We start from the raw sequence: 115343 nt of genomic DNA on the forward strand, positions 1-115343 counted from the left end.
TTGTCAGAAAGAGACCTGCCGGTGCTTGCATCGGAGAGGTGTCCATATAAGCTATTTAGTGTTCTTATGAAATTTACCTATCCTAGACATAATGATTCCCTGTGCAGGTGTCGGCCTCCGTGTTTTCTCGTGGATTAGTTAAACCAGAGCCACACTGTTTGTTGATCCAATAGGCAAACAATCACAGGAGGCCGACATGTCTAAAGCTAACACACTTTTTATCGGGTTGGACGTACACAAGGAGACCACTGACGTGGCCTGGGTTTCTGATAAGTCTGCTGAGACAGTGCATTACCATGGCACAATCCCAACCAACCTGCGTTCATTCGATAAACTCATTAAAAATCAAACAGCCAAGACCAGTAAGATCTGTGTTATCTATGAGGCCGGTCCCTGTGGCTTCTGGCTCTATCGTCATCTGTTGCGCCGTGGCATTGAATGTTGGGTGGTAGCGCCGGCACTCATCCCCAAAGCTCCGGGCGACCGGGTCAAAACCGATAAACGCGATGCCATGACATTGGCCAGGTTAGCGCGTAGCGGCGATTTGCACTCTATTTATGTTCCGGATGAGCGGGATGAAGCTATCCGCGACCTTATCCGCTGCCGGGAAGATGCCATGCTCGATTTGCGCCAGGCACGGCAACGGCTGAAATCCTTTCTGCTGCGTCATGGTCATCCCTGCACAGGTCGGCAAAACTGGACCGAGGCCTATCGACGCCACCTGGCTGATATCAACTTTCCGCAAAGTGCTACTAAAATCACCTTTCAGCATTACATTCATATCGTTACCGAGCGCTATGAGCGCTTGCAACGGCTGGAATTGGAACTGCAAAGCCTAGCAGAAAGCTGGCGTTGGTACTCAGCAGGCTTGGCTTGCGACTGACCAGCAGCCCACCCACTCCCGCCTGATGTTGTTTGACCAGATGCGCGCCTATGTAACAACCCAGATCGCCCACCCCTATCACCAGGATCTGCGGCGCATTAATTGTGGTGGCGAGATTATCCGCGGATAAAAATACCGGCTCGGTATCCGTTAAAGTCGATTGAGGCATAAGGTGCTCCACACAATGAACAAGGACGAAAAGCGACTTCCGCCTGTTGTTGTGCAAAGCTTTGCGTCAACTTGTGTCGCAGAAAAACGGCCATCAAACATTTTTTACAGCGTTGTCATTTTGTAGGCCATCAGCGCCTTCTCAAGGGACGCAATCATACTTGCTCTCAGTGGCTCGGGGGATATCACTTCGATATTGGCCCCCTGCCCTTTAAGCCACCATTTAAGCTGCCAGCCATCAAATACCGTGGCGGAGAGGCGCCAGCGACCATCCTCAAGGGGCGTGAGAGTTTGATCGTCACTGAGCGGCGTTTCGTTGAGATAGAATTGCAACTGCGGTTGAATATTGGCTTCGAGGTGAATACGGCCACCATCAGAAAACTGCATGGCACCGGAATCGAGGTATTCACTCAACGAAAAATTCGCTGGCCGCGGGTAGCGCTCAAAACTGCGTTCAACCTGCTTAAATCTGTGTATGGCAAAGAGTTTTGGCGCACTGGGTTGAGCGCGGCGTTCACTGCCTAACGCCCTTTTTGTATCGCTGCGGTCCTGGTCTGCTTCACTAGCCACCAGATACAGTACCCGACCGCGCAGCACCAGCGCCAAAGGGACAAGCAGGTAGGTTTTGGCTTCCGCCTTTTGGGTTGCCTGATAACTGGCCTCAATGCAGTGGTCAGCAAGCAGTGCTTCCTGAATAACCGTAAGCAGCGAATCGTCAACTTCCGGCGATTGATATACGTTGTCCCCCGAGTAGCAGGCTATTTTATTGCTGTACGGGACTTTTGCCTTGGCAAGCAGCGCCTTCGCCTCGGCGGATTTATCCAAAAGCCCTTGCTTCATCTGCTTGGGCATCACGGCCAGCATGGGCTCAAACAGCATCAGAGTCAGGGCTTCCGCCTGTGTCATCGGCTTTGGAGGCTCACGGCGATGCCAAAGAAACTTACGGCCATCTTGTGTTGAGAGTGCCAAATTGCGCTGCGCCAACGCATTCAGATCCCGCTGCACTGTGCGCGTTTGCGCTTCAATACCCATGGCGCCAAGCTTGGCAATCAAGCCGGCAACATCCACACCGTTGCCCTTTTCGGGCAACAATTGCCACAAGCAAAGCATTCTGTTCGCCGTATCGCCGGCTTTATTCGATGACATGACTCACCTCATCCCTGTGCTGAAATGCCGCTGGAAACAAGCGCTGAAAGTACTCAAGATATTCTGATTTATCAAGATATTCATCCCAATGTAGGTCGGGATCGTGCATTGCATCAAACAGCGTCACAATCTGCTTAAGCTCATCGTCAGCGAGCTTGGCAACATCGCACAGATACAAGAGTTCTTCGCCGCTAAAGGCCAGCAGATGCCGTTTGATAAAGCCCGCACCATCCCGTGTGACCTGATGTTTGAGCAGCAAGCGCCTTAAGTACAACTCATACTCCTCGTTGGTTTTAGGCTGATACTGACTTTGCAGCGCAAGCCCTTGCAGCAAGCCGCTTTGCGGAAAAAAGTGCATCACCAGCCTTGCCGCCAGCATCAGCGGCAAAAAGTCTTTTGCAAATGCCTTATTCGGCATCTGCGAGCGTGATGGCTTTTTAGGAAGTGTTAAGCTGCTTTGATGTTGCTTGGTCAAAAACCACGGCGTTGCTAATAAGAGCCGCGGATCGCCTGAGTACCTTTTGCAACGCTTTTCGGTGCGTCGCCAATGCTTGTCGAGCAGCGCTTCGGCATGAAAGAGCAGTTCAGCCGGATTAAAATCTGCCCCTTTATCTTCGCAAAGCCAGCTCAGCAGACTTTGGCGCCCTTCAACAAAGCGTTTCCACCATGGATAAAAAGGCGAGTCTTTGCTGATACTCTCTTTACCTCTTCGAGTGCTGCAAAGCATCAGAATTTCTCGCGCCCCCTGGCAAGGCGGATTGTCCCAGCACTCAAATACCATCCGGCCAAGCGCAGTGACATCCCAAAAGTCACCCCAGGGATTGTAGTCTTCATCCCTAAGCCAGTCGGCGAGTTCAGCCAAATCGACGCACTCCTGCACCCACAGGCTTTCGTGATTGCGATAGGCAGTTTCAAGCCTGCCAACCCTGTGCTTAGCCAGCAGATAGTCGCGCAATGCCGTAGCATACTGTGATGAGGTTTTTGACCGCATTTTCTCTTCCTTCTGAAAGTTTGCCATAGCGAATTCGCCAAGCTGCTTATGGGGGCTGCTTATGGGGAATGAATTGTGATTACCGGCTCAAGGCACGTTGTGAAAGCATCTCAAATGCCTCCCTTAAGGCCTGCTCACCATAGTGCGGAGGATGCAAAACCATTTGCCCTTCTAACGCAGTGAGGTAAGCCTGACTGACCGCACTGATTTCGCTCACATTGGCTAAGGCAGTTTGCAGTAAATAAAGCAGATGCTCCGGCAACAAGGACGCCGCATTGTCGGCTAAAAAGGCCGCGCCCTTTACGCGATAGCAAAGCTGCAGCAGCCAACGCTGCAGTCGGTATTCCAGCGCGAGAAAATCCACCACATAGTGAGGCGAGGCAACGGCAAAACGTTGGAGAGTGCTGCTTTCTGGCGCCCAGGTAAGCAGCAGAGCGCAGGCAAACAGCCGGTGACGAAACTCATGCCAGCAAGAATCCAGGAATATATCTCGATTTTTGCCATACTCCTTATCGCCAAGTTCCCAACCACTGTTGACACCCAGGCAATTAAGCATGGTGACACAGAAATGGGCACGCAGAAGATGGCGCTCCAGCAGAGCGGTCGCCTCGGCAAGCAAGGCCGTATGATTAAGCCCTTGCTGACCGATGTAAGCCGCGATCCCGAGCGGGAATTGACTCGCCTCATCAAGCTGAAACGACAGTGTGGGATATTCGGGTAAATCTCCTGCAAGATCTTCTGAAAGATGGTGCCAAAGGGCCCGTTGTCTTTCACTCAGCGGTTTTTCAAAACAAGTGATAAAGAGCCTGGCCCACAGCACTCGATTATCCAGAGCGGAGTCAGGTTGCTTCTTGAATCGTTCGATAATGGCAACCCAATCATTGCTGAACTCAAACCAGTAATGCGGAAACTCTGGGTCTGCCTTCTCAACCGCATCGAACCCTTCGGTGACGAAGCGATAGACAAACCCCTGCTCCAAACATAAACCGCACATAGCCTGCTCCTTATTCATTTTACGGATTAAGTATACATGCCTATGCGTCAATATGTGTCGCAATAAACTAGCTTGATGACAAGGTACTCGAAATATCTTGTTCACATTTCAAAGGAAGGCAATGCGACCGGCGCAAAACTGGCAAAATCGCTGATGTTGAAAGAGGCAAGCGCTAAGGAAATGACACTCGGCCAAAACTGGGATTGGGTCACCGAATGGTCACGAATTGGTCACGGTCACAAACCGCGACATGAGGAAGTGGAAAGCGTAAAAATCAAAAAGCCCAAGCTATTTAAAAGCTTAGGCTTGATGAATGTTGGCGGAGCGGACGGGACTCGAACCCGCGACCCCCGGCGTGACAGGCCGGTATTCTAACCAACTGAACTACCGCTCCAAAATTCTGCTTTATCGCCTGGGCAATAAAACTCAAATTCGTTAACTTGACTGGCGGAGCGGACGGGACTCGAACCCGCGACCCCCGGCGTGACAGGCCGGTATTCTAACCAACTGAACTACCGCTCCACTCAAGTTGCCGGGAATAATACGTAGAGCCTATGCCAGCGTCAACAACTTTTTCTTTAATCGGCTCTCAAGCAGCCAAAAAAACAGCAAACTACTCATAATCAAAGTGTTCTGTTTGATTTTTGTTCATCTTCATCCGGCAAGGTCAAATCGATCTCCGGTAAAGTATCAACCTCAGGCCTGGACTGCTGCTGTTCCAGCATTTGGGCCTCAGCCACAGCCAAGGCCTGTTTCAAACTCTGGCGCTTGCGCCAAAACAGAATGGCGCCGACCCCAAACAGCAGTAGCAAAACGTTACCGCCTATGATCAGGTAAAGGGCATTTTCTTTGGCTGCCGCCTCTTCTTTGGCTGCTATTACTGCAGCCCTGGCGGCCATCTCTTCGGCGCTCGGTGGCGGCTTGGGAGGCTCAACGAAATTGAAGAAACGTTCCGGCAGGCTCAATACCAGTTCCCTTCCCTGTTTATCTGTACTGAAGACAGTACCCTTGATGCGGTAACTGCCAAAATCACTCACTTGGGGCAACACAAGCTGTGTGCTACCTTCCTTGGGCTGACGCACAGTAAGCGGTAATTGCAACCCGGCTGGTCCCAAGAGTTCAATATCAAAATAGGTTTCCTCAAGGCGCAGAATATCAGGGTTGGCCCTCAGCATTAGGCCCCAGGGCTGAGTCAGAGGATCGTCCGGCTCCAGCACCTTGATATCCACAGGACTAGGCTCCAGCCTAAATGCCTGTTTAAACTCCCGTTCAAACACATCGTTTTGCACATTGACCTGTAGGGTGTAATCCCCCCAGGGCTGGTTGAGGTTAATGTTTGCAGTGAAAGTGCCATCATCAGGCCTTTCATCCAGCGCTTCACCATTATCCTGATAACTGCCGACAATCAGGGTACCGGCAGCAAAGTTTTCATCTCCAGGTTGATGGGAAGAGGCAAAACGCGCGGTCCATCTCAATAGATATTCAAGCCCAGGCAGCCGCATTCTCAGCGAATCACCGGTGAGATGGGCGGTCAATTTAAGCCGCTCACCTTGATAAAGAGGTTGAGGCAGCTCATCCACCTCAATACCCAACTCTGACACCCGGGTAATTTGCGAGCCGGGCACGACTTTACCAATGAGCTGCCAAGGGCCGGGCACAGGGTTTTCCACCGAAATCATGTCGCCTGTAACCCCATCGGTCCACTTGACATTCTCCGGGTGGCGCGAGGCATACCATTTACTGCCATCGGGCAAGACCACCACCACAGGGGCGGAGCCGTATTCCCGCTGCACCAGCAGTACGATTCTGTCGACCATATGATCGATCCGAAAACGATTCTTAAGCTCTGAAGCCTGTTCCTTGGGGACGATCTCGGCAGCTGTCGCCCCCCCGAAGCCAAGCAGCAGACACGCCATGAGGCCCAGCGCTGGTCTCAATCCCATTATTTGCTTCAATCCATAGGTTGTGGCTCGTCGCGCCAGAGGCACTTGCCTGATTTTGCAACTAAATCGAGCCTTTGCTCATGCATATTCAGTTCATCGGCCGATGCGGCGATCACTTTAAGTTTTGCGCGATTGGTATCGAGACGCATGATGCCACCGGCTTCCTGCCCTGCTTGATCGCTGGAAAGGTTGAACTTGGTCTGGCCACCAGTCATCGCCAGATATACATCGGCGAGGATCTCGGCATCGAGCAAAGCGCCGTGATATTCACGACGGGAGTTGTCTATATGGTAACGCTTACACAGGGCGTCCAGATTGTTCTTTTGCCCCGGGTGTAAAAACTTGGCAATGGCCAGGGAGTCGAGGATCTGACAAATATCCGCCGTCACCGGCCCCCTGGGATTGGTCATGGAAAACTCATGATCCATAAAGCTCACGTCAAACGAGGCGTTGTGCGCAACAATCTCAGCCCCTTGAATAAAGGCGATAAAGTCGGCGGCAATTTCATGGAATCTGGGTTCGTTGGCCACTCTCTCATTGGTAATACCATGAACCGCAATCGCTTCTTCATCAATGGGTTGGCCCGGGTTGATGTATTGGTGGAAAGTGCGACCTGTCAGGCGGCGGTTAATCACTTCCACGCAACCTATCTCAATGATCCTGTGGCCCTGATAGACGGGGCCTGCGCCCTGGTTCATACCTGTGGTTTCGGTATCAAGAATGATCTGCCGACTGGCATTCGATATGATATTCATCTATTTTTTGCAGCTTCCTGAGTGAATTTACGGGTATACTCGCCCGCATTTGCCGGATATGGTAACAACTTGATGAGCGAACTGAAACAGATCCAGATATACACCGATGGCTCTTGCCTGGGCAACCCCGGCCCCGGCGGCTATGGTGTCGTCATGCGCTATAAACAACATACCAAAGAACTCTCCGGTGGCTTTGCCCTGACAACCAACAACCGCATGGAGTTGCTGGCCCCCATTATCGCGCTGGAAAGCCTGAAAGAGCCTTGTAAAATCGTGCTGACCAGCGACAGCCAATATATGCGCCAGGGGATCACCCAATGGATCCACGGCTGGAAGAAAAAAGGCTGGGTCACTTCCAACAAGACGCCGGTGAAAAATGTCGATCTCTGGCAGCGGCTGGATAAGGCCACGCAACAACACCAGATAGACTGGCGCTGGGTCAAGGGCCACGCCGGACACCCGGAGAACGAGCGTTGCGATGCCCTGGCCCGCGAAGCCGCCGAAGCCAACCCTGCCACAATCGATAAGGGTTATCAGGACAGCCTCTAAATCCCTTTGTCCGCGACTGTCTTGAGTTTCAAAAATTTGCCGCAAAAGTCGATAAAGGCCTGCGCCAATGGCGTCAGGCTGTGGCTCTTGTGGCGAATAAGGTAAAACGGCCGCTCAAGCGCCAGCCCCTCCACCTCAACCAACGCCAGTTCTCTACGGGCCAGCTCTTTATCCAGTGTCAGCTCGGACAAAACTCCGAGCCCGGCGCCCTGCTTCACCGCCTGTTTGATGGCATCGGGAGTTGGAAAACAGAAACGGGCCTCTGGCTGCAGGTCAAGGCGGTTGGCAGCATCGACAAAGTACTCCCGGGTGCCTGAGCCCTCTTCTCTCAATACCCAGGAGAGCCCCTTGAGCTCGCTTGGCGAGACCTTGCTTCCCGCCAGCGGGTGCGCCGGATGGCAGAATACCTTGAGACAGTCCTGATGCCAGGGCAATACGGCGATACGACTATCGAGGCAGTAACCTTCAATGAAGCCCAACTCGGCGCGAAACTCGGCCACATCGCGAATAACCTTGCGGGTATTGTCTATCGCCAAGTCGACCTGAGTCTGAAGATGTTGCTGGCTGAATGCCACCGCCGCCTTGGCCAGCAGAAAATTACCTATGGTAGAGCTGGCGCTGACATTCAACATACCGGCCAATTCGTGATTATTCGGGGTAAACGCCTGCTCTATGCGCTCGATGCGCTGCAGTACATCGCTGGCCAGAGGCAGCAGTAGGCTGCCTTGAGAGTTAAGCTGCAAGCGGTTGCCTATACGCTCGAATAAGCGGGTATCGAGCTGCTTTTCAAGTTCCGACAACGCCATAGATGTGGCCGGCGCGGAGAGGTTAACCCGCTCGGCCGCTTTAACTACCTGACCACTGCGAGCCACGGCTTCAAAAATCATCAACTGTTTCAGGGTAATACGCATTAAAATTATTGCTCTTCTTTAGTGTCGCGCTCCAATTGTCTGCCGGAGAATCCCGGCGTCGGCGTGGGTTGCCAACCTGGGATCCGCTGGCGGCGTTTATCTCCCAAGGGGGTTAACGGCGAATCCAGCTTGCGGGCCACCAACAGATACAAAGAGCCGGTACCCGGCAGCCATTTTTGCTGCCAATGATGCCATATTTTCAACGGCGCGGATTCGCTGAGCAGCGAATGATATAAGAGCCGCTCGTCATGCACCACCTGATACCCCAGGAGCCCGAGCCAATCTTTAATCCTGGCCGGCATAAAGAAATGGCCGCTCCAGGGTAAGGCCTGTTGAAATCTGGGCAGCAACTTGCCAAAAAAAGCACAGCTGAAGGGGTTAATTCCTACTATAAAAAGATAGCCGCCACTGACCAGCACCCTGTCGGCTTCACGCAAAATCCGGTAAGGGTTTGCCTCAAACTCCAGCACCAGGTTCATCACTACTGCATCTATGCTGGCCGGCGCCAACGGTAGCGAGGCAAAATCGGCAACTATTGAAGCACCTTTATCAGGGAAGAGAGAGAACTGATGCCAGACCGGACAGTTTTTGATCTCGAGTTCGCGGCTTAAGGCCCCCAGGCGCAACAGATGATAACCAAACACCCTGGGCCACCAATAGGCCAGTTTGCTTTCCAGTTCACGTTTGATAGTCTCACCGGCGGGCAAACTATCCCAGGAACTGGGTCTGGACTCAGACGAGAGAGGCATAGATACTCCGGTTAAGCCATTCTAGCCTCAGCTTAATAACGAATCCCCTATACAAGCAAGTATGAGGCTCAGTAAAATTGAAACTGATCCCGCCGACTTAAAGGAGCCTTGAGCTTATGTCCAACGTCCATATCACCCATCCCCAGCCTCAGATAACGCCCATAGCCGCCTTCGATGACAACTATATCTGGGCCATAGTGGCGCCCCAAGGTGATAGTTGTTGGGTGGTCGACCCGGGTGATGCCGTGCCGGTATTGGCTTTTTTGGCGCGAAATAACCTGACTTTAGCCGGAGTACTGATAACTCACCACCACAGCGACCATACCGGTGGCATTCCGGCATTGACGGAAACTTTTGACTCGCTCCCGGTTTACGGACCAGCCAATCCGGCCATCAAAGGCATTACCCAGCCACTAACAGAGGAAGGTGAATATCGGCTTGAGCCAGGGCAAGGTAGATTTGCTCTTGAATGCCGGGTATTTAAGGTTCCCGGGCACACGCTGGATCATATCGCTTATTTGATTGACGATGCGCTGTTTTGCGGCGATACCCTATTCTGCGCCGGCTGCGGTCGCCTGTTTGAAGGCAGCGCCGAGCAGATGTACCATTCTTTGAGTCAGTTTGCTGCCCTCGATGACAGCACCAAGGTGTATTGCACCCATGAGTATACTCTGGCCAATCTGCGTTTTGCCAAAGCCGTTGAGCCGGACAACCAGGCACTGGCTGACTACCAACTTGCCGCCGAAGCGCTGCGCGAGCAGCAAGAGCCTACACTCCCCTCCACTATTGGTCGTGAAAAGGCCATCAACCCCTTTATGCGCTGCCAAAAGAACACACTGCAGAGCAGGCTCGAATCCCACAGCGGTCAGCCCTGCCATGATCCCGTGAGCCGCTTTGCAGTTCTCAGGCAATGGAAAGACAATTTCTGAAAACCGGGTTACAATAAGCCGCCTTTTTGTGTCGTTATTATGACAACGCTCAGCCAAGATATATTTATCTAATTGTTTTAAATAATAATACTTGGCTTTCAGTAACGGCGCTTCTTTTTCACCACGGAAACCAAACCAGGGTAAAAGTATCACCCAAGGTACAATCCCGGGCCAAGGGACCAGGCCTATCCCGGGTTTCCGTTTGATGTGCGTTTGCCTGTCTGTTCAGGCCATCATTCGAGGATTGCTGTTTTTGAAGCAAATCAGATTTTTTATATTGGCGGGGAGCCTCTCCCTGCTTGGCGGCTGTCAGCTGCTGTCTCAAGCGCCGGAGTCTACTGCCGAAACGCCGGTTAAGGCCACCCCGGCTCCGATCATTACTCAGGCTCCACAAGTCATCAGCGAGCCGGAAGTTGTTGTCACTGACGTGTGGCAGCGGATCCGCAACCAACTCAATATGTCGGTTCCCGATGAGAAGCTGGTGCGCCAATACCGTCAATGGTACATAGATAATCCAAGACACCTGGAGCAGATCTCCGAACGGGCTGCTCCCTTTATGTATCTGATTGTCGAGCAGATAGAAGAGCGCAAACTGCCGATGGAGCTGGCACTGCTGCCGATAGTGGAAAGTGCCTTCGATCCTTTCGCCTACTCCCATGGTGCCGCCTCAGGATTATGGCAGTTTACCTCGCCCATGGCGCTGCATTTTGGTCTGGAGATCAACTGGTGGTATGACGGACGCCGCGACGTACCTGCTGCCACAGCCGCAGCGCTGAATATGATGGAATACCTCTACGACAAGACCGGCGAGAACTGGCTCTATGCCATAGCTGCATATAACACAGGCGAAGGTCGGGTGTTGAATGCGGTCAAGCGCAACCGCCAAAAGGGACAGCCTACCGACTTCTGGTCGCTGTCGCTGCCCAAGGAAACCGAGCGTTATGTTCCGCAATTGCTGGCACTGGCAGATGTCGTCAAAAATGCCGATAAATATGGTATCCAACTGACACCGATCGCCAACGAACAGAAGTTGGAAGTGGTCGATGTCGGCAGCCAGATAGACTTGGCCCTGGCAGCGCGCCTTGCCGGTATGGAAGTCAATGAACTGCAACAGTTCAACCCAGGCTTCAATCGCTGGGCCACAGCGCCGGAAGGGCCACACAAGCTGGTACTGCCGCTGGACAAAGCCAAAGAGTTTGAAATCGCCCTGGCCAGTACAGCGCCAAGCGAGCGCCTCAACTGGCTCAGATACAAGATCCGCAAGGGTGACTCTCTTGGAGTAATAGCCAAGAAGCATCATACCAGTATCGATGTTATTCGTTCGGTCAACGGCATTAGTGGCAACAATATTGTCGCTGGCAAGCACCTGTTGATCCCGGTCGCCCTCAAGGACGCATCGGCCTACCCGCTCTCCAAGGAGCAACGCCTGGGTCAGAATAAGTCCGGCAAGAGCAAACGCAGCTACCTGGTCAAGTCCGGTGATTCCCTGTGGCAGATAGCCAAGGATAATGGCGTCAGTGTCAACGAGCTGGTGAAATGGAACGGGATATCGACCAAAACGCCGCTGCGTCCCGGCAAACAACTGACCATCTGGACTAAAGCTTCCGGCAAATCCCAGAGTGCCAACGCCGTAATGCGCACCGTGAAGTATAAGGTTCGCTCCGGTGATTCGTTGGCAAGAATCGCCAGCAAGTTCAATGTCAGTGTGAATGATCTGCTGGAATGGAACCAGCTCAAAGCCAGTAAGTACCTGCAACCCGGACAGATGTTGACCCTATTCGTGGACGTGACCCGGGTCAAGACCTGATAAAAACTCTTACTCAAGCGGCACCCAAGGTGCCGCTTATGATCCTGTTCAAACTTTTGCAAGTTATTATATTACAATCATAATCCATTCGTGCCCTGTCACAAATTTGACACTTCTCTTTGTTGATAATCGTCCGCTGTATTAATCCAGCTTAAACAAACACGATGAACAGAGATTTGCCCATTACCGACATTGAAACACCTGTGACGGAAGATGCCCGCATTCTATCCACCACAGATCTCAAAGGGCGCATCACCCATATCAATCAAGAATTTATTGATCTTTGCGGCTTTTCTCGTGAGGAACTCTTGGGGCATGGTCACAACATAGTGCGCCATCCTCATATGCCCAAGGCGGCGTTTGCCGATCTCTGGCATCAAGTCAAAAATGGCAACAGCTGGATGGGCTTGGTTAAAAATCGCCGCAAAGACGGCGGTCACTACTGGGTCAACGCCTACGTCACCCCGATTCGCCGCAAGGGTAAAATAGTTGAGTATCAATCAGTACGTACCAAGGCGAGCCCTGAGCTTATCGCCAGAGCCGAAAACTGCTACCAGGCCATCAATCAAGGAAAATCGATACTGCCACGCTTTCGAATAGGGCTAACGGCAAAGCTAGCGCTCTGTTGGGGCGCATCACTGCTATCCCTGGTGACCCTGCCCTGGCTAAGCGGTCTCTGGCTACTTGTGCCGGTCAGCGCAGCGGCAACTTTGATGGGCTGGAGTCTTTTCAGGCTCAAACAAAGGTTAAATAATGTCAGTCAACTCAGCCGCGGAGTACAGAATAATCCACTGATGCAGGCTATTTACTGCAACAGCACAGATGAACTCGCCGAGCTGGAATTGAGTTTGAGAATGCAGCAGGCCGAGATATTCGCCATCACAGGACGGATAAAAGACAGCGGTGAGATCCTCGATAACAGTTTAAGTGCCCATCAGGCCGCCGTCGATGCCAACTACCGCGAACTGTCACAGCAAACCGGTGCTCTGAAACAGCAAGGTGATGCCATCAACGAGCTCAGAGGTGCCGTGACCGAGATTGCTGATACATCAGCCGAAACGGCCAACGAGGTGACTGAACTTGAACAAAGCAACCGCCACACTCTAGAAGCTCTGGTCGCCAGCCGCGCCGCCAACAGCGAAGTCACCGCTCTGCTTGCGAAGGTTGAAGCACAGTTGCTGGCATTGGACAAACGCTGCAGTAGTATAAACACTGTGCTGGAAGTGATTGAACAACTTTCTGATCAAACCAATCTGCTGGCGCTCAATGCGGCTATCGAAGCGGCCCGAGCCGGTGAAGCCGGGCGCGGATTTGCCGTAGTGGCCGATGAGGTACGTAACCTTGCAATGCGCTCCTCTGAATCCGCCGGTGAAATACATCAAATTATTGCCGAGCTCAGTCTGCAAAGTCGCCAGACAGTGACCGAGATGGAGCGCAGCCAGCAACTGACCAAAGAAAGTCTGCAACTGGAGCAAAAGTTGGCGCAACGGTTGGACGAAGCCACCAGTGCACTGGGCCGAATTGCCGCCCATAGCCAGCAAATAGCCGTTGCCACCGAGCAGCAAGCCTGTGTGGTAGAACAGTTACACCGCCATTCAGAACAGTTACAACAGGGCGTTGGCTGTTTAACCGATAACAGTGAAGCCGCAAGCCATCACGGAAAGGAGCTCACCAGGCAAAGCGAACGTCAAAAAGAGCTCATCGCCCAGTTTTGACAACAAAGCAACGGCGTTATTTTTCCAGGTAGGCGCCATTTGCCAAAGCGTGTAAAAACACCTGTGTTTATCTATGGCATTCCCCTCATGGAAACCGCGCTAAAACATACAACGCGGCTCCCTGAAGGGAATGCCAAAAATTTACCAGTCAAGTGTATCTAAGTACCAAAGTAATATAAGTCAAACCTGGATCAGAGAGCCAATTTCGCCAATTTATCAGCTACAAGTTGGCCGCGCCATCCCAGCAACACCAAGGGAGTGGGTCCCTGTTTACCGTCCCATATCCACTCAAGATATTCATGAATATGGCGCTTGGAGCCAAGCAACTCCATAGGCACACTTTCGGATTCTGCAACCTCGCTCAAGCACTGCTTAATGCTCTTGAAAGCGCTCTTGTACCCTGGTTTGAGCGCCAGCACATCCAAGGGCTCAGGTAGATTACTCATATCCGCCTTGGCCATAACCTTGAGCACGTCTTTGGCGTAGAGACGCTTTTCATGATCCGTCAGCTCTTTCATGGCAAGCACGTCATTGATCCCTCTGGGCTGGCGTTTGGCCAAACCGATAAGGGCATGATCTTTCATGACAAAACCCAGCGCCATATCCTTTGCCAACGCCTTACGCAAACGCCAGGCCGCCAGTACCTTGAGCACAGCCAATTGGGGTGTACTCAACTGAAAGGCGTTCTTGACCCTAAGATAGGCCGTGTCTTCATCCGGCGGATCCAGACGCCCTTCGGTCATGCGTTGACTCTCTTCCAATGCCCACTCAATCCTGCCCTGCTGCTGCAGTTTCTGCTGCAACTGGGGATAGAGTTGGTAAAGATAATAGACATCATTGGCGGCGTAGCTGAGCTGCGCCTCTGATAACGGCCTTTTCAGCCAGTCAGTACGGGACTCGCCCTTGTCAAGCTCCACTCCCAGACATTCATGCACCAGCTTGGCATAACCCAGGCCATGACCCAGGCCGGCAATGGCCGCCGCCAATTGGCTGTCAAACAAAGGCTTGGGCTGGCACAAGCCCTGGCGGGCAAACACTTCCAAGTCTTCACTGCAGGAGTGCAACAACTTGGTGATATTCTCATCGGTCAACAAGGCCCAGAAGCCCGACAGATCCGAGATGGCCAAAGGGTCTATCAGCGCCAGAGTCTTGCCGTCATAGGCCTGAATAAGCCCTAAACAAGCATAATAAGTGCGGGTGCGTACAAATTCGGTATCCAGCACCAGCAGTTCAGCCTCACGGTATTGAGCTACCAACTGTGCCAGGGTGGCGTCATCTTTTACATACAGGTAATCTTGCAACTTCAACTCCCATCCTGCGCGAGTTTCCAGGTCTCGGAAACACAAGAGCCGGCTGGCGCCGGCTCTCTATATTATGCAGATTTGGCCTCATCTCTGAGTTCTCTGCGCAGGATCTTTCCTACATTGGTTTTCGGCAATTCGTCCCTGAATTCTATCAGCTTCGGCACCTTATATCCTGTTAAATGATGGCGGCAGTGTTTGATAAGCTCTTTCTCGGTCAAAGATTTGTCTTTTGCAACCACAAAAATCTTCACCAGTTCACCACTGACCTCATGTGGCACACCCACGGCGGCTACTTCAACCACCTTGGGATGCAAGGCCACCACCTCTTCCACTTCATTGGGGAAAACGTTGAAGCCGGAAACCAGGATCATGTCCTTCTTGCGATCGACAATATAGAAAAAGCCTTTTTCATCCATATAGCCGATATCGCCTGTGGCCAGCCAACCATCCTTGTCGATCACCTTGGCCGTTTCTTCCGGACGTTGCCAGTAGCCAAGCATCACCTGAGGCCCTTTGGCAAAAAGTTCGCCCGTCTCCCCCTGAGGCAACACCTGACCATCATCGCTACGCACTTGAATTTGTGTCGAGGGCGCAGGCAAGCCGATAGAGCCGTTGTAACCGGCCAAATCATAAGGGCAGCAAGCAACCAGAGGTGAAGCTTCGGTCAGGCCATAGCCTTCGAGCAAGCGGGTCTTGGTGATGTTCTGCCATTTGTCGGCCACGGCGCGCTGCACCGCCATACCGCCACCAATCGAGAGTTTGAGGCGGGAGAAGTCCAAAGCAGCAAACTCTTCACTGTTGACCAGGGCGTTAAACAAGGTGTTTACCCCAGTGAGAGCAGTGAAAGGTGTTTTCTTGAGTTCGGCCACAAATCCCGGGATATCCCTGGGATTAGTGATCAGTAAGTTGTTGGCGCCTTTATGCAGGAACAGCAAACAGTTCACAGTTAAGGCGAAAATATGATAAAGCGGCAAGGCGGTTACCACAAACTCCTTGCCGTCGTTGAGCAAAGGGGCATAGGCACCGTTGGCCTGCAATACGTTGGCAACTATGTTGCCATGGCTGAGCATGGCCCCCTTGGAAACACCTGTAGTACCACCGGTATACTGCAAAAAGGCGATATCGTCACTCTTGACCACAGGCTTGACGTATTGCGCCTTTTTACCCGCCCGAAGCGCACGACGCATGGATATGGCGTGTGGCAATGAGTATTTGGGCACCAGGCGCTTAATATACTTCACCACAAAATTAACCAGGGTACCCTTTGGGGTACTCAAAAGATCGCCAAGCCCAGTGATAATCACGTTTTTGACCGGAGTTTGATCGACCACTTGCTCCAGCGTGCTGGCAAAATTGGACACTACCACTATCGCCTTGGCGCCAGAATCGACCAACTGATGCTTGAGTTCTCTCGGGGTATAGAGCGGATTGACATTGACCACAACCATGCCTGCTCGCAACACACCAAACAGAGCGATGGGGTATTGCAGCAGGTTTGGCATCATGATCGCCACCCGATCGCCCTTCTGCAATTTGAGATCATTTTGCAAATAGGCGGCAAAGGCACGACTGCGCTCTTCCAGTTTTCGGTACGTCAGGGTTGCGCCCATATTAACGAAGGCGGGTTGATCGGCGTAGGTATTGACCGCTGATTCCAACATCTCCAGCAAGGAAGCATAGCGGCTGGTATCAATTTCGGCAGGCACGTCGGCAGGCAAACTGTTAATCCAGGGCTGGTCCACAAATCTCTCCTAAAATTCCGTCTTCAGCGGAAACGACTCTCTCTGTCGTTAAAGCCCGCAGCGTCTGCGGGCAAAGCACTGAGTATTTTTATAAAGTTCTTATTAAGGCCTTGGGCCTCGACTCTTGGTAGTTAACTTTCGCGCCGCAAAAATCATACGGGCGTTTAAAATTTTGATCATCATCACATAAAAGCTTTTATTTGCCTAGTCCCCCGGATTGGATTTTCTACCTTGGAGAAATCCGGCCAGAGTTTGCGCTACCTCATCGGCATTCTCCATATGCAGATGGTGATCCCCTTGGAGTTGCACTACTTGCAACTCGCTGTACCAGGCGCGGGCCTGGGGTAAACTCTGCACCAATCCGGGAAATCCTTGCTCACCCGTGATAAGCAAGCTGGGGATGGCTATTCCCTGCATCAGGGATGCTACCTGCTCAAAACAAAGTCGCATCGGCGAGTCGAGCCTTAGCCTTGGGTCGCTGCGCCATCTGGCGCCGTATGCATCAATTTGCATATTGCGCGTCACCAATAATCTGGACCAAGGCTCGGCCAGTCCGGTCAACTGCACTCTGGCTTTGATGGCCGGTTCAATACTGTCATAAACCACTTGGCTACGTTTGCTGCCGAGCATACGCTTATGGGCAGCAAAGCTCTTTCTCAGCCTGGGTTTAGCCTGCTCCACCGCCTCATAGAGAGGAGCAAAGGCTTCAATCAACAGTAACTTATCGACACGCTCAGGAAACGCTGCGGCATAAGCACTGGCGACAATCCCTCCCAGCGAGTGCCCCAACAAAGTGACTGGCGCATCACCGGCCAAGCTGCCCAGCAGCAGCTCAAGATCATACAGATAATCAATCCAGTGCAGCGGATAACGCCCTGGCCTGTGATCCGATAAACCATGTCCCGGCCAGTCGATGGCAAGAATACGATAATCATTCATCAGCTTCTCGGCCAAAGGGGCAAAGCTGTTACTGTTATCCAGCCATCCATGCAATGCCAGTAACAGCGGCTTATCCTCCGCTCCCCAGCATTGTGCCGCCAGCGTGAGGTGCGGCAGCGGGAGCTTCAGTGCTTTTACGGGGGCGGAAGGTTGCCACATAATGCCTCTGTTGTCAGTGTATCAGTTCGCTTTTTTGATAAATTTGAGTGTCATACGGTCACTTTCTCCTATCTTGAGATAAGTGTCCCTGTCCTGCTCACCCAATCGCAATGTCGGCGGTAAGGTCCAAACGCCTTTAGGGTAATCCTTACTGTCCTTGGCATTGGCATTGATCTCACTGCTGGCTTCCAAGGTGAAGCCGACCTTTTCTGCCAGTGCTATCATCTCATCCTGCATCATGTAACCGCTGTCAGGGCCATTACCGGCTTTGCCCCTGTGCTCAACCACTCCAAAGACGCCGCCATCTTTAAGCACATTAAAGGCAGCCTGAAACACGGTTTGCAGTTGCCCCTGACTGGCCCAGTTATGCAGGTTTCTGAACGTCAGTACCGTATCGGCGCTGGCATCTTCTCCCAGTTTTACCTGTGCTGGAGGATCCAAAACCACCTGTTTGATTTTGCCGAGCTCTTTGGGGTGAGCTTGCAGCCATTCAAGATAACGCTTGCCCGCTTTGGCCCGATAACGGCTGCCCGGGGTGTCCTCTTGCGGCTCTGTGTTAAAACCGGCGGCAATATACTGCCCCTTATCCGCCAACATGGGCGCCAGGATTTCTGTGTACCAACCGCCGCCGGGCCAGAGTTCAATCACGGTTTGCTCCGCCGTGATCCCGAAAAAAGCCAGCGTCTGTTCTGGATGACGATATTGGTCGCGCTCGACATTGGCTTCCCGGCGAAAGTCACTGTTAACCGCCTCCAGCAACGCCTGTTCGCCGGCCTGCGCCGCACCGCTGCCAAGCAGCATGCCAGCCACCAGCAAAGCCTTGCCAAGCGGCGTTGCCAGCTTACGATTGAATTGCTTGTATTCCATTTCCCTTCTCCTTTGAATCTGGACTTATGCTGCGGCAACAGACCCGCCGACACGACTTTTTGGCACGCACTGGTGCCAAATAAGATTGGAGTTCAAGCTAACAGTGAGCGGCAGACTTGCCAAGGATCAGTTTGATTTTCCATCTATGCGGCGCCAGCAAAGCAGCAGCGCCAATAAGCCGGAAGCGAACCACAGCAATACCCAGACGAACGCAGGCACCCAACTGTGCTCGGCCAACAATACCGCATCCCCCCTGTCGTCCAGCCCCAGCAACACGGCAGGGCTGGCGAGCGCATTGAGCATCACCATCAAGGCCACCAGGCGCAGGCTACCGCTGAGCAGTCGGTTGCCGCCAAATTTCAACGGCAGCAGAAACAATACACTCAGACTAATGAGAATACTCAGGGTAAGTAAGTCCCGCCCCCACAGCAGTATGGTGAGCAGCACCAAGGCGCCGATAAAGGCAAAACTTACACGGATCCCCCGCGGCCAAGTGGCCAGGTGGTAAAGCAGGCAGCCCCAAAAGGCCGCGCCCAAATAACCACTGAAGCCGATAAGGAGCGGCCAACCGCCCTGACTGAAACAGAAACCGGCGCCATTCGGAAAGAGTTGGATATGGCTGACAATCCCGCCGCTCAACAGCGTTGCCAGCGCATGGGACAACTCATGAAAATAGCTTTCCAGCCATTTGAAAGGCACTGAGACATAGGGCAAATGAGTCAACATCAAGGCCAGCAAGAGTTCCAGCAGAAACTGGCCTCTTCCCGGTAATTGCGCAGAATGGCAAGGTTTTACAAACGCGTTATCGGCGGGGCTATCAGGCGTAGACATCTATGCCCACCATGGCTGAGATAGCGTCACGCTGCGCGGCGTGTTGAGTATGGAGATAGAGGGCGATTGCGTCTGAATGACCGGCAGTTTCCCGCTTCAGTTGCTCTCTTTGCTGGTATTTGTCATTAAGGGCTTGGCTGTCAAACTCGAGCAACTGTCTGGATGGGCTGACAAGGATTTCATTTTGAGTCTCAACGGTTTGCTGGGCACGCTCCGGAGGTCTATTGCCGGCTACCGCCTGCGACAGACTTTGAACTGCACCCGGATGTCCCGTCTGCTTGATCATCATGATACTGCTTTGCTCTCCGTTTGCCCCAAGCCCATGAGGCAGTTAACCCGCCTGAAGCCCTATTCCCTTCCCGGCAGTTTTTTCCAGGCAACTGTATCTCGCAAGTACACAGGCGCCAGCTCATCGACCGAGGTGGCCTGTCCTTGTTGCCAGCCAAGGCTTGCCAAAGCAAGCATAGCACTGGCTTGAGGATATTTCACCGCATCAAGCAAGGTCAAGTTCTCGGCATGTTGTAACAGTGCCGGGTAGGCGTCAAACCCTGTGCCACAGCAATACACCTTATCCGCATTGGCAAAGGGCGAGGTCATTGTCTCAGGGGCGCTCACTTGCTCTATGCCCACCAGTTTGGCCAGGCCGGATTCCTGTTCAAACGCCGCCCAATAGATTTCGCCCATGCGGGCATCTATGGCACAAATCACCTGCTGCGCACCATGTTCGGTTATCGCTTGCTGCGCCATGGCGGCCAAGGTAGAGATACCGATTACAGGTACATCCAGCCCCAGCGCCAGCCCTTGAGTCATAGAGGTGCAGATGCGGATACCGGTGAAACTGCCTGGCCCTCGGCCATAGGCGATAAGGCCGATATCCTGCATATTGAGCCCGGATTGGCTCAGCAAGTTCTCTATCATAGGCAGCAATCTTTGGCTATGTTCACGGGGAGCATCGACAGATTCGGCAATACTGCCACCTTGCCATGCCAGCGCCGCTGAGCAGAGTTCGGTACAGGTATCCAGAGCCAGAATAACAGGAGAATTGGCAAGTGTAGTCGATGTCATGGTTTAAACCTTGATAAGCGAAGGTATAGCCTTCGGCGAGTTAATAGCGGCGGGATCATACCATCAAATACGCCGAAACCAAGCCCGGATCTGCCCTTGTGATCCTTATCATGGACAATGAGAACAGTTCTCAACTAATATAGAGTCCCCTTTTCGGTTAGCGTCTGTTATGTCCAGCCTCTCTCAGTCTTCCAATGAAACCGCAGTTTCGCGGTTGAAACGTGCCTTTGTCGCCGGTATTTGGGCCACGCTCATCAGCATAGCAATCGGGTTTTCCTTTAAAGTCTGGCTCGCAAGCTGGGTTCCCAAGGCGGATCTGGCTATCTACCACACGGTTATCGATATCATCTCGTTGTCACTGATCCTGATGACAGGCTTTCGCTCGTCTATGGTGGTGTCTTACAGCCAGACCCGCAACGACAGGGATATCATCAATATTTTCCGCTATGTGCTGATCCTTGTAGTGCTGCTGACCTGGGGCATCATACTGCCCTATATCAAGCACAAACTCGCCATAGATGTGGAGTACCTGCAACTGGTGGGCATTATAGTCAGCATGGGGCTCAAGGTGTACTTTACCAACCTGGTTGCCATGTATCGTCTCTATGAAATCAGCAACAAGGTAACCTGGATGGAGCCGCTGTCTTTGGTGCTGGCCTTTGCCATCTGTTACTACGGGCTGAGTATGGCGCCGCTGGGGGCACTCTTTTACGCCACGACGCTATCGTCTCTGATTATCGCGGCCTTTATGTATCTGAGAAGGCGGCGTCAAATCGCCACCGCGCCGCTCGCCAAGGTCAATCTGGAGCCGGCGCTGAAAAGTTTTATGAAGCGCAGTGTCACCGCCTCGCTCGAGGCAGGCTCCAGCATTCTGATGATCTATATTACCGTACTGCTGACCATACGTTATTTCAGCGTCGAAGAGCTGGGGGATTTCCAAGTGGTGGTCAGGCCGGTATTTACCTATATGACCTTGCTGTTTGTATTCCCCATCTACCGCTTCGTATTGCCGGAATTGGCGGTATGTGTTCGCGCCCGGGACAATGAACAGATCCGCGCCATCAAACACTGGCTCTACAAGCTGGCGCTGATTGTCAGCATCAGTTTCTTTGTTGTCATGCTGCTGGGCGGCGAGAGTCTGTTCAGAATGCTGTTTCCGCCCCAGTATCACGGCGCCGTCCCGGTACTGTTGCACTATGCCATTTTCTTCATCTTTCTGATGCTCAACGGTTATCAACTGGCCTATATCAAGGCCGAAGGCTACTTCAATGCCAGTTTGCTGATCCGCCTGGCCGGCATCATTACTCTAATAGGCGCTTTCTTCCTGCTCAGGCAATTGACGGCCAATGTGGTGGCGGTGATCCTCGCTCTCGGCTGCGGTTACTTGATGATGTACCTGATAGGTGCTCTGGTGGAGCGCCATATCCGCCGCAGTAAAGCACCGGCTTCAGCGGCCGTTTCCTAAGGAAGGTTTCCGTGTATCAACCAAGAAAGCGGCCAGTCTGATTTACTCGTGAGTAAATTGTGCTTGATAGTAGCTTCGGGCTATGGCCGTTGTCACCTTAAGCGGCTAAGGTTAACCCCAAGGAACAGCACGCAATAGCAAAGGATTGGAGGCCAGGGAATGCCAGGCGCCTATGCACAACTCACAATGGTCAACAGCCTCAGACAGCCACTTGAACTCGAGGCTGTTCCCCATATGCCCAAGGCCGCTATTCGCGCTTTACTGAAACACTTCAAGTACTGCGAGCTTGGGGCGGTCAGCCCGGATTATCCCTATCTTGCTCTCAATGACCGCCAACAGGCCAAAAGCTGGGCCGACAAGATGCATTACCAGCATAGCGGCGAAATGCTCAAGGCCTGCGTTCGTCATCTGGCCTGCAGTGAAGGGGAAGAACGCGACAAGGGCCTGGCCTGGTTGCTGGGCTATTGTGCCCATGTGATCACAGATGTCACTGTCCATCCGGTTATTGAGATGAAGGTAGGCCCCTACGAAGACAACGCCGATGCCCACAGGCATTGTGAAATGCATCAGGATGCATATATTTATCCCAAGCTCAATCTCGGGGCAATAGGTCTATCCGAACACCTGGACTCCGGCATTGCCGCCTGCTGCGATGCCACAGGCCAGAAGCTGGATCCTGTCATAGAGAAATTGTGGGACAACTGCTTCAGAGATGTTTATATCGAGGAATGGGCCAGTAACCCGCCGGCCATCAATGACTGGCATAAAGGCTTTATCACTGTGGTGGACAAAATTGCCGAGGAAGGCAACAGACTGCTGCCGTTTGCCCGCCACCTGGGCGTCAAGTTCGCCGTCCTCTACCCGGAGCAGGAGCAGATCGAAAAAGCGTATTTAATCCTAGCTACCCCAGAGGGCGAGATGCATTATGACGAGATTTTTCTGCGCGCCAGAGAAAAGGTCAAACACTTTTGGCAACTTATCGCCACTGGCGTGCTTGAGCAAGACAGCGCCTATCTGGAAAGTATCAAAAACTGGAATTTGGACACGGGGCGGAATGCCGCCGGTGAGCTGGCGTTTTGGCAGGAACAGACCTAACAGGAACTAGCACCGACCTACTATTTATAGATAAGGATTCAAGGATGAAATCAATTTTCCATCAAGGCCCAATCGTCTGCCTGCTGCTGGCGCTGCTACCGACACTTGGTGGCTGCGGACTCGGTGACAGGCATGATCAGGAATACCAACAACTGGCACCGGCACTGACCAAGGTAACCAGCGCGGCCGAAGCCACCATACGTTATGAAAATCATCCGGCCAACCTCGACGGCCAAACTTTATTGGCGTTGGCCACAGCCCATGACGCCGCCCTGCTCGAGCCATTCAGTCAATACCAACTGCACCTGTTTCGTATCGAGGATCATGCCCTATTGTTGCTTTGCAGCGCAGACGGTGAACAGGCATTGATGGAAGACAGTGGCTGCACCGCCAAGCTCGACAAGCAGCAATGGCAACAAGGCACAAGTCCCTGTGAGACCAGTATTGCACCTGCCAACATCTGCCTGGGTGAACTGTGACCCCCGTCATAGTATCGCGTTTCCTGCAAAGGGTATCCTAGGCGCACTTGGGCGCTTGCGCCCCTTTAACCTCAATAGCTTAGTGCTGGTTACCGAGTCTTGAGACAGTATTTGGCAACCACGCATCCGCCATAGCAGTAAAGGAACTCTCATGTCAGACAGTCATTGCCGTCACGGCAGCTTCACCAAACCTCTTCGTCGTCTTCGCCGTCTTCGCAGCTCAGAAGCCATGCGGGATCTGGTTCGCGAGCAGCAAGTTTCCCTGACAGATCTGGTGCACCCACTGTTCATCGAAGAAGGCATTACAGAGCCTGTGGCCATCAGCACCCTTCCCGGGATCTGCAGATTGCCCGAGAGCATGCTCGCAGCAGAGATCCGTGAACTGAAGGCCCTCGGGGTTCGCTATGTGATGCCCTTTGGTATTTCACACCATAAAGATGCCATCGGCAGCGATACCTGGAACGATGACGGCCTGTTGGCTCGGATGATCCGCACCATCAAGCAGGAAGCACCCGAGATGCTGGTGATCCCGGATATCTGTTTCTGCGAGTACACAGATCACGGCCACTGCGGTGTGGTCGAGCACAATGAAGTCTGTAATGACGCGACTGTAGAAAACCTGGTCAAGCAGTCTGTCTGCGCTGCCCGCGCCGGTGCCGACATGCTGGCTCCTTCGGCCATGATGGACGGCCAAATTCGGGCCATACGTGAGGGCCTGGATGCGGCCGGTTTTGAAAATGTCGCCATTTTGGCCCACTCGGCCAAGTTTGCTTCCTCTTTCTATGGCCCATTCCGGGCGGCGGTAGATTGTGAACTCAGCGGCAATCGTAAAGGTTATCAACTGGATAGCGCCAATGGCCGGCAAGCGCTGTTGGAAGCCCTGCTCGATGAAGAGGAAGGCGCCGATATTCTGATGGTTAAGCCAGGTACGCCTTATCTGGATGTGTTGTCACAATTGAGAGAGCGTACCGAGTTACCTTTGGCGGCTTATCATGTGGGCGGTGAATATGCCGGGATCAAGTTCGCTGCTCTGGCCGGCGCTTTGGACGAAAGGGCCGTGGTTACCGAAAGCTTTGTCGGCTTCAAACGCGCCGGTGCCAGCTTGATTGTCAGCTACTACACCAAGCAATTTGCTTCCTGGCTGGCCGCAGATCGCGGCTAATCGCTAGTACAGAGAGCAAAAAGGCGCCTGAAAGTAGGCGCCTTTTTGCTCTCAATTTATTTGTCCCAAAAATTGGACAAACACTATCAATAACAGTATCCAACTGTTTTTAATCAATTTATACCTTCAAGAAAAGACAAGGCAGATTGCAAATTGCGGGTTCTGTACATGGGCGGCAAGGAGTTGAGAAATGCCTGACCATAGCTGCGATTGACGATGCGATTATCACAGAGAATTAGCACACCGCGGTCGCTCTCGTCACGAATGAGCCGTCCAACACCCTGCTTGAGTGCTATCACCGCCTGGGGCAAGGCCAACTCCACAAAGGGGTCACCCTGTCGCTTGTTGATCTCTGCGGCTCTGGCGCGATAGAGATTATCGTCCGGAGACACAAAGGGCAGTTTGTCGATTATCACGCAAGAGAGTAACTTGCCGCGCACATCCACACCTTCCCAAAAACTGCCGGTGCCCAGCAGCACGGCATTACCCAGCTGACGAAACTTTTTCAGCAAGGTCTGCTTACCGGCGCTGCCTTGCACCAGGAGAGGATAACGACTGCGACCATGAAGCGCCTGCGCCACCCGTTGGAGCATCCTGTGACTGGTAAACAAAATAAAGGTTCGGCCCTTGGCCGCATTAATCGCCTGCTCACACACCTCAAGCAGGCGCCGAAACTGATAATCCCCTTCAGAGCGCACATCCCCAAGCTCCCTGGGGACACACAAAATTGCCTGGCGCCGATAGTCAAAGGGGCTGTCCAGAATAAGCTCCCTGGCCCCCTTAAGTCCCAATGTCCGGCAAAAATGGCTCAGGCTGCGATTCACCTGTAGCGTTGCCGAGGTAAATAGCCAACGGGTTTGCACCTCAAACAGCGCCTGACACGCCTTGGCAACATCAATAGGCGCCATTCTCAGCGTCGGCAGACGACTGCCCTGCTCTATGCTGTAAGCCGCACTTTGATCTTCACAGTTGAAAAACTGCTGCAGCTGCCCGCAGTAATCGAGCCATTTTTCCAGGCAATCATCCAGTTCATCACTGCGGCCGATATTGGCCAGCATCACCCGCTCCAGCGCCCGAAACTCTTCGAGCAGCTGCCAGCATTGCCTTGCAAGTTCTTTATCGGCCAACAAGGGACGCCAGTCGCTTTGCCCGGAAGCCTGGGTCATCTGCGCCCAATCCGCCAGGCGGGAGCCGCAGCGCCTGGCGAGATCGCTCAGTTGTGAAGTATCCCTGAGTTCCTGTTGATATACCGCTTCCACCCGCTCCAGCACTCGCTGCATGGCCGCGAGCGACAGCTGGCGCCCAAAGTAGGTTACGGCGATATCGGCAAGCAGATGAGCCTCATCGAAAATCACCGCATCGGCATCGGGCAATAACTCGGCAAAGCCGGTATCCTTGAGGATCCTGTCGGCAAAAAACAGATGATGGTTAACCACGATAATCCTGGCTTCCAGGCTTTTCTGTCTGGCCTTGCGGGTAAAGCAGCTGTCATAGAAGGCGCAGCGCTTGCCGGTGCAGCGCTCTTTCGAAGAAGCCACCAGCGCCAGTGCCGGCGACTGCTCGGAAACCGTGGCCAGCGTGCCAAGATCGCCATCTGTGCTGGCCGCGGCCCATTGATTTATCCTGAGCAGATCATCAAGCACTTCCGGGCTGCGGCTCTGGGCACCATCCAACTGCTGCTCCAGCAATAACTGACACAGATAATTGTTGCGCCCTTTGAGCAGCGCCACCCGAACTTGCAGATCCAGCATCTGCAGCAAGGCCGGCAGATCTTTATAAAACAGCTGTTCTTGCAGGTTCTTTGAGCCGGTGGAGACAATCACCTGCTTACCGGAGAGCAGCGCCGGGATCAGATAACCGAAGGTTTTGCCAACCCCGGTGCCGGCTTCGAGCACCAAAGGCACTGCAGCACCGCTTGGGCCATGGAGTAACTGGGCCACTTCGCGGGCCATCTCCAGTTGCGGTTCTCTGGGCTTGAAGCCCCTGATATTGGAGGCCAAAGGGCCGCCCGGGGCGAAGGCCAGTGCCGTTTCGCTGACGAGTCGATTACGCATTGTGCTCCATTTTGCCCTGGGGTATGGCGTGCATTATCACTATTTGAGTGACGGATACAAGGGACAAACCTTATCGCCAAGCCGCTCTAGCCAACAGAATTGGCATTGATATAGTTAACATAACCACTTAAACCAAACTCTTCAGGCTAAGGATTCGCAAACTTATGCTCAAGCGGGACCGTAAGCCGACGCAGAGCACACATGGGACTTGTTCGCCCCTTCCCTTGATGAATCCTTTTCAAGCAGCAGATATTTTTTGATTTTGGGTGTTGCAAATTCCTGCCAAAGGGATTAGCTTAAAAACACACCAGCCGAATCGGCTCAGAATTGAATGTTTATGCGCTGCCAAATTACAGCGTGAAATCACAGGATTTATTACATGACACAGCTTCGCAACGCTATCCATCATCACCACCACGAGCGGTAGCCTTCGGAGCTGACTGCCGAAGGTTCATTCCTTCTGGCGGTTGATTCATAAGATCTGAAAACCCCTGGAAGGAATTCCGGGGGTTTTTCGTTTCCGGATTTGAGTTTTTTAACCAAGATTGAATTGACCAACAGGAATGACCACTATGACTTCAAATCGACTGCGCATCGCCATCCAGAAATCGGGCCGGCTTTCGAAAGAATCACAACAACTGCTGAAAAACTGCGGCGTAAAATTCACCGTCAACGAACAGCGTCTGATAGCCCACGCCGACAATATGCCACTGGATCTGCTGCGGGTGCGTGATGACGACATTCCCGGCCTGGTCATGGATGGCGTGGTCGATTTGGGGATCATTGGCGAGAATGTGCTGGAAGAGGAGCAGATAGAACGGCAGACACTGGGCAAACCTTCGACCTGCAACAAACTCAGACAACTGGACTTCGGCGCCTGCCGTTTATCGCTGGCGGTACCCAGTGAGTTCCCTTATCAGGACGCCGCCTCACTAGAAGGCTTGCGAATTGCCACCTCCTACCCCAACCTGCTTCGCCGTTTTATGCAAAATAAAGGCATAAGTTATCGCGACTGTATGCTCAAGGGCTCAGTAGAAGTCGCTCCCCGCGCCGGACTCGCCGACGGGATCTGCGATCTGGTTTCCACCGGCGCTACTCTGGAAGCCAATGGCTTGTACGAGACCGAAGTGATCTTTCGCTCTATGGCCTGTGTCATCCAATCACAGCAAACCCAAACCCCGGCCAAACAGGCCTTGATCGACAAGCTGATGAGCCGGGTCAACGGCGTCATCCGCGCCCGTGAAAGCAAATATATCCTGCTGCACGCTCCCACTGAAACCCTGGAGCAGATTGTTGCCCTGCTGCCCGGCGCGGAGAACCCCACAGTGTTGCCGCTCAACGATGACAGCAACCGGGTCGCCATCCACGCGGTCAGCACCGAAGATCTATTCTGGGACACAATGGAAGAGCTGACTAAGCTCGGTGCCAGCTCGATTCTGGTAATGCCAATTGAAAAGATGATGGGGTGAAGCATGCAGTATCTGGTATGGGACAAACTGAGCGAAAGCGAGCAGGCCGCCGCGCTCCAGCGCTCCTCCCTGGTGAGCAGCAAAGCGCTCGAGCAGAGCGTCAGCGAGATCATTGAGGCCGTCGCCGCCAAGGGTGACCAAGCCCTCAGGGAGTACAGCGAGCGTTTTGATGATATCCCCCTTGAGAACATCGCCCTCAGTCAGGCGCAGATAAAGGCCGCGGCCCAGGACGTTAGCCCTGAGCTCAAAGACGCCATCAAGACCGCCATGGCCAACATAGATGTGTTCCACAGCGCGCAGCAACCTCAGGCTTTGGATATCAATACCCAGGCCGGAGTGCGCTGTGAGCTCAGAAGTGAGGCCATAGACAGCGTTGGCCTCTACATACCGGGCGGCAGCGCGCCGCTGATCTCCACTGTGTTGATGCTGGCGCTGCCGGCCCGAATCGCAGGTTGTCGCCGCCGAGTCTTGATAAGCCCGGCTCCGATAGACAGCGCCATCATCTACGCCGCCAGCGAATGCGGCATCGAAGAGATTTACCAATCCGGTGGCGCCCAGGCCATTGCCGCGCTGGCATTGGGCACGGAAACCATAGCGCCGGTGGACAAGATATTTGGCCCCGGCAACCGTTATGTCACCGAAGCCAAGCGCCAGTTGTCCCAGGATCCCAGGGCGCGAGTCAGTATCGACATGCCGGCGGGGCCATCCGAAGTGCTGGTCATCGCCGATGAGACTGCGAGTCCAGCCTTTGTGGCGGCCGATCTCCTGTCACAGGCCGAGCACGGTCCCGACTCTCAGGTGATACTGCTCTCTAGCTGTGAATCGCTGGCAAAAGCCGTCATCCAAGAGCTGGACAAGCAGCTTGCGGCCCTGCCCCGCGCCGACATTGCCCGCCAGGCATTGGCCGAAAGCCGTATTTTACTGCTGGATTCACTGGATAAGGCTGCAGCCGTTTCCAACCGCTATGGCCCCGAGCACCTTATCATCCAGACCCGTAGCCCAAGAGCGCTGCTGGCACAAATCCGCGCCGCCGGCTCTGTGTTTCTCGGCCCCTACACCCCGGAATCTGTGGGTGATTACGCCAGTGGCACCAACCATGTGCTGCCCACTTACGGCTACAGCCGCTCGGTATCCAGCCTGTCACTGGCGGATTTCTGCCGCCGCTTTACCGTGCAGGAGCTGAGCGCCGAAGGTCTGTGCGCCTTGGGCCCCTCGGTAATGACCCTGGCCCAGGCAGAGCAGCTTGATGCTCACAGCAATGCCGTTGCCCTGCGTCTGGCCTCTCTTGGGGTATCCGGCCCCGAAGGTTCAACCGAGAGTGTTTCATCCCCAAGTGCTTTGTCCGAGAGTACTTCACCATTGCGCGCGCCGTCCGCGAGTATGGAGGAATAAAAACCATGCCTGCAGCCATCAATAGCCCCACAGCGGCTCTCAAGAAGGTTACAGCTGCCGTTACCCGGCAAAGCCGCGAGCTGGCCGCCGCTCTGGCTCGCCCCGAGCTTTTGGCACTCGAACCCTATCAAAGCGCCAGGCGCCTTGGCGGCCAAGGGGAAGTCTGGATCAACGCCAACGAATCCCCCTTCAACCACACCGATATCGACCGGGTCAACCGCTATCCAGAGTGCCAGCCGCCAGAGGTGATAGCCGCCTATGCCGCCTATGCCGGAGTATCAGATTTGCAGCTCATCTGCAGCCGCGGCGCCGATGAAGCGATAGAGTTGCTGATCCGCACCTTTTGCACCCCGGGGGCAGACAGCATCGCCCTCTTTGGCCCCACCTACGGCATGTACGCCATCAGTGCCGCGACCTTCAATGTCGAGGTCAAGGCGCTGTCGTTGGATGACAACTTTCAGTTGCCCAAAGCGTTAACCCAGGCTCAAGGCGCCAAACTGCTGTTTATCTGCAACCCCAACAACCCCACTGGCACCTGGGTAAGCCGGGATGAAATCCTGCGGGTGCTCGAGGCCATGCCAGACACGCTAGTGGTAGTGGATGAAGCCTATATTGAATTCAGCCCCGAGCTGAGCGCCGCCGCTTTGCTCAAGGAGTATCCCAACCTGGTCGTACTGCGCACTCTCTCCAAGGCGTTTGCCCTGGCCGGAGCCCGCTGCGGCTTTATGCTGGCCAATGAAGGCATTATCGAGATGGTAAAACAGGTGCTGGCCCCCTACCCGGTACCTGTCCCTGTGGCACGCTTGGCGGCTTTGGCGTTAAGCCCTGAGGGCATAGCCAGAATGCAGGCCGATGTGGCGCAGCTCAAGACCCAGGGACAAAGAGTGGCTGCGGCGCTGGAAAGACTCGGAGCCCGGGTACTGCCAAGTGGCGGCAACTATTTGCTGGCGTATTTCGCCGATGCCCCCAAGGTGCGTGAGCAGTTGCAGCGCTTTGGCATAGTCGCCCGCAGCTACCGGGATCCGCGTCTTGTCGACGCCATACGTTTCAGTTTCAGCGATGACTCAGATACCGAGCGGCTGCTCGCCGCCCTGAGCCAGGTGCAATAACGATAATAATCAGCCCGGCAGCGGCCGGCACAAGGAAACATCAATGAGCCAGAAAATACTCTTTATCGATCGCGACGGCACCCTTATTGAAGAGCCGCAAACCGACAAACAGGTGGACAGACTGGATAAGCTGGTGTTTGAACCCGGCGTTATTCCGGCACTGCTCAAACTGCAAAGCGCCGGTTACCGCTTGGTGATGGTCTCCAATCAGGATGGCCTGGGCACCCCCTCCTTCCCGAAAGAAGACTTCGATGCCCCCCACAATCTGATGATGCAGATTTTTTCAAGCCAGGGGGTCAACTTCAGCGAGGTGTTGATTTGCCCTCACTTCAACGATGAAAACTGCAGTTGCCGCAAACCCAAACTCGGGTTGGTAAAAGCGTTTCTGACCCAGGGCCTGGTGGATTTCACCCGCTCGGCAGTTATTGGTGATCGGCAAACCGATATTGCCCTGGCCGAGGCCATGGGCTTGACCGGCTATCGCTATGACAGGGAAAAGCTCAACTGGGACGATATCTGTGATGCCCTCTTGAGCCGGGGTCGCCAGGCAACTGTGGTGCGCACCACCAAAGAGACCGACATTCGGGTCGAGGTGGATCTCGACCGCGCCGGCAACAGCGACATCAATACCGGCATAGGCTTTTTCGATCACATGCTGGATCAGATTGCCACCCACGGCAATTTCAAACTGGCAGTCAAGGTTGACGGCGATCTGGAGATAGACGATCACCACAGTGTGGAAGATACTGCACTGGCGCTGGGCGATGCTTTGCGTCAGGCGCTGGGCGATAAACGCGGTATTGCCCGTTTCGGCTTTTCCCTGCCCATGGATGAAGCCCGCGGCGATTGCCTGCTGGATCTCTCCGGCCGTCCCTTCCTCAAGTTCAACGCCGAATTTGAGCGGGAAAAGGTCGGGGAGCTGGCCACAGAGATGGTAGCGCACTTCTTTCGCTCCTTTGCCGACGGCCTGCGCTGCACCCTGCACCTTGGCTGCGAGGGCGACAACGACCACCACAAGGTAGAAGCGCTGTTCAAGGTGCTGGGGCGCACTCTGCGCCAGGCCATCAAGGTTGAAGGTGATGCCTTGCCTTCCAGTAAGGGAGTGTTGTAATGACCCAAGCCGTTGGCAAGACAGTGATAATAGATACCGGCTGCGCCAACTTGAGCTCGGTGAAATATGCCTTCGAGCGTCTCGGCGCCGACGTTTGTATCAGTGATGATGCCGAGGTTATCCGCAGCGCCGAAAGAGTGGTGCTTCCCGGAGTGGGCACAGCCAGAGCCGCCATGGCGGCGCTCACTGAAAAACAGCTAATTCCTGTTATCAAGGCGCTGAAACAGCCGGTGCTGGGAGTGTGTCTCGGTATGCAGCTCATGTGTGACAGCTCGCAAGAAAGTGGCGAGGATGCCGATGAATGTCAGTGTCTTGGGCTGATCCCGGGCACTATACGCCAGATCGACTGTAAGGGGTTGCCCAGTCCGCATATGGGCTGGGATCAACTGAGCCCCGTACTTGATGCAAACGGCCAAGCGCACCCGCTGTTTACCGGTATCGATGAAGGCAGCTACTGCTATTTTGTTCATTCCTTTTGCGCCGCGCCTTCGGCGGCCACCATAGCCGAATGCTGTTACGGCGAGCGTTTCAGCGCCGCCATTGCCAAAGACAACTTTATGGGAGTGCAGTTTCACCCGGAAAAGAGCGCCGCTATCGGCAGCCTTATCCTGGCTAACTTTCTCACTTTGACCCAGGATGATTTTAACGGAGCTGTAGCATGATTATACCGGCAATCGATCTCATAGAAGGTCAGGTAGTGCGCCTGTTTCAGGGCGATTACCAACAGGAAACCCGCTTCAATCTGCAACCTGAGGCTCAACTGCTCGCTTATCAGGCCCAGGGCGCTTCACTCTTGCATCTGGTGGACTTGACCGGCGCCAAAGACCCTGAGCGCTGCCAGAGCAGCCTGATAGCTTCGCTCGCAGCCGCCCTGGATACACCACTGCAAGTGGGCGGCGGCGTACGCAGTCAGCGTCAGCTCGATGAACTATTCAAGGCCGGGGTTTCCCGGGTAGTGATAGGTTCATTGGCGGTGCGTGAGCCCAAACTGGTTGGCGCCTGGCTCGAGCAATACGGCCCGGAGGCCATCTGTCTGGCGCTGGATGTCAATATCAATGCCACGGGCGAGAAAATAGTGGCGGTTCACGGCTGGCAGAGTGGCGGTGGTAAAACCCTGGAATCTCTGGTGGCCCAGTTTGCCCCTTTGGGCCTTAAACATGCCCTGGTCACCGACATCAGCCGTGATGGCACCATGACGGGGGCCAATACGGCCCTGTACCGCGAGTTGGCGCAGACCTTTCCCGATATCGCCTGGCAGGCTTCCGGCGGTATCGCCAGCCTGGATGATGTCGCCGCAGTCAGGGATTCCGGCGCCAGCGGCCTGATTATCGGCAAGGCCTTGCTAACCGGCGAATTCAGCGTAGAGGAGGCGATCGCATGCTGGCAAAACGTATAGTCCCTTGTCTCGATGTACGGGACGGTAAGGTGGTCAAAGGCGTGCAGTTTCGTAACCATGAAACCATAGGCGATATCGTGCCGCTGGCGGCCAGATATGCTGCCGAAGGCGCCGATGAACTGGTGTTCTATGATATCACCGCCAGCGCCCACTCGCGGGTGGTGGATAAGTCCTGGGTCAGCCGGGTGGCGCAGCAGATAGACATCCCCTTCTGCGTGGCCGGCGGCATCAAGACCCTGGCCCAGGCACGCGAGCTGCTGGCATTCGGTGCCGACAAGATCTCCATCAATTCACCGGCACTGTCGGATCCCAGCCTTATTCGCAGGCTGCAGGATGAATTCGGCCGCCAGTGCATAGTGGTGGGTATCGACTCTTTCTTCGATGCCAATGACAACAGCTATAAGGTGAAACAGTTTACCGGCGATGAAGCAGCGACCCGCGACACCCAATGGCACACCTTGGATTGGGTCGAAGAAGTGCAGCGCCAGGGCTGCGGCGAAATCGTCCTCAATGTGATGAACCAGGATGGGGTGCGCCAGGGTTATGATATCGAGCAGCTCGCCAAAGTGAGAGCCGTCTGCGATGTGCCGCTTATCGCCTCCGGCGGCGCCGGTACCATGGCGCACTTTCTCGAGGTCTTCGCCAAGGCCAAGGTCGATGCCGCACTGGCCGCCAGCGTATTTCACAAGGGGATCATAGAGATCCAGGTGCTGAAAGCCTTTCTCAAGCAAAGCGGCGTCGCCATTCGCAGCTAAGGAAGGCTTCTTGCAAAGGACTAGGGCCATTGGCTGCGAACCACACCTTGCATCCAGGCCCGTAAGCCGGCGCAGAGCACACATGGGACTTGTTCGCACCTTCCTTAATGCCCCACAACCCAATACAGGTATTTGATATGACAACCGAGACAAACAATGCCGACTGGCTCAAACAGTTGGACTGGGATAAACAACAGGGATTACTGCCGGCCGTAGTGCAGGACTTTCACAGCGGCAAGGTGTTGATGCTGGGTTATATGAACCGCGAAGCCCTGGATGTCACCCTGAGCAAAGGCCTGGTGACCTTTTACAGCCGCAGCAAACAGCGGCTGTGGACCAAAGGCGAAAGCTCGGGCAATCTGCTGCAATTGGTCAGCATAGGAGTTGACTGTGACAACGACAGCCTGCTGCTGCAGGCCGCGCCCTTAGGCCCCACCTGCCACAAGGGGACTGACAGCTGCTGGGATAATCCGGCCTGCGGCGAAGTGCACCCCTTTATCAATCGCCTCCAAAGCCTTATCGCCTCCCGTAAGGAAGAAGACCCCAACGAGAGCTATACCGCTTCGCTGTTTCAGCGCGGTACCAAGCGCATTGCCCAGAAGGTGGGCGAAGAGGGTTTGGAAACCGCGCTGGCGGCGGCCACTCATGATCGCGAAGAGTTGGTGAATGAAGCCTCGGATCTCCTCTATCACCTCTTGGTACTGCTGGAGGATCAGCAGCTGTCCCTCGATGATATCCATGCCAACCTGGCCAAACGCCACGCCCAGGCCAAAGCGGCACAGGAGTAGAGCAAAGCCAACATAAGGAAGTGGTAAAGCAGCAACCAATAAAGGCAAAAGCGAAGGGAATGAATGCAACTAACAGGTGTTCATCCCCTTCTGCTGTCAGCTTTTATCGCAATCTTACAGTGCTCATTTTACTCAAGCCAAGACTAAGATTGCAGCCCCTTTGAACGCCCTTAAGCCCTATCGAACCCATGCGGAAAGCTTAATCGCAGTCGCCTCCCCGGATACAAGCCGCCGGGGCACTTGGCACGGCTTTCGTATTATCCCTTTTGGCATCAATCCCAGAGAGCTGTTTGGCAAAACTTGAGTCAAACCAACCCAGCATTGCCTCTGTCTGGCCGTAGAAGCGGTGCAAAGGCACAGGGTGCCACTCACCGATTTCGCTTTCCAGAACCAGTGACGGAAAGCCTGCCAATCCGAATTTTGCCATCATGGCCCGGCTCTGGGCGATATGGCTCGCCAGCGGCGAAATCTGCCCGGCTGAGTTTGCTTTCATAACCGCCGTCAGATCGCTAGCCAATTTCTCGTGCCCCAGTGCCTGGAGACTTCTCAGCGCCATCAGCAGTTGCAGTAACACTTCAGGCTCGGCAAGCCTTAAACCTTGAACATAATGGCCACGCTGCAATATCTCCAGCAGCGCCAATCCCTGCCCTGCCACCTTTTCGGCGAGCAGGATAGCGGCAATGGCCGGTCCCGAGTCCAACACAGCGTCAGGGCATTGCAGCAAACCCTGAGTGTAACCGTCACCAAAGGGCTGCCCGGTCAGCTTGGCAATTTTGCTGTCGTGGCTGAGGATATGTTGCCTGAGCCCGGGCGTTATTCTTGTTGCCGCCATCAGGCCGCCGGCGTGCAAAACTATCGGGAGTCTGGCACTCAGGGCATGAATGAGGGGCGCCGCACCATGGCACCAGCCGCACAAGGGGTCAAAAAAGTAGTGCAGCCTCACCATTTCATCTCGCCCTTGCTGACCTTGGCAGCTATCTCCAATGCCATAGCAAGCCCGGCATTCGGGTACAGACGCTGCATGGTGTCAATAAGCTCAGCGCTGGTTTGGGTGACGGCTTCGGCTTGTTCGAAATCCTGCAGGTACTTGAGTGTCGCGGCAATATTGTCCTGCTCGAGAAAAGATTCAGACAACATGTGCCCGGGGATCACCTTGGCAGGGTTAAGCGCCGCCATTTCCGCCAGCTGTGCCTTCCAGGCCGCTCGCTCACTCTGGCTCTGACTATCAGCCATCCACAGGTGCAAGCCTCCGGAGACGGCCACATTGCCGAGAATGGTTTTGCTGGAAGGTACCCAGAGGTATGGCCTGTCAGCCAGCATTCCCTGGTCACCTTTTATCTCAATCGCCTTGCCTTCAAGCGTTAATTGACTGCCTTTAAATATCTCTGGCAGCTGCGCCTTGAGGGGGGCATTGCTACCCATTCTGGGGATCCAAAAGCTCAGCTTGTCTTCCAGCTTGGCCGAAATTTGTGCATGCACTGCCGGGGTCGTCAGATATTTTGCTTTAGGGAAAAACTGCTTGAGTGTGGCAACCCCGAAGTAATAGTCAGGATCCGCCTGGCTGACGAATACAGTGGTCAACTGCTTGCCACTGTCCAGAACCTCGGCGGCCAGTCGCAGGGCGTCGGCGCGGGTGAAGCCTGTGTCGACCAAAATAGCTTCCTTGTCACCGCTTATCAGGGTGGCGTTGACATGAAAGCTGTTACCGTCGGCGTTATAGACTTTGAAGTCGAGGGCGTCCGATTCGGCGTGTAAAGAAAATGGCAACACTAAACTGGCAGCCAATACGAGTGATTTAAGCATGGTTTTACTCCGGTGAATTTCAACGTTGGCCAGTTTATGATTTCAATTAATGCAGATATACGGCTAAAATTGCGCAATATTGTTGCATAATCCGGACAAGTAATCGCAGATGGACAGATTAACCGCCGCCGAAGTTTTTGTGGATCTGGCCGCCAGTGGCAGCTTTACCGCTACCGCCGAGCGGCTTGAGATGTCGCGCGCCATGGTAACCCGCCATATCAAGGCGCTTGAGGATTGGTTGGGCGCCAGATTACTCAATCGCACCACCCGCAGTGTAACCCTTACAGATGCCGGGAATCAGTGCCTGACATATTGTCGCCAGTTACTCTCGACCCGTGAGGCATTGGAAATCAGCCTAAGCGAGAGACGCAGACAATTGACCGGCAAACTGAGAATAAGCAGTAGCATGTCGTTCGCACACGCACGGCTGGCAGCGAGCCTCGCGCAATTCATCAGGCTTAATCCCGGAGTGGAAATCGAGTTGGATGTGAGCGATCGCACTGTGGATCTGGTGGCGGAAAGGGCCGATCTGGTGATCCGTATAGCGTCAAGCCCGGATCCCCTGTTGATTGGCAAGCCGCTTATCAAGGTGAATTCGCAGCTGGTGGCTTCTCCTGAATACCTCAAACAGTATCCAGCACCGCAGCATCCCAGAGATCTTCGCCGCCACCTGTGCCTTGGATACCGCCATTTCAATCGTAATCTTTGGCATCTTTCCAAGGGAGAACAGAACGAATCTGTGGCGGTCAACTGCCAACTGGTGGCCAATGAAGCGACAGTATTACTCAGGGCGGCTCAGGCAGGCAGCGGTATCGCCCAACTGCCCGATTATCTGCTGGATGAGGCACTCAAAAATGGCAGCTTACAACGCTTGCTGCCGGATTGGACACCGAGAGTCATGACGGCCTACGCTCTCTATAGCTCCAGAGAGCATATGCCGGTGGCGCTGAGGGCCTTGATTAACCACTTGAGTCAGGCATTCAGCTGAAAAACCCAAAACGGGGCCATAAGCCCCGTTGATACTCGCTGACAAAGTTGTCATGCAGCAACTATCTGTTGCTGTGCCCTTAGCGGATGCAGACGATCGTGCATCACCTTGATGGTTTCAAAGCGGGTCAGGGTTTTAACATCGCTGAGTCGACATTCGTTGGCCAACATCATCACCAAAGAAGCCTGCAACCCGGTCTCAACCACCATCACCAGCACGCGTTCTCCACGACATTTGAGGTCAAATACCTTTCCCGGCTCACTGTAAACACAGACAGCACTGGTGTCAAAAAACCATGACTTGGGCATCTGCGGCTTTTGCATAAAGTGAGCGGCGGTGGCGTTTAACGCCAACTGAACCACTTGTGCATCCGTCAATGACAGTGACTTGGTTAGACGATCAAGCAGGTCAATATAGAACTTGGCGTGCTCGACGCTAAATTCTGCTTCTTTCATTGCATCCGGTATCAAAGTTTTGGCTTTATAAGGAGTCAGAAATTCCATTTCCGAACCTAACGATACGCTAAGGACACCGTACGAATCGTTATATCTCCATTGCCAATCTCTGTTTGGCATTAATAACATAACGCAATCCAATAAGACCTGTGATTTATTACCAACCGAATAATAGATGATATTTTACCCAATATCAAAAAAAGTTTTAAATATTAGACTGAGATAACAATATCTTAGGCAGATCTTTCAGATCAAAAAACGATCGATCCAAATAAAAAAGGATCGCCAAGGCGATCCCTTTGAGTGTTTTTTAACTTATTTAGATCTATAAGCGTCGACAATATCTTTAATTAATTTTGGCCCTTGATAGATAAAACCGGAATAGATCTGCACCATGCTTGCTCCTGCATCCAATTTATCCAGAGCATCCTCGGCGCTATTAATACCACCTACCCCCAGGATCGGGATCTCGCCTTTCAAGCATTGCGCGAGATACTTGATCACCTTGGTCGACAACTGGTTCAGCGGCTTACCGCTAAGGCCACCTGTCTCATTGGAGTTAGCCAAGCCACTGACCCCGTCACGGGTCAAAGTGGTATTAGTGGCTATGGCGCCATCAAACTTATGTTTCAATAATGACTCGGCTATCTTTTCGATCTCTTCTTCAGTCAGATCCGGCGCTATTTTTAATGCAATGGGGACATACTTGCCATGCTTTTCTGCCAGTTCTGTTTGTTTGTTTTTTAAGCTAGATAACAAGTCGTCCAGTAATTCGCCATATTGCATGGTACGCAGGCCGGGAGTATTGGGTGAGGAAATATTAACCGCGATGTAATCAGCATAGGCATAAACCTTATCCATACAGATCAGATAATCATCTTTCCCTTGCTCTACCGGTGTATCTTTATTTTTACCTATATTGACACCAACCATAGCATTGGATTTTTTAGCCTTGAGATTGGCCACCAGATTATCCACGCCGAGATTATTAAAGCCCATACGATTAATAATCGCCTTGGCCGGTTTAATCCGGAAAAGCCGAGGTTTATCGTTACCGGGTTGCGGCCTTGGAGTCACGGTTCCCACTTCAACATGACCAAATCCCATGGCATGAAAGGCATCGATACATTCACCATCTTTATCCATACCGGCGGCCAAACCGACGGGATTAGGGAATGTCAGCCCCATGAATTCGACCGGGGCCGGGGCAAGATGCTGCGCATAAAAGCAGTTCAGCGGTGAGTTACCCGTGGTTCTGAGACTACTGATGGCAAAGTTGTGGGCGCGCTCAGGATCCATCTGAAACATGACTTTTTGTGCGAGTTTGTAAAACATGGTTTCTCCTAGACCTAAAAAAAGCCCCGGCGTTTGCCAGGGCTCTTATTGTTATAATAGCTTACTTCTGCCCTTCGCAGTGCAGGATCAGCAGATTCAGTTCACGTAGCGCTACTGAGAACTTCGCAAATTCATGGGTTTGCGAGGTCTTGAAGTCAGCCAGCATGTGGAACCAGCGCTCCAGCAAGCCCTGATTGAGTTCGACCCATTGTTCGATAATAGCATCGGACTCACAGCTGTCGGTACAGCTGCGCAGTACCGCTGATGTCAGCGCTCTTTGCTGCCAATCCAGCTCCTCACGGAAGGCTGCTCTGGCCAGTGCCTGCCAGTGGTTGGCCACCGGCTGACCACCGATCTGCTCCAGGAACCAATGCAGATCGATTCTTGCGCCCAACTTGAAGTAAGTTTCTGCCACCAGTGAAACCGGCTTGGACTCCAGCTGAGCTATCTGAGCAATATCCAGCGCCGAGAACAGCGTACTCATGTTGGCAACCAGATTGGCGACCTCATGAGGCACGGCTTCTTTTTCCAGTGCGGCGATATCCTCTTCAATACCCGCCAACTCGTCAGCTACCAGGTAAGAGCGGATATTGGCTTTCAGCTCGTCGAACACCGGCTTATAGAAGGCAACAACCTGCTCTATGCTCATGGCGCGGCTACGGTTACGCAGGAACCAGCGACAGGCACGGCGCATGTTACGGCGCAACTGGTGCAGCATCTCGCCCTGAACAACCGCGGGTACTATGCCGTTCAAATCAGTAATGGCTTTGGTTAAATCTGCCAAACCAAACACTTCGCGGGCCATAGTGTAACAAATGGCGGCATCAGCAACTGAGGCGCCTGTCTCATCCTGCATACGCTGGACGAAATTGAGCCCCATATCGTTAACCAGTTCGTTCGCCAACGAAGTAGCAATGATCTCACCGCGCAGCGGATGTTGAGTCATCTTGTCGGCATACTTCTGCTGCAACTTACCAGGGAAATAAGCAACCAGCAGTTGGCTCAACCAGGCGTCATCTGTGATAACAGGTGTCAGCAGTTGTTCCTTGAGCACCATTTTGGCGTAGGCCACCAATACCGACAGCTCAGGACGGGTCAAACCTCGGCCGTTGGCCAAACGCTCGGACAGCTCCTCTTCTGTAGGCAGGAATTCCAGAGCGCGATCCAACTTACCCTCTTTTTCCAGGTAGTTGATAAAGCGGATCTGCTCTTTGAGCTGTTCGGCGCCGCGCACCTGAGTCACAGAGATGGTGCGAGTCTGATCTTTACAGTCCTGCAGTACTATCTGCGCGACTTCGTCAGTCATCTCTTCCAGCAGGCGGTTACGCTGCTTGAGGGTCATCTCACCTTCGGCCACCAGAGCGTTGAGCAGAATTTTGATGTTAACTTCGTTGTCCGAACAGTCCACACCACCCACGTTATCGACAAAGTCGGTGTTGATACGGCCACCATTGGCAGCGTATTCGATACGGCCAAGCTGAGTACAACCCAGGTTACCGCCTTCACCTATGATCTTGGCCTTAAGCTCGCCACCGTTGACCCGCAAACCGTCGTTGGCGCGGTCGCCGACTTCGGCATGGGTTTCACTGCTCGCTTTGACATAAGTACCGATACCGCCGTTCCAGATCAGGTCAACCGGCATTTTCAGCAGGCATTTGATCAGCTCAGTCGGCGTCATAGCATCCTTGTCGGTCGCCAACATCTTCTTGATTTCAGGCGTCAAACTGATGGATTTTGCGCTACGGGCAAACACACCACCGCCTTTGGAGATAAGCTCCTTGTTATAGTCTTCCCAGCTGGAGCGAGGCAGATTAAACAGACGCTTACGCTCGACAAAGCTGGTCGCCGAGTCAGGCGTTGGGTCGATAAAGATATGCATGTGGTTGAAAGCAGCCACCAGCTGGGTATGCTCAGACAAGAGCATGCCGTTACCGAATACGTCACCGGCCATGTCGCCTATCCCCACACAGGTGAAATCTGTGGTCTGGCAATCGATACCCACTTCGCGGAAGTGACGTTTTACTGACTCCCAAGCGCCACGGGCGGTGATGCCCATCTTCTTGTGGTCATAACCGTTGGAACCACCGGAAGCGAAAGCATCCCCCAGCCAGAAGCCATATTCGGTGGCAATGGCGTTGGCGGTATCAGAGAAGGTCGCCGTGCCTTTATCGGCGGCGACCACCAGGTAAGGGTCGTCTTCATCGTGACGCACCACATCCACAGGGGGAACCAGGTCGCCGTTGACGATATTGTCTGTGATATCCAGCAAACCACGGATAAAGATCCGGTAGCATTCCTGACCTTCGGTGAAGAAAGCTTCACGTCCGCCTTCGGTCGGCAGCTGTTTACAAACAAAGCCACCCTTGGCACCTACGGGCACAATCACAGTGTTCTTAACCTGCTGTGCCTTCACCAGACCCAGCACTTCGGTACGGAAATCTTCGCGGCGATCAGACCAGCGCAAACCACCACGGGCCACTTTACCACCGCGCAGATGCACACCTTCAACCCTTGGGCTGTAGACGAAGATTTCAAACTTCGGCAGTGGCTTGGGCATTTCAGGGATCTGGTTGGGGGCAAACTTGAAGGAGATATAATCCTTCGGCTGGCCGGCGGCATCTTGCTGATAGAAGTTGGTTCTCAGCGTGGCGTTGATAAGATCCAGATAGCGGCGAATGATACGGTCATCATCCAGGCTGGATACGTCATCGAGACGCAGATTGATCTGCTCGATAAACTTGTCCAGCGTGCGGGTCTTCAGCTTGGGATTGAACTTACGAATAAACATCTTCACCAGCGAATCGGCTATCTGCGGATAGCGGCTGAAGGTTTCTTCGATGTAAGCCTGGCTGAAGGTCGCATCTATTTGACGCATATACTTGGCATAGGCGCGCAGCACTGACACTTCGCGGCCGGAAAGCCCGGTAGCCAGTACCATGCGGTTGAAGCCGTCGTCTTCCAGCTTTTTCTGCCAAACCTGAGCCAGCGCGGTCTGAAATCTATCCTGGCTGTCTGCCAGGTTTTCAGTGGCGCCGCCCTGTACTGTCATCAGGAAGTCGAGGATCCAGAAGGTCGCGCCATCTGTGCTCTTCACTTCATAAGGGCGCTCATTGATCACCCTGAGACCGAAGTTTTCCAGCATAGGCAGCACATCCGACAGATGGATAGGCTCATCCTTGTGGAACAGCTTCAAACGTACCTTGTTGCTGCCGGGCGCCGCTTCCTGTGGCTGATAGAACAACATGCCCAGCTTATGGTCATCATCCAACGCTTCCAGTTGTTGCAGATCCACCACGGCCGACGTCGGCAACACATCGTCTTTGTAACTCTGTGGGAATGCAGTCAGATAACGCTTGAACAGGCGAGTACCCTGCTCTTCACCCAGTGAATTGTTGAGCGCGCTCTGAAGTTTATCTTCCCATGAGCGAGCGGCTTCAATCAGATTGTTTTCTATGGCAGCCACATCAAGTTCCAAATTATTGTTGTTGTCGACTTTAACTATGTAGTGGGTACGGGCCAAGCTCGACTCGGAGAAGTAAGTGGTAAACTCCACCTCTTCATTGCTGTTAAAGGTTTGGGCAAAGATCCTTTGGGTATCTTCACGCAAACGGGTGTTGTATCTGTCTTTAGAGACATACACCAAACAGGACAGGAAGCGGCCGAAACCGTCTTTACGGACAAACAGCTTGAGTTTATCTCTGTCCTGCATCTCCAACACGCCGTGAGCCATGTGCGACAACTCGTCGACGCTTGCCTGAATAATCTCGTCCCTTGGCAGGTTTTCCAGAATATTCATCAACGCTTTATAGTCGTGGGAGCGCGGTGCCAGACCTGACTTGTCCATCACCCGCTGGACTTTCTCGGCCAACAGCGGGATCTCTTTCGGACTACGGTTGTACAGATTGGAAGCATACAGGCCGATGAATCTGTCTTCACCGACGACATTACCGGCCTCATCGAAACGTTTGACGCCGATATAGTCGACATAAGCGGGTCTGTGAACCCGGCTCTTGGCACTGCTCTTGGTCAGGATCAGCAGGCTGTTGTCCAGCGCTTCACGGCGAGCCGATTCAGAAAAAGAAGACAGCATCAAACCATGCTCTGGCTGCGCTTTGCCGGGTTTGTTCATCAGGCCCAGGCTACTGGCCATATCCGGCACCAGCTCAACGTCACCTTCTACTTTACGCAGGTCGTAGCGACGATAGCCCATCAGAGTAAAATGATGGTTGTTCAAATAACTAAGGAAGCGAGTCGCTTCTTCGAGTTCGGCTTTCTCACCGGGGAACGGGCGCTTTGGCAACTCTTCAACCACTTCAGCCAGCTTATCGGACATGGCGCGCCAGTCATTGACGGCGGCGGCGACATCACCGAGCACGGACTCTATCTCTTTTTCGAGTTGTTTTATGTCCTGGTCGCTGCTTTGGCGGTCAATTTCAATCAGGAATACTGCCACCTTGTCGCTGTCTTCCTTGCTGTCGTTAACAAAGCTGACCCGCTTGATGTCTTTGCCCTGGCGCTCAATGGCCAGAGGCGTATGCAACATCATATGAGCTGTGATCCCCAAACGGTTGAGGGCCATCCCCACAGAATCCACCAGGAAGGGCATATCGGGCTGCACAACTTCGATGATGGAGTGGGTTGATTGCCAGCCGTGCTTGGCTTGGCTTGGGTTGAATACCCTTAAGTGAGTTTCCCCACACGGCGTGCTGTTCAGAGCATTCCAAAGACTCAGGACGGCACCGTAGAGATCGCTATCGTTACGGGCCTGGAGATCGTCCTTGGACATGTGAGCGTAGAGGCAGGTGGCGAACTGTTCCACCTGATTTGCTTGTGTTTTAGGGACTTTGGAGTGGATTAAACTAACTACCTTTTCAAGCAGTACTGAAGGCATTGCATCTTTCAAGGCCATTTTGCTGTTTCCTTAAGCGTCTATGGCAGCGCTTTTTTCATTATATGGATGCTTCGTCGAATGACCCGGGCCTGAATTTTTGTGACCGAGGTCATGCCGCGCAGTTTATTACTAAACAAACCATAATTCGAGCAAAATTTTAGTGGTACATCCTGTACAAATCCAGCAATGACGGGATATTGAAGGGAGTGGTGAAGAAGTAATCGGATAAACAGACTAACTATTCAGCAGGGGCAGGAGAAACTTCTTCCCCTGCCCCTATCACTAGCTGTGTTTGCGCCAGAAAAGTGCCACCAGTGCTGGCAGGATAATTATGGCCCCCAGCATGTTGACCACAAACATGAAGGTAAGCAAAATTCCCATATCCATCTGGAACTTAAGAGCAGAGAAGAACCAAGTACTCACCCCAATGGCCAAGGTCAGACCGGTGAAGATGACCGCACTGCCTCGCTCCATCAAGGCTTCGAAATAGGCCTGCTGCACTGCCATGCCATCGCGCAGTTTCACCGCCATGGTCGACAGGATATAGATGCCATAGTCCACCCCGATACCCACCCCGAGGGCAATAACCGGCAAAGTGCTTACCGTCAGGCCGATATCCAGCCAGGTCATCAGTGCCTGCGCCAATGTCGATACCACATACAGAGGCAGGATCACCGCAACCGTGGCTTTCAGCGAACGGAAGCTTATCAGACAGAGGATAAACACCGCGCCATAGACATACAGCATCATAGGCAATTGCGCTTCGGCGACCGCCTCGTTGGTCGCTGCCATCACCCCCACCGGGCCGGAGGCGAGTTTAAAGCTCAACTTGTCGTCGTCCATTTCGGCGGCCAGCAGCTTCACCTTGCTCACCACTTGCTCTATGGTTTCCGCCTTGTGATCTTTAAGGAACAGATACACGGGCATCACAGAGCAATCGCCATTCAGCAAACCTGTGCTGGTAGGAATTTGTGACACCAGTTGCGCCAGGCTCGCCGGGCTTCTTGGTAATACCTGCCACTTGGGGCTGCCCTCATTGAAACCGGCATTCACCTGGCGTGCCACCGAGGCGATACTGGCGGTAAACTCAACCCCCGGTGTGTTGCGCGCCAACCATTCAAACCTGTCAATCTTCTCCAACGCCGAGTGATAGGTACAGGCCTCTGGATAGGCTTCCACTATCACGCTCATCACGTCTGTGGTGATAGAAAAATGATCGGTAATAAAGAAGGTGTCCTGGTTATAACGGGAGTCCTGATGCAGCGCCGGTGCTCCGCCCTGAAGATCGCCGATTTGCATCTTGCCCGCTTGCTGCAATCCGCCCAGATAAAGCAGCGCGGTGGCCGCCACTACCACCACAGCATATTTGGGCGTAGCAAAACAGGTGAGCTTTTGCCAAAAGGCCGCTGTCTTGGCCTCGGTGACCGCATTCGCTTTCGCGGCCTTTATCTGGAAGAAGGAGATCACCAAAGGCAAGAGTATCAGGTTGGTCAGGATGATCACTGCTACCCCAAGCGATGCGGAAATCGCCAACTCACGTATAATGCCGATATCGATTGCCAACAAGGTCATAAAACCTATGGTATCCGACAGCAAGGCGACCCCGCCCGGTACCAAGAGGCTACGAAACGCCGAAGCCGCGGCCACCTTGGTACTCAGACCATCGGCGACCCGCTTGCGGATGGCGTTGATCATCTGTACCCCGTGGCTGACACCTATGGCAAATACCAAAAACGGCACCAGAATCGACATGGGATCCAAGCCAAAGCCCACCACGGTCAAGAGCCCAAGCTGCCAAACCACGGCTATCAAGCTGCACACCAAAGGCAGCAGGGTCAACACCATGGAGCGGGAGAAGAGATATACCATCAGGGCCGTGACCAAAATGGCTATCAGGAAAAACAGCAGCACTCCTTTGGCCCCGTCTGCCACATCACCGGCCATCTTGGCAAAGCCTATGATGTGAATCTTTATGCCATCTTTTTCAAACTGGCCTCTGAGTTGCTCTTCCAGTTGCGCGGCAAACGCCAAAGTATCCAATGGCTCGCCGGTTTGCGGATCAAAATCCATCAGTTGCGCTGTCACCATGGCGGCGCTGTAATCCTCTGCCACCAGACGGCCGACTATGCCGGCTTTTTCGATATTGCCTCTAACCCGTTCAAGCCCAGCTTCTGTGGTGCTGAAATCCGCCGGGATCACCGGCCCTCCGGCAAAGCCGTCTTCCACCACTTCGGTAAAACGTGTCGACGGCGAAAACAGGGATTTCACCTGAGAGCGCTCTACCCCGGGAATAAAGAACAGTTGATCATGCACATTCTTGAAGGTGTCGAAAAACGCCGGATTGAAAATATTACCGCTGCTGTCTTCTACCGCCACCATGATTGAGTTGGCGCCGCCAAACTGCTTCTGGTGTTTGAGGTAGGTCTGCATATAGGGATGATGCAGCGGAATGTTTTTGACAAATGCCGCATCCATTTTCAGCTGACTGGCCTGAAAGCCCAAAAATACCGTGGTCAGCGCAAACAGCAGTATCACTCCGATACGATTGCGAAAGAGAAAACTCTCAATCCCATTGACCAATCTGTCTAACATAATAATGGCCCTTTATTGTTGTTTTAGTTCGAAAAGCCCTTTGGTCCCGGCTATCCATAACCGGCCCTTGGGGTCAACAGCAACTGCCGTTAAGTTTTCCCCTCTGCGCTGGGTTACCAGCTCAGCGTGTAAGTTGTTATCCAGACGAATAACGGCGCCGCCATTGCCGACCAGCAACAGACCCCCTTTGACCTCCACCGCCGCATTGAGGGTCGATTCAAGCGGCATCTTTATCTCCTGCCACTGACCCATATCTTTCGGGGCGCTGAAGGCATGCCCTCGCAGACCAAACACATAGAGCTGGTTATCCCCTTCTATGGCATTGAACAAAGAGCCGTCATAAATAAAATCCTGTCGCTGCCACAAACGGCCGCCATCTTCGGAAATGGCTACCATCCCCAACTCGCCGACCATGAGTAAACGCTGATCATCAAGGGCGATGACCCGATTGAAATGGGGCAAAATTGAGTCGGATTCGGCCCGATAGGCCTCTTCATCCTGCTGTTTAAGATCCGCCAGATAATCGGCGTCATCTTGGCTCAAGAGCTCGGGATGAAACTCTTTCAGCCAGCTTTGGCCGCCATCTGTGGTGCGCAGAAATAAACCATAGGCGCCAACGGCTATGCCGTTTTGCGAGTCGGCAAACCAAACATCCAGCAAGGGCCGGGCAAGCTCAGGCGAACTGAACTGTTGCTGCCAGGAGAGCCCGCCATCTTGGGTGACAAGAATGGTGGCATCATGGCCCACTGCCCAGCCATGGTTGGCATCGAGAAAAAATACCTTGGTCAACTGCGCCTGACTCGGTGTCGCCACTTGTTGCCACTGATTGGCATCGGCGCTGAGCCTTAAGATATGACCGCGCTCACCGACCGCCACCATAGTGCTGCCGGCCTGAGCAATATCCAACATCAAAGAGTGAACCGCCAAAGGCTGCAGCTGACCGGTAAGAGCCCGGGTTGCAGATTGCGTTTCGGCGTGAAGGGGCGAAATCGCGCCCTGAAATGTGAGTATGCCAAGGCCCAGAGCCGCTGCTTGAAGCATGCGATACGACATTACAGACTTCCTTAGGGTTAAAAGGGGCGCACGCGCCCCTGGAATTTTCTACTGGGCGACCTTAGCCTCCCATTAGATAACGAAGGTTTAACGTATTCCCTCGCGGCGCAGCGCAGCCGGGGTGAAGTTGGCCTCGGATAACTTGGCATCGAAGTCATACATACGGCCTTCGTTATCCAAACCTATGGCGATATAACGACGAGACTGCAGATCGTAATACACCTCGAGAGTACTCCAATGAGTCGGCACCTCGTAATAGTTCAGACCATGGGCCATGGCAACCCGATACAGTTCGTCACGGTTGTCGTACAGATCGGCGATTGAGACCTGCCAGGAGTCCTCATCCAGATAGAAGACCCGAGTCTTGTAGATATGACGCATGCCCTCTTTCAAGCTGGCCTTGACCACCCAGACTCTGTGCTTTTCATAGCGAATATAATCGGGGTTTAGGTGACCGGGTTTGAGTAGCTCACTGTACTTGACCTTATCCGAATGCAGACGGTAGTCGTTGTAAGGAATGAAGATCTCTTTCTTGCCCAGCAACTCCCAGTTATAACGGGAAGGCGAGCCGTTGAACATATCGAAATCATCCGTGGTACGCAGACCATCAGAAACCGTGCCGGGCGTGTCAAAGGCCACGTTGGGCGCCTTTCTCACCCGGCGCTGCCCAGTGTTGTAGGTCCAGGCCTGGCGGGGTTCCTTCTCCTGATCCATGGTTTCTTTCACCAACAGCGCAGTACCGGCCAAACGCGCGGGCTGCGTCACCACCTGTTTGAATTCAAACAGAATGTTGTTCTTTTTCAGCTCTTCCAAGTTTGCTTCAGGGCGAGAGTATTCGAAACGTATCTCTTCGGCCATTTCCACCAAAGTGTAATCGCCGCTGGCGGTAGGCGCCGCCTGATTACGTTCGGTTTCGATATCAACACCGCGGAATCTGAGAATATGGTTCCAGATGGCTTCCAGTCCATTGGCAGGAATGGGGAAAGGAATACCTATAGACGCGCCATCGACACCATTGCCCTCTGAGACCAGAGTCGCTCTCGGCGCATTGGCCTTGGTGGCATCATAAATAAACTGCGGCACAGAAGCGGTACGCCGGGTCTGATAGATGTTCATTTTGAAACTATCAGGATAGGTTTCAAACATCTTCTGTTGTCCCGGCGTCAGGAACTCCTTGTATTGATCCTTATTGGCTGCGGTAACCGTCACCAGCGGCTTGTCATCCGGAAAGGGATCGGGGTGATGCATGCCTTTTTTATAACTGGCAGGAGGTGTGGTAATGCCGCCGTCCCAAGCCGGAATACTACCATCGGCATTGGGGCCCTTTTCAGCCCCGAGTGGTGTCAGGCTGGTACCCAGTTTGGCCACATCGGCCTCGGAAACCTTGGCTTCTACAGCTGTGGTGGCCCCCAAAGCCAGGATTACAGCAGCAGACAATATAGCTATCGTTCTCATTTTATTGTCCTTATCAGATCGAAAACTTAACGTTGAAAGACACATAATCGCGATCGGCCATCGCATTGGTTGTGCCTACCCCACCAAAGAAACTGTTATAGGAAAGATCGGCGCCCCAGCGGCTCTGGTAGTCAAAGCTGAGCCCCAGTGCCACAGACTTGCGACCTTCGGTAAACAGAAACATAGGATCCGGGGTGATACCATCAACGTCATGGGAGAAAATCACTCGAGGTGACATATTGATGCCGGAGAACACGTTGTTGAAATCGGCCTTGGCGACAATCCGGTAACCCCAGGCGAAATCTGTCGGGAACGGATTGGTTTCAGGACCATTATGCAACGCTTCAATGATGCCTGGCATATTCGGATTGCCGCCGCTGCGCCCTGTACCTGGACCATTGAGTCTGAGTTCATCGAAACCCGGCATATCATGGATCCATACCCCGCCGACTTCGGCGAGCATCACCAGGTTATCGGTACCCAGCGTCGGGCCAAACAAGTGGGTAAAGGTCATCTGCGCCTGAGTAGTATCGAGACGGATATAACCCTCGGCGTATTCACCCGGACCGACATCCTTGACATGGGAAGTGTACTGAGACAATCCATCAAGATCCGGCCTTAGTCCTGCGTTGGCCAGCTGTTGTGGCATAGCGGCAAACAAGAGTTCCACATCATCAATCTGTAGCGGCTCATCCTGGCGATGTGCAATTTCACCTGCCACAGAGGTATCGCCTATCAAGGTATTAAAACTAAAGCCGTAAAGTTTGATATCTTCCGGATAAACCACCTGGGCCTTGGAGAAGCTATCCAGGCTAAGCAGTACTTCACGGTTGATATTGCCGGCGTTTTGCCCAAGCACCGCCATATCAGACAGCAGTGCGCCTGTGCTGAAGTCCGCCGTGGTACCACTGATGAGTGGACGGCGGCTATGGTAATTCATGTAATAAAAACCAAACTCGGTTTCACCCAGCTCCGGGGCGTAGTAACCCAGCTTGATGCCGTACTGACCGGAATCGCTGGGAGCAGCTTCATCTTCCACCAATGTCACCTTAGTGGGATAAGCCAGCGCCATCTGCACCAACTGCTCCGTTGGAATGCTCTGCCCTGAGGCTATCATGTTGGACAGGCGGTTATATTCCTGGGTCAGGAAATCGAGATTGATATCCGGGTTGGCGTTGAAGCCGAGCTGGGCGTTTTGGTTGTAGCCACCGTAACCGACAAAGTCGTTGGTGCCGAAAATCGACCCGGGAGTCGGAACCCAGATAGGCTCCCAGTCATATTGATAGAAAGCTTCCAGCGACAGGTTTTCTGTCACCCCAAAAGAAGCCCACACCATACCTTGCGGCCTGAAGGCCTCTTTCAATTCGGCGCCCGGTGCGTTGAGTATGTTCAAATCAACCGGGTTAATTACCGCAATACCATGGGAAATAAGCGTACTTTCCCCCCATGAGACCACCTGATTACCCACACGGATAGTCAAGGGATTGGCGCCATCGTTAAAATCAAAGTTGGCATAGGCAAAAGCATCCAGCAGACGGATATCCTTACACTGCACTTCTTTGGCGCGCTTGTCGGCGCAAGGGTCGTAGCGGTTGCCGGTCAGAGGGTCATTAAAATCGTAAATTCTGTCGTTCAATTTACGATCGTAAAAATACATTCCACGGGCGAAAATACCGAAATTCTCATACTTGAGCGACAGCTCGTGCAATCCCTTGAAAATTTCCGAGGTAGTATCACCCTTAGAATACAGCAGGTTACTCAAGTCATTGTTACTGGAATAGGAACCGGGTTGCGCCCAGATCTCGGCGGCCGTGTACTTGGTGTCGGTGAAAGCCGAATAGCCGCTCCAATCGAATCTTGGATGGTTGACTTTCCCTATCTGACCATCCCAGTCTCGTCCTTCCACGCGCCAACTGGCGCCCAAGGTCCAGGTCGAATCAAAGGAGCCATCCACTTCGCCCCATTTGAACGATACCGCTTCGACACTGGGGATCATCCCTAAACTCAGTGCCGACGCCACCCCCAAAGCGAGCGCCGACTTGTTAAAACGGTTTATCACTGTTTTCATTTATCGCTTCTCCGTAACCTGCTGGATTAATTGTTATAGGAGTCTCAACCAACATCTTGTTAGCTCACAGGCAACACCATTGTTACAGCAATTAATGCTGATGAGCAAGGCAGAGACGGAGAAATTTATTGTGCAGATTTGGGGACTTAAGACGGATCCGTCATTCAGGAAAGGCGTGGAAATTTAAATTTTTATCGAGTGTGGAAAGGATATCGGAGGTTAACAAATATAACCCAATTGATTTCAATGGATTAACCTTTGTTACCTGGATACAAAACAGCCGACTGATTAAGTCGGCCGTTTTAAGTAATTACTCTAAATTTGTTTCAAGGAAATGAACTTTCCATCCCGGTCTAATCTGAGATGGAATTCACCATAAATACCATCGGCAGTCAGAAAAGGACGTAAGCGGCGGCCGTTGATCCAGAGGATCTTGCCACCCTTTTCCCTGACCTCAACATTTTCAGCAATACCTTGATAGTAAGGCAAAAAGTCCTGATAACTCAGATTGAGGCGAAAGTAAAATTCCATCTTTGTACTCAGTCTTCCAGTGCGCGGCTGACCTTCTCATAAAGATCCCGTGACAACTCAGGCATAGCCAACAACTCCTGCAGACAAGCCTTCATTTTGGCCTGGCGCTCGTCATCAAACTTGGCAAACTGGATCAGCGGAGTGATGATCCGTGCTGCCACTTGCGGGTTGAGGCTATTGAGCTGTTTGAGCATGGCGGTAAGGAAAGCATATCCCTTGCCGTCCAAGCGGTGGAATTGACGCACATTGGCCGCGGCAAAACTCCCCACCAGAGAACGAACCCGGTTGGGATTATTCAGACTGAAGGCCGGATGTTGCAACAGGGTCTCGAGTCTGGCGATCACCTCATCATCTGTCGCCATCGCCTGCAGACTGAACCACTTGTCCATCACCAGAGGAGTCTTATTCCAGCGCTGCTCGAATGCCTGCATCAGGGCATCACGGCACTGACTATCGGCATCGTTAGCGGCAAGCAGCGCGCCCAGCGCATCTGTCATACCAGAGGCCGAGGCAAACTGCTGTTCAATCAAGGACTCATGTTCATCAGAGACTTTGGCCAGCAGCCAAAGCAGGGTGTTTTTCAAACTGCGGGCGGCGGCGTCATCCCGCGACAGTAATTGACGATAACGGGCCAACAGCTCATCTTCACAGCCACTGGCGATGGCTTCAATCACAAAGTCGCGTGCCAGCAACAGGGCATCCAATTCCACCTTATCGGCCTGTTCAATCAAGGAAGACACTGAAAGCAGCTTGAGGATTTCGGCCGCAAGGCCCTTATCCAAGGATTCGTCCAGCATCACGCCTCTGAAGCCGTCGACAACCCGAGGATCCAGATGCATCCCCTGCCCCTGTTCAAGTAAGGTCACATTGGCCCACACGGCGCGGCTGAAGAGGCTCATAGCCGCTTCCCAACGGGCCACTTCACTGCCGGCATGGCGCAGTAAGCAGAGCAGCTGCATTGTGCTGTAGTCATACTTGAGCTTCACCGGCGCCGAAAAGTCCTGCAACAGCGAAGGAATTGGACGGGCACTGATACCCTTGAACTCCAATGTCTGCTCGGCCTGAGTAAAATCAAACACTTGGTTGACCAAGGAGCTGCCATCATTGCCCAGCAGTTCCAGACTGAACGGAATATGCAATGGTGCCTTGGCCGCTTCTCCGGCGCGCACTGGAGTGAACTGTTTGAGGTGCAGGCGGTAAGTCTCTGTGCTTGCATCATACTCATCAGTCACTGCCACCTGAGGGGTGCCCGCCTGGCTATACCAGAGGCGGAACTGAGTCAGATCTTTACCTGAGGCATCTTCCATAGCAGCGACAAAGTCATCACAGGTAACCGCCTGGCCGTCGTGACGCTCGAAATAAAGCTTCATCCCCGCCTGGAAGGCCTGCTCACCCAGCAGGGTGTGCATCATGCGGATCACTTCGGCGCCCTTGTTGTAAACAGTGACTGTGTAGAAGTTATTCATCTCTATCACGCTTTCGGGGCGAATAGGATGCGACATCGGCCCCGAGTCCTCGGCGAACTGCTGATTCTTGATAACCTTAATGGCATGAATACGGTTGACGGCCCGGGAGCCGAGATCTGAGCTGAATTCCTGATCGCGAAATACGGTCAGCCCCTCTTTCAGGCTCAGCTGGAACCAGTCACGGCAAGTTACCCGGTTGCCGGTCCAGTTGTGAAAATATTCGTGACCAATAACGGACTCTATGCCGTGGAAGTCATCATCGGTCGCAGTGTCATTATCTGCCAACACATACTTGGTGTTGAAAACATTCAGGCCCTTGTTTTCCATGGCGCCCATGTTAAAGAAGTCTACTGCCACCACCATGTAGATATCGAGATCATACTCGAGGTCAAAGCGTGACTCGTCCCAGGCCATCGCCTTTTTCAATGAAGCCATGGCGTGTCCGGCCTTATGCTGGTTACCCTTGTCGACAAACACCTGCAGTTTAACCTCTCTGCCGGAGCGGGTGGTAAAACTGTCTTCCAACAGGTCAAAGTCACCGGCAACCAGCGCAAACAAGTACGCGGGTTTAGGGAAAGGGTCTTGCCAGACGGCGAAATGACGACCATCGGCCATCTCCCCTTTCTCCAGCAAGTTGCCGTTGGAAAGCAAGAAAGGAAACGCCTTGTCGGCTTCGATACGTACCTGGTATTTGGCCAGCACATCGGGACGGTCGAGAAAATAGGTGATGCGTCTGAAACCTTCCGCCTCACATTGAGTGCAATAGGCGCCATCAGACATGTACAGACCTTCCAATGCCGAGTTATCGGCCGGGCTGATACGAGTCACCAGAGTCAATTCAAATCCGTTGAGTTCAGTTTCAAGCAGCAGTTTACCCGGCTCGAGGCGATAGTCGGCCGGTTCACCGTTAACCAACAGCTGTTCCAATTCCAGCTCGTCACCGTCAAGCTGCAGAGGTTCATTGTGATTGCCGTTGCGCTTAACCTGGCTGACCGCAGTCACCCGGGTTTGCTTGGGTTCGAGCTGAAATGAGAGGGACAGTTCTGGGATCAAAAACGCCGGTGGACGATAATCAGCCAGGCGCTTGGCTTGCAGTTGGTCCGGGGAAAGGTTTTGTGCTTCAGACATAGGTCATCCTTAATTCGTTGGGCACTGGCAGTCGCTGAGTTCGTTGACTGATCTTGCCTCTGTGAGCGCTGGAAGCAAACAAAAAACGCGCAATCAGCGCGTTTTTATGTTTCCTGGATCCAGCATCAATTTGCGCTGTTTTTTGCCAATTTCTGATAGTCCACCATATCCAAAGTGATATAGACGGCTTCATCGAGGAAGGCATCCGGAGTCTCGATTTTTTTCTCATCTTCGGAGACATTTTCATCGTCATCCAGAGACTTCAAGGGCTCGAGACCATGGTCAACCCGACGTTCGTTGAGGCGGGCCAACTGTTTTTGATCGTCCTTATCCCGTTCGGCCAGACGCTCGCTTTCCACCAGAGAAACACTCTTCTCTTTATGGTGTTTCTTGAACTCGCCTATATCCTGCAGTATATAACCGAACTCAACGTCCTGCTGTATCCTACTCTGGTGGCGTTTCGCAAGATTGCTGACCATCTCTGCGCCAATTTCACCCAAAGGCTGGTACTTGGCGACAGGGACCTTATCCCATGGCAGAGCATTGTCTTCTTCCGCTTCACCGTATTCACCCGGCTCCAACGCACTGGGGAACGGGATATCCGGAGTCACCCCTTTCAACTGGGTGCTGCCACCATTGATACGGTAGAATTTGGCTATGGTGTACTGCACATGACCAACCGGCTTTTCATACAGGTCGTAGATACGGCCAAGGCTCTTGTGCTGCTGCACTGTGCCCTTACCGAATGTCGATTCACCAATAATCAAGGCGCGGCCATAATCCTGCAATGCAGCGGCAAAAATTTCCGAGGCCGAGGCCGAGTAACGGTCAACCATCACTGTGAGTGGGCCGTCGTAATAGCTCTTGCCGTCGTTGTCACGGTTTTCACTGATGCGACCATTGGCGTCACGAATTTGCACCACAGGTCCCTGGTCGATAAACAGCCCAGTGAGCAAGGTTGCTTCAGTCAAGGCGCCACCACCGTTACCGCGCAGGTCAACAATCACACCTTCAACCTTAGCTTCATTAAGGGTTTGTAACTCTTTGGCCACATCGCGGGATAAGTCCATATAGAAGCCAGGGATCTGAATAACACCGATTTTACGCTGGGCGTAAGGACCGGTATCCGGCTCAACTATCTTGGAAGTCGCCGCCCTGTCTTCGAGACGGATTTTGTCCCGCACCACAGTCACATTGATGGGTTTAGCATTGGAGCCGCCTTTTTTGGGCAGCACCTGCAGGGTTACTTTGCTACCTTTGGGGCCCTTGATGAGCTCAACCACATCATCCAGACGCCAGCCGATAACATCGACCATCTCCTTGCCTTCCTGACCCACACCGACAATTTTATCTTCCGGCGCCAACTTCTCACTCAGCGCTGCCGGGCCACCAGCCACCAGACTCTTGATAACCGTGTAGTCATCTTCCATCTGCAACACGGCACCTATCCCTTCCAGGCTCAGGTTCATCTCCATCTGGAAACGTTCGGCATTACGGGGAGACAGATAACTGGTGTGCGGCTCGACACTGCGGGCAAAGGCATTCATCAGCCCCTGGAACACGTCTTCGCTGTTGGTTTGCTTCAGGCGTTTGATGGCGTTGTTGTAGCGCTTACCCAGCATTTCAACAATCTCCGGCCACTCTTTACCGGTAAGCTTAAGGTTAAGGGCATCGTACTTGACCCGCTGACGCCACAGCTCATTGAGCTCTGCCTCGTCCTTGGGCCAGGCGGCATCTTTACGATCAAAGACATAAGCATCGCCTGCCTGATCAAAGTCCATCTCTTTATCGAGCAAACTCAAGGCATAGACAAAACGCTCATAACGGCGCTGCTGCACCAGATCGTACATCTTGTACGCAGGTTCCAGATCGCCGCTACGCACCATATCGTCAAACTGGTTGGCATAGACTTTAAAGCTGTCGATATCGCTCTGCAATAATACATTGCGGCGATAGTCAAGCTGTTCGAGGTAGCGCTTGAAGATCTGCTGAGAAAAAGCATCATCCAGATCGAATCTGTGATAATGGGAGCGACTGAACAGGCCGGTTATCCTTTTACTGGCAACCTTGTGTTGCGGCTCCTGTTGCAGATGGGGTAACTCGCTGACCGGGACTGCCGGTGAGATAGCCAGCGCCTGGGAACCCATAAAGACACTGGCGATCGATGCAGCAAGAATAAATTTTCGCATCAGCAAGTTACTCCTTTCTATTTGATGATTTTACAGCAGAATATGTTCCACACGGACCTTGACTGACAGGCCGGAATCCAGTTGAACGTGAACATCTTCTTTATTGATGTCGAGGATCACACCGGCTACCGGCGTCATACCCAATTTGACATTCACTCGCTGTGAAGGTTTCAGCTCTTCCAACACGGCTGGAACCAGTTCCACGGCTGGAGCAGCGGGCTTCGGCTTACGGGCCACTTTCTTGTCACTACGAGGACGCTCGTTGCGGGGCTTATCCCCCTGAGGACGTGGCTTGCGCGCAGGCCTGTTTTTCTTGGCTTCGCCTTCTTTGGCAGGCTCAGCCGCACGGCGGGCCTTGGCCTTTTCCTGGCTCTCTTTCAGCGTGGCCTTGGCATGTTCAATATGCTCCGGATCCAGCTCGCCGCAAGGGTTACCATCGAGATCCACTCGCTGTGCGCCTTCCTTGATGCACTTAAGATAACGCCAACTGTTGGTGTAGCGTCTCAGGGCGACCCTAAGTTGGGTCTTACTGACTTTGGAATCATCAGCCAACCTTTCAGCCAAATCCTGAAACAGTCCTATCTTCAGTGGTTTGGTTTCTCCTTCAGCGATAAAGCACAAAGGAAATGTTTCATACAAATACGCCAGAATAGCGTTGGTGTCGGTCAACTTTTCTGTTGATTCCATCATTACTTCCACAGTTAACAGGGGACGTCAGTGGTCAGTTAGGTCTGCTGTACTCACGGCGTCGTTCATCTTCGTTAACCCCTTGGGGGATAACGTACAAATTAGCATGCATTCAGCCATAGCCAAAGGCATGACACAAAACTTAACATTTCAGCCTGATACGACCAAGCACCACAAACGGTCATTTGGCCCTCAGAGCAGCCGCCTATTATAAGCTGCGTGCGCCTTATTGCGACCATCAATTGTGGCAGATTGTACGGGAATTAACCAAATAAGCACTTTTCCAGACTCTGCACCAGGCTCTCCAGTCCGGTTTGATCCTCTTTATCGAAACGCGACAGGCTGGGGCTGTCGATATCCAGTACGGCAATCAGCTCACCCTTTTGGTAAACAGGGATCACAATTTCCGAGTTACTGGCGGCATCACAAGCGATATGTCCGGCAAACTGATGTACATCCTCAACCAACTGAGTCTCGGCCTTGGCAGCCGCGGTGCCACAGACACCTTTACCCATTGGAATTCGGGTGCATGCCAGTTTGCCTTGAAACGGCCCAAGCACCAATTGCTCGCCTTTGAGCAGATAAAAGCCCACCCAATTGATGTCCTCAAGGTGTTCATTCAACAAAGCAGAGAAGTTGGCCATGGCACAAATCATATCGTCTTCACCGGCAAACAGTGCCTGTACCTGACGGTTGAGCGTATCGTAAAACTGAGCTTTCATCTGGGGTTCCGGGTTATGCTTTTTCTGATTCCGTCTTTTTCTTGCTGCTCTTGGCGGGAGCCGGCGCTTTTACCGGGGCGCCCTTGAGCAGATTCGCCAATGTATCTTTATGAGAAGCTAAATAAAAAGCAAGTTTTTCCGTTGTATTATCATCCAATTCCAATTCACTACCTTGGATAAAGGGGATTAAGTTATCCGCGATGTCGAGCATCTTATCGTAGGCGTCAGCCTCCTTCTTAGATGTAAATGTCATCTTCTCAACCCCTTCTCTGACCACAACGTACTGAGTTATAACGGCCATGACCTTCCTTACACTGTTTAAATATACAGTAAATAGATTGACATAAAATGCGCTATAGATGCAAGAGACGCGCTCTTTCTGATAGTATTTGCGAGTTTGTTTTGTCGACTCACTCCAATGGACCACAAGCAGCGCTGTTAGCGTGTTGACGATTAAGCTTGGGTCACCATGGCCAGAACAGGACATATCCAGCATTTGAAAGCGTATAATCCAAGCGACAACAAACCGGACTGCAGCATAGTGCTCTGCCGCGCCTGTGATCTGGCGGTGAGCAAACGTGCCCTGCCCTCCGGCGTCAGAGCGCTTTGTCCAAGATGCCATACGGCGCTTTATGATGCCCCCTACTGCTCCATCAATGGCATGCTGGCGCTATGTATCAGCGCCCTGCTGTTTTATCTGCCCGCCATGCTGCTACCCGTGCTGGAAATGCACTTTCTCGGCAGTGTCAGAACCACGACCGCATACCAGGGCGCCTTGGCGGTGATGGACCAAGGTTATTGGATAGTGGGGATTGCTGTGTTGGTGGCGGCCGTCATCGCCCCCGGAGTACTCAACCTATCGATTTTTATCCAAGTGCTGATCATCAAGGCAGGTCTGGTGCAGCATCACTTCTGGCGAGGGGTTCTCACCTGGCTGCTCAAGAAGCAAGGCCTGCTGTCGCAAATGACCATGCTGGAAATTTATGTGATCAGTTTCCTGGTTTCCGCCTTTCAGTTGTCCGACTTCTCCGATGTTTACTTTGGCATGGGAACCTTTTGTTTTACCATGCTGTTTTTGGTGACTCTCTTCCTGCAGCGCGAATATAACCTGGAGCATATGTGGAGTTTTCTCGATGAAAGCTAGAAAGCAGATCCAGGGCAAAGACATGGGCATGTGCACCTGCCCTGCCTGCAAGAAACTCAACCTGATAGAGGATGAGTACTGCAGCCGCTGCCAAAACCCACTCAGGCTAAGGGACGAAACCAGTCTGCAAAAAAGCTGGGCCTTGCTGATCACTGCAGCCATCTTGTTAATCCCGGCCAACATCTATCCCATTACCATGCTCACCAAACAGGGCAAGGTTACCTACGACACCATTTTTTCCGGCATCACCCATCTGGTACAGTCGGATATGTTACCCATCGCCATCATAGTCTTTACCGCCAGTATTCTGGTGCCCTGGCTGAAGATTATCGGCCTGGCTTTCTATCTGACGGCGATCAGTTTCAACCTGCCTATCCCCAAACGGCCACTGATGGCTGGGTTTCATATCATAGAATGGATTGGACGCTGGTCTATGCTGGATCTGTTTGTCATATCCATTACCGTTGCCCTGGTTAATATGGGGCAATTGCTGGACGCCAAGCCGGCGCCGGCAGCAACTGCGTTTGCCTTGGTCATCCTCTTTACCCAACTTGCGGCCAAGGTGTTGGACACACGTTTACTTTGGGATCAACTGGACACTGAAGATGACGCAAATCGAAAAGCCTAAAATAGTCAAAAAGAAGCTTTTTTCCCCCATCTGGCTGTTACCTATAGTGGCGTTGGCTTTAGGCGCTTGGCTGGGGCTGAAGAGCATCAAGGAGTCCGGCATTGAAGTGCGGATCCACTTCCCCAGTGCCAGCGGTATGGATGTGGGCAAGACACTGGTGCGCTATCAGGGCCTGACCGTCGGCAAGGTGGTGGATATCTCCATCGATGAAGAGCTGCAGGGCGTTAACGTCGATGTCTTGATGGACTACCGCGCCGAGCCTTTCCTCAAGGATGAAACCAAGTTCTGGCTGGTGACACCCAAGGCATCCATCACAGGTGTCGAGGGTTTGGATGCCTTGTTCTCGGGGAACTATATAGGTATTCACCCCGGGGATGGCGATTCGCGTTACCGCTACGAGGCCGAGCGCTCTGCCCCGCCGGTGCTGCCCAGTAATGATGGTTTAGTGATTGAACTGAGCGCCGAGCGCCTTGGCTCACTGGATGTGGGCTCTCCGGTATTCTATCGCCAGGTACCGGTCGGCAGTGTGGTCAGCTATCGACTCGACAACAGCGACAAATTGCTGCTAAGCGCCTTTATTCAGGAACAATATGCCTATCTGGTCAAAAAGGATTCCCGCTTCTGGAATGTCTCCGGCATAGAGATCAACGCCTCGCTTTCCGGCGTCAAAGTCAGTGCCGAGAGCTTGGCGGCGATACTCGCCGGCGGCATCAACTTTGATTCCCCAGAAAACTCAAAGCATGCAAAGAACGGCGACAACTTCACCCTATACGACAATGAAATAGAAGCCAGTGGCGGCGCCAGCTTTATTCTGTCGGCAAACAACGCCGAAGGCCTCGCCAAGGGCAGCCCCATTCTCTATCGAGGTTTGCCCATAGGGGAAATCGAAGAGATAGCGCTGGCCGATGACGGCGTGGCGCTGCATGCCCGCCTGGACGCCCCCTACTCGAGTCTTTTGACCGGCACGGCGCAGTTTTGGCGTGAAGGCGCCGAGCTGTCACTGTCCGGCATAAAACACCCGGGCCGATTGCTGAGCGGCGATGCCATCGCCTTTCTCCCGGGTACGGGCGAGGCTCAAACCCGTTACGCCTTGGCCGAGCAGGCACCGGATCTCAGTAAGGCCAAGGCGCTAAAGATAACGCTTAGAGCCGATGAAAACCCCGGCATCAGCCCTGAGGCCGAGCTGAGGTACAAGAAGATCGCCATAGGCAAGGTCACTTCAGTTGCCCTGAGCCGGGACTTCAATTCGGTAGAGTACCAGGCCGAGGTGTTGCCCGAATTTGCCCCGTTGCTGACTCAAGGCAGTGACTTCATCGCCGAAGCCGCACTGGACTTCAACGCCTCACTGGATGGCGTCAGCCTCAAGAGCGGCGATTTTGCGACCCTCACCAAGGGCAGTGTCAGCTTAAGACGCGGCCAAAGCCGCAAGGGCGCCGATCTTTCCAAACCGCTGCCGCTGTTTGCCTCGAGTGCCGAGGCCGGCCACTATTACCAAGGCATGGAGCAGCTAAAATGGCAACTCTACAGCGATGATGGCGCCGACTTGAGCCCGGGCGCACCTGTCTACTACAAGAAGATGCAGATAGGTCAGGTGAAACAGGTCAGTTGGCAGAGCCAGGATGACAGATTTGCCATTGCGCTCGCCATAGACCATACCTTTGCGCCCCTGCTCAAACCCAATGCCGTGTTTTGGCGCAACCAGGCGGTGTCAATCGATGCCGGACTTTCGGGAGTCAAGCTGGATGTCGCACCGCTGGCCGGTGCCATCAAGGGCAGTATCAGTTTGGGCTTTTTGGAGCAAGGCGAGCCCAACAATAAGCAGCTTTATGCCTCCGAGTCACTGGCACGCAATCAGGCCGTTGCCATTGGGCTGAGTTTCCCGGCCAGTGCCACTATCAAACCAGGTGCCGCTATCCGCTATCAGGGGCATCAGATTGGTGAAGTCACCCGGGTAACCTTGAGTGAGGATCTCCACAGCCAGCAACTCAGTGCCTTTCTCTATGGCCGTTATGCCGAGCCGTTTCTCAAAAGCGACAGTCGCTACAGCTTGGTCAACGCCGAAATATCCCTTAAGGGCATAAAGGCACCGGAAACCCTGCTGACCGGCGCCTATATCAGTGCCCTGCCGGGCCAAGCCGCCGAAGTAAGCCAACAGTTCAATGGCCAAGTACACACGGCGGTTGCCCCAGAGGCCGATGCGCTGCAACTGGTGCTGAGCAAGCCCAGCCTGGGCTCGGTCAACGTAGGCACAGGGATCTTCTTTCGCGGCATTCAAATTGGCGATGTAACCAGTTACCGGCTGGCGCCCAAGGGCGATGAAGTCTGGATCCAGACTCAGATTGCCGCGCCCTATCGGCATCTTATCAACCAGAGCAGCAGGTTCTACGACTTGTCCGGTATTCGGGTCGATTTGGGGCTGTTTTCCGGAGCCCAAATCGAAACCGGCTCATTGGAAACCATACTCGCCGGCGGCATAGGAGTGGTCACTGAGCTCGACAACCAAAGCAGTAAACCGCTTGAAAACCAGAGCCTGATGCCACTTCATGATAAACCCGAGCGCGACTGGCTCGATTGGCGTCCAAGACTCAGCCAGCCATAAAACCCAAACGGGGCTCATCTGAGCCCCGTTTTTTTAACTCTGCAATCCTACCTATGTTTCACCTCAGCCATAAAACCAATAACACACCGCAATAGCAGTGCAGATACCCGCCAGATCGGCAAACAAACCACAGGACAATGCATGGCGGCCATTGCGGATACCGACAGCACCAAAATACACCGCCAGCACATAAAATGTGGTTTCAGTACTGCCCTGGAAAATGGCCGCCAGCCTGCCGGCAAAAGAATCGACGCCGTAATGGGCCATGGTTTCCAGCATCATGGCTCTGGCGCCTGAGCCGCTCAAAGGCTTCATCAGGGCGGTTGGCAAGGCATCGATAAAGCGGCCATCCATCCCCATATGGCTCACCAAAGCGGCAATAACCCCGAGTAGATAATCCAGCGCGCCGGAGGCGCGCAGTAAGGCTATCGCCAGCAACATGGCCAGCAGATAAGGAATGAGCCGCACCGACTGTTCAAACCCCGACTTGGCCCCTTCGATAAACTCATCGTAAACCGCCACCCGCCTAAGCAGCGCCACCAACACAAAGGCAAAGATGATCCCCAGCAGCAAACCGTTCCCCAGCATGGCGGAGACTTCGCCGATCCGCTCGGCTCCCAGGGTCAACAGGTACATCACACCGGCACTGAGACCGCCGAGCAGTATCGCGCCATAACCCAGCACCACCCAATCCAGCAAACGTATCCTTTGCACCAGCGCCACCAGACTCAAACCTGCCAGGGTCGAGCCCAGGGTCGAAAGCAAAATAGGCAGGAAAATATCGGCAGGATCAGCTGCCCCTTGCTGCGCCCGGTACAGAAAAACCGTCACGGGTACCAAAGTCACGGAAGAGGTATTGAGCACCAAGAACAGGATCTGGGCGTTGGTGGCGGTCTTCTTGTCGGGGTTCAGGCTTTGCAGATCCGCCATCGCCTTAAGTCCCAATGGCGTGGCGGCATTGTCCAAGCCCAGCATATTGGCGGTCAGGTTCATGGTGACGCTGCCATAGGCGGGATGGCCTCTTGGCACTTCCGGCATCAACTTGCTGAGCAGCGGCTCAAATACCCAGGCGATGGCTGCAATCACTCCGGCTTTTTCCCCGAGACGCATCAGCCCCATCCACAGGGTCAACACCCCAATCAATCCCAGGGCTATTTCCGCGGCCAATTTGGCGCTGTCAAACATCGCCGTGACAGACTCATTGAGAACGGTCGCATCGCCGCTCATCAAACGCAGCAAAATCGCTCCGAGCGCGATAATAAAGAACAGACTCCAAACCCGGTTCAACACCTAAAACACCCCACAGTCGCCGCGCCCGAGTGTGCTATACTGCCGCCATCCCGGGGTCACCCTTTTTGTTTATGGTTCAATTAAATCAGAATTTTATCAACAGTATCGCCAAGGATCTGCCAGAACATCTCAAGCTCGAGGATTTTATTCACTTTTGCAGCTTACCATTGAGAGCCGCCTTGCGGGTCAACACCCTCAAAATCAGCGTCGATGAATTCCTCTCGAGAATGCAAGCCAAAGGCTGGCAGTTTGAAACCATTCCCTGGTGCCCAGAAGGCTTTTGGTACCAGGCGGGTGATAGCCAGCCCGGAAACTGTATCGAACATCAGCAAGGGCTGTTTTACATTCAGGAGGCGAGCTCCATGCTGCCACCCGCGGCGCTGCTTGAACCCGGAATGGAGCGGGTGCTGGATATGGCCTCGGCGCCGGGATCCAAGACCACACAAATGGCGGCCATGATGGCCAATGGAGGCGTGCTGATCGCCAACGAATACTCCTCCAGCCGCGTCAAAGTGCTTCATGCCAATCTGCAGAGAATGGGGGTCAGCAATACGGCACTGACCCACTTCGATGCCAGGGTGTTCGGCCAATACCAGTATGAATCCATGGATGCCGTGTTGCTCGATGCCCCCTGTAGCGGTGAAGGCACGGTACGTAAGGATCCGGATGCCCTCAAACACTGGGATCCACAGGAGATAGCCGACATTGCCGCCACCCAGAGGGACCTGATAGATTCCGCCTTTCTGGCACTTAAGCCAGGCGGGGTAATGGTGTACTCCACCTGTACCCTCAACAACCAGGAAAACCAGGCCGTACTGCAACACCTCAAGCAAAAATATGGCGCTGCCGTGGTCTTTGAGTCACTTGATTCACTGTTTACCGGGGCAGAAAAAGCCTGCACTGCCGAGGGATTCTTGCATATTTGGCCGCAAATCTATGACAGCGAAGGTTTCTTTGTTGCCAAGGTGCGTAAACTGAGTTCAGTGGCGCGCGAAAGTGATGAACCCAAACAGCAAAAGCAGTTTCCTTTCAATCCCGCCAGTGCCAAACAGGAACAGGCCATCGCCGCCGAGTTGCAGCGGTTGCTTGGCAAAACGCTTCCCGAAGGCAGCCTCTGGATAAGGGATCAGGAGTACTGGCTGTTTCCCAGCGACTTTGAGCCCTTTATCGGCAAGATGCGTTATCAACGTATCGGCCTTAAACTTGCCGATGACAGTAAGCATGGGTTGAAACTGCGCCATGAAGCCTTAATGGCCTTGGGAGTAACCGCCGACAAGGGTTATGAAGTTACAGAGCCTGAGGCTCAGGCTTATCTGATGGGACGGGATATCGCGCTGGATGGCAGTGAAAAGGCCCGTGGTGAGCTGGTATTGACCTGGGGCGGGCAAGTGCTTGGGCTGGGTAAACATCTGGGCAACCGGCTGAAAAACAATCTACCGCGGGAACTGGTCAAAGACAAAATTTGTCTGTCCTGAACCCAAACACTAAGCTGCTATAGTTAGTATTCCATTAAAAAGAGTGGATTACCCAGTCAATCTGTTTCAGCGCTCGCATTTTGGTTATACCTTATAACAATTAGTGCTAACAAATCCACTGTCTAAATGCATCTTTCAGCGGTTATCGGCTAATATTTATTCAGAGATAGCCAACCCTGTCGGATCTCAACATTAGCGCACGGCTCAACCATGAGCCATTCCCCTAGGCCCAAAACAATTGGAATAGTTTTGGGCCTTTTTTTGCCCACTTTCCAGCTGAATAACAGCTCATAACTTTTATTTACTGCCACTAAGGTTACAACAAACCAGGTAAACACCTTATCACCCGGGCATTTAATATCCTGCTCTGCGGTTAGGGCAGGCACCTCTTCTTCTTGGAGTGACAACATTGAAAGAGATACAATGCATTGTCTAAAGGCTGTTTCTTTTGATGTTAACCGTTTTAAGGAGTGCCAATGTGGCGTCAGCAACAATTGACCTTAAGCCCCAAGCAACGTGGTTTTCATTTAATAAGCGAGGATATTGCCAAGGCTCTTGATGATATGCCTTACGTCAGTTGCGGCCTGTTGCACCTGCAACTGCTGCATACCTCTGCCTCGCTGACGCTCAACGAAAACGCCGATCCCACGGTGCGGCAGGATTTTGAGGCTTGGTTCAATCACGCCGTGGCCGAAGATACTCCTTACTTTCGCCACACCTATGAGGGCGCCGATGATATGCCGGCCCATATTAAATCCAGCCTGCTGGGCACCAGTTTGCTACTGCCTGTCAGCGCCGGACAGCTGGCATTGGGCACCTGGCAAGGGATCTATCTTGGCGAGCACAGAGACAATGGTGGTCGGCGCCGCCTGCTGTTGACCCTGCAGGGGGAATAAAGCGGCAAGACTAGGCAAACCGGTAAGTGTGAGCGGCGCGGTTTTTGTTGAGATGCTTTTGTTGAGATGCTTTTTGAGGCGGATGTAAAACCGCCTGTTTAAGTCAATATGACTCAAACAGGCTTGATTGTTACTCGGCTATCCGCTCAATTCTTGCCAGATAGAAGCCATCGAAACCGGTTTTGGCCGGGCTGATGGTTTCCTCATCGAGTAAGCGGAAATGGCTTTGCTGCTTCAGAAAACGCGCTACCTGCTGCTCGTTTTCCTGCGGCATAATCGAGCAAGTGGCATAAACCAGGATCCCGCCCACCTTCACCATGCGGCTGTAACTGCCGAGAATATGCTCCTGCAGCTCCATCAGCACCGGCAAGCGCTCAGGGGTATCACGCCATTTGGTGTCCGGGTTGCGTTTCAGCACCCCAAGTCCTGAGCAAGGCACATCTAAAAGTACCCTGTCGGCGCTGAGTTTCAAACGTTTGATGGTCTTGCTTGATGCAATAAGCCGGGTTTCCACATTGTGGGCGCCGGCGCGGCGGGCCCGCTGCTTAAGGTTATCCAGCTTCCACTGCTCGACATCCATCGCCAGTAATCGTCCCTTGCCCTGCATTTTGGCGGCCAGGTGCAGCGTCTTGCCGCCGGCACCGGCGCAGGCATCAATGACCCGCATCCCGGGTTCGACCCCAAGGGCTTCGGCAACATGTTGCGAGCCGGCATCCTGCTGCTCAAACCAGCCCGACTTAAAGCATTCGGTGCGAAACAGCGCTGAATCGGAAATCACTTCAAGAGCACTGGCAACCTCGGGGACTTCACAAGTCTCCACCCCTTCCTTGGCAAGACGAGCCTTGAGTTCTTCCCGGCTGCACTTAAGTAAATTGGTGCGCAGATAACGTTTGGGGGCCTGAGTCAAGGCGTGGCGCTCCGCCGGCCAGTTGTCCCCCAGTTGTTCACTCCCTAGCGCTTCGAGCCATTGCGGGCAACCATCGAGCAGCGCAGGCTGTGCTTGGGCCGCCGCCATCCGCTGCTCAAGCAGTTCACTGTCCATCTGCAGCGCGTAGCGCATTTTCGGCAGCTCAAGGCCATTGGCCATATGCCAGGCGTTGATGAGCCTGGTGCCTTCACGCTCAATTTGCTCCGCTGCAACATCAGCCAAAAAACTGTAATAACTTAAACGGCGCAAAATATCCCCGGTGACCAGAGCAATTCTGGCTTGCTCCCAAGGCTTGAGCCGCTCAGGTGCAAACTGCTTTGAGTAGGCGCGGTCCAGTGGCGCACCTTGAGTCAGTACCTGATTGAGAATCGCAATGACCAGCTCACTGGCATGTTCACTAAGCGGGGAGTTAAGCATATTTGGGCCTCGGGATGGAAAACCGCTGGATCATAGGAGTTCGCCCCCGGCTCTGCAAGGGGCTTGAGTGGCTTTGGCCGGATTAATCCCGTTTTAAGACACTATTTACCCGATTTGAGCTTTGGCATGCTTTGGCTCAGGGGCGATATGTCATCCCAAAAGAAACCCGGCAATCGCCGGGTTGGTTGAGTTAGCTCAAGTAACCTTGAATGCCGTCTTGTTAACGAGCCACGTACTCGCGGGCAATCTCAGCCGCCAGCTTGGCATTGTTGTATACCAGCTCTATGTTGGCAGTCAGGCTGTGACCTTCGGTAATTTCGGCAACTTTGGCCAACAGGAACGGCGTTGAAGCCTTGCCGCCTATGCCTTTCTCATCCATTTCAGTCACTGCGCGGGCGATGGCACCATCGATCAGTGCTTTATCCAACGCATGCTCATGGGGAATTGGGTTGGCAATCACCATACCGCCCTTAAGCCCCATGTCCCACTTGGCTTTCATGGCAGCAGCGACCTCTACCGGCTGCTCCAAGCGATAGTCGACGCCGAAGTCACTCTCGCGAGTGTAGAAAGCCGGCAGTTTATCGGTTTGGAAACCAACGACAGGCACGCCTTGCGTTTCCAGATATTCACGGGTCAGGCCCAGATCCAGAATAGACTTGGCACCGGCACAAACCACGGCCACATCTGTGTTGGCCAGCTCCTGCAAATCGGCAGAGATATCGAAAGTTTGCTGAGCACCGCGGTGTACACCACCGATACCACCGGTAGCAAACACCTTAATACCGGCCATTGCGGCCAGGATCATGGTAGAAGCAACCGTGGTGGCACCGTCTGCACCTTTGGCGACAATAAAGGGAATGTCGCGGCGACTGGTTTTAATCACGGCTTCACCGGCCTTGCCCAGGTAATTGATCTCTTCCTGGCTCATGCCCACTTTAAGGCGGCCCTTGAGAATGGCGATAGTTGCAGGCACAGCGCCATTATCACGGATGATCTGCTCCACCTTGAGCGCTGTCTCAACGTTCTGCGGATACGGCATACCATGAGAAATAATGGTCGACTCCAGTGCGACCACCGGCTTGCCTTGTTCCAGGGCTGCTTGAACTTCAGGATGAATATCCAGATACTGCTTCAGCATAACGACTCCTTGATAATACGGTTTACAGAGATTTCAGACATATTGGGGTTGATAGTCGCGATATGAGACAGCGCCAAACGGGCCGCTGCCATCGCAAATTCTGTGGTTTCCAGCAATGGCCACTGCTTGAGCCAACCGTGAGCCAATCCGGCCAGGAAGGCATCTCCGGCGCCATTGGCGTTGACCATTTCCACCTGCTTGGTGGGCACCATCTGCGACTCGCCGCCATCACTGACAAATACCCCTTCACTGCCCATACTGAGGAAGATCCGCTTGACGCCCTGTTCATGGAACCAGTTAGCGATGGCGCTTAAGTCTTCTTTGCTGCGCATTTCGATGCCGGAGAGGTGTTCGGCTTCCTTGAGGTTGGGTTTGAGGGTGTGGATGGCGTTGAGATAAGGCTTGATTTTCATCGCCTTGACACAGGAAACCGTGTCAATAAATACCGGAACTTGAGGAAAGTTGCTCAAAAGATAGGATAAGGCGGCTTCAGAAAGGTTGGTATCCAACACCAGAAGTTCGGCGCGGCGCAGCATATCTTCAAGCCCTTTGAGCACTTCAGGGCCCAATCTTTCAAGAATGGCCATGTCATTGATGGCTACATGCATATCGGCGTCGCCATCCAATACCGAAAGATAGGTGGAGGTCACCGCGTCTTCAAACTGCAAGCTGTTGCCCATATCGACGCCGGCCTGACGACACTGGGCGGTAATCATCTCACCATAAGCGTCTTTGCCTATCGCCGTCACCAATCGAGTATCTGAACCCAGGCGCGCCAGGTTTTCGGCAATGTTGCGCCCAACACCGCCGGGTGAGCAACTGACGCTGCCAGGATTGGAATCCCCTACCCTTAGCTTGGAAGTCGGCCGACCAAGAATATCCATATTGGCACCGCCTATCACGACAGCATAGGGGTTCTCCACCAGGATATAACCCTTACCACGGATCACACCTTTATGAGTCAGGTTCATGATATGACCTGCGACTGCCGAGCGGGTTATGCCCAATTGATCAGCTAGTTTTTGTTGTGGGATCAATGGGTCAGCTTTAATCAGGGCCAGAATTTCGAGTTCACGTTCTGTCATTGGCGCGCTCCTGCACAAACATTTGTTTACGTGACAAACTTTTGTTTGCACAATAAACACTATATGAAGTGTAGGCAAGTAAAATTTAACCCCGAATGATAACTTCGTGATCCACCCAACAAATCCCAACAAGTAGGAAACAAGGTTTAACCACTACATATCAGTGAGTTGCGTTATAAATTACACCTAAGATTAACAGGTGCTTTGGGGGGCAAAGTTAACCGCAACAAATTAGAGGCTGAGCTATGCTGTTGATTAAAGAAACTCAACAAAATGGGAGACTTCGGCGAGTAAAATAAATTGCCGGACAGCCTCTTCCGCCAAAGAGTTGGTAGTTCCATTGCTGCAGAACTCAACTCGCTTTCATTCAGATACCTTGACAGCCATTTGGAGACAACCAAAGCCGGTGACCCTTTTTCGCATCAAAGTAACAGAGCTCTGATGAGACATAGAAAAATGGCGGGTTTTCTCAATAGGTTATACTATACCTTTCCATATCAGGGTTTATTCAGTCACGAAAATGATGAACATATATACACCTTTTACAGATCGCGTCGGCTACACGTCAGTCGTCTGATTACACGCCCATAGTCTTGTTATAACCCTCAGACACTAAACGATATAATTTAACTGGGGGCAAGTTTCCGGGAAGGCTAAGCTCCCATCAGGAATTATATTAAGCAACTGATTTAAAGGCTTATTACTGAGGATATATGCAAGGGAACCAGGCGAAGCAACAATCCACCCCATTACCTTGGCTTCCCGGCTGGTTGAAACGCCTGCCGGTTAAATTTGCCCTCAGCCAGTTAATTATCAGCGCTCTTATCGTTATCAGTACTGTACTTGTACTGCTCAGCATCCAACGTAACCAGTTGCTTAGCCAACAAAGAGCATTGAATCAAAGTTATGGTCAAGTCGTTACCGCAAGACTGCAGGAAGTCACCTCCCAAATAGAAAGCCTGGTCAGTACCATGGCGAACCTCGGAGCTCTGTATCGTGGCAACGAATTTGAACTTCAGGCCAGTATCAAATCTGTGTTGGAATTAGATACCCAAAAGGAAATGATTACCGGCGGCGGTATTTGGCCCGAACCAAGAGCTTTTGAACCGGGAAAAATTCTTGACAGCCTCTTCTGGTATCGAGACGGTTATGGCGAATTGCAGCAACTCAACAGTTATAATGAACAACCCCAACAAGGTTACCATAACGAAGATTGGTATAAACCGACACGCTTTTTCCCGGCAGACAGAACCTTCTGGTCAAGTGCCTATCGTGATCCTTACACTGCAGAAGCCATGGTCACAGCGTCTGTTCCTATTTGGCAAGATCATGAATTTATTGGTGCCGCCACTGTAGACATTAGCCTGGGAGGCCTGAACCGTTTCTTTAGAGGCGCCCTGAAAGATCTTAGTGGTTATGTGTTTGCCCTTGATTATCGCAACCACTTACTCGCATCCCCCTGGGAAGATGAGTTTCAAGACAATACTCGAGAAAAGCCGCTGAGTTTAGATGATTTTCAACGTTTGGAACGCCTTTTCCCAGAATTCCAATTCGTTGGTGAAGCGCTTCGCAGTGCGGATCAAGTACTTATCCAACAGGCAAACCAACACAAAGCCTTTAGCAATCAACAATTGGCATCCTTGTTGGGGGACCGTGATGAAACAGACGCTGCGTTACTCAATACTATAATCAATAACTCTGCCAGAGAATGGCCAGCAAATGCCAAACTTTTGTTAACTCAAGAGCTTAATCAAGACCCCTTGCTCAAGGAACCTGCACTGGTTTCGGTATTTTTGATGCCAAAGACCTATTGGAAAATAGTAATAGTTACGCCACTGTCCTCGCTCAAGAAAGATGCAACCTTAATAGCCGGTAAAGTGGGTATCTATCTTGTTGCAATTCAACTGCTGGCGCTGTTACTGCTGTTTCTGGTTCAACACAGGTTATTTATTAAACCTATTAGCCGTATGGCCGAGGCGCTCAGAGAAAACAACCCTGCCCGTTTGGAGTTGGATGCCAGAGATAGAGAAGATGAACTGGGGATATTAGCCGGCAGCTTTATCTCCCGTACCCGGCAGTTGGAAACAACTATGGCTAGCCTGGACGCCAGTAACCTGGCGCTGGAGCAACAGCTGGAAGTACAGTATAAGGCCCAACAAGTCCTAAAAATACGTACCGAGCAGCTGAACGCCTTAATGAATCACTCGCAAAATATAATATATATCAAAGACTTGACTGGTAAATACACACTAGTTAATGATAAATACTGCGAAATAACCGCCCATGAACGCAATCAATTTATCGGCGCCAATGATACTCAGGTATTTCCGCTTGGCTTGGCGCAAATATACCAGGCCAATGATAAAAGAGTGATAAACAATCACAGTCCGTTCTGCTCTGAAGAACCCATAGCAACCCCTCTGGGAGATGTGACATTTCAAGTAACCCGCTTCCCAATTCGGGATGAATTTGCCGAGATCTGCGGCATAGGCGCCATAGCATTTGACCTTTCCAGTCACAAACGACAAGAGCGACAACTGGAACAGGCCCTGGAATTGCAGGTTGATCTCAATAAGCGTAACAAACGTACCATCCAACAACAGCAGCAACAGCTTGAGCAGTTGGAAACCATGTTGCAACAAGCACAAAGCAAGTCCCAGTTACTCAGCCTCAGCACAACATTGATGCAGGAACAGGAGTTACAACTCCCCAATTTATTTGGTCAGCTCATCTGTGAGCTATCTAGCGCTTTTGATCACTTGGGATCCCGACTGTTCGAGCCTGACATAGGCGAAATACAACAAGAGTCCAAAGAGCTTATCTTGGCTGAGTCCGCCAGATTACGCCATCTTTTGGCCTTGGTTAACCATCCTCAAACAGAAATCAAAGCGCTCTACTTCGACGAGTTTGTCTTCCATATGCAGGCTCTGTTGGCATCTGCATTTACTGAAGCCGATGTTGAAATGAGAATAATTATTGAAGAAAAGCTCCTACCTGGCGCCAAACCATGGCAATTATTATTGCTCTTCTACCCTTTGTTGAGACAAATATTACATGATACTCCCCAAGGTTCATGCATCACGCTCAACGCCACCAAAATAGATGAACATCATTTCGAGACTAGGCTAACCAACAGAAGGGAAACAAATCCTGAGCATGTAGCGAAAGAACACAGCGCAACAGATTCCCTTGTCAACTTGCAAGATTACGTTAGATTAAAGTTGCTTGGGGAGATGACCATAAGCGTCGATGATGACAAATACAGCCATATAAGGCTGGTTATTCCTTTAGAATCAATGAGCTAAAACATAAGCTGTATATTGAGAAGTTGATATTAACTCAAAGTATTTAACCAAGCACCCTGAGTTAACAAAGGTCACTTATCATATCAGACAAGTAACATAGCAAGTGTTTACAGGAACCCAAACTTAGGGAAAAGGATAGGCCATTTGCTGCTTGCACTGCTTGCATCCAGCCCTGCAAGCAGTGCATACATGGGGCTTATTCGCACTTTCTTTAAATATTTATTGGTTATCCTGAGCCATTTCCAACGGCATAGCATCACGTAATTTTTGCCACATGATGCCGCTATCAATACCATAAGATCGCATCAAGGCCGGTACTTGAGTATAATTTTTGTCCTTGGCCAGGGTTTCAAGTTTTTGATAGAAAGCCAATGCCAAGGCCCGAGCCTCGGAGCTACTGAAATAGTAGCGTCCGACTCTGGCATACAACCCTTTGAACCCGTTTAGGATAAGCACATACAGAGGGTTCCCCGATGAAAACGCTAGGGTGTGATGCAACTGGTAGTCAAACTCGGCATAAGCCTCTGCTTCATCTTCCAGATCATGGATTTTAGACAGTGCCTCGACCGCAGTATCCGGGTTATGCCGTAGCGCTCCACGAAAATAGATGGCACTGACATTGGTTCTGGCGGACAAGAGCTGATCAACCAGTACAGGAAAACCTTCCGGGTTGAGATCGGCAATCGTCTCCAAAATGTTAAGTCCTGAGGTTTCCCAGAAATTATTCACTCGGGTGGGTTTGCCATGCTGAATAGTCAACCAACCGTCGCGGGCCAAACGCTGTAACACTTCTCTTAAAGTCGTGCGGGTAACGCCAATAAGCTCTGATAATTCCCGTTCCGCAGGAAGTATGGAGCCGGGGGGAAACTTATTTTCCCAGATTGAACGCACTATATATTTCTCTGCAAAACTTGCAGGTCCTTTGGCATTGATTATCATCAGCCCGGTTTTCCGATTGTTAGCATTATTCTGGCCACAGATCATACCAGAGCGACGAAAAATGAAAACCATCAGATCACAAATGGGAAATCCAGCCCTGTAGAGTTCTCAATAATTGCTATAAAAGTGACCAAGTTCAAATCAGCAGTCACTGAATTTTGCGCTCGAGATCCGCTTTTTGAAATCCCTGTATACCCTAATCATTACATTGAGTTTATCTTTAGGCTAGACTGAACTACGCAAATTTTACCGTTCGTCAAACAATGACGTTACAACCACTTATAACAGATTAGAGAGGAAGACATGCCTGCTACACCGATTCAGGCTTTTATGAGTAACTTCTTGGGTAACTCACCCAAGTGGTACAAGCTTGCAATACTGATTTTTCTTGTCATCAACCCGATACTCTTCAGTATCAATCCCTTTGTTGCGGGCTGGTTTTTGGTCGTGCAGTTTATCTTCACTCTGGCCATGGCACTTAAGTGCTATCCTCTGCAACCAGGCGGTTTATTGGCGATTGAGGCCGTATTCATCGGAATGACCAGCCCCAGCCAAGTGTTACACGAGATTGAGGCCAACCTCGAAGTATTACTATTGTTGGTATTTATGGTGGCCGGTATCTACTTCATGAAGCAGTTACTGCTTTATGTATTTACCAAGATGATCACCAAGGTACGTTCCAAAATAGTTGTATCCTTGATGTTCTGTGTCGCCTCTGCCTTCCTGTCGGCGTTCCTCGATGCCTTGACGGTTATCGCAGTGATCATTGCCGTGGCAATAGGCTTCTACTCCATTTACCATAAAGTGGCGTCCGGTAAAGACTTCAGCGCCGATCATGACCACACCTCGGATGGTAGTGAACAACTCAATGCCCAAGAATTGGAGGCCTTTCGTGGTTTCCTGCGTAACCTCTTGATGCATGCCGGGGTTGGTACTGCCCTCGGTGGCGTGTGCACCATGGTGGGTGAGCCACAAAACCTGATCATAGCCGCTCAGGCCAATTGGCAATTCTCCGAATTCGCCCTGCGGATGTCGCCTGTGACTGTGCCAGTATTCTTTGCCGGTATCATTACCTGTATGCTGGTAGAAAAATTCCGCATCTGTGGTTATGGCGCCCAACTGCCTGAGGCTGTGCACAAAATTCTGGTGGAATTTGCGGCCCACGAAGATGCCCACAGAACCAGTAAAGATAAGATGAAGCTGGTTATCCAAGCTCTGGTTGGTATTTGGCTGATTGTCGGTCTGGCGTTCCACCTGGCATCAGTTGGTCTCATCGGTCTGTCAGTGATAATTCTGACCACGGCCTTCAACGGTATTACCGATGAACACGCCCTGGGTAAAGCCTTTGAAGAAGCCCTGCCATTTACCGCACTGCTGGCGGTATTCTTCGCCATTGTGGGTGTGATTATCGATCAAGGCCTGTTTGCCCCTGTCATCCAATGGGCTCTCGGCTTTGAAGGCAATATGCAGTTGGTTATCTTCTATGTGGCCAACGGCTTGTTGTCCATGGTCAGCGATAACGTGTTTGTGGGTACTGTCTATATCAACGAGGTGAAAGCCGCGCTGATTGATGGCCAGATCACCCGCGATCAGTTTGACCTGCTTGCCGTTGCCATCAACACTGGGACCAACCTGCCCTCTGTAGCGACTCCTAACGGTCAGGCGGCCTTCCTGTTCCTGCTGACCTCAGCTCTGGCTCCGCTCATCCGTCTCTCATATGGCCGTATGGTTTGGATGGCCCTGCCATACACTATCGTACTGTCTATTGTTGGTGTACTGACCATTGAGTTAGGCTTCCTGGAGCAGATGACCCAATACTTCTACGACTCAGGTATGATCCTGCACCACAGCGCTCAAGAAGTGCTGGGTAAAGGTGCTGCTGTAGGTCATTAGTCGATTATTGACTGAACCTTTGGGTTTCAGTAGAGTCCAAAAAACGCCCCTTGGTGGGCGTTTTTTTATGGGGTTGGCACCCATCTTAGGAATTATCCCACCTCCCCCCGGACTGATGGTCATCAATGGAGAATAGATTTGACTGCAATGATACGTTTCGCCCACTCCCGCATAGCTTGGGGAGTTCTGGCGCTCAGCGCCCTGTCTCTGGAGCTTGCTGCACTGTACTTTCAGCACGTAATGCAACTCGAGCCTTGCGTTATGTGTATCTACCAGCGCCTGGCGGTGTTGGGTTTACTGCTGGCCGGCATCATAGGTTTTCTGGCGCCGGGAATACGTACCGTACGACTGCTTGCCGCCTTGCTATGGGGGTTTAGCGCCAGTTGGGGACTGAGGTTAGCCATTGAACTCAATGATATGCAGCAAAACCCTTCACCCTTTTCCACTTGCTCATTTCTGCCGGACTTCCCTTCCTGGATGCCACTGCATGAATGGCTCCCTTCGGTATTTATGCCAACAGGCATGTGCACCGATATTCCCTGGAGCTTTATCGGCATCACTATGTCGCAGTGGATGATTGTTGCTTTTGCCACCTACCTCTTGGCACTACTGCTCTACGCTATGCCAATTCTGAGCAAAAGACGCAACTGATTGCTTCCACAATCAAGCTTTCAGGTTTTCTAAATATAAAAAAGCCAAACATGATTTGTTTGGCTTTTTTATATAAATAGTATTAATCCAAATCTTTCAGCGGCCAAAGCACAATATGATCTTCCAGATCCCTGACTTTAGTTTCACTCAATGTCTTATCTTTCACCGACATCCCCACTTCATGCATAGCATTCTTGGAACCGGTCAAAAGCGGATGCCAGGCGGGTAATGGTCGTCCCTGATACAAACGCCGGTAAGCACAACTATCCGGTAGCCAGTCCAGCTCCCCGATATTATTCGCCGTCACCGCAGTACATTGGGGAACAAATTCAAAGCGCTTTTCATAATGAATACAGCTGCAATCTTTATCAGACAATAACTTACAAGCCGCATTGGTATAGTAGAGTTCATCGGTTTCATCATCAATGAGCTTGTTGAGACAGCATTTGCCACAGCCATCACAGAGAGACTCCCATTCATCGGGAGTCATTTCGGCCAGGGTCTTGGTTAACCAGAAGGACATAAACTTGTTGATTCGTTCTTGAAAACTTGCGTAACCGCTATTTTACACTATTTTGAGGATGGATACTTGATCCGTTCGGAAAGATAGGCCGCTGCCAAAGCGAAATAATCTGAATCCTGCCAGCTTCGCAAGGCGCGATAATTCTGATACACGAGATAGTGACGACCACGTTTGCCATCAGGCATGATCAGTGACACCTGCATATCAGTTCGGCCTGGTAGATCACCACCATCGTAACGACGAACGCCCAACTTCTGCCAGTGACTGAAACTCGCCTGATAACCTACACCCAATTGGTCATTCTTTATCGACTCGGGTGCTTTAACCTGACGTCCCCAGGTTTGCGTGTCATCCCAGCCTGCTTGCCGCAAATAGTTAGCCACAGATGCCAAACCATCAGCAAAACTATTCCAGATATCGACCTTGCCGTCGCCATCGCCGTCGCTGCCATATTGAAGGTAGGTACTTGGCATCAGCCCCAAAGGCCCCATTGCGCCGGTACTCGAGCCCTTAAGCTCGTTAAAGTCGACCGATTGTGACGCGAGAATTTTCAGTGCCGAGATGAACTCTTTGCGATAAGCCTCTTGCCCCTCATAGGCCAGTGACGCTGTCACAGACAGCACAGGATAACTACCCTGCTGATTGCCAAAATCCGACTCGAGTCCCCAAAGGGCCAGAATAAACCTGGGTTGCACCCGGTATTGTTTTCCCAGCCCAAGCAACAGCGGCCGATACTCTTCAGCCAATACCCGTCCCTTGACCACCATCTCTTCATTGATAATCCGAGGGATATAATGTTCCAAATCCTGTGGAGGCTTTGGAATGGCCTTGTCATCATTTGAGGCCTTTTTAAACAGCTTTATTTGACTGAAGGCCTTATTCAAGGTGAATTGATCTATCCCTTTCGCTGCCGCGTCCTGTTTTAATATATCAAGATACTGCTCGAAACTGCCCTCGGTGGCCACGCAGACCTTGGTCAGCGACGCGCCCAGCAGCGAAATAAACACCAGGGAAAGTCTATCCATAAAATGCGTTATTCCTTAAGCAGAGTGATCATCCAGGCCCTTGCTAAGTCTCAGCTCCTTCAGCATATCCACCGGAGGCGGCGGTAATTGCAAATAATAGCCCTTTTCCGCCAGTTCTGCTTTTACCTTGTTAATATCAGCGATGCCCAGTTGCCGCCTCTTTTGCAACGGTAACAACATGACCAATTGTGGTGGTCCAAATACCTGCATCAAGGGTGCAGGTACATCATCAAACTGATCTTTCTTGTTGACGAATAAATAGGTGTCGGCTTTTTTCAGGCTTTTATAGACAGCACAGATCATAATTGTATCAATTTCCATGGGTTCAAACTTGCCACTTATCGGGGCACACTATAACATGGACGCCTTGGAATATAACGCTGTCACGCAATCTGACTGCTCATTTTCTGGAGAATGATGCCGGGATGCCAAAACCTAGTCTAGAGCTAAAAGGCTCTTCTTTTACGCTCTCTGTACTTCACATCAACACCCCTGATCTGGACGCCCTTTTCAAAGAGCTCGATGGCAAGCTCGCCCAGGCTCCGCAGTTTTTTATTAATGCTCCATTGGTGCTAAACCTGAGTCAAGTTAATGGCACAGATATAGATCTCCAAGGACTGCGCCAGGGACTGACCGACAGACAGTTGGTGATAGTTGGGGTAACTGCAGCCGATAAGGATCTCAATGAAACCGCCAAAGCCCAGGGGTTAGCCAGTATCAAGGCGGGAAAGCAATCCGAACTGCCACCGCCTCCCCCGAGGGTCACCAAGATCGTCAAACAAAACGTGCGTTCAGGGCAACAAATCTACGCCAAAGACGGTGATTTAATCGTTTTTGGTGCAGTAGGGAATGGCGCTGAAGTCATTGCTGATGGTAGCATTCATGTATACGGGGCACTGCGTGGTAAAGCTATGGCGGGAGCCAACGGCGATAAGCATGCCGTGATCCTGGCCCAGTCCATGGAAGCTGAACTGGTTTCGATTGCGGGACAGTACTGGTTGACTGAAAACCTGCAGCAACACTGTACCGCCAAGAGTGGTTGTATCAGGCTCAGCGGTGAGTCATTAATCGTTGAATCGCTGCCCGGATAAGGCAGATGGAAAGGATAAAATAGAACATGGCACAAATTATTGTTGTCACCTCAGGTAAAGGCGGTGTGGGCAAGACCACATCGAGCGCGGCTATCGCCACCGGCTTGGCGCTCAAAGGACATAAGACTGTCGTTATCGATTTTGATATTGGCCTTCGAAATCTGGATTTGGTCATGGGCTGTGAACGCAGGGTTGTTTACGACTTTGTCAATGTCATCAATGGTGAATCCAATCTAAATCAAACACTTATCAAAGATAAGCGCTGCAATAAACTGTTCGTTTTACCTGCATCCCAAACCCGGGACAAGGATGCCCTGACCCGGGAAGGTGTCGGCAAGGTACTCGATGATTTGAGCAAAGACTTTGATTACATCATCTGTGACTCCCCTGCAGGTATCGAAACCGGCGCTATGATGGCACTCTATTTTGCCGATATAGCCATAGTAACAACCAACCCTGAGGTCAGTTCGGTCAGGGATTCAGACAGAATTCTAGGCATGCTGCAAAGCCGTAGCCGCCGTGCCGAACAAGGGCTTGAGCCTATCAAGGAGTATCTGCTGCTGACCCGCTACTCCCCTGCCAGGGTGAAAACCGGCGAAATGCTCAGTGTGGAAGATGTGCAGGAGATCCTGGCAATAGATCTGCTTGGAGTTATTCCTGAGTCCCAGGCAGTGCTCAAGGCTTCCAACTCTGGTGTGCCGGTGATCATAGATCATGACAGCGATGCAGGGCAGGCCTATGAGGATACTGTGGCTCGTCTGCTGGGTGAAGAGCTTCCGCTACGCTTTGTCGCGGAAGAAAAGAAAGGATTCCTTAAACGAATATTTGGTAGCTAAATTATGTCATTACTCGATTATTTCAGAAGCAGCAAGAAAAGCAGCACCGCGGCAACTGCCAAGGAACGTTTGCAGATCATCGTTGCCCATCAACGCGGTGAGCGCGGGGCACCGGATTACTTTCCGCAGATGAAGCAGGAGATAATTGAAGTGATCCGCAAGTATGTGCACATCTCTGAAGAGCAAGTATCTGTGCAGTTGGATCAGAACGATGACAACCTGTCGGTACTCGAACTCAATGTGACACTGCCGGAACGCCCCTGATTAAAGGGCAAACCAATGTAAATAATGCCGTTTCTGTAAAGAGACGGCATTTTATTATCTGGTCATTGCCAATACAATTCCCTCTGCCAAGCGCTGTTTGCAGGCCACTCAAAAAGCTATTTAATGATGGTTTCAGTAAAAAGCAACTTTGGAGAACGGCCGACAACACCCATAAAAAATCCGATGAGTCTGTATCATCGGATTTTGGATTTCAGTTTCAGCTTTGCCAGAGCTGCATTTGATTTATCCTAGGGGATCAGCGCCTGGCCACTGGCACTTCCAACATAGCCATAGCGGCCATACTGGATTCCAGAGGTTTACCTTCAAAACGTGCCTGGAAACTGTACCCCTCAGGACCAATACGCTCAAGCGCCTTGGCTGGCACCTTGAACATCACCTTCAGTGTCTGCCCCGGCTTGACGCTGGTATCTCTGATTGCTTGAGTGAACATCATTTCGTCTGACCAAGCCCAGACTCGCTGTTCCTTATCATCCACCAACCAAAGATCAGCTGTCATCCCAGAATTGAAGCGGATCCCAATCGCGTATTCTTTGGGATTGTGGATCTCCAACATCACCTGCAAAGGTTGCTTATCAACCACATCGCTAAACGTCAGCTTACCTTCAAACAGTGCCGGTGTAGGCGCTTTCTTGATGGTACCAAAGTGCAGTGTCGGCATTCTGAGTTCCTCCATCCCTGTCGGGCTCTTTTGAGGCACAGGCTGAGTAGTTGCGGCATTGGAGCCGCTGCAACCAGCGAGTGCCAAGACCGCTAGCAAAGGCAAAACGGCGCGCATCAATTACCTCCTCCAAGTTTTTTGAAGATGCTGTCTTTAAGCTTGTCTTTCACCTTCTCGGTCTCTTCCTTGAGCTTGGAATCAAACAGCGCCTGAGTATCGAGTGCAAATTTGGGTTCCTGGAATGAACCGGAAATCATCAGCGGAATTTCGACACCGGCCAGATCATTCTTGCCTTCACCGCCCTGGCCCTTGAGGCTGCCGACTACTGAGGTTTTCAGCTTATAGTCCAGCTGCTCACTGATAAGGTTGGCACTACCTGCACCCGCCAAACGAATGAGTGGTGATGCCATAGCGAGATCCGGGTTATTGGCCAGACCATTTTTCAGACTGAAACTGCCGGTCAGGCTGGAGAAATCTGTCTTGCGTTCGCCCTCTTCCTGAGCCGACAAATCACCTTTAAGCTTGGCTTGGGCACTGCGGATCATATAAGGGATATTCACCCCATAGAGCGCACCATCGCTGATTTCAAACTTGCCGTTGGCGTCCAGGTTCTGCTTGATGTTATCCGGAATTAGGCTCTTGCCTTTACCTTTGACATTAAAAGCGGTGGCCCCGGCCAGAATTTTCAAGTCGGCCGCATCCTTGAGTAAAGGTTGAATTTTGACGCCATTGAGCTGAGTATCAAAATTGTAGCTGGCAACCTTATTGCGACCGTCAAGCTGTGCCTTGGTCATCAGTTTGCCCTGATACAAGTCAGCACTGAGCTGCTTCATATTCAGCACGCCATTGTTCAGTACCAGATCCATCTGCCAGTTTTCAGTGGTCAAACCGGCAACTTTAATGGCCTTAACCGTTAAATCCATGGCGAAGTTGACCTGCTTCATTGCACTCAAGTCAGGTTCACTGCTGGCCTTGGCGGCCGTTGCCGATTCAGTGGTTTTGGCTGCGGCTTTGCCTTCCTCACTGGCCGGCAGCAACTTGTCGAGATCAATTTCTCCCAAAGCCAAGTTGGCTTTCACATCCGGTATCTTGCCGCCGAAAGCCACTTTGAGATCCCCTTTGCCTTCAATATCAGCCACCTTGAGGCTACTCAATACCAACTCGGCATTTTGACGATTGAGATCCAATTTCACATCAGCATTCAGAGCGGCGCTCAACTTACCGCCGGGCATACTCTTGCCTTCGACACGATTGTCAATGGCAAAGCCGGTGATCTCCAACTGCTTCATGTCCGCTGAGATTTTCAATTGCCCTTTACCCTCGCTGACAATTTTCATCTCCGGCATGCTGCCGCTGAACTTATAGGCCAGAGGGGCAAATTTACCCAGCGAAAACTCGCCCAGGGTCAGGGACTCAAGTACAAAGGTTTGGTCACTGCCACTGCGCTTGTCGAGCAGATGAATTTGGGTATTGGTGATATTGATGCCGCCTATATTGAGACTGGCCAGCCCCTGAGCACTGCCTTCGGTATCCTTGGGTTGCTCTTTGGCCGTACCTGTGTCACCACTGAGCCCATCCAGACTGGTACGGCCGTCCTTCTGGGTAATGAGATCCAGTTTCAAACCATCGAGGTTTAATTGGGCAATTTCCACTTCTTTACGAAACAGTGGCATCAAGGCCACTTCAGCGACAACCTGGTTGACCGCCAACATCTGTTTTTCATCAAATCCATCAGGGTTACTCAGGCTGATACCGCCCAATTCAATTCCCAGAGTCGGGAAAAAAGTCCAGTTGAGATCTTGACTGATGACCAATTCACGCCCTGTCTGTTTTTTTACCGCATCGACAATCTGAGGTTTAAAGTCGTTGGGATCAAACAACAAGGTCAAATACAGAACCAGACCGAGAAACAATACCGCGAAAATACCCAGTATCCACTTAACCACTTTCATAATAGTTTCCTTGTTCAACAATAAGGACTAAGGCGCTTGTTCAACTGATAAAGGCCATATTCAGGGGATTTTGACTAATTGCGATGCCATTATCGTCAGCATAAAGCATCATTCCGGGGGTTATATGCACATCTCCGATGTAAAGTGCACAGTTTATTTCTCCTGCTCCCTTGCGCTCGGTTTTAATGGGGACTGGCGCCAGAGCCTTTACCCCTAGCGGCATAGTTGCCAAGGTGGCAACATCACGCACAGCGCCGTAGATCACCACTCCCTGCCAACCATGGTCAACAGCACTCTGGGCAATGAGATCCCCCATAAGGGCCTTGGCGGTAGAAGCGCCACCGTCCACCAACAGTACTTTACCCGTACCATCGGTTGCCAACAGCTGTTTCACCTTGGAATTATCCTCGAAACACCTGACGGTAACGATTTCGCCCCAAAAAATCGATTTGCCACCAAACTGACGAAAGACAGATGGCAGCAACGTGAGATCATTTTCATAATGATCAAAGAGATCCGGTAACAAATCCAGCATAGAGGCCTCCGTGCAAATACTGCTTTCTAGGTTAACGCCCTTATCCTGTCACCACAAGTTCCATGATAGCAGAACAGCTGTCTCCAGATTTATCTCATCCAATAAACGGTGAAATGCTTGAGTAATTTCAGAAATATACTATAGACTATTATAGGTGACAGCTTTGCGATCCCTTTATCCTGTCCCCCCTTTCGGGCAAAACTTCGTTTTAAGTGAACATACATGACAAAAGATCTCGATTTGCAGAGTGCTATTGCGGCACTCGATGCATATGGATATGAAAAAAAACACTCAACGGATCTTGAGCAAGCCAGAAACAAACAGCAGATGACCCGCTATTTGAAGTCTTTGGACTTTAGCCTTAGGCGTCTGAAGCTTCTTCAGGAAGCGGTCAATGAATTGGTTGAAGATACGCAAAACAACTTGCATAAACAGGAGCAAGTACAAACCTTTAAGACCAAGGTCATCAATTTATCCCGCGAACTCAACATGTCCTATGATGAAGTATTGGTCTATATGGCCAATCAGGGTAGTAAGTAAGGATGTGAGTTTAATATCGATTACAATATTGTTCGATATACCAGAGTTGTTCGATATCAGAGAGGCGCAGACAATATCTGTGCCTCTCTTTTTATGGGACAAGGATGTGCGTTATCAACCCAAATAATATTTCACAACTTATTTCACTTTTTGAATTCCATCGCGTTATTGTTCGCTTACTACACTTAACCAAAGAAATAACTGTCTTCCGCGATCGGTTTCACTTTCCAACCGAATACCACAAATAATCCCATGAAAAATATGAGCCTTTTTATAACACGCCCTTCTGTTTGCACTACACTTAAGAAACTTGAAATCACCTGATTGAACAAAACCAGGGCTTCAGACTATGACGAATGGAGGACAGCAATAACCATGGGAAAAATGCTAGTGCCTTTGGCTCTATTGCTATTCTTGTTTATCTGGCTCAGCATACCCAGACAGCCAAACTCCCCAATTTTGCTCAACCAGACTCCGGTTCGCATCGCCGTATCCACCTCACTGCTTTCAGCTCCTGTCATTATTGCCGACAAGCTCGAACTCTTTGCCCGCGAAGGCGTCTATGTAGTGCTGCAACCACTTCAAGGAGGCGATCTTTGCTTCGAAGCTCTGCTCAATAACAGGGCTGATCTGGCCACCAGCTCTGAATCCGTAGTGATGTTTAATAGCTTCAAGCGAACCGACTTCACCGTGCTGGCAAGCTTTGCCGAATCGGATAACGATATCAAACTGTTAACCCTACATAAGAGCGGTATCACCACTCCGACCCAGCTGGATGGTAAGCGCGTTGGCATCGTCGCCGGCAGCGCCAGCGAGTATTTTCTTGATACCATACTCAACATAGCCGGACACCCGTCCTTGGCGCCGGTTCGGGTGGATATCCGCCCGTCAGCTTTGGCGTCGGCGCTGCTTGCAGGCGATGTGGATGCAATTTCGGTTTGGGAGCCATACGGATTTCAGCTATTGCAACATCAACCAGGCAAGATAAACGAATTTCCCAGTCGCGGTTTGTATAGCCTGTCTTTTAATCTCATCAGTCGTAAGGGCGACAATCAGACGCACTACGAACACCATGTTCGGATCCTTAAGGCGCTGAAACTCGCCAGTGAATTTATCGTCCTGCATCCACAGGAAGCCCGTCAGTTGGTTGCCGAATATCTGCACCTACCCACTGAAGAAGTCGTCGCTCTATGGCCGGACTATCTGTTTCGTCTGTCATTGGGTAATAGCCTGCTCAGTAATCTGCAATCACAGGCTCGCTGGGCCATGACCAGCGGCACCATAGAAGCCCAGCAGTTGCCCGACTTCAGAAATGTTATCGCTCCCAAAGCACTGGATCAGATACAACATATGTCATTGGTGGAACAGAGATGAAATTATCCAGCCGCCTCAGCATTCTGGTCATTCTCTGCATCACCCTGACACTGGTACTGGCGCTGTCACTGTTGCAACAACGTCATTTCTCCCAGCAGACGTTTCAACAGATGCACAAACTGGTTGAACTGCAACTACACCTGGATCTGCTCAGGTCCAACTTATGGCTGCTGCAACAATACCGGGACACCCAAGCTGTGGAAAACACCCAAAGGGATCTGCTGCGCCTAAACGCCCTCTTGACTACCACTCAGGTCGATGATGAACAGCAACAACAGCTATTGGCTAACCTCAAACGCCAAAGCAACAACATCAGCACCCTATTGGAGCATTCTCTGCCCAAGCTGTCTCTGATAGCAGATGATCAGTTGGTCAGTAGTATGTTGCTGTCAAGATACAATATGAGCATTCAATCCATGAGCGAAGATCTGTTTCGCTTTCAACATCACACTATGGACAGAGCCCGTGTGCTGCAGCTCAGCCATCTCTATCTCAACGGTGCCCTGCTGCTGGCCATTGCCCTGTTGGTGACAGGCTTTACCCTGCATACTCTGAAACGTTTTCGGCGCCATTTGGGCAGTTTAAAACGCGGCATACGCGATCTGGCCAAGGGCGATCTTCATAGCCGTATCAGGCTGGAACAACAAGATGAACTCTCTGAACTGGCCCATGAATTCAACAATATGAAACAGGCATTGATGGAAGCAACCGAACGAAAAGAGCAATTGCAATTAGAGGTAGAAGTGCAAACCCAGCAGTTGCAACTACAGCAAGACAGGTTGCGATATCTGGCAGATCATGACGATCTCACCGGCGCGCTCAATCGCGGCGCCGCCACCACTGAACTGGAACACGCCATAGTACGTTGCCAACGTCAACAGCTTAAGGCTGCGTTGCTATTCATTGATCTGGATAAATTCAAACCCATCAACGACAATTTTGGCCACAGCGCCGGTGACGCAGTGCTGGTGGAAATTGCCAAAAGGCTGAAGGAGACATTAAGACGCTCGGATTTGGTGGCCCGTATCGGCGGCGATGAATTTATCATCTGGCTGGAGCCGATAAATAGCCGCGAAGAAGTCTGTGCCGTGTTGGAAAAGATTCATGCCTTGGGTGCCGATATCCCTTGGCAAGGGCAACAACTTCAGGTTGGCCTGAGTACCGGCATCAGTCTCTATCCCGAACATGGCGACACCCTGGCCGAACTCATCGGCGCTGCCGACAGTGCCATGTATCAGGCCAAGCAGGCACAACCTCAGGCTTCCATGGAACTGGCACTAAAGAAGCGCTACAGCTTTGCCTCACCCAGTGCCGATGCCTGACTTGCCCGGCCACACACGCCTGAACTTCAAACTGTCGGCCAGAGGCGCCTAAACCAGCTGAACCTCGGCAGTCTTATCGCCAACAACAGCAACATGGCAGCAAGGTAAAGGCTGGGCTCAATGACTTCAGACTTCACCGACCAGTAATAATGCACAGGTACCAACAGGGCAATGGCATAAATACTGTAGTGCAATTGCTGCCAACGCCGCCCCATCCGGCGCTGCAATGCCTTGAACGAGGTCAGCGCCAGCGCAGCTAGCAACAACCAGGCGCTGGCCCCCACTAAAATATAGGGGCGCTTGATAATTTCACTGAATAGCAGCTCCCAGGCAAACAGCAGATCCAGGCTGAAATAGCTGAGAATATGCAAGCAGGCCCAGGCAAATATCCAGAGTCCGAGCAAACGCCGAGTCTGCATCAACAACCCCAATTTGAATTTTCTGGCAACTGGCGATACCAACAAAGTGGCCACCAAAGCATTGAGCGCCCCCTTGCCGGTGAAATGGATAATATATTGCACAGGATCGCCACCGGCCCTGTCTGTCACCACTTGCAGGACCAAATAAAGCAGGGGCAAACCGGCGGCCAGATGCAGCAACGCCTTTAACCAAGGCAGTTGCTTGGGAGCTAGACGCATCAATAGTATTTCCTTAAATCCAGATCCCGGTACAGATGCGCGACCTGCTCACCATAGCCGTTGAACATCTGGGTCGGGATCCGTTTGGCAGAGAAGATCCCGCCTTCGGCAATCCGCCGCTCTGTCGCCTGTGACCAACGAGGGTGATCCACTCCTGGGTTCACATTGGCATAAAAACCGTATTCATGGGGTGCCAGTTGATGCCAACTGGTCGGCGGCTGTTTGTCCAAAAGCCTAATTTTCACGATAGATTTAATGCTCTTGAAACCATATTTCCAGGGCACCACCAAACGCACAGGAGCCCCATTTTGCGGCGGCAGCGTCTTGCCATAGAGGCCGACCGACAGGAAGCTCAACTCGTTCATCGCCTCATCGAGTCTTAATCCCTCCACATAGGGATAATGAATGCCGCCGCCCATCAAGCGATTGCGTTGCCCCGGCATCTGCTCGGGATCAAACAGGGTTTCAAAGGCCACATGAGTCGCAGAGGATTTGACTCCGGCCCTGGCCAGCAAAGCCGCCAGCGGAAAGCCAACCCAGGGGATCACCATGGACCAGGCCTCGACACAGCGCAAACGATAGTGGCGCTCCTCCAGGGGAAGCAACTTGAGCAGGTCGTCATAATCCAGCGTTAAGGGGCGCTCGACCTCGCCTTCGATTTTAAGCACCCAGGGATTGACCTTGAGGCTCTGACTATTTTCGAAGGGATCTTGTTTGCCGGTGCCAAACTCGTAAAAGTTGTTATGGCGGATCACCTTGTCAAGGGGTGTCAGGCTCCCAGGTAATTGAAAATCCGGGTTGCTGCGATAGTTGAGATTTGAGGTGACAAATGCCTCGCTCTCACGCTTTTCACCAAAAAGATCAAACAAGCCGGCCTGAACATGGCCGGGAATACTGGCACCTATAGCGCCGAGTCCCAGTGCCTTGACTATGTTGCGCCGATCGCGAAATACGGCTTCCGGCGTGACTTCAGTTGCCGGCAACTCCCAGAGCATTTGCCTGCCAATCCCTAGTTTAAATTTTTTATTGCTCACAGTGACCTCTCAATAGCTGCAGTCAATTCAGTTTATAAGACCCAGGCAGGCAAAGAAAAATTTCCTGCTGGAATAATTCCTGCAACTCCATTGGCTGAACCTTGACTGACAAGAGGTACAAAATGGGCAACTCTTAGCCATTTATCCTGAGTCTACACGCCCTAGCCCTTGAAGGCCCTGACTCATTCTGCGACTCTATTCGGGTTTTCCGCTCCTCTTTTTTGCACTCAAGGGACATGATATGGACTTGGCCACTACAATTTCCGCGCCTCAACTCATTGCCGCCGCGGCCCTATTACTGCTGGGTATCTTGCTTGGCGCCCTCTTTAATCAGCGCATGACCCGCGGCCGTTGGCAACAGATTAAAGACCAGTTAGTGCTGCAACATGAACAAAGATGCAGCGAACTCAACGAACAACTTGGCAGCAGCCAGGAAAAAGCCGAATGGCTGGTGTCCCAACTCGGTAAAGCAGAAGCCATTGCCGAGCGGGTGCCCGACCTTGAACAGCAACTCAAGGATGCTCAGCGCAAGCAGTTGGAAACTCAGTTAAACCTGTCAAAGTCCAATGCCATGCAGCAGACAATCAGCGCTCGCTTCGACGCCGAGCAACAGGCGCTCAACGATAAAATCGAACTGCTTGAGCGCAGTGAAGCCCGCTTAAAAGAGCAGTTTGAAAATCTCGCCAACAAGATTTTTGAAGACAGAAGTGAAAGACTAAAATCCCAAAACCTATCGCAGCTCGATGGTGTTCTCGGACCACTGAAACAACAACTTGAAGGTTTCAGAAGGCAAATTCATGAATCCTACTCACAGGAGCAGAGTGAACGTTCATCATTGAAACACCAACTGGAAGATCTCAAGCAGCTCAACCTGCGCATGAGTCAGGATGCGGTCAATCTCACCAAAGCGCTCAAGGGCGACAACAAACAGCAAGGCAACTGGGGCGAAGTGATCCTGGAGCGGGTACTGCAGGAAAGTGGTCTCAGACAAGGACATGAGTATGACGTGCAGCAGGATCTGAAAAATGATGCCGGCAAGCGCTTTAAACCCGATGTCATAGTCCACCTGCCGGCCAATAAGGATGTGGTAATAGATGCCAAAATGTCACTGCTGGCCTATGAGCGCTACTACAATGCCGAAACCGATGAAGAGCGCTCCCTGGCGCTGCGTGAACATATCAACTCTATTCGCGGCCATATCAAAGGCCTGAGCCAAAAGGACTACCAGCAACTGCACGGCATCAAGAGCCTGGATTATGTATTGATGTTTATTCCGGTGGAACCCGCCTTCCTGCTGGCACTGGAACAAGAGCCGCAGCTGGTGAATTTCGCGCTCGAAAACAACATCATGCTCGTCAGCCCAACCAATCTTTTGGTAGCACTGCGCACCATCAATAACATCTGGCGCTACGAATACCAAAACCAACACGCCCAAAGGATCGCCAAGCAAGCCGGTAAAATTTACGATAAACTCTGTGGCTATCTGGAAGATATGGACAAACTCGGGCGCGCGCTGGACAATGCAGAGAAGTGTTTCAACGGCGCCATGAATAAACTGGCTACCGGCAGGGGTAACCTTGTCCGCCAGGCTCACCAGATGCAACAGTTGGGCGTTGAAACCAGTAAACAACTGGATAAACAATTACTTGAAAAGGCGATGACAGAAACGCCCTTGCCAATAGGCAAGGAGGTTAATGCCATAGAAAATACAGAGAAGGACGGCGAACTAACCTCCTGAATTCAGCCTCTCAAGTGAAACAGGCCATCAACAAGGAGTTTTAGATGCGCAAAGCCTTGACCCGAATAGCCCTCGCCGGCAGCGTTGCCTTGAGTGCAGTGACAATATCCACCCCTTGGATACTGTTTCCCGGGATAAGCCATGCGGCCAAGGCGCCTACCTCTTTGGAACAACAACGCCAAAATTACCTAAAGGCCAGAGAGGCGCTGGATAAAGGCCAACTTGACGAGTATCGCAAGCTCAGGGCCCAACTCAAGGATTACCCGCTCAATATCTATCTGGATTTTCACGCCGAACTGGATGACATAATGGCGCTTGCAGGCCCAGAGGCACAAAAGGCAATAGACAAATTTGAGCATTCGCCCCTGCATGGCAGCGCTCGTCACAGGTATCTGCTGCGAGCCGGCGGCGACAAACGCTGGCAGGATTTTCTGGCCATTTCCCCGGAACTGCCCAGAGCCACTGAGCTGCAATGTTACTTTTACCGGGCCCAGCTTGGCCAAGGGAATAAACAGCTAGCCTGGGACGGTGCCCGTCAACTCTGGCTCTATGGTCGCTCCCGTCCCAAGGAGTGCGATCCCCTGTTCAATGCCTGGAGCAAGGCCGGGCACCGCACTCAAGAGTTGATCTGGTCGCGGATGATGCTGGCCTTTGACGCCGGACAAAGCGGTCTGCTGCAGTATCTGGGACGCAAAGTTACCCAACATCAGAATCAGGCCAAAATGCTGCAGGCGGTCTATAAAGATCCCAACCGCCTCAGGCACATGAATCAGTTTGATGGCGATGCCCCCATCTACAGTGATATCGTTTCTGCCGGACTAAAGCGCCTGGCCCGTAGAGATCTGCGTCAGGCGGTGCGTTTGTACGTCAAGTATGAAAAGGCCGGCAGATTCAGCGACTTCCAGGGGCGGCAACTAAACCGTTATCTGGTCAGGCGAGCGCTTATCGTCGAGGACGAGGGGCTGAGAGATCATATCGACACCATGCTGCCGCTGCTCAAGGCTGACGATCTGACCGAGCGCCGTTTGCGCTGGGCGATTGCCGAGCAAAATGATGCCGATATCCGCCGTTTTCTCCCCTTACTTAGCGATCAAGGCCGCAACGATGCGCGCTGGCGCTACTGGCACCTGAGGGTCAATGGCCGGGACGATGCTATGCTCGAAGCACTCAGCCAAGAGCGCAATTTTTATGGTTTCTGGGCCGCAGCCGAGTTAGGCCTAGCCCCCAACCTGGCACATGTGCCGACTCAACCCCAGGCGCAAATGCAGGCAAGACTCGCTGATGACAAGGCGCTTGCCCGGGTATCTGAACTGCTGGCACTGGATAAACTGGTCGATGCCAGAATCGAATGGAGCCAAATGCTCGCCCGCCACAACAAACAGATGCGCGCCCAGTATGGGGTCTATGCTCAGCAGCAAGGATGGGACGCGTTGGCGGTTGAAGCCAGTATTCAGGCCAAGCTCTGGAATGATATGGAGATGCGTTTTCCCTATGCTGCCGATAATTTCTTTACCCAAGCCGGTAAAGAGTTCAAGGTCAATGTCAACGAAATTCGCGCTATATCTCGCCGCGAAAGCGCCTTCTACCCCTATGCAACTTCTTCAGTGGGTGCCAGAGGTCTGATGCAATTGATGCCGGCCACCGCCAAGCAAACCGCAAAAGAGTTTAAATTGACATTCAATGGCAATCGCAGTCTGTACAACCCGGCCATCAATGTGCCGCTGGGCAGCGCCTACTACACCAAGCTGCTGGCACAGTTCGACAACAACCGGGTACTGGCCGTTGCCGCTTACAATGCCGGACCTCACAGGGTAAAGCGTTGGCTAAAGCAGAGCGACGGCAAACTGGATGTGATGAGTTTTATCGAAACCATCCCCTTCAGCGAAACCCGCGCCTATGTACAGGCGGTGTTCACCTATCGGCAGATTTATGAGCTGCGTCAACAGCAAGCTCTGCCACAGTTCAGTGAAACAGAACTGGGCCGCCGCTATTGAGGCGGCGGTGAATTGGCACTGAGTCAAATTCCCAACGCTTTGATATTAAAGAGCTTGTTCCTAGACGTATTTTTCAGCGCTCGATGCTTTAATGGGGTAAATTGACTTGTTATCTTGGCACCATAATGGGAATAATTAGCATTCATTTAGCTAACTCCGTTGATAACTGCATGGATCTTTCCCCTCCGCGGCACATTGCCTGTGAATATCAGCCGCTTGTCTGTCCCCGAACTTTGGCCATTCAGGGTTATGAAGCCCTGGCCCGCTTTTACGATCACCAAGGCGCCTCCTTGGCACCTAATCTTGTATTCGACTGGCTGCATAAAGACAGCCGTGCTCTGGCAGCGGTAGAGTTGCAGGCCAAATTATTGCAACTCAGTCAAGCGCCCAAGACCCCCAGACTCAACGTCAACCTGGATCCTCACGCGCTGGACAGCGCCAATTGTCAATGCATGATGCAGGCGCTGGACAAATATCAGCAGCAAACCGGAGGCTTAACTGTGGAGTTGATAGAAAACACCTGTGTCAACGATGCCGACAAGGCACAAACATTACTCAAAGAGCTGCACCGGCGCGGAATTACCGTAGCCCTTGATGATGTCGGCGCCCCCCATGCCATGGTATCACTGCAACTGCTGACCGCCGTAGACTGCATCAAGCTCGACCGTCACTGGCTCAGTGCCATCCAGGTACCACTCATGGCTAAGCTTCTGGAAAACTTGCTTAATTTTGCCAAGTCCTGCCAAAAAATAACTATACTCGAAGGAATCGAAACCGAGCAGCAGCTGTCTCAGGCACTGGCGTTGGATGTGGATTTGGTGCAAGGTTTCTACTTCAGACCTCAGTTCATCCAAACCGAGCCGGAACTGATTTCAGTGACCATCTAACAAGGAAGCCAATGTGTCCAGGAGCCAGATAATCCAGGTACTGCAGCAACTCGAGCAAGTTTTGATAGGCAAGCCCAGGGTAATACGACTGGCGCTGGCCTGCATTCTGGCTCGCGGCCACCTGCTGATTGAAGATCTACCGGGTATGGGCAAAACCAGTTTGTCCCATGCACTGGCGCAAACCTTAGGCCTGAGTTATCAGCGGGTACAGTTTACCAGCGACATGCTGCCGGCGGATATTCTCGGGGTTTCCATCTTTGATAAGCAGCAATCTGAGTTTGTATTCCACCCCGGCCCTATCTTCAAACAGATGGTGCTGGCCGACGAAATCAACCGTGCCAGCCCCAAAACCCAGAGTGCCTTACTCGAGGCGATGGCAGAGCGACAGATCACAATCGATGGTATAACCCACAGACTGCCGCATCCTTTTTTCGTGGTCGCCACCCAGAACCCCACCGATCAATCAGGCACCTTTCCACTGCCGGAATCCCAGCTGGACCGCTTTATGATGCGCCTCTCCATTGGTTATCCCAGCCAGGATGCCGAGTTGGCCATGCTCAAAGGACAGGAACGCAACCAACCCCTGCCCCAGTGTTTGAGCGCGCTCGAGCTGGATCAACTGCAGCAGGAGTGCGAACAGGTGGCGGCTTCCGATGCCCTGCTTAACTATATTCTGGCACTGGTGGAAGCTTCCCGCAGCCAAAACGAAGGCTATGGCCTTTCCCCCAGAGCCACCAAGGCGCTGCTGGCGGCAGCCAAAGCCTGGGCCTGTATCCAGGGGCGTCAATATCTGGTGCCCGAAGATGTGCAAGCTGTGTTTGGCGCCGTTGCCGAGCACCGCCTGCGACATTCGAGCCAACTTCAGGGCGAGCAGTTATCGACCAGGTTACTCGGCACCATCAATCCCATTCGGTGACGGCGAGATGGCCTCTGTGACCGCCCTGTTCTCTGCCTGGCTCAACCGCTGGTTGTCACGGCGTATTCCCGCCGCCAAAGAGCAACGTTTGAGTCACAGAAGCATCTTTATTCTTCCCAGCGGCTTCGGCGTTATCTGGCTGGCGCTGGTGCTACTGCTGTTTCTGTTCGGCACCAACTATCAAAACAACCTGGTGATCGGCCTGGCCATAGTATTGGCCAGCGTGTTTCACACCTGCATCATTCACAGTTACCGCAACTTAGCGGGACTGAGACTCAGTGCCCGTAAGCCTCCCCAAGCCTACGCCGGCGACAGTCTCTCCTTCCCTGTGACCGTCAGCGCCGACAGAAGCCTGTTTCGGCTCGGTTTCAGCTACCCGGGAGAGCGGCAAGTCTTTGTCTCCCGTGTCGATAACCAGGAGCAGACGGCTTTGGTGCCCATGCAGCCAAGGCCCAGAGGCCTTTGGCATCCAGGTAGGCTCAAGGTGGAGTCCTGCTACCCTCTGGGGCTCTGCCGTGCCTGGTCTCATCTGGATCTCGACACCCGTCAATGGGTGTTTCCAACGCCCGTGGTCAGCACGCCTAAACTGGGGCGCAGTGAACACGCCCCCGGATCCCAAGACAGTGGCGAGTGGCTCAGCGGCGTCGATGAATACGCCGGGCTTAAAAGCTATGTCCCAGGCGAATCGCTCAAACAGGTGGCCTGGAAACAGTGGGCTCAGGGCCGAGGCATGCTCAGCAAGGAGTTTGCCGAGCCTCAGGGGCCGCCTTTGTGGCTGGAGCTTGATAGCAAATTAACCGGCGATGAGTTGGAACAGCGCCTGGGTGAGCTGAGCTATCAGGTCAATCAATTGGCCCATTCCGGCCAAACCTGGGGGCTTAAGTTAGCGGGCAGAACCATAGCGCCTTCTCAAGGCGAAGCTCAGCGTCAGGAGTGCCTCAAAGCCCTGGCACTCTATCCGGCCAAGGCTGAAGGTACCGGCCGATGAAAGCCGCTCGCTTGCAAACCGCGCTCAAGGAGTCCTCGGAGGAGATCATCGCCCGCCGCACCTTGCTTTGGCTGCTGATCACCAATCTGGCAGTGCTGGCGCCGCTTGCAGGCAAAATTACCCTGGGAACCCTGGGGATCTGCGCCATCTGTTTTATCTGGCGCTTGGGGATCTATCTTGGCAAGGTCGCCAGGCCCCCCAGAGTGCTGGTGACTGTGCTGGCCATTGCTGCGGCGCTGACGCTGGCGCTGGTGAGTCGCGAACTTGGCCTGCTCAATGCCTTGGTCAACTTGTTGATCCTCGGCTATTCCCTTAAATATATCGAAATGCGCAGTCGCCGCGATGTCAAAGCCGTGGTACTGGTGGGCTACTTTCTTATCGCCCTCACCTTTATCGACCATCAGCAGATGCTCGACGCCCTGCAACTCTCGCTGGTGGCGGCGCTCAACACTTGTGTGTTGGCAAGCCTCTACCACGAACAGGCTTCGTTCAATCGCCAGATCAAGCTAACCCTGGTGCTGCTGGCACAGAGTCTGCCACTGGCGCTACTGCTTTTTGTGGTGCTGCCGCGTTTCAGCCCGCTTTGGATGGTGCCGCAGATGAAAAGCAGTACCACAGGGCTGTCCGATGAACTTAGCTTTGGAGATATCTCGCGCCTGACCAAGTCCAACGAGCTGGCATTTCGCGCCAGTTTCAAGGGCCAGATACCGGCTCCCGAAGACAGGTATTGGCGCGCACTGGTATTGGAGGAATATGACGGCAAACGCTGGCAGCAGTCGCGGGGGATAAAGGCGCTGCAGCAAGACAGCTTTATCATAAATCGCCGCCCCGAACCCGGCGCCCCCAAAGGGCCTTTTATCGATTACAGCATCATAGCCGAGCCGAGCGGCCAGCATTGGCTGTTCGGCTTGGATCTCGCCTACAGCATGGATCCGCGCCTGGTGAATCTGCCGGACTTTCGCCTCTATGCCATAAGGCCGGTAGAACAAAGGTTGCAATACCGGGTGATGAGCTATCCGAATGCCCCCCTGGATAACCGCTTAAGAGCGCCGCTGCGGCAGCTCAACCTGAATCTCCCCGATGAAATCAACCCCCGCAGCCGCAAACTTGCCGCCGATTTTGCCCGCCGTTACCCGCAAACCGAGCAGCGCTTGACGGCCATGATGCAGTATTTCAACAGTCAGCCCTTTTTCTACACCTTGACGCCCCCGCCGGTGGGACCGCAGCAACTGGACGACTTTTTGTTTGAAAATCGCGCCGGTTTCTGCGTTCACTACGCCTCGGCATTCACCTTCATGGCCAGAGCCACCGGCTTGCCCGCCCGCATTGTCACCGGTTATCAGGGCGGCGAATACAACCCGCAGGCCGGTTACCTCAGCGTGTATCAATATATGGCCCACGCCTGGAGTGAGGTCTATCTCGAAGGCAAAGGCTGGGTACGTTACGACCCCACCGCCATGATAGCGCCCGAACGAATTGAGCAGGGTTTCGACTCCCTGTTCAGCCCGGAAGAAAGCTACCTTTCCGACCGTTCTTTTGCCGGGGTGCGGGCCAGCAACTGGTACAACAGCCTGAGACTCAGGCTCGCCAGCCTGGATTACTACTGGAGCGTCTGGGTGCTGGGTTTTGACAACGAGCGCCAGCAAGAAGTGCTCTCCAAACTGCTGGGGGAAGTGAGTATCGGCCGTCTGGCAACCTTGGTACTCGGGGTGATGGCTCTCACCTTTATCGTCATTTTGTTCACTACTGGCCTGCTGCGGCTTAAAAGAGGCCCGGACAGCATCAACCGTCACTATCTCAAGGTATGCCGCCAGGCTGCCAGGCTCGGGCTGCCAAGGCCAGCCTCCCTGGGGCCTGTGGATTACGCTGCGGCGCTGGCCGCACGCTGGCCGGCGCTGACAGAGGAGATCGAAAACTGGACCTCACTCTATATTCAGCTTAAGTATCAAGGCGCTTCCAAGGAGTCGGCGAGACTTAAACGCCGCTTTATCCGCCAGTCCCGCGCTTTGTGGTTCAAACTGCTGAAACAAGATTTGCAACCCGATAAATCAAGCACCTAGAATAGAGCACCAAAGCAATAAACGGCCCAAAGCCAGGTAACCCTGCTGCCTATGTTTACTCTTATCCAGTCCAACAAGATGGAATTGCTGTCGGCCACCCTGGCAGACCGGCTTCGCGAAGGCGTGCCCGGCATGTCGCCGCTGAGCTGCGAGCAAATTCTGGTGCAAAGCCCCGGCATGTCCACCTGGCTCCGCCTGGAGCTGGCGCGCCACAATGGTGTGGCGGCGGCGCAGGAGTTTCCGCTGCCGTCCAGCTTTATCTGGCAGCTCTGTTATCTGCTGCTCGATGACGTGCCCAAGGAAAACCCCTTTACCAAGGCGGCGATGACCTGGAAACTGATGGCGCTGTTGCCCTCCCTTCTGGATAGAGACAATTTTGCACCGCTCAGACATTATCTGGGCGACGATGTTGAGCTCAAACTGTTTCAACTCAGCGGCCGTATCGCCGATATTTTCGATCAATATCTGGTATACCGTCCGGAATGGATCCTCGGCTGGGAGCAAAATGAATCCCCGCTGGAGATAGCGCCGCAGCACGCCTGGCAACCCGAACTTTGGCGCGAGTTGGTACGTTACAACAATCAGGAGTTGCAACAGAGCCATTACCACAGGGCCAATCTGCACCAGGCGCTGATCGAAACGCTGACAGGCGGCAGCGATCATGCCTTGGAAGGCCTGCCGCCCAGGTTGTTCGTGTTCGGGATCTCCTCGATGGCGCCGCAAACCCTGGATGTACTCTATGCGCTCGCCAGTCGCATCGAGGTAGTGATGCTGAGCCTCAGCCCCTGTCGTCACTACTGGGGCGATATCATAGAGCCCAGGGCGCGGGCGCGAATGGCGCTGGCTTTTGAGGGCAAGAAACAGTTGCCCGAACTCTGGGAAGACAAGCTGGAAGTGGGCAACCCCATTTTGGCCAATAATGGCCGTCTCGGCCGGGAGCTGCTGGATATGGTGCTGGAGCTGCCACCCGAGCGGCTGGAACTGGAAGAGCTGTTTCACCCAGGCAACACAAATACCCTGCTCGGCGGCATTCAAAATGACATTCTGGAGATGGAAACCTTAGGCGAGCCCCTTGGACCGGATGTCAGCAAATACCTGAATATCGCCCGGCGCAGGCCCTTGGCCGCCACCGACGACTCCATCACCCTGCGAAGCTGTCACAGCCCGCTGCGGGAAGTGGAAACCTTGCACGATCATCTGCTGCATCGCCTGCGCAGCGATCCTTCGCTTGCCGCCAAGGACATCATGGTGATGCTGCCCGATGTGGCCGCCTACGCCCCCTATATCGATGCGGTGTTTTCCGCCAAGAGCGGCGATCATTTCATCCCCTATGCCATAGCCGATCGCGGCGCGGCCCAGGAATCCCCTTTAATTGCCGGTTTTCTCAACCTGCTGGCGCTGGACAAGAGCCGCTTTGGCCTGACAGACATCATCAGTATTCTCGAAGTGCCCGCTGTGCTGGCCCGCTTCGGTATAGCCCAGGAGGAGCTGGAGCAGCTCAAGGGCTGGCTCAAGGCCGCCGGTATTCGCTGGGGCCGCGACAGTCACAACCGTGAAGAGCTGGGCTTGCCCGGGTTTGACAAACACTCCTGGGCCTTTGGGATCCGTCGCATGCTGCTGGGCTATGCCCTGGGCGATGATGCCGAGCTGTATCAGGGCGATCTGCCACTGGCCGGTATTGAAGGTCAGTCGGCGCAGGCGCTCGGCAAGCTGTTGAATTTTATCGAAGCGCTCGATGACTTCAGGGAAGAGCTCAAGCAGCAAACCCCGCCTGATGAGCGGGTGGCGCAGCTTAACGCCCTGCTCGATGCCTTTTATCTGGCCCAGGAGGACGATGCCAGGGAAGAGATCAACGACATTCGCCAGGCCATAGACAGATTCGCCGAGGAGCTGCGACTGTCGGGTTTTAGCGGGGTATTGCCGCTGACAGTGGTTTGGCAATGGTTCAACTCAACCTTGAGTGAGTCCAGGGTCGGTCAGCGTTATCTCGCCGGCAGCGTCAACTTCTGTACCCTGATGCCGATGCGCTCCATCCCCTTCCGCCAGGTGTGTTTGCTGGGGATGAACGATGGCGTCTACCCCAGGGTGCAACATCCTGTGGGATTCGATCTCACCGCCCATGAAAAGCCAAGACGCGGCGATCGCTCAAGACGCCTGGATGACAGATACCTGTTTCTCGAAGCCTTGCTGTCGGCCCGGGATCAGCTCTATATCAGTTACATAGGCCACAGCGAGCGCGATAACAGTGAGCGTATTCCCTCCATGCTGGTATCGGAATTGCTGGAATACATTCAGCTGTGTTACCGCCCGGACGAGGCGCAATTTACGCCGCCCGCAGTGCCCACAGATGCCGATGAGATAGCCGCCCTTGGCGATCTGGCGGCCGATGCGCTGATGCAGCGCCTCATCATTCAGCAGCCGTTGCAACCCTTTGATGCCCGGCTCTACAGTAACAGCGAGCTGCCCGGCAGTTTTGCAACCCAGTGGTGCCCGCGGGAGATGTTTGCCGCCCAAAGCCCGGCGCCTTTTATTGAGCATCAGCTGGGCGAGGAAACCGGCCTCAAGGAGCCGGAGCTTGAACTCTCGGCGCTGATCCGCTTTTTCCGCAACCCGGCGCAGTATTTCTGCCAGCGGGTGCTGCAGCTGGACTTGAGGCTGGATATCGACAGTCAGGACAATGATGAGCCGTTTGAGCTCAGCGCCCTGCAACGCTATCAGCTGCAGCTGCTGATGATGCAGGATGCGCTGGAAGACGAACGCGGAGAGCTGGATGAAACCCTGCTCGACAAGCTCAAGGCCGAAGGTCTGCTGCCGATGGCGCCGTTTGACGATCTGCTGCTGGATCAATACCGCCGCGATATCGCCCCGGCGGTGGAGCGCACCCGTTTTCTTCGCGCCGAATTGCCCAAGCCGGATGCCGTTGAAATAGCGCTCAAGCTTGAGGTCAATGGCCGCGAGCTGTTGCTCTGTGGCCGCATCGATGACTGCTATCCCAAGGGCCTGGTCAACTTAAGGCCGGGTACCACCAAGCCCAAGGATCTGTTGAGCCTCTATATTCGCCATCTGTGCCTCAATGCCAGCGGCATTCACAGGCACAGCTATCTACTGGATGCCGGTCACTTCCACGCCATGGCGCCGCTCAAGGCCGAGTCCGCCAAGACCCTGCTGGGTCAGTTGGCCGCCTTGTTTGAGCTCGGGCAACATAGGCCGCTGCCCTTTATGGCGCAAACCTCCCTGGCGTACTTCAGCGCCGAGGTAGAAGATGGATTGCCCATTGACACTGAACATCAGCTGCGGCTTGCTGAGGCCGAGAGCGCCTGGTTGGATGATGCCGGGTTCGGTGACGGCCAGGATCCCCATAACGCCCGCCTGTTCCGCTTTCCGGAAGACTTTGGTTTAACCCTTGATGACAGCGCCTATGCTGGCTCGGCGACGGATTTTGGGCGCAAAGCCTGTGAAGATGAGTTGAGTGAAGATGAGTTTACCCTGAGCAACATGAGTGCGGGGTTGCCAGGCGGTTGGCAACTCAGACTCCAGCAGAGCCTGAGTTTCCCGGCGTTGGCCCAGGGGATTTTGGCGCCGCTTATCAGCCTTTACCACAAAGACAAACTGGCCGCCCTGGCCGATTTTACCCAGATGGGGCAGGAATAATATGCAAGCACTGGAGCCATTGAGTTTACCGCTGAGCGGCCGGCGCCTGATTGAGGCCAGTGCCGGAACCGGCAAGACCTACACCATTTCCGGCCTCTATCTGCGCTTATTGCTGGGTGATTTTGAGCGCCCGGGCCTCAGCTGTGAGCAGATCCTGGTGGTCACCTTTACCAACGCCGCCACCGAAGAGCTACGCGACAGAATACGCAAAAGGATCCGCAGCTGTTATCAGCGCTTTATCGGCCTAAGCGTCAAAGACGATTTTATCGAGCAGCTTTATCAGCGCTGCCCGCCAACGCAGCGCGCAACCGCCCTCAAGCAGCTGGATCTGGCGCTCAAGAGCCTGGATGAAGCCGCCATTTTTACCATTCACGGCTTTTGCCAGCGGATCCTCTCGGATATGGCCTTTGAGTCGGCGCTGCTGTTCGAGTCGGAATTTACCCTGGATGACAGCGAATATCTGCGCCAGAGTGTGCGCGATTTCTGGCGCCATGTCTGTTATCGGCTGCCGACAGCCCTGGCGACCGCGATAGCCGCCCATTACGCCACTCCGGATGCGCTGGGGCGCGAATTGAGACCGCTGCTCGGCGCCAGTCAAGCGAGCGCCAACCGCGACCCGGGTGAGTTCGATCAATATGCCGAGCAGTTGCAGACTCAGCTCGCAAGGCTGCGACTGAGCTGGCCAAGAGAAAGGGACGCCACCGAGGCCCTGCTCCACAGCCTGCCGCTCAACGGCACCAGCTATGGCAAGCAAGCCGATGGCTACCCCAAGCTCACGGCCATGCTGGAGCAGATGGACAACTGGGCCAAGTATCATCAGGGACTGCCGACACCCAAGCTGCTGGACAGCCTGGCTCTCGGGTCACTGAAACTGAGAAAAGGCGGCGAAATCCCCACAGCGCAACAGGCGCCGCTGCTGGCGCAGATAGAAGCGCTCAGAGACAGCGTAGACTCGCTTATTCCGGCATTCCTCTATCAGGCAAGAGCCCAGATAGCCGAGCGTTTTGCCGAGCTCAAGGCCGAGCGCAACCTGCTGAGCCCGGACGATCTGCTGCTGACCCTGGCCAAGGCCATAGGCGGCCTGACCCAGACGGCGCCGGATAGCGGCCTTGCCATCGGCGAGCAGCTCAAGCAGGAGATAGGCAAACGCTTCCCGGTGGCGCTTATCGACGAATTTCAGGATACGGATCCGCTGCAGTTTGCAATTTTCTCCGGCATCTACCCGGCGCAATTGCCACAGCAGGATGCCGGCGCCGAGCCTGAACCCAAGCCCGAGCCTGAGCCAAGTCGCACTCTGTTGATGATAGGCGATCCCAAGCAGGCGATTTACGCCTTTCGCGGCGCCGATATTTATACCTATATTGAGGCCAGGCGCAATACCGCCGATCACTATAATCTGGACACCAACTACCGCTCGGCCAGCAACATGATTGCAGCGGTCAACCGCCTGTTTGCCAACCACAGCGACCCTTTTATCAGTGACGCCATCCCGTTCGAGCCGGTCAAGGCCAAGGACGCTGGCAGCAAACAGCTGCTCGCGCCCGGCACAGACTCGGCGGCGCTGCAGCTCAGGCTGCTCAAGGAAGATCCGGACAAGGGCCTCAACAAGACTCAGGCCCGTAAACTGCTGGCCGAAGATGCCGCCGCCGAAATCGTGCGCCTGCTCAATGCCGCCAACCGCGGCGAGTGTCGCCTCAGTGGCAATGAGCAGCCGCTGCGCGCCCGGGATATCGCCATTTTGGTGCGCGACAGAAACGAAGCCGCCGTCATGCAACAAGCGCTCAATAGCCGCCAGATCGGCGCCGTGTTCCTCAGCCGCGACTCGGTAATGGTCACGGAGGAAGCGCGGGAAATCGCCCTCATCCTCAAGGCGCTCGCCAGCCCCAGGGATGAACGGGCGATTCGCTCGGCACTGGCCTGCCGCTTGCTGGGCTTCAGCGCCAATAAGATCCATGAATTCAACCAATCTGAGACACTGCGCGCCGAAGTGCTCGATACCTTCATGTCGCTGCATGAACTCTGGAGCCGCCGCGGCATCATGCCGGCGCTGCTCAATCTCGCGGATCACTGGCAGCTGCTGGAACGGCTCGGCAGAGAGGCCAACGCCGAGCGGCGTCTCACCGATTTTCGCCATCTGGCGGAACTGCTGCAGCAAAAATCCACCGAGCTCGAAGGCATGAGCGCCCTGGTCAACTGGTTTGAGCAGGAACTGCTCTCCGGCCAGAGCCGTGAAGAGCAGCAACTGAGGCTCGCCAGTGAGCAAAACCTGGTGCAGATAGTCACCATCCACAAGAGTAAGGGGCTGGAATATCCTGTGTGCTTCATCCCCTTTGTCAGCCTGGCCCGCGACGGCAGTCGCCGCCCCTCGCCCATGCTGTACCACAAAGACAATCAATTAATCTGGGATCTGGACGCCAGTGACGAAGGCTGGGAAGCCTGTAAACGCGAGACGCTGGCCGAAGATCTGCGCCTCTTGTATGTGGCGCTGACCCGGCCCGTATATCGCTGTTATTTGGGGCTGGCCAACCACTGCCGCATGAACAAAACGGGCATCAACAGCTTTTTGAAAGACACCGCCATAGGCTATCTGCTCGGCATTGAAGACAAGGACTGTGACGGCGGCAGGCTGCAAAGCGCCGCCGCCTCCCTTGTCTGCGAGGCCATCTCCTTGACCGAGATAGGCGATGCAGACCCAAGTCGCCTTCAAGGCGCTGAAAGCCAATCCCAGAGCCCACTTTGTGCCCAGGTGCCGGCTGCGCGTCAAGGCGCGCCCTGGCGGGTCGGCAGCTATTCCGGCTTGGTCAAACATCTGCCCCACGAGCGGGTGTTGCCGGGTGCCGGTGATGAGGAGTTTGAAATCGAGCCCGCCTCTGCCTATGAACCGCAGGATGTCTTGCAGGCCAACCGTTTCAGCTTCGAGCGCGGCGCCAATGCCGGTTCTTTTATGCACCTGGTACTGGAGAAAATCGACTTTACCCAGGCCGAGGAGGAACTCTTGCTGCATCTGCCCCAGGCGATGCAGCAGTACGGCATCGACAGCGATTGGCAAGATGTGCTTTATGACTGGTATCGGGATCTGCTTAACGCCGAAATCGCTCTGCCTCAGAGGCAGAGTCTGCGCCTGGGCGACCTCAGCAAGCGCCAAAAGCTGGTGGAGATGGAGTTTTATCTGCCCCTCGGCGGCGATACCCAGCTTATCGATACCGAGCTCAGCCGCTTGCTGGCCAAACACGGTTATGGCGGTGAACTGCGCTTCGACGCCTTCAAGGGCATGCTCAAGGGGTTTATCGATCTCACCTTTGAATATCAGGGCCGTTTCTACATTGCCGATTATAAATCCAACCATTTGGGGGACGATTTCAGCGATTACCGCCAGGACAAGATGGCCACCGCCATCAGCGAGCACAGATACGATCTGCAGTACCTGCTCTACAGCCTGGCGCTGCACAGATATCTGAGCCTCAAACTGCCGGACTATTGTTATCAAAGCCATTTCGGCGGCTGCTGTTATCTGTTTTTACGGGGCATGTCCGCGGCCCATCCCGGCGCCGGGGTGTTTGTGGACAGACCGGATGAAGCGGTGATCCTGGCCCTGGATGCCTTACTCAAGGGCGAGCAGCCCTCGAGCGCCCCTCAGTTGGAGTTGAGTCTATGACAGATAGCCCATCAATACTGCACAGCAGCCAAGCTGTTACTGCGCTGCTCAAGCAATGGGAAGAGCAGCGGCTGCTGACGGCGCTCGACCGCCACTTTGCGCTGCAGATGGCCGCCATTCACCGGGAGCCATCGCCGCTGTTTCTGCTGCTGTGCGCCCTGCTGAGCCGCCAGTTATCATCGCAGCACGCCTGCCTGCCACTGGGGAGCATAGCGTTTGATAATCCGCTGGCAGAGCCCCACCCCAGTGTGCGCCTCAATACCGACCCGGCAAGCCTTGAGCTGGCGGTGGCCAATTTTGCCGCCGTCGGCGCCCCCGGTGAAGACAAACCCTTGATCCTCGACGCTGGCCGCCTCTACCTCAAACGTTATTATGATTTTGAGTGCCGGGTCGCCCGGCGCCTCACCGCCATGGCCGCCACTGAATACCCCGCCACCGACGAAGTGCGGCGCGCACTCGATTGCCTGTTTTTGCCGCCCGCCAGCCATACTGGCCAAGCGACTAATGAGGCAGCTCAAGCTAATAGTGAAGCTCAAGCTGATGGTGAAGCTCAAACTGATAATGAAAATTCCGGCAAACGCGATTGGCAAAAAGTCGCCACCGCCACCGCCTATTGTCGCCAATTGGCGGTGATCACCGGCGGCCCGGGCACAGGCAAGACCACCACAGTCACCAAGCTACTGATGCTCCTGTGTCTCGGCAGTGAAATGAACATACGTCTGGTGGCCCCCACGGGTAAGGCGGCGGCGCGCCTGACCGAATCGATAAAGGCCTCCAAACAGCGCCTGGCAAAAGAGCTTATGCCCTTTGCCGCCGAGCTTGACCTTGGCGCCATAGACAAGATCCCCGAAGAAGCCGCCACTGTGCATCGCCTGCTGGGGGTGATCCCCGGCTCGCACAAATTCCGTCATCACCAAGACAACCCGCTGCATCTAGATCTTTTAATAGTCGATGAAGCCTCCATGGTGGACTTGCCTATGATGGACCGGCTGCTCGATGCCCTGCCCGCCAATGCCAGATTGATACTGCTCGGGGATCAGGATCAACTGGCCTCGGTGGAAGCCGGCGCCGTGCTCGCCGATATCTGCGCCGGTTTGCGCCACCAGCAGGACTGGCGCATGCGTTACAGCGCCGAGTTTGCCGCAACACTGACAAGGCTCACCGGCTTTGACCTCAGCGATTGCGTCAATCTCGCCCCCGGCATAGGCAATAATCTTTGTATGCTGCGTCACAGCCACAGATTCCGCGGCGATGCCGGCATAGGCGTGCTGGCCAAGGCGGTCAACCTCAGTGATGGCGCCGCGATAACTGAGGCCTGGAATGGCGGTTATCAGGAGCTTGAGTGGCTGGAAATCGGTAAGCAGCAGCAGGGGATGGCTCGGCTTCTCAGCCAGGCCTGTGAGCACTACCGCGACTATTTGGAAGTGGTGCACAGGCCGGACATTGGCGCCGAGGAGATCATCGCCCGTTACAATCGCTTTCGACTGCTGTGCGCCACCCGTGGCGGCGATTTCGGTGTCGAGGGGATCAATCGGCAACTGACGCAAGTGCTGAAACAGGCCGGACTGATCGCCCCGCAGCAGGAGTTTTATCCGGGCCGACCGCTGATCATCCAAAGCAACGATTACAACCTGGGGCTGTTTAACGGCGATATCGGCGTTATTCTGCCCGACCGAGACAGCAACAGGCTGCTGGCGCACTTTATTCAGGCCGACGGCAGTGTGCTCAAGGTGTTGCCGGCGCGTCTTCCCGGCCACGAGACCTGTTTTGCCATGACAGTGCACAAGTCCCAGGGCAGTGAATTTGATTCTGTGGCCTTGGTGTTGCCGCCGAGCCCGAGCCCGGCGCAGCTGCAACTGCTCACCAAGGAGCTGATCTACACCGCCATTACCCGCGCCAAGCAGCATTTTTGCTGCCTGGGCAACAGCTCAGTGTTTGATGGCGCCTGTCGTCGCCTCACTCGCCGGGCTTCAGGGCTGGCCGATAGGCTATGGCAGTGATTGTGGCAGAGATTATGGCTATGGCGGCTTTGGCCGCGACTGGCTGGGACGATAGCGAGAACAGCAACCGGGCCAGATGTCATACGGCCCGCTTCGCTCTGGCGGCAAAATAACCAGATGAGAGCCTGCGTCAGCTGCCGTTATACTCAAGGCCTGTCTAAGCAGGCATAATATCGGCCAAGGTTATTTATCAGGCCGCTCAGTCAGGAGAATTCATGAGCAAAACCCATATCTTGTTACTCTGTGGCGGCGGGGCCGCCGAGCACAGTATCTCTTTGATGTCGGCTGACTATATCGAAAGCTGCCTGGCAAATATTCCCGACATGGAAGTGCTCAGGTTGGAGCTGGACGCCGCCGGCCACTACCACACCAAGCAGGGCCAGGTTTGCGAGCTGACCAATCGCCGTGAAGTGCGCTTCGATGAGGCCGAGCCCAGCTGGCCGGTGGACTATGTGATCCCTTGCATTCACGGCTATCCGGGTGAGACCGGCGATATTCAGTCCTATTTCAATCTGATCAACCTGCCCTATTTCGGCTGCGGCTCTGAACCCAGCAGCAACTGCTTCAACAAGGTCACGGCCAAGATGTGGTTCAGTGCGCTCGGCATCCCCAATACCCCTTATCTGTTTCTCAGTGAAGCCGGTGAAGCGGCCAACAGCCGCTGCCGTGAGGCCTTGAATGAATGGGGCTCACTGTTTATCAAGGCGGCATCCCAGGGGTCATCCGTCGGCTGCTACCGGGTGGACAACAGCGATGATATCCCCTCTGTGCTGGAGCAGGCCTTTAGTTACTCCCCCTACGTGGTGGTGGAAAAGACCATCAAAGCCAGGGAGCTGGAAGTGGCCGTATATGAATACCAGGGTGAAGTGATAGCCACAGTGCCGGGTGAAATCATCTGCGCCAACAACACCTTCTACAGCTTCGATGAGAAGTATGATGCCAAGAGCAAGGCGGTGACCAAGGTCGAGGCCGAATTGAGCCAAGCGCAAATCGATACCATACGCGATTATGCCATTCGTGCCTTTAAGGGCATGAAGCTGTCCCACCTGTCGCGTATCGACTTCTTCCTTACCGATGAAGGCGAGATACTGCTCAATGAGATCAATACCTTCCCGGGCATGACGCCCATCTCCATGTTCCCCAAGATGCTCAGCAACAATGGCCATGATGTCAGCGAGTGGCTGGTGAGTAACATAAGACGCCAGCTGAGCGAACCGCTCAAGTAAAGCACCCGTCCTGAGCCAAGCTCCAACCGGACCGAAGCACCAACCGGACTGAAGCACCAACCGGACCGAAGCAAACGTACACCCGCCACTCGCGCGGGTGTTCTTTATCCTGCTAAGCTGAAAAAAGGTGTGACAGCATGCAGGAGAACTTATGTTCAGTGCGATAGATATAGATCATCTGGTGTTGATCTGCAGCAGTCTGGAAACCAGCCAAGCATTCTACACCCAAGTGCTGGGGGCTCGTTTCGAGCGGCGGCTCGACTCCCCTAGCCTGCTGCAACTGAGATTCGGCAACGCCCTTATCGATCTGGTGCCAAGAAGCGATCAACCTTTAGGCCTCAATATGGCGCACTTCTGCCTTAATATTGCCGCCAAGGATGAAGCCTCAGTGCTGCAACACCTGGAGCAACACGGCGTGCACCATGAAGGCTTTTCGGAAAAATACGGCGCCCGGGGATACAGCCGCTCTATCTATATTTACGATCCCGACGGCAATCAAGTGGAGCTTAAACTCCTGAGTCGGCAACAGGAAAACTGCCAATAAGGCGTTGCTTAATCGTGGATTTTTACTGGTGATTTAACAGATAAAAAAGCGCGCCGGGAAAGTTCGGCGCGCTTTTTCATGAAGCAACAGGCTATGCCCAGAGCTTTGGGCTCAGAAGCCTTCCACTCCCTGCATATCCGGCAGGTGGTGGGCTATCCCCTTGTGGCAGTCGATACAGGTCTTCTCACCGCTTGCCAGCGAGGTGGAGTGCATATTGGCCGCCCGCTGTGACTGACGGGTGAAGTCCATATACTGGAAGTTATGGCAGTTTCGACACTCCAGCGAGTCGTTGGCCTTGAGTCTGGCCCACTCATGCTCGGCCAGTTCGCGCCGCTTGGACTCGAACTTCTCCCGGGTATTGATGGTGCCGAACACCTTGCCCCACACCTCCTTGGAAGCCTGCATCTTACGGGCTATCTTGTCGGTCCAATTATGGGGAACGTGGCAGTCCGGACAGGTCGCCCGCACCCCGCTGCGGTTAGTAAAATGTATGGTGGTCTTCAGCTCCTGATAGACGTTGTTTTCCATCTCGTGGCAACCGATACAAAAAGCCTCCTGGTTGGTGGCTTCCAGGGCAGTGTTGAAACCACCCCAGAAGATGATCCCGGCGACAAAGCCACCCAGGGTCAGAAAACCCAGACTGAAGTGAACACTGGGCCGGTTCAGCACCCGCCATATCTGTTTCAGTTTCTCAAACATAGCGACTCCTAATGGCTGGATGGGTTCTCAGCCCCGGACTTGAGCAAGTGATCCATATCGACAAAGTCATTCTCCACCATCAATCTGGCGTCCAGTTGCGGCACATGGCACTGGGTACAGAAATATCGTCTGGGTGACAGCTCGGCCAGGAAGTTGTTGTCTCTGTCCATATAGTGAGTCACGCTCACCATAGGCGCCTGCGATTCGCCGGTGCGACTGCGGGCATGACAGGACATGCACTTGTTGACCTTAAGATCCAGCTGGTAGCCGTCTATCTTGTGCGGTATGACCGGCGGCTGCATCGGGTAGTTACGGGTCTGTTTGATATCCGTATTTCTCACCTTCTGCATCACAGGCGGTGTCGGCTGGCTATTGAGCGGCGCCTGACGCAAAGTCGCCACCTTATCTTCGGGAATGCCGGCAGCATTGACAGACAGCGCGGTCATCAGTGCAGCAAAGGCCAACAGGGTATGATTCGATTTCATCTTCTTATCCTCCTCAGGCCTTCATCACTTTCACGGCACACTTCTTGAAATCAGTCTGCTTGGACAGCGGATCCGTGGCATCCAGAGTCACCTTGTTGATCAACTGACTGGCATCGAACCAGGGGACAAACACCAAACCCACCGGCGGCTTGTTGCGGCCGCGGGTTTCCACCCGGGTCAGTATCTCGCCGCGGCGGGATACCACCTTGACTTCATCACCTCGGCGCAGGCCGCGTTTCTTGGCATCATCCGGATGCATAAAGCACACGGCATCCGGGAAGGCGCGATAGAGCTCGGGTACCCTCTGGGTCATGGAGCCTGAGTGCCAATGTTCCAGCACCCGCCCGGTGGAGAGCCAAAGATCATACTCGGCATCCGGGGATTCTGCCGCCGGCTCGTATGGCAGCGCGAAGATAACTGCCTTGCCGTCTTTTTTGCCGTAAAACTCAAAGCCTTTGCCGGGTTTAACGTAAGGATCCGAGCCCTCACGGTAGCGCCAGAGGGTTTCTTTGCCGTCAACCACAGGCCAGCGCAAACCATGGGCCTGGTGGTACATTTCAAAGGGAGCCAAGTCATGACCATGACCACGGCCAAAGGTGGCGTATTCTTCAAAAAGCCCTTTTTGCACATAGAAACCAAAGTGCTTGGCTTCGTCGTTCAGATACTTGTTATCGCTTTCACTGAGAGGGAACTTGTCAACATTGCCGTTCTGATACAGCACTTCATACAAGGTCTTGCCCTTGTATTCGGGATTGGCCGCCAATACAGCCTCGGACCAGACTTCGTCTGTGGTAAAGCGCTTGGAGAACTCCAGCAACTGCCAGAGATCCGAGCGCGACTGTCCGGGCGCTGTCACCAACTGGTGCCAGAACTGGGTGCGGCGCTCGGCGTTACCATAGGCGCCCTCTTTCTCCACCCACATGGCGGTGGGAAGAATGAGATCCGCGGCCTGGGTGGTAACCGTTGGGTAAGCATCGGACACCACAATAAAGTTTTCCGGGTTACGGTATCCGGGCAAGCCCTCTTCGTTGATATTGGGGCCGGCCTGCATATTGTTGTTCACCTGCACCCAGTAGCAGTTGAGATCGCCATCTTTCAGGCGCCGGTTCTGCTCTACCGCATGGTAGCCTGGCTTGGGCGGAATGATCCCGGAAGGGATTTTCCAGATGGTCTCGGCAATCTTGCGGTGCTCTGGATTATTCACCACCAGATCCGCCGGCAAGCGATGGGAGAAGGTGCCCACTTCCCGCGCAGTACCGCAGGCTGAAGGTTGACCTGTGAGTGAAAACGGACTGTTGCCCGGGGTAGCTATTTTGCCGGTCAGCAAATGGATATTGTAGATGAGGTTGTTACACCAAACCCCGCGAGTATGCTGGTTAAAGCCCATGGTCCAGAAGGAGGTCACCTTCACCTCGGGATCGGCGTAGAGTTTCGCCAGCTCCAGCAATTTATGCTCGGGTACGCCCGAGAGCTTGCTGACCTTTTCCAGGCTGTAATCGGCGACAAAGGCCTTGAACTGCTCAAAGTCCATCGGGGTCGATTCACCGGCGGTGGCCACGTTCTTGGCTTTTTGCTGCAACGGATGTGAGGGCCGCAGGCCATAGCCGATATCGGTTGTGCCTTTGCGGAAGTTCACATGCTTGTTGACGAAGTCCCAATTAACCTTGTCATTGCTGATGATGTAGTTGGCGACATAGTTGAGAATGGCCAGATCGGTTTGCGGCGTGAAGACAATCGGCAAGTCGGCCAAATCAAAGCTTCTGTGCTCGAAGGTAGACATCACAGAGACTTTTACATGGGGCGCGCTGAGGCGTCTGTCTGTGACCCGGCTCCAGAGGATTGGGTGCATCTCGGCCATGTTGGAGCCCCAAAGCACAAAAGCATCGGCAGCTTCAATATCGTTGTAGCAACCCATAGGCTCGTCCATGCCAAAGGTACGCATAAAGCCGCCCACGGCTGAAGCCATACAGTGACGGGCGTTGGGATCGATATTGTTGGAGCCGAAACCCGCCTTCATCAGCTTGGAAGCGGCATAACCTTCCCAAACCGTCCACTGACCTGAACCAAACATGCCCACCGCCGTCGGCCCTTTGGTCTTGATGGTGTGCTTCCACTTCTCGGCCATAATGTCAAAGGCCTGATCCCAACTGATAGGGGTAAATTCACCGTGCTTGTCGTATTTGCCATCTGTCATCCGCAGCATGGGAGTCTGCAGCCGGTCATGGCCATACATGATCTTCGACAGGAAGTAGCCTTTAATGCAGTTGAGGCCGCGGTTGACCTCACTGTTGGCATCGCCATGGGTCGCCACAACCCGGCCTTCGCGGGTGGCTACCATCACAGAGCAGCCAGTACCGCAAAAGCGGCACGGCGCCTTGTTCCAATTTAACTGGGTGTGCTCTGAACTGGTGATCAGGTTGCTGGCTGTGGCAGGTAAAGCCAATCCGGCGACCCCGGCTGCCGCCATGGCGGCATTGGCCTTCATGAATTCGCGTCTGTTCATTTTCATTGCTCTTCCTCTTCGAGCTGTTCACACTGGTGATACACCATAGCGGTGGAGATCACGCCCTTGAGGGCATTGATTCTGTCCATGGTGGCGAGGATCGCCTGTTCGGTCGGGCCTTCCAGCACCACAACCAGCTTGCTTTCATCGTTAACCGATAGCTCGGCATTGCCGAACGACAGAATTTGCTGACGAACGCCGGCCATCTTGGATGGCATCACCTGAAGGATCAGGCTGCTGACATGCAATTCCCTACTCATCTCGTTCCCCTGTTTTAAGGACTCTCGTTATGCTGGCGTTAACCGGCTCCCGGTGGGCCGGTTAAGATTTGGCTGAACCAGATGGCAAAGCCCAGACCGCTGACCAGCAAAACCGACAATAGCGGCGCCAAAAAAACCGTCAGGAAGATAAATATCTTCAGCTCCAGACGTTTTTCATCAGTATTCGGTGTCTCACTCATGGCTCCTCCCTAGGCGCTATGAAGATGGCTTGCTGCTGTGCTGTTTCAGGGCAACGGCCGCCAAGCCCGGCAGATTAAAGCCGCCTTTTAAATGCAACTTGTTTTCGGTTTTGATCATAAAGCCAAAGTGTTAACAAACTGTATACCCCCAAGTTGGTAAACACCTGATGCCGTTGATCTGGATCATAAAAATAGCCGCCAAAAGACGGATATCACCCATTTCAACCGCCTCAATCGATTGTAATTTCGAAATTTTCCGCTTTTAGCTATTCAGGCTTACATGAAATACAGCAAAGAAGTGGCTATTTCGCCAATAACTAACGGTTAAAAAACCAACGAAATAAGTAAAATATCCCTTAGGGAGTAGTGCCCAGGCTGGGCGGGCTTTAAAGCGATAAAACGGCTATAAAAGGAGAAACTGAATCCTGTTTCAGGTCACAGAATTCAGTAAAAACAATATCTTGCGGTTGCAACGACTAACAGAGCTCCTTAGCATTATCATGCATTTTATTTATGTCTTTTTTGTTTTCAGGGACCAAACTTCAAACGCCTGTTTGTGCGTCGTCCCAATCTAGGAGAGCCTTTAGTGAACCCCTTTACCCACCCTACTACACTACCCATTGTGCTAGGTCTGAGTCTGTCATTTTCCGTTGTCGCAGCAGACAAAACATCAAGCCTGCAATATCAAACCTGGGCCCAAACCTCAGAGGAGCAACAGCGGGAAGATATGCTTGAGAAAAACCCCGCCAGCATCATCCTCTGGGCAGGCTCGGCTTATGCCAAGGAGTACCATAGCCCCAGAGGGCATCACTTTGCCGTCGCCGATGTCAGCCACAGCCTACGCAGTGGTGTTAGCCCCAAGGCTGGTGAAAAAGGACTGTCGGCCAGCTGTTGGACCTGCAAGACACCGGATGCGCCCAGGCTGATGAAAGAGCTGGGCGTCGAAGGCTTCTCGGCCAAGAACTTTGCCGAGCTGGGTCCGGAAATCCAGAACCCTGTGTACTGCTCTGATTGCCATACCCAGGGCTCAGCTGAACTGGCACTGCCAAGACCTCATGCCCAGGACGCGATGGCAAAAGTGCACAAACCCTTTGGTGAACAAAATCAATCGATGCAGCAATCACAGGTTTGCGGCCAGTGCCATGTCACTTACTACTTCCAGCCAGAGCGTCAGGACAAGGTCAATATCCCCTGGATCTTCGGCAACAGCGCCGATGAAATAGAAAAGTATTATGATGCCCGGCAGTTTTTCGAGTGGGTGCACCCGGTATCGAGAACGCCGCTGGTGAAGGCGCGCCATCCCGAGTTTGAGCACTGGAATCGCAGCGTCCACGCCAAGGCAGGTATCAGTTGTGTCACCTGTCATATGACCCAGGAAACCAGCGCCGACGGCAAATCTTTCACCAACCACAAGATAACCAACCATCTGCCGGACTTTGAAGCGGCCAATTGCAGCAGTTGTCACCAGAGCCAACAGCAAATTACCCAGCTGATTGCCGACAATAAAGCGCTACTGGAGACCAAGGCGCAACAGTTACAGGAATTACTTATCAAGGCCCACTATGAAGCCGGCGCCGCCTGGAAGGCAGGAGCCCAATGGCAACAGATAGGGTATGCCATCATGGGGATACGACATGCACAGTGGCGCTGGGACTTTGCCATGTCATCCCACGGTATTCACGCCCACAACGCCAAAGAGGGTGAAGCCCTGCTGGACAAGGGCTTAGAGCAGATCCGCGCTGCCAGAGAGATATTGCGCAAGCTGAATGCCGACCTTGGCGTCACCCGAGTCGATTATCCGGACTACAGCACCAAGGCCAAGGCGCAGGCAGCCATAGGCGTGGAGCTGGAGAAACTGACCGAGGAGAAGCAAGCCTTTATCGAGACTGAAGTGAAAAAACATTGGTCCAAGGCTGCAAACTTCGGCTATTGAAGGCAAGGAGAACAATAGCCGGAATAAGAGCCAAGCCTTAATCAAAACATGTAATTTTGATTGGGGAATAAGCGGCGTTCGACAATAGCCACCGTGGGAAATATGACCGCGTACCAGGAGGGCACCAGCAGGCACTGTGTGTTCTGGCTGTGCTCTGGGCCTGCCTGGTTTTTATCACGTCCACTTTAGGAGCCAAACGCGGCTGTCAGTTGGATTTTAGGTTAAAACTGCTGCAACTGGTTAAGGATGCGCTTTTCCGATATCGGATAAGCAGTGCCCAGACTCTGGGCAAAACAGCTGACCCTGTACTCTTCCAGCATCCAGCGCACCTCGGCCAGCGCCTCCGGTACCGCCTGGCTGCGTGGCACCTTGGCAAGCGCGGCCTTGAACTCTTTTTCGGCGTTGTGAATGCTGTGCAGGTGCAAACGGTCACGGTTGGGATCCACCGGCAGCTTGTCCAGGCGCAGCTCAATCGCCTTGAGATAACGGATCAGATCCCCAAGACGGCGCCAACCGGAAGCTTCAACAAATCCCTTGAACACCAGGGCATCTAATTGGCTTTGAATATCACTCATGGCAAAAGCGATATCCAGGCTGATTTTGCCCTTGAGACGCTTACGGATCTTCTGGTGCAAGGTCAAAATCTGCTCTACCTTGAGAGCGATAACCGCTGCGGTTTCATTGAGTTCGGCCCTGACAATCTCCTTGGCTTTGGCAAAGTCATCGGCGCTGCGGACATCCAACTGCTGCTCATCCAAAAGCTGCTGAATTGCCGCGGCAATAATGTCATCTATCAGTATTTGCACCTGGCCGAACGGATTGAAATACATCGCCAGTTTGGCCTTGTTGGGCAAGGCCTGCTGTAGATGTTTCACCGGCGATGGAATATTGATAAGCAGCAGCTTTCTCAGCCCTTGTCTGTGGTGGGAAAGCGCCTGTTGTTCATCATCAAATAATTTGATGGAAACTGTATCGCCGGCATCCACCAAGGCGGGGAACGCCTTCACCTCATAGCTGCCTTTGCGGCTTTGATATTCTTTCGGCAGGTCGCCAAAGCTCCATTCGGTCAGGGCGTTTTGCTCTATGCCCTTGTCGGCAACCTTGCGTATCGCTTGGTTCACCTGCCCCTGCAATGATGCTTTGAGGCTGTCGAGATCCCGGCTCTGGGCCAGGAGTTTGCCCTTATCGTCTTCCACCTTGAAGTTCATCTTCAGATGGTCGGCAATGGCGTTGAGATCGAAATCCTCCGGATTGACACGGGTGCCACTCATTCTCAGCAGCTGTTTGCACAGGGAGGGCAACAAAGGCTGGGCAAAAG

Annotated in this window: 94 protein-coding genes and 2 tRNA genes (1 of these 96 running past the window's edge); 45 read left to right on the forward strand and 51 right to left on the reverse strand. The window is 53.1% G+C overall.

Annotated elements, in window-relative coordinates:
* Positions 1-196: 196 nt before the first annotated feature.
* Positions 197-883, forward strand: coding sequence for an IS110 family transposase (locus tag RC73_RS02735; protein WP_052247945.1), 687 nt, complete (start codon positions 197-199; stop codon positions 881-883).
* A gap of 273 nt (positions 884-1156) precedes the next feature.
* On the opposite strand, the gene RC73_RS19785 is transcribed toward RC73_RS02735, so the two are convergent.
* The 7 genes from RC73_RS19785 to dnaQ all read right to left on the reverse strand — a co-directional run bounded on the left by RC73_RS19785 (position 1157) and on the right by dnaQ (position 6880).
* Positions 1157-2197 carry a helix-turn-helix transcriptional regulator gene (locus RC73_RS19785; protein ID WP_082014229.1) on the reverse strand — a complete coding sequence of 347 codons (1041 nt, stop codon included), beginning with the start codon at positions 2195-2197 and terminating at the stop codon, positions 1157-1159.
* Positions 2184-3188 (reverse strand): hypothetical protein, encoded by a 1005-nt coding sequence (locus tag RC73_RS02745; protein WP_039033207.1) that lies wholly within the window; start codon positions 3186-3188, stop codon positions 2184-2186. Before RC73_RS02745 ends, RC73_RS19785 begins: the two co-directional genes overlap by 14 nt.
* Positions 3189-3267: 79 nt before the next feature.
* Complete coding sequence (locus RC73_RS02750; protein WP_039033208.1) at positions 3268-4182, reverse strand: hypothetical protein; 915 nt, start codon at positions 4180-4182, stop codon at positions 3268-3270.
* 317 nt (positions 4183-4499) lie between these two features.
* A tRNA-Asp gene (locus RC73_RS02755) sits at positions 4500-4576 on the reverse strand.
* Between the two features lie 51 nt (positions 4577-4627).
* Positions 4628-4704 (reverse strand) — tRNA-Asp (locus RC73_RS02760).
* Positions 4705-4805: 101 nt separating this feature from the next.
* Entirely contained in the window at positions 4806-6098 is a 1293-nt protein-coding gene (locus tag RC73_RS02765; RefSeq protein ID WP_413738249.1) for a TIGR03503 family protein, read from the reverse strand.
* 35 nt (positions 6099-6133) lie between these two features.
* On the reverse strand, positions 6134-6880 hold the full coding sequence (gene dnaQ, locus RC73_RS02770) for a DNA polymerase III subunit epsilon (RefSeq protein WP_039033209.1): 747 nt from the start codon (positions 6878-6880) through the stop codon (positions 6134-6136).
* 72 nt (positions 6881-6952) lie between these two features.
* Between dnaQ and rnhA the strand changes: the two genes are divergently transcribed.
* Positions 6953-7429, forward strand: coding sequence for a ribonuclease HI (gene rnhA / locus RC73_RS02775; RefSeq protein WP_039033210.1), 477 nt, complete (start codon positions 6953-6955; stop codon positions 7427-7429).
* Here the strand turns inward: rnhA and RC73_RS02780 are convergent.
* Positions 7426-8340, reverse strand: a complete 915-nt coding sequence (locus RC73_RS02780) for a LysR substrate-binding domain-containing protein (RefSeq protein WP_039033211.1) — start codon at positions 8338-8340, stop codon at positions 7426-7428. The genes rnhA and RC73_RS02780 overlap by 4 nt on opposite strands.
* 5 nt (positions 8341-8345) lie before the next feature.
* Positions 8346-9089, reverse strand: a complete 744-nt coding sequence (locus RC73_RS02785; protein ID WP_039033212.1) for a class I SAM-dependent methyltransferase — start codon at positions 9087-9089, stop codon at positions 8346-8348.
* A 116-nt stretch (positions 9090-9205) separates the two neighbouring features.
* On the opposite strand from RC73_RS02785, the gene gloB reads away from it, so the two are divergent.
* From gloB to RC73_RS02800, 3 genes are all read left to right on the forward strand, one after another.
* Complete coding sequence (gene gloB, locus RC73_RS02790; protein WP_039033213.1) at positions 9206-10018, forward strand: hydroxyacylglutathione hydrolase; 813 nt, start codon at positions 9206-9208, stop codon at positions 10016-10018.
* Between the two features lie 253 nt (positions 10019-10271).
* Positions 10272-11825 carry a LysM peptidoglycan-binding domain-containing protein gene (locus RC73_RS02795; RefSeq protein WP_039033305.1) on the forward strand — a complete coding sequence of 518 codons (1554 nt, stop codon included), beginning with the start codon at positions 10272-10274 and terminating at the stop codon, positions 11823-11825.
* A 164-nt stretch (positions 11826-11989) separates the two neighbouring features.
* On the forward strand, positions 11990-13540 hold the full coding sequence (locus RC73_RS02800; protein WP_052247948.1) for a methyl-accepting chemotaxis protein: 1551 nt from the start codon (positions 11990-11992) through the stop codon (positions 13538-13540).
* A gap of 191 nt (positions 13541-13731) precedes the next feature.
* On the opposite strand, the gene rnd is transcribed toward RC73_RS02800, so the two are convergent.
* The 7 genes from rnd to tsaB all read right to left on the reverse strand — a co-directional run bounded on the left by rnd (position 13732) and on the right by tsaB (position 20447).
* Positions 13732-14841 carry a ribonuclease D gene (gene rnd, locus RC73_RS02805; RefSeq protein WP_039033307.1) on the reverse strand — a complete coding sequence of 370 codons (1110 nt, stop codon included), beginning with the start codon at positions 14839-14841 and terminating at the stop codon, positions 13732-13734.
* A 71-nt stretch (positions 14842-14912) separates the two neighbouring features.
* Complete coding sequence (gene fadD, locus RC73_RS02810) at positions 14913-16586, reverse strand: long-chain-fatty-acid--CoA ligase FadD (RefSeq protein ID WP_039033214.1); 1674 nt, start codon at positions 16584-16586, stop codon at positions 14913-14915.
* Between the two features lie 204 nt (positions 16587-16790).
* The gene (locus RC73_RS02815; protein WP_039033215.1) at positions 16791-17684 is read right to left on the reverse strand and encodes an alpha/beta fold hydrolase; all 894 of its coding nucleotides are present in this window, start codon (positions 17682-17684) and stop codon (positions 16791-16793) included.
* 21 nt (positions 17685-17705) lie between these two features.
* On the reverse strand, positions 17706-18551 hold the full coding sequence (locus RC73_RS02820) for a class I SAM-dependent methyltransferase (RefSeq protein ID WP_052247949.1): 846 nt from the start codon (positions 18549-18551) through the stop codon (positions 17706-17708).
* A 126-nt stretch (positions 18552-18677) separates the two neighbouring features.
* Positions 18678-19382, reverse strand: a complete 705-nt coding sequence (locus tag RC73_RS02825; RefSeq protein WP_039033216.1) for a M50 family metallopeptidase — start codon at positions 19380-19382, stop codon at positions 18678-18680.
* On the reverse strand, positions 19369-19671 hold the full coding sequence (locus RC73_RS02830) for a hypothetical protein (RefSeq protein ID WP_143078407.1): 303 nt from the start codon (positions 19669-19671) through the stop codon (positions 19369-19371). The genes RC73_RS02825 and RC73_RS02830 overlap by 14 nt, the downstream gene beginning before the upstream one ends.
* Before the next feature lie 59 nt (positions 19672-19730).
* The gene (gene tsaB / locus RC73_RS02835; RefSeq protein ID WP_039033218.1) at positions 19731-20447 is read right to left on the reverse strand and encodes a tRNA (adenosine(37)-N6)-threonylcarbamoyltransferase complex dimerization subunit type 1 TsaB; all 717 of its coding nucleotides are present in this window, start codon (positions 20445-20447) and stop codon (positions 19731-19733) included.
* A gap of 169 nt (positions 20448-20616) precedes the next feature.
* Between tsaB and RC73_RS02840 the strand changes: the two genes are divergently transcribed.
* From RC73_RS02840 to hemB, 4 genes are all read left to right on the forward strand, one after another.
* Positions 20617-21912, forward strand: a complete 1296-nt coding sequence (locus tag RC73_RS02840) for a membrane protein (RefSeq protein WP_039033219.1) — start codon at positions 20617-20619, stop codon at positions 21910-21912.
* Positions 21913-22071: 159 nt separating this feature from the next.
* Positions 22072-23007 carry a zinc dependent phospholipase C family protein gene (locus RC73_RS02845; RefSeq protein ID WP_039033220.1) on the forward strand — a complete coding sequence of 312 codons (936 nt, stop codon included), beginning with the start codon at positions 22072-22074 and terminating at the stop codon, positions 23005-23007.
* A 44-nt stretch (positions 23008-23051) separates the two neighbouring features.
* Positions 23052-23486 (forward strand): hypothetical protein, encoded by a 435-nt coding sequence (locus RC73_RS02850; protein WP_052247950.1) that lies wholly within the window; start codon positions 23052-23054, stop codon positions 23484-23486.
* 151 nt (positions 23487-23637) lie between these two features.
* Positions 23638-24648 carry a porphobilinogen synthase gene (gene hemB, locus RC73_RS02855; RefSeq protein WP_039033221.1) on the forward strand — a complete coding sequence of 337 codons (1011 nt, stop codon included), beginning with the start codon at positions 23638-23640 and terminating at the stop codon, positions 24646-24648.
* A 113-nt stretch (positions 24649-24761) separates the two neighbouring features.
* On the opposite strand, the gene RC73_RS02860 is transcribed toward hemB, so the two are convergent.
* Complete coding sequence (locus tag RC73_RS02860) at positions 24762-26702, reverse strand: ATP-dependent DNA helicase (RefSeq protein ID WP_039033222.1); 1941 nt, start codon at positions 26700-26702, stop codon at positions 24762-24764.
* Between the two features lie 572 nt (positions 26703-27274).
* Between RC73_RS02860 and hisG the strand changes: the two genes are divergently transcribed.
* From hisG to hisIE, 8 genes are all read left to right on the forward strand, one after another.
* Positions 27275-28171 carry an ATP phosphoribosyltransferase gene (gene hisG / locus RC73_RS02865; protein ID WP_039033223.1) on the forward strand — a complete coding sequence of 299 codons (897 nt, stop codon included), beginning with the start codon at positions 27275-27277 and terminating at the stop codon, positions 28169-28171.
* 3 nt (positions 28172-28174) lie between these two features.
* The gene (gene hisD, locus RC73_RS02870; RefSeq protein ID WP_052247951.1) at positions 28175-29563 is read left to right on the forward strand and encodes a histidinol dehydrogenase; all 1389 of its coding nucleotides are present in this window, start codon (positions 28175-28177) and stop codon (positions 29561-29563) included.
* Positions 29564-29568: 5 nt separating this feature from the next.
* Complete coding sequence (hisC, locus tag RC73_RS02875) at positions 29569-30672, forward strand: histidinol-phosphate transaminase (protein ID WP_052247952.1); 1104 nt, start codon at positions 29569-29571, stop codon at positions 30670-30672.
* A gap of 43 nt (positions 30673-30715) precedes the next feature.
* Complete coding sequence (gene hisB / locus RC73_RS02880; RefSeq protein WP_039033224.1) at positions 30716-31783, forward strand: bifunctional histidinol-phosphatase/imidazoleglycerol-phosphate dehydratase HisB; 1068 nt, start codon at positions 30716-30718, stop codon at positions 31781-31783.
* Positions 31783-32445, forward strand: a complete 663-nt coding sequence (hisH, locus tag RC73_RS02885) for an imidazole glycerol phosphate synthase subunit HisH (RefSeq protein ID WP_039033225.1) — start codon at positions 31783-31785, stop codon at positions 32443-32445. The genes hisB and hisH overlap by 1 nt, the downstream gene beginning before the upstream one ends.
* Entirely contained in the window at positions 32442-33179 is a 738-nt protein-coding gene (hisA, locus tag RC73_RS02890) for a 1-(5-phosphoribosyl)-5-[(5-phosphoribosylamino)methylideneamino]imidazole-4-carboxamide isomerase (protein ID WP_039033226.1), read from the forward strand. Before hisH ends, hisA begins: the two co-directional genes overlap by 4 nt.
* The gene (gene hisF, locus RC73_RS02895) at positions 33161-33934 is read left to right on the forward strand and encodes an imidazole glycerol phosphate synthase subunit HisF (RefSeq protein WP_039033227.1); all 774 of its coding nucleotides are present in this window, start codon (positions 33161-33163) and stop codon (positions 33932-33934) included. The genes hisA and hisF overlap by 19 nt, the downstream gene beginning before the upstream one ends.
* Before the next feature lie 137 nt (positions 33935-34071).
* The gene (gene hisIE, locus RC73_RS02900) at positions 34072-34722 is read left to right on the forward strand and encodes a bifunctional phosphoribosyl-AMP cyclohydrolase/phosphoribosyl-ATP diphosphatase HisIE (RefSeq protein ID WP_039033228.1); all 651 of its coding nucleotides are present in this window, start codon (positions 34072-34074) and stop codon (positions 34720-34722) included.
* A gap of 199 nt (positions 34723-34921) precedes the next feature.
* Here the strand turns inward: hisIE and RC73_RS02905 are convergent, their stop codons facing one another.
* Both RC73_RS02905 and RC73_RS02910 read right to left on the reverse strand, forming a co-directional pair.
* The gene (locus RC73_RS02905; protein ID WP_052247953.1) at positions 34922-35668 is read right to left on the reverse strand and encodes a DsbA family protein; all 747 of its coding nucleotides are present in this window, start codon (positions 35666-35668) and stop codon (positions 34922-34924) included.
* Positions 35662-36525, reverse strand: coding sequence for an MBL fold metallo-hydrolase (locus tag RC73_RS02910; RefSeq protein WP_039033229.1), 864 nt, complete (start codon positions 36523-36525; stop codon positions 35662-35664). The genes RC73_RS02905 and RC73_RS02910 overlap by 7 nt, the downstream gene beginning before the upstream one ends.
* A 109-nt stretch (positions 36526-36634) precedes the next feature.
* Between RC73_RS02910 and RC73_RS02915 the strand changes: the two genes are divergently transcribed.
* Positions 36635-37513, forward strand: a complete 879-nt coding sequence (locus RC73_RS02915) for a LysR family transcriptional regulator (protein ID WP_039033230.1) — start codon at positions 36635-36637, stop codon at positions 37511-37513.
* Positions 37514-37563: 50 nt separating this feature from the next.
* Here RC73_RS02915 and RC73_RS02920 read toward each other — a convergent pair whose 3' ends face one another.
* The 13 genes from RC73_RS02920 to RC73_RS02980 all read right to left on the reverse strand — a co-directional run bounded on the left by RC73_RS02920 (position 37564) and on the right by RC73_RS02980 (position 58386).
* Positions 37564-38097, reverse strand: a complete 534-nt coding sequence (locus RC73_RS02920) for a cell division protein ZapC (protein ID WP_039033231.1) — start codon at positions 38095-38097, stop codon at positions 37564-37566.
* Positions 38098-38283: 186 nt separating this feature from the next.
* On the reverse strand, positions 38284-39303 hold the full coding sequence (pyrD, locus tag RC73_RS02925; RefSeq protein ID WP_039033232.1) for a quinone-dependent dihydroorotate dehydrogenase: 1020 nt from the start codon (positions 39301-39303) through the stop codon (positions 38284-38286).
* 61 nt (positions 39304-39364) lie between these two features.
* Positions 39365-44212 carry an NAD-glutamate dehydrogenase gene (locus RC73_RS02930; RefSeq protein ID WP_039033233.1) on the reverse strand — a complete coding sequence of 1616 codons (4848 nt, stop codon included), beginning with the start codon at positions 44210-44212 and terminating at the stop codon, positions 39365-39367.
* A gap of 264 nt (positions 44213-44476) precedes the next feature.
* Positions 44477-46786: an efflux RND transporter permease subunit gene (locus RC73_RS02935; protein ID WP_039033234.1), complete on the reverse strand. Its 2310-nt coding sequence runs from the start codon at positions 46784-46786 to the stop codon at positions 44477-44479.
* Between the two features lie 12 nt (positions 46787-46798).
* Positions 46799-47839: a WD40/YVTN/BNR-like repeat-containing protein gene (locus RC73_RS02940; protein ID WP_039033235.1), complete on the reverse strand. Its 1041-nt coding sequence runs from the start codon at positions 47837-47839 to the stop codon at positions 46799-46801.
* Between the two features lie 87 nt (positions 47840-47926).
* The gene (locus RC73_RS02945; RefSeq protein ID WP_039033236.1) at positions 47927-49294 is read right to left on the reverse strand and encodes a DUF1329 domain-containing protein; all 1368 of its coding nucleotides are present in this window, start codon (positions 49292-49294) and stop codon (positions 47927-47929) included.
* A gap of 13 nt (positions 49295-49307) precedes the next feature.
* Positions 49308-51362: a DUF1302 domain-containing protein gene (locus RC73_RS02950; RefSeq protein ID WP_039033237.1), complete on the reverse strand. Its 2055-nt coding sequence runs from the start codon at positions 51360-51362 to the stop codon at positions 49308-49310.
* Positions 51363-51677: 315 nt separating this feature from the next.
* Positions 51678-51893 (reverse strand): DUF2835 domain-containing protein, encoded by a 216-nt coding sequence (locus RC73_RS02955; RefSeq protein WP_039033238.1) that lies wholly within the window; start codon positions 51891-51893, stop codon positions 51678-51680.
* Positions 51894-51901: 8 nt separating this feature from the next.
* A complete protein-coding gene (gene pepN, locus RC73_RS02960) occupies positions 51902-54487 on the reverse strand; it encodes an aminopeptidase N (protein ID WP_039033239.1) in 2586 nt (861 codons plus the stop codon).
* A 125-nt stretch (positions 54488-54612) separates the two neighbouring features.
* The gene (gene prc / locus RC73_RS02965; protein ID WP_039033240.1) at positions 54613-56676 is read right to left on the reverse strand and encodes a carboxy terminal-processing peptidase; all 2064 of its coding nucleotides are present in this window, start codon (positions 56674-56676) and stop codon (positions 54613-54615) included.
* Between the two features lie 30 nt (positions 56677-56706).
* Entirely contained in the window at positions 56707-57363 is a 657-nt protein-coding gene (proQ, locus tag RC73_RS02970; protein WP_039033241.1) for an RNA chaperone ProQ, read from the reverse strand.
* A gap of 263 nt (positions 57364-57626) precedes the next feature.
* Positions 57627-58085 carry a GAF domain-containing protein gene (locus RC73_RS02975; protein WP_039033242.1) on the reverse strand — a complete coding sequence of 153 codons (459 nt, stop codon included), beginning with the start codon at positions 58083-58085 and terminating at the stop codon, positions 57627-57629.
* 13 nt (positions 58086-58098) lie between these two features.
* Positions 58099-58386, reverse strand: coding sequence for a YebG family protein (locus tag RC73_RS02980; protein WP_039033243.1), 288 nt, complete (start codon positions 58384-58386; stop codon positions 58099-58101).
* Positions 58387-58581: 195 nt separating this feature from the next.
* Here RC73_RS02980 and RC73_RS02985 point away from each other — a divergent pair, with 195 nt between their 5' ends.
* From RC73_RS02985 to RC73_RS02995, 3 genes are read left to right on the forward strand one after another with little or no spacing between them, the layout of a single operon-like run.
* A complete protein-coding gene (locus RC73_RS02985) occupies positions 58582-59229 on the forward strand; it encodes a paraquat-inducible protein A (protein WP_039033313.1) in 648 nt (215 codons plus the stop codon).
* The gene (locus tag RC73_RS02990; protein ID WP_039033244.1) at positions 59219-59857 is read left to right on the forward strand and encodes a paraquat-inducible protein A; all 639 of its coding nucleotides are present in this window, start codon (positions 59219-59221) and stop codon (positions 59855-59857) included. Before RC73_RS02985 ends, RC73_RS02990 begins: the two co-directional genes overlap by 11 nt.
* Entirely contained in the window at positions 59835-62456 is a 2622-nt protein-coding gene (locus RC73_RS02995; protein WP_039033245.1) for a PqiB family protein, read from the forward strand. Before RC73_RS02990 ends, RC73_RS02995 begins: the two co-directional genes overlap by 23 nt.
* Positions 62457-62519: 63 nt before the next feature.
* On the opposite strand, the gene RC73_RS03000 is transcribed toward RC73_RS02995, so the two are convergent.
* Entirely contained in the window at positions 62520-63746 is a 1227-nt protein-coding gene (locus tag RC73_RS03000; RefSeq protein WP_039033246.1) for a nucleoside recognition domain-containing protein, read from the reverse strand.
* 71 nt (positions 63747-63817) lie between these two features.
* Between RC73_RS03000 and rsmF the strand changes: the two genes are divergently transcribed.
* Together rsmF and RC73_RS03015 are read left to right on the forward strand one after the other, a co-directional pair.
* Positions 63818-65221: a 16S rRNA (cytosine(1407)-C(5))-methyltransferase RsmF gene (gene rsmF / locus RC73_RS03005; RefSeq protein ID WP_052247955.1), complete on the forward strand. Its 1404-nt coding sequence runs from the start codon at positions 63818-63820 to the stop codon at positions 65219-65221.
* A 476-nt stretch (positions 65222-65697) separates the two neighbouring features.
* Complete coding sequence (locus RC73_RS03015) at positions 65698-66117, forward strand: secondary thiamine-phosphate synthase enzyme YjbQ (protein WP_039033248.1); 420 nt, start codon at positions 65698-65700, stop codon at positions 66115-66117.
* Positions 66118-66247: 130 nt separating this feature from the next.
* Here RC73_RS03015 and RC73_RS03020 read toward each other — a convergent pair whose 3' ends face one another.
* From RC73_RS03020 to RC73_RS03030, 3 genes are all read right to left on the reverse strand, one after another.
* Positions 66248-67462 carry an RsmB/NOP family class I SAM-dependent RNA methyltransferase gene (locus RC73_RS03020; protein ID WP_039033249.1) on the reverse strand — a complete coding sequence of 405 codons (1215 nt, stop codon included), beginning with the start codon at positions 67460-67462 and terminating at the stop codon, positions 66248-66250.
* Between the two features lie 220 nt (positions 67463-67682).
* The gene (locus RC73_RS03025) at positions 67683-68600 is read right to left on the reverse strand and encodes a pseudouridine-5'-phosphate glycosidase (RefSeq protein WP_039033250.1); all 918 of its coding nucleotides are present in this window, start codon (positions 68598-68600) and stop codon (positions 67683-67685) included.
* Complete coding sequence (locus RC73_RS03030; RefSeq protein WP_039033251.1) at positions 68594-69685, reverse strand: PfkB family carbohydrate kinase; 1092 nt, start codon at positions 69683-69685, stop codon at positions 68594-68596. Before RC73_RS03030 ends, RC73_RS03025 begins: the two co-directional genes overlap by 7 nt.
* A gap of 713 nt (positions 69686-70398) precedes the next feature.
* On the opposite strand from RC73_RS03030, the gene RC73_RS03035 reads away from it, so the two are divergent.
* A complete protein-coding gene (locus RC73_RS03035) occupies positions 70399-72990 on the forward strand; it encodes a PDC sensor domain-containing protein (protein ID WP_052247956.1) in 2592 nt (863 codons plus the stop codon).
* Between the two features lie 219 nt (positions 72991-73209).
* On the opposite strand, the gene fadR is transcribed toward RC73_RS03035, so the two are convergent.
* Positions 73210-73929, reverse strand: a complete 720-nt coding sequence (fadR, locus tag RC73_RS03040) for a fatty acid metabolism transcriptional regulator FadR (RefSeq protein ID WP_039033316.1) — start codon at positions 73927-73929, stop codon at positions 73210-73212.
* 303 nt (positions 73930-74232) lie between these two features.
* Between fadR and nhaB the strand changes: the two genes are divergently transcribed.
* Positions 74233-75822, forward strand: coding sequence for a sodium/proton antiporter NhaB (nhaB, locus tag RC73_RS03045; protein WP_039033252.1), 1590 nt, complete (start codon positions 74233-74235; stop codon positions 75820-75822).
* 138 nt (positions 75823-75960) lie between these two features.
* On the forward strand, positions 75961-76473 hold the full coding sequence (dsbB, locus tag RC73_RS03050; protein ID WP_039033253.1) for a disulfide bond formation protein DsbB: 513 nt from the start codon (positions 75961-75963) through the stop codon (positions 76471-76473).
* Between the two features lie 82 nt (positions 76474-76555).
* On the opposite strand, the gene RC73_RS03055 is transcribed toward dsbB, so the two are convergent.
* The 3 genes from RC73_RS03055 to RC73_RS03065 are packed head-to-tail and all read right to left on the reverse strand — an operon-like array spanning position 76556 to position 78324.
* Positions 76556-76996, reverse strand: a complete 441-nt coding sequence (locus RC73_RS03055) for a YcgN family cysteine cluster protein (RefSeq protein ID WP_039033254.1) — start codon at positions 76994-76996, stop codon at positions 76556-76558.
* Positions 76997-77043: 47 nt separating this feature from the next.
* Positions 77044-78021, reverse strand: a complete 978-nt coding sequence (locus tag RC73_RS03060; protein WP_039033255.1) for a lytic murein transglycosylase — start codon at positions 78019-78021, stop codon at positions 77044-77046.
* A gap of 15 nt (positions 78022-78036) precedes the next feature.
* Complete coding sequence (locus tag RC73_RS03065; RefSeq protein ID WP_039033317.1) at positions 78037-78324, reverse strand: YcgL domain-containing protein; 288 nt, start codon at positions 78322-78324, stop codon at positions 78037-78039.
* 122 nt (positions 78325-78446) lie between these two features.
* Here RC73_RS03065 and minC point away from each other — a divergent pair, with 122 nt between their 5' ends.
* From minC to minE, 3 genes are read left to right on the forward strand one after another with little or no spacing between them, the layout of a single operon-like run.
* Positions 78447-79112: a septum site-determining protein MinC gene (gene minC, locus RC73_RS03070; RefSeq protein WP_039033256.1), complete on the forward strand. Its 666-nt coding sequence runs from the start codon at positions 78447-78449 to the stop codon at positions 79110-79112.
* Positions 79113-79138: 26 nt separating this feature from the next.
* Entirely contained in the window at positions 79139-79948 is an 810-nt protein-coding gene (minD, locus tag RC73_RS03075; protein ID WP_039033257.1) for a septum site-determining protein MinD, read from the forward strand.
* 3 nt (positions 79949-79951) lie between these two features.
* A complete protein-coding gene (gene minE, locus RC73_RS03080; RefSeq protein ID WP_039033258.1) occupies positions 79952-80212 on the forward strand; it encodes a cell division topological specificity factor MinE in 261 nt (86 codons plus the stop codon).
* A 256-nt stretch (positions 80213-80468) separates the two neighbouring features.
* Here minE and RC73_RS03085 read toward each other — a convergent pair whose 3' ends face one another.
* From RC73_RS03085 to RC73_RS03095, 3 genes are read right to left on the reverse strand one after another with little or no spacing between them, the layout of a single operon-like run.
* Complete coding sequence (locus tag RC73_RS03085; RefSeq protein WP_052247957.1) at positions 80469-81008, reverse strand: BsuPI-related putative proteinase inhibitor; 540 nt, start codon at positions 81006-81008, stop codon at positions 80469-80471.
* On the reverse strand, positions 81008-82843 hold the full coding sequence (locus tag RC73_RS03090) for an AsmA family protein (protein ID WP_039033259.1): 1836 nt from the start codon (positions 82841-82843) through the stop codon (positions 81008-81010). The genes RC73_RS03085 and RC73_RS03090 overlap by 1 nt, the downstream gene beginning before the upstream one ends.
* Before the next feature lie 40 nt (positions 82844-82883).
* A complete protein-coding gene (locus tag RC73_RS03095) occupies positions 82884-83378 on the reverse strand; it encodes a putative 4-hydroxy-4-methyl-2-oxoglutarate aldolase (protein WP_039033260.1) in 495 nt (164 codons plus the stop codon).
* A gap of 222 nt (positions 83379-83600) precedes the next feature.
* Here RC73_RS03095 and RC73_RS03100 point away from each other — a divergent pair, with 222 nt between their 5' ends.
* From RC73_RS03100 to RC73_RS03110, 3 genes are all read left to right on the forward strand, one after another.
* A complete protein-coding gene (locus RC73_RS03100) occupies positions 83601-83918 on the forward strand; it encodes a hypothetical protein (protein ID WP_039033261.1) in 318 nt (105 codons plus the stop codon).
* Positions 83919-84293: 375 nt separating this feature from the next.
* Positions 84294-85292 carry an ABC transporter substrate-binding protein gene (locus RC73_RS03105; protein WP_039033262.1) on the forward strand — a complete coding sequence of 333 codons (999 nt, stop codon included), beginning with the start codon at positions 84294-84296 and terminating at the stop codon, positions 85290-85292.
* The gene (locus RC73_RS03110; protein ID WP_052247958.1) at positions 85289-86614 is read left to right on the forward strand and encodes a GGDEF domain-containing protein; all 1326 of its coding nucleotides are present in this window, start codon (positions 85289-85291) and stop codon (positions 86612-86614) included. Before RC73_RS03105 ends, RC73_RS03110 begins: the two co-directional genes overlap by 4 nt.
* A 26-nt stretch (positions 86615-86640) precedes the next feature.
* Here RC73_RS03110 and msrQ read toward each other — a convergent pair whose 3' ends face one another.
* Together msrQ and msrP are read right to left on the reverse strand one after the other, a co-directional pair.
* A complete protein-coding gene (gene msrQ / locus RC73_RS03115; RefSeq protein WP_039033263.1) occupies positions 86641-87255 on the reverse strand; it encodes a protein-methionine-sulfoxide reductase heme-binding subunit MsrQ in 615 nt (204 codons plus the stop codon).
* Positions 87252-88247: a protein-methionine-sulfoxide reductase catalytic subunit MsrP gene (gene msrP / locus RC73_RS03120; protein WP_052247960.1), complete on the reverse strand. Its 996-nt coding sequence runs from the start codon at positions 88245-88247 to the stop codon at positions 87252-87254. The genes msrQ and msrP overlap by 4 nt, the downstream gene beginning before the upstream one ends.
* Before the next feature lie 280 nt (positions 88248-88527).
* Here msrP and rmuC point away from each other — a divergent pair, with 280 nt between their 5' ends.
* The 12 genes from rmuC (at position 88528) to RC73_RS03175 (ending at position 107945) form a co-directional block, all read left to right on the forward strand.
* Positions 88528-90024, forward strand: coding sequence for a DNA recombination protein RmuC (gene rmuC, locus RC73_RS03125; protein WP_039033265.1), 1497 nt, complete (start codon positions 88528-88530; stop codon positions 90022-90024).
* A gap of 44 nt (positions 90025-90068) precedes the next feature.
* Entirely contained in the window at positions 90069-92018 is a 1950-nt protein-coding gene (locus RC73_RS03130) for a transglycosylase SLT domain-containing protein (RefSeq protein WP_039033266.1), read from the forward strand.
* A 170-nt stretch (positions 92019-92188) separates the two neighbouring features.
* Positions 92189-92905, forward strand: coding sequence for an EAL domain-containing protein (locus RC73_RS03135; RefSeq protein WP_039033267.1), 717 nt, complete (start codon positions 92189-92191; stop codon positions 92903-92905).
* Between the two features lie 13 nt (positions 92906-92918).
* Positions 92919-93821, forward strand: coding sequence for an AAA family ATPase (locus tag RC73_RS03140; protein ID WP_039033268.1), 903 nt, complete (start codon positions 92919-92921; stop codon positions 93819-93821).
* Complete coding sequence (locus tag RC73_RS03145) at positions 93709-94809, forward strand: DUF58 domain-containing protein (RefSeq protein ID WP_235369952.1); 1101 nt, start codon at positions 93709-93711, stop codon at positions 94807-94809. Before RC73_RS03140 ends, RC73_RS03145 begins: the two co-directional genes overlap by 113 nt.
* Positions 94806-96869: a transglutaminase TgpA family protein gene (locus RC73_RS03150; RefSeq protein ID WP_052247962.1), complete on the forward strand. Its 2064-nt coding sequence runs from the start codon at positions 94806-94808 to the stop codon at positions 96867-96869. The genes RC73_RS03145 and RC73_RS03150 overlap by 4 nt, the downstream gene beginning before the upstream one ends.
* A gap of 51 nt (positions 96870-96920) precedes the next feature.
* Positions 96921-100520: an exodeoxyribonuclease V subunit gamma gene (gene recC, locus RC73_RS03155; protein ID WP_039033269.1), complete on the forward strand. Its 3600-nt coding sequence runs from the start codon at positions 96921-96923 to the stop codon at positions 100518-100520.
* 1 nt (position 100521) lies between these two features.
* Positions 100522-104175, forward strand: a complete 3654-nt coding sequence (gene recB, locus RC73_RS03160) for an exodeoxyribonuclease V subunit beta (RefSeq protein ID WP_052247963.1) — start codon at positions 100522-100524, stop codon at positions 104173-104175.
* On the forward strand, positions 104172-106175 hold the full coding sequence (recD, locus tag RC73_RS03165; protein WP_052247964.1) for an exodeoxyribonuclease V subunit alpha: 2004 nt from the start codon (positions 104172-104174) through the stop codon (positions 106173-106175). The genes recB and recD overlap by 4 nt, the downstream gene beginning before the upstream one ends.
* Entirely contained in the window at positions 106166-106288 is a 123-nt protein-coding gene (locus RC73_RS21360) for a hypothetical protein (RefSeq protein ID WP_268814484.1), read from the forward strand. The genes recD and RC73_RS21360 overlap by 10 nt, the downstream gene beginning before the upstream one ends.
* Before the next feature lie 102 nt (positions 106289-106390).
* Positions 106391-107401 (forward strand): D-alanine--D-alanine ligase, encoded by a 1011-nt coding sequence (locus RC73_RS03170; protein WP_039033270.1) that lies wholly within the window; start codon positions 106391-106393, stop codon positions 107399-107401.
* Between the two features lie 151 nt (positions 107402-107552).
* A complete protein-coding gene (locus tag RC73_RS03175; RefSeq protein WP_028779281.1) occupies positions 107553-107945 on the forward strand; it encodes a VOC family protein in 393 nt (130 codons plus the stop codon).
* A 111-nt stretch (positions 107946-108056) separates the two neighbouring features.
* Here the strand turns inward: RC73_RS03175 and RC73_RS03180 are convergent, their stop codons facing one another.
* From RC73_RS03180 to RC73_RS03200, 5 genes are read right to left on the reverse strand one after another with little or no spacing between them, the layout of a single operon-like run.
* A complete protein-coding gene (locus tag RC73_RS03180; RefSeq protein ID WP_025009645.1) occupies positions 108057-108644 on the reverse strand; it encodes a cytochrome c3 family protein in 588 nt (195 codons plus the stop codon).
* Positions 108645-108652: 8 nt separating this feature from the next.
* On the reverse strand, positions 108653-109129 hold the full coding sequence (locus tag RC73_RS03185; RefSeq protein WP_025888064.1) for a nitrate reductase cytochrome c-type subunit: 477 nt from the start codon (positions 109127-109129) through the stop codon (positions 108653-108655).
* A 13-nt stretch (positions 109130-109142) separates the two neighbouring features.
* Entirely contained in the window at positions 109143-111632 is a 2490-nt protein-coding gene (gene napA / locus RC73_RS03190) for a nitrate reductase catalytic subunit NapA (protein ID WP_039033324.1), read from the reverse strand.
* Positions 111633-111634: 2 nt separating this feature from the next.
* Complete coding sequence (locus RC73_RS03195) at positions 111635-111892, reverse strand: chaperone NapD (protein ID WP_039033271.1); 258 nt, start codon at positions 111890-111892, stop codon at positions 111635-111637.
* A 38-nt stretch (positions 111893-111930) separates the two neighbouring features.
* The gene (locus RC73_RS03200; RefSeq protein ID WP_039033272.1) at positions 111931-112092 is read right to left on the reverse strand and encodes a nitrate reductase; all 162 of its coding nucleotides are present in this window, start codon (positions 112090-112092) and stop codon (positions 111931-111933) included.
* Positions 112093-112711: 619 nt separating this feature from the next.
* Here RC73_RS03200 and RC73_RS03205 point away from each other — a divergent pair.
* Positions 112712-114025, forward strand: coding sequence for an ammonia-forming cytochrome c nitrite reductase subunit c552 (locus RC73_RS03205; RefSeq protein WP_039033325.1), 1314 nt, complete (start codon positions 112712-112714; stop codon positions 114023-114025).
* Between the two features lie 221 nt (positions 114026-114246).
* On the opposite strand, the gene hrpA is transcribed toward RC73_RS03205, so the two are convergent.
* Positions 114247-115343 carry the end of an ATP-dependent RNA helicase HrpA gene (hrpA, locus tag RC73_RS03210; RefSeq protein WP_039033273.1) on the reverse strand. 2779 nt of this gene lie beyond the right edge of the window, so only the last 1097 of its 3876 coding nucleotides appear in the window; the start codon falls outside the window, past its right edge; its stop codon occupies positions 114247-114249.

This window comes from Shewanella sp. ECSMB14102 (assembly GCF_000813075.1).
Taxonomy (GTDB): domain Bacteria; phylum Pseudomonadota; class Gammaproteobacteria; order Enterobacterales; family Shewanellaceae; genus Shewanella; species Shewanella indica.

Bases quoted from the DNA above. Each gene is read 5' to 3' on its own strand.
- RC73_RS02820 (WP_052247949.1), bottom strand. From the start codon at position 18,551: ATGGAATACAAGCAATTCAATCGTAAGCTGGCAACGCCGCTTGGCAAG.
- RC73_RS19785 (WP_082014229.1), bottom strand. From the start codon at position 2,197: ATGTCATCGAATAAAGCCGGCGATACGGCGAACAGAATGCTTTGCTTG.
- RC73_RS02920 (WP_039033231.1), bottom strand. From the start codon at position 38,097: ATGTTATTAATGCCAAACAGAGATTGGCAATGGAGATATAACGATTCG.
- RC73_RS21360 (WP_268814484.1), top strand. From the start codon at position 106,166: ATGGCAGTGATTGTGGCAGAGATTATGGCTATGGCGGCTTTGGCCGCG.
- RC73_RS03175 (WP_028779281.1), top strand. From the start codon at position 107,553: ATGTTCAGTGCGATAGATATAGATCATCTGGTGTTGATCTGCAGCAGT.
- RC73_RS02785 (WP_039033212.1), bottom strand. From the start codon at position 9,089: ATGCCTCTCTCGTCTGAGTCCAGACCCAGTTCCTGGGATAGTTTGCCC.
- minE (WP_039033258.1), top strand. From the start codon at position 79,952: ATGTCATTACTCGATTATTTCAGAAGCAGCAAGAAAAGCAGCACCGCG.
- RC73_RS03185 (WP_025888064.1), bottom strand. From the start codon at position 109,129: ATGAAATCGAATCATACCCTGTTGGCCTTTGCTGCACTGATGACCGCG.
- recC (WP_039033269.1), top strand. From the start codon at position 96,921: ATGTTTACTCTTATCCAGTCCAACAAGATGGAATTGCTGTCGGCCACC.
- rnhA (WP_039033210.1), top strand. From the start codon at position 6,953: ATGAGCGAACTGAAACAGATCCAGATATACACCGATGGCTCTTGCCTG.
- fadR (WP_039033316.1), bottom strand. From the start codon at position 73,929: ATGATAATCAATGCCAAAGGACCTGCAAGTTTTGCAGAGAAATATATA.
- gloB (WP_039033213.1), top strand. From the start codon at position 9,206: ATGTCCAACGTCCATATCACCCATCCCCAGCCTCAGATAACGCCCATA.
- RC73_RS03110 (WP_052247958.1), top strand. From the start codon at position 85,289: ATGAAATTATCCAGCCGCCTCAGCATTCTGGTCATTCTCTGCATCACC.
- RC73_RS02980 (WP_039033243.1), bottom strand. From the start codon at position 58,386: ATGGCCGTTATAACTCAGTACGTTGTGGTCAGAGAAGGGGTTGAGAAG.
- hisH (WP_039033225.1), top strand. From the start codon at position 31,783: ATGACCCAAGCCGTTGGCAAGACAGTGATAATAGATACCGGCTGCGCC.
- RC73_RS03105 (WP_039033262.1), top strand. From the start codon at position 84,294: ATGGGAAAAATGCTAGTGCCTTTGGCTCTATTGCTATTCTTGTTTATC.
- RC73_RS02800 (WP_052247948.1), top strand. From the start codon at position 11,990: ATGAACAGAGATTTGCCCATTACCGACATTGAAACACCTGTGACGGAA.
- napA (WP_039033324.1), bottom strand. From the start codon at position 111,632: ATGAACAGACGCGAATTCATGAAGGCCAATGCCGCCATGGCGGCAGCC.
- RC73_RS02955 (WP_039033238.1), bottom strand. From the start codon at position 51,893: ATGGAATTTTACTTTCGCCTCAATCTGAGTTATCAGGACTTTTTGCCT.
- RC73_RS03180 (WP_025009645.1), bottom strand. From the start codon at position 108,644: ATGTTTGAGAAACTGAAACAGATATGGCGGGTGCTGAACCGGCCCAGT.
- RC73_RS03090 (WP_039033259.1), bottom strand. From the start codon at position 82,843: ATGAAAGTGGTTAAGTGGATACTGGGTATTTTCGCGGTATTGTTTCTC.
- RC73_RS02860 (WP_039033222.1), bottom strand. From the start codon at position 26,702: ATGCGTAATCGACTCGTCAGCGAAACGGCACTGGCCTTCGCCCCGGGC.
- RC73_RS03020 (WP_039033249.1), bottom strand. From the start codon at position 67,462: ATGCTTAACTCCCCGCTTAGTGAACATGCCAGTGAGCTGGTCATTGCG.
- pyrD (WP_039033232.1), bottom strand. From the start codon at position 39,303: ATGTTTTACAAACTCGCACAAAAAGTCATGTTTCAGATGGATCCTGAG.
- RC73_RS02845 (WP_039033220.1), top strand. From the start codon at position 22,072: ATGCCAGGCGCCTATGCACAACTCACAATGGTCAACAGCCTCAGACAG.
- msrP (WP_052247960.1), bottom strand. From the start codon at position 88,247: ATGCTCTGGGAGTTGCCGGCAACTGAAGTCACGCCGGAAGCCGTATTT.
- RC73_RS02950 (WP_039033237.1), bottom strand. From the start codon at position 51,362: ATGAAAACAGTGATAAACCGTTTTAACAAGTCGGCGCTCGCTTTGGGG.
- recB (WP_052247963.1), top strand. From the start codon at position 100,522: ATGCAAGCACTGGAGCCATTGAGTTTACCGCTGAGCGGCCGGCGCCTG.
- tsaB (WP_039033218.1), bottom strand. From the start codon at position 20,447: ATGACATCGACTACACTTGCCAATTCTCCTGTTATTCTGGCTCTGGAT.
- RC73_RS02940 (WP_039033235.1), bottom strand. From the start codon at position 47,839: ATGTCGTATCGCATGCTTCAAGCAGCGGCTCTGGGCCTTGGCATACTC.
- RC73_RS02850 (WP_052247950.1), top strand. From the start codon at position 23,052: ATGAAATCAATTTTCCATCAAGGCCCAATCGTCTGCCTGCTGCTGGCG.
- hisG (WP_039033223.1), top strand. From the start codon at position 27,275: ATGACTTCAAATCGACTGCGCATCGCCATCCAGAAATCGGGCCGGCTT.
- RC73_RS03055 (WP_039033254.1), bottom strand. From the start codon at position 76,996: ATGTCCTTCTGGTTAACCAAGACCCTGGCCGAAATGACTCCCGATGAA.
- RC73_RS03145 (WP_235369952.1), top strand. From the start codon at position 93,709: ATGTGCAAGCTGTGTTTGGCGCCGTTGCCGAGCACCGCCTGCGACATT.
- RC73_RS02995 (WP_039033245.1), top strand. From the start codon at position 59,835: ATGACGCAAATCGAAAAGCCTAAAATAGTCAAAAAGAAGCTTTTTTCC.
- RC73_RS03170 (WP_039033270.1), top strand. From the start codon at position 106,391: ATGAGCAAAACCCATATCTTGTTACTCTGTGGCGGCGGGGCCGCCGAG.
- prc (WP_039033240.1), bottom strand. From the start codon at position 56,676: ATGCGAAAATTTATTCTTGCTGCATCGATCGCCAGTGTCTTTATGGGT.
- minC (WP_039033256.1), top strand. From the start codon at position 78,447: ATGCCAAAACCTAGTCTAGAGCTAAAAGGCTCTTCTTTTACGCTCTCT.
- RC73_RS02825 (WP_039033216.1), bottom strand. From the start codon at position 19,382: ATGTCTACGCCTGATAGCCCCGCCGATAACGCGTTTGTAAAACCTTGC.
- RC73_RS03015 (WP_039033248.1), top strand. From the start codon at position 65,698: ATGTGGCGTCAGCAACAATTGACCTTAAGCCCCAAGCAACGTGGTTTT.
- RC73_RS03085 (WP_052247957.1), bottom strand. From the start codon at position 81,008: ATGCGCGCCGTTTTGCCTTTGCTAGCGGTCTTGGCACTCGCTGGTTGC.
- RC73_RS03095 (WP_039033260.1), bottom strand. From the start codon at position 83,378: ATGCTGGATTTGTTACCGGATCTCTTTGATCATTATGAAAATGATCTC.
- hisB (WP_039033224.1), top strand. From the start codon at position 30,716: ATGAGCCAGAAAATACTCTTTATCGATCGCGACGGCACCCTTATTGAA.
- hemB (WP_039033221.1), top strand. From the start codon at position 23,638: ATGTCAGACAGTCATTGCCGTCACGGCAGCTTCACCAAACCTCTTCGT.
- RC73_RS02765 (WP_413738249.1), bottom strand. From the start codon at position 6,098: ATGGCGTGTCTGCTGCTTGGCTTCGGGGGGGCGACAGCTGCCGAGATC.
- RC73_RS03035 (WP_052247956.1), top strand. From the start codon at position 70,399: ATGCAAGGGAACCAGGCGAAGCAACAATCCACCCCATTACCTTGGCTT.
- RC73_RS02840 (WP_039033219.1), top strand. From the start codon at position 20,617: ATGTCCAGCCTCTCTCAGTCTTCCAATGAAACCGCAGTTTCGCGGTTG.
- RC73_RS03135 (WP_039033267.1), top strand. From the start codon at position 92,189: ATGGATCTTTCCCCTCCGCGGCACATTGCCTGTGAATATCAGCCGCTT.
- pepN (WP_039033239.1), bottom strand. From the start codon at position 54,487: ATGTCTGAAGCACAAAACCTTTCCCCGGACCAACTGCAAGCCAAGCGC.
- RC73_RS02815 (WP_039033215.1), bottom strand. From the start codon at position 17,684: ATGTGGCAACCTTCCGCCCCCGTAAAAGCACTGAAGCTCCCGCTGCCG.
- RC73_RS03150 (WP_052247962.1), top strand. From the start codon at position 94,806: ATGAAAGCCGCTCGCTTGCAAACCGCGCTCAAGGAGTCCTCGGAGGAG.
- RC73_RS02930 (WP_039033233.1), bottom strand. From the start codon at position 44,212: ATGGCCTTGAAAGATGCAATGCCTTCAGTACTGCTTGAAAAGGTAGTT.
- nhaB (WP_039033252.1), top strand. From the start codon at position 74,233: ATGCCTGCTACACCGATTCAGGCTTTTATGAGTAACTTCTTGGGTAAC.
- RC73_RS02830 (WP_143078407.1), bottom strand. From the start codon at position 19,671: ATGATGATCAAGCAGACGGGACATCCGGGTGCAGTTCAAAGTCTGTCG.
- RC73_RS03200 (WP_039033272.1), bottom strand. From the start codon at position 112,092: ATGAGTGAGACACCGAATACTGATGAAAAACGTCTGGAGCTGAAGATA.
- hisC (WP_052247952.1), top strand. From the start codon at position 29,569: ATGCCTGCAGCCATCAATAGCCCCACAGCGGCTCTCAAGAAGGTTACA.
- RC73_RS03025 (WP_039033250.1), bottom strand. From the start codon at position 68,600: ATGCTGAAGCAGTATCTGGATATTCATCCTGAAGTTCAAGCAGCCCTG.
- RC73_RS02935 (WP_039033234.1), bottom strand. From the start codon at position 46,786: ATGTTAGACAGATTGGTCAATGGGATTGAGAGTTTTCTCTTTCGCAAT.
- RC73_RS03060 (WP_039033255.1), bottom strand. From the start codon at position 78,021: ATGGATAGACTTTCCCTGGTGTTTATTTCGCTGCTGGGCGCGTCGCTG.
- RC73_RS02910 (WP_039033229.1), bottom strand. From the start codon at position 36,525: ATGCTTAAATCACTCGTATTGGCTGCCAGTTTAGTGTTGCCATTTTCT.
- RC73_RS02750 (WP_039033208.1), bottom strand. From the start codon at position 4,182: ATGTGCGGTTTATGTTTGGAGCAGGGGTTTGTCTATCGCTTCGTCACC.
- RC73_RS02915 (WP_039033230.1), top strand. From the start codon at position 36,635: ATGGACAGATTAACCGCCGCCGAAGTTTTTGTGGATCTGGCCGCCAGT.
- hisD (WP_052247951.1), top strand. From the start codon at position 28,175: ATGCAGTATCTGGTATGGGACAAACTGAGCGAAAGCGAGCAGGCCGCC.
- hisF (WP_039033227.1), top strand. From the start codon at position 33,161: ATGCTGGCAAAACGTATAGTCCCTTGTCTCGATGTACGGGACGGTAAG.
- minD (WP_039033257.1), top strand. From the start codon at position 79,139: ATGGCACAAATTATTGTTGTCACCTCAGGTAAAGGCGGTGTGGGCAAG.
- RC73_RS03100 (WP_039033261.1), top strand. From the start codon at position 83,601: ATGACAAAAGATCTCGATTTGCAGAGTGCTATTGCGGCACTCGATGCA.
- RC73_RS03130 (WP_039033266.1), top strand. From the start codon at position 90,069: ATGCGCAAAGCCTTGACCCGAATAGCCCTCGCCGGCAGCGTTGCCTTG.
- hisA (WP_039033226.1), top strand. From the start codon at position 32,442: ATGATTATACCGGCAATCGATCTCATAGAAGGTCAGGTAGTGCGCCTG.
- proQ (WP_039033241.1), bottom strand. From the start codon at position 57,363: ATGGAATCAACAGAAAAGTTGACCGACACCAACGCTATTCTGGCGTAT.
- hisIE (WP_039033228.1), top strand. From the start codon at position 34,072: ATGACAACCGAGACAAACAATGCCGACTGGCTCAAACAGTTGGACTGG.
- recD (WP_052247964.1), top strand. From the start codon at position 104,172: ATGACAGATAGCCCATCAATACTGCACAGCAGCCAAGCTGTTACTGCG.
- RC73_RS02745 (WP_039033207.1), bottom strand. From the start codon at position 3,188: ATGCGGTCAAAAACCTCATCACAGTATGCTACGGCATTGCGCGACTAT.
- RC73_RS02945 (WP_039033236.1), bottom strand. From the start codon at position 49,294: ATGAGAACGATAGCTATATTGTCTGCTGCTGTAATCCTGGCTTTGGGG.
- RC73_RS02735 (WP_052247945.1), top strand. From the start codon at position 197: ATGTCTAAAGCTAACACACTTTTTATCGGGTTGGACGTACACAAGGAG.
- dnaQ (WP_039033209.1), bottom strand. From the start codon at position 6,880: ATGAATATCATATCGAATGCCAGTCGGCAGATCATTCTTGATACCGAA.
- RC73_RS03195 (WP_039033271.1), bottom strand. From the start codon at position 111,892: ATGAGTAGGGAATTGCATGTCAGCAGCCTGATCCTTCAGGTGATGCCA.
- RC73_RS03030 (WP_039033251.1), bottom strand. From the start codon at position 69,685: ATGACAGAACGTGAACTCGAAATTCTGGCCCTGATTAAAGCTGACCCA.
- rsmF (WP_052247955.1), top strand. From the start codon at position 63,818: ATGGTTCAATTAAATCAGAATTTTATCAACAGTATCGCCAAGGATCTG.
- RC73_RS02975 (WP_039033242.1), bottom strand. From the start codon at position 58,085: ATGAAAGCTCAGTTTTACGATACGCTCAACCGTCAGGTACAGGCACTG.
- RC73_RS02780 (WP_039033211.1), bottom strand. From the start codon at position 8,340: ATGCGTATTACCCTGAAACAGTTGATGATTTTTGAAGCCGTGGCTCGC.
- rmuC (WP_039033265.1), top strand. From the start codon at position 88,528: ATGGACTTGGCCACTACAATTTCCGCGCCTCAACTCATTGCCGCCGCG.
- RC73_RS03065 (WP_039033317.1), bottom strand. From the start codon at position 78,324: ATGATCTGTGCTGTCTATAAAAGCCTGAAAAAAGCCGACACCTATTTA.
- RC73_RS02905 (WP_052247953.1), bottom strand. From the start codon at position 35,668: ATGGTGAGGCTGCACTACTTTTTTGACCCCTTGTGCGGCTGGTGCCAT.
- RC73_RS02990 (WP_039033244.1), top strand. From the start codon at position 59,219: ATGAAAGCTAGAAAGCAGATCCAGGGCAAAGACATGGGCATGTGCACC.